We start from the raw sequence: 115,343 nt of genomic DNA, 5'->3' as shown, positions 1-115,343 counted from the left end.
TCCAAACTGTTGGAAACGTCTAAGGGTTCAAAGCTATCTTCTGGTAATTTTTTAGTTTGTTCCATTAGCCCCGTTCACCTCCTGAGACACGAATACGTGGATCAACTAAGCCATAAAGCAAGTCAACCACTAAAATAACAACGACTAACATTGTGGAGAACATGATCGTCACTGCCATGATCGTCGGGTAGTCATTGGTCATAATTGACTTAACAAACTGCTCGCCGATTCCAGGAATAGCGAAAATATTTTCTACTACTAATGACCCAGTCATCAATCCAACTGCTAATGGTCCTAACAGGGTGATCAATGGAATTAAGCTGTTGCGCAAGCCATGTCGGAAAGCAACTTGCCAGCGGCTTAAGCCTTTTGCCCGCGCTAGTTCAATATAGTCTGTACTTAAAACCTCTACCATCTCAGTCCGAATAAAACGAGCCGAGTCAGCTAATGGCGACATGGACAAAGCTAAGGTTGGTAAAATCGTTGATGCAAACCCTTGATTCCACATAGCGATTGGCAATATTTTTAGTTTTACAGCAAAAACATATTGCAGTAAAACGGCAAAGACGAAGTTGGGAATCGATCGTCCGAGGATGGCGATCAAGGTGGCTCCTGTGTCCACCCAGGTATTTTGTTTCATGGCTGCGATCAACCCCAAAATAATCCCGACGAATGTACCAAAGATAATAGCTTGAGCACCTAACTGAACAGACGGTCCAATTCGATTAGCTAATAATTTCGAAACTGGTTGATTTTTAAATTGGAAAGAGGTTCCAAAATCCCCTCTAACAATGTTACTCATATAAATCCCATACTGGGTAATAACAGGTTTATCTAAACCTGCTTGCTTATTTAAAATTTCTATTTGTTCGGGACTAAGTTTTTCCTGGTTAACATATGGCGAACCCGGAATCATCTTCATCAAGAAAAAGGTTACCGTGGAAATCAGCCACAAGGTAATCAACATGAACATAACACGCTTTAAAAAATACTTGGCGAAATTTTTCAATTCGCATGACCTCAACTTTCATTTAATTTTTTGACAATGGGTGGAAATTAGATTACAGTTAATAAGTAATTAAACCTATTAGATAATAGCATGTTAAACTCTTAATTTCAATCTATCTAGCACGGTTGATTACGGATTATAATGATAAAGCGAGCGACTGAAATGACCTTAATAAAACGAGTAATAATCACCTTAATCAGCCTTTGCCTGTTAGTTCCCGCCTATCTGCTGCTTTTTCATAAGGAATGGTCTGTAACCAGCTTAGCCAATAGCTTTTTTATGCTGGCTCTGCTCTTCTTTATGATCACTGCCTTTATCGGCGTTTTTGTCTCTGGTTTTTTTGATAATTTTCAAAAAAACATGAAAGACACACTCCGCTTAAGAAAAAATACCGAACCAAAAGATTACCTTAAAACATCAAAAATCTTTTCAAAGCAACCGACTTACTGGCTCGCAGTGGCCATTGGGCTATTGCTGATTTCTTTGCTTTTGTTAGTTTTCGCTTAATTCTCTGAGAGTCTCAGGGAATTTTTTCTTAAACAGATGTATCGAGCAGATTGGAAAAGAGACTGGGGACATTGTCCGCAGTCTCTTTTCGCCTCCGAAGAATGAATCATAGACAGGGTTGCTATTTCACTTTATAAGCCCATTTATAATCATAATGTGCGCCAGCTGGATGAATCGCAATATCCTTGATTTTAGCTGTCCGTAAGTGAGCTTCAGCTTTTTGATAAAGCGGAATAACGCCCATCTCGTCCATTAAAATCTTTTCTGCATCAATTAAGTTAGTCCAGCGAGCATTGTCGTCACTAACATTCGTTGTAGCAGATTCTTTGGCTTGTTTATCGTAATCGGCATTTGAGTATTTTCCACGGTTGTAAGAATTATCTTTCGTAAATAATTCAATGAAGGTAATTGGATCCGTATAATCACCACTCCAACCACCGATTACCATGTCAAAATCCCCTTTGTTACTACGATCAAGACGAACTGAAAACGGTACTGGGCTAACGGTTACTTTAACGCCGTCCAAATTTTCTTGAATCGCCCCTTGAATGTATTCAACTGTCTTTTTAGATGAATCCGTATCAGATGATAAGATATTCATCTCTAAGTCTTTAATATTCAATTCTTTTTTCGCTTTTTCCCAATACTCTTTGGCTTTTTCTTTGTCATACTCTAAGAAATTACCTGCTTCTTCAGCAAAGTCTTCCTTGGTCTTAGGGTTAAATGACATTTCAGCAGGAACTAAGCCTCTGGCGGCTACAGAGCCATCGCCTAAGATCTGAGTTGCTAAGGCATCACGGTCGATTGAATAAGAAATCGCCTTGCGTAAATTAGCATTTCTAAATGGTGATTTTTCATCGGCTTGGTTAAGCTCCATGTAATACGTGCTGGCTAATTTCTCGATGTTTAACTCTTCATTGTCAGCCATTTGCTGAGCCAATTCTCCAGTTAAAATTGCATCTTCAATTTGCCCGTCTTCATATAAGTTTAAACCAGTTGATGCTTCTTTGATAACTTTAACGTCAATTTTATCTAACTTAACGTTATCAGCATCCCAATACTTTTCATTTTTAACATAAGCCCAGTCCTGATCTGTTCCTGGACCATCAAAGTCGGCTAAAACGAACGGGCCATTGTAAACAGCTTTTTCGCTGGTTGTAGCAAAGTCTTTCCCATATTTTTCCACCACAGCTTGGTTTTGTGGGAAGTACTGTTTAAAGGCCAATAAATACTTAAAGTAAGGTGTTGGTTGCTCCAAGGTGATTTCCAATTCGTAATCACTTAGTGCTTTAACCCCTAATTCTTTTTTGTCCATCTCGCCTGCGGTAATTTTTGTGGCGTTTTTGACCGGCGCAAAAATTGAGGCATATTCTGATGCCGTTGCTGGATCAACAGTCCGTTGCCAAGCAAAGACATAGTCTTTTGCAGTAACAGGATCATCGTTTGACCATTTAGACTCTTCACGTAGCTTTAAGGTCCATGTTAAGCCATCTTCACTAACTTTAGCGAATTCAGTCGCCCCAGCTGGTGTTGGTTCACTTTCTATATCTAAACGATAGAGCCCTTCATAAGTATTAGTCAACGCCCGAGCGCCAATAACATCTGTAGCTAATGATGGATCGGCTGATGGCATTTCTTGCTGCTCGATCACGCTAAAGGTTTGTTCTTCAGCCAGTTCTACTTTATCACTAACTTCGTCCTTCGAACCGTCTGTCGCACTGCCTTTATCACCACTGCCACACGCGACTAATGATAAGGTTGCCACCGTTACTAAACTTGCAAACATAAACTTCTTCAATTTCATAACATTTCCCCCTTTTGAATGTTAAAAATCTATTAAAAAAACTAAACAATTACTATATATGATATAACATTTCTCACTGAATTGCAATCTATCGTTCATCAAAAAATCACCAGATATCCATTAATCACGGCAATTATCTCCGCCGTTACAGCATTTCTTAACCGATTCCTCTGAAAAGGGTATCCTTAAAAAAAAGAATCTGAGTAAATACTCAGACTCTTCACACTTTGTTAACTCTTACTCAGCAGCCACGTAAGCCCATTTATAATCGTAGTGAGCCCCTGCGCCATGAATCGCCACATCTTTGATGGTGCTTCTGCGCATATGTGCTTCAGCATTTTGGTAAATTGGGACAACTCCCATATCACCCATAATCAATTTTTCAGCTTCAACCATATTTTGGAAACGTTCTGCTGGTTTAGCAGCATTAGTGGTCGCAGCTTCTTCTAATTTAGCATCGTATTCTTTGTTTGAGAATTGGCCACGGTTATAAGAATTGCCTGTAACAAACAAGTCTAAGAAACTACTTGGATCTGCATAATCGGCAGACCAACCGCCAAGAACAATATCAAAATCGCCTTTATTACTGCGATCGATTCTAACAGATAGTGGAACTGGCGCTACAGATACTTTCAAACCAGGTAAGGTTTCTTCTAAGCTACCTTGAGCAAATTCAACATTTTTCTTGGAGAAATCTGAATCTGATGATAAGATTTCAATTTCAATTTTATCTTTACCTAATTCTTTTTTAGCTTTTTCCCAATGTTCCAAGGCTTTTTCTTTGTTAAATTCCAAGTGTTCGCCAGACTCTTCGGCAAAATCTTTGCCACCATCAGGGTCTTTTGTCATCTCAGCTGGTACTAAACCTGTTGCTGCAACAGAGCCATCCCCTAGAATTTTTGTTACCAATGACTCACGATCAAGCGCGTAAGATATGGCTTTACGTAGGTCTTCATTATGGAAGATCGAGTCTTTGTCACGTTGGTTCATTTCAAAGTAATAAACGCCCGCTTGTTTCTCAATCACTAATTCTGGATCATCGGCCATTTGTTGTGCCAATTCACCTGTCAAACGAACATCGTCTGCTTGACCATCTTCATACAAATTAAGCGCTGTTGAGCTTTCTTTAACTACTTTAGCGGTAATTTTATCTAGCTTAACCGTATCTTTATCCCAATATTGGTCATTTTTTACATACGTCCAGTCTTGGTCTGTTCCAGGTCCATCAAATTCAGTTAAGATGAAAGGACCGTTATAAACAGCTTTTTCACTTGTTGTGGCAAATTCTTTGCCGTATTTTTCAACTGTTGCTTGATGTTGTGGGAAATACGTTGTGAACGTCAGTAAACGATCAAAGTAAGGTGTTGGTTTTTCTAAAGTGATTTCCAACTCGTAATCCCCAACTGCTTTAATGCCTAATTCTGATTTATCCTTATCGCCAGCGGTAATTGCTTCAGCATTTTTAACTGCTCCATGTAAGTAAGAATATTCCGATTGCGTCTCAGGGTCAACCACACGTTGCCAACCGTATACATAATCTTTGGCCGTTACAGGATCGCCATTAGACCACTTCGCATCTTCACGTAATTTTAATTTGTAAGTCAACCCATCTTCACTGACCTCAGCCATTTCCGTTGCACCAGCTGGTTGTGGTTCGCTATTTTCGTCTAAACGATAAAGGCCTTCATAAACGTTGTTTAAGACTAAAGCTCCGACAACGTCGGTGTTCAACGCCAAGTCAGCAGAACTCATTTCTTGATCCACAATCGTATTAAAGACTTGTTCTTTTGCTAATTCTGAACTAGCACCGCTCTCTTTCGATCCATCTGTGCTTTCTTTGTCACCGCTACCGCAAGCAACCAGTGTTAATGCCGCGACAGTTACTAAACCTGCATACATCATTTTTTTCAATTTCATAACATTTCCCCCTTTTGAATGTTAAAAATACATTAAAATATTTACGAACTAATTAGTATAATATAATCTTTCTCACTAAAATGCAATAAAAATGTGCCGAAAAATTACAATACGCCCCTTTTATAAGCATTTACAGCTATCATTGATTCACAAAGAAGAAAAGAAACGAAATAGGAGAAATCCTATTTCGTTTCTAAATTGAATCAATTATTAACGTTCTTCAGAGGTTACACCAACTGAAACCCATGAATTAAATTGGTCTTGATGCCAATCCCAGTTAGTCACACGGCTACTAATTGGCATTGTTTCGTTACGGAACAATGTTGGAATAACAAAAGCTTGCTCATGAGCATACTCTTGCCACTCATCAAAGGCTTTTTTACGGAAGTCCGCATCAAATGAATCTTTAGAATTAATGTTTTTCAGCAACTTATCATTCTCTTCAGAAGCAAATCGAGAATAGTTAAAGATGGCCGTTCTACCATATAGACCTGCTGGATTCGGATCAGTTCCTGTACTCCAAGCCCCTTGATACACATCAACTTCAGGATCATCATTTTCCAATTTATCATAAAACGCTTGGAAATCAATTAAGCGTCCTGTTGTTAATTCAACATTCAAACCGATGTCTTTCCATTCTTGCATGTAGTACTCTGCTAACGGTTGAGCCGTTTCGCCACCTGACATAGAGGCAAATTTAATCACTAATGGCTTGCCATCTTTGTCTTCTACAAAACCATCATCATCTGTATCTTTAAAGCCAGCATCAGCTAATAATTTTTTAGCCTTTTCTTTATCTTGGGTATAACCTTCCATCTTATCATTGTGGAACGTTTTGAAAACAGGCGGAATCAGTGATGTTGCATTTGAACGCAAGCCATTGTAGAATTTCTCTCCTACTTGATCATTGTTAACTGCATAGCCCATTGCTTGACGCAAGCTGACATCTGCCATTTTAGCATTTTCATCCATCTTAACTTCATTAGCTTCCTTGTCCCATGTACCAAGTTTAAAGCCAAGGTAAGTATAAGACATTTGTTCACGACCTAAGATTTCATAGTCTTTTAAATCTTTGTAAGTCGGATAAGTATCTGTTGGCATAGAATAAACCATATCATACTTCTTAGACTTTAACGCTTCTACAATTGATTCTGCTGGAACAGAGTTAAATGTAATTTTATCTAAGTTTGGCTTGTCACCATAGTAGTACTCATTTGGCACATACTCAACAGATTCACCGGCAACAATTTTATTCATTTTATAAGGACCAAAGGTAACTGGATTCTTACGAACAGCGTCCGATGATTCTAAATCCTTTACAGGAATGTCTTTTAAGACATGTTTTGGTGCGGCATAACTCCAAACACCACCACCTGCTTGTAGCATAGTTGGACTCACTTCTTTATAATCAATGGTAACTGTCTTGTCGTCTACTCGTTTTATCCCGGAAATAGTATCAGCTTTCCCATCATGATACTCATCCATCCCAACAACGTTGATAAAGGTATCATCATAACGAATCCCCGTATAATCTTTATGTCCGATGATTTCATAAGAATAAATGATATCATCGACTGTTAGAGCTTCCCCATCTGACCACTTCACATCTTTTTGAAGTGTTAAAGTTACTTGTTTTTTATCCTGATCCAATTCCATTTTAACTGGGCCATCATCAGTAATAACAAAATCCGCGTCTGTCGTAAATAGAGTTTCATGGGATGGTTTCATAAAATAGTCATCATAAGCATCTTGATATAGCTCCCATAAAAATAGTCCCTTGAACTGAGTGTCTGTCACAACAGCTACCTCTAAATCGCCACCCTCAATCGGTTTATCCGTATTAGAGGTCACAATCGGGAATTTCGACACATCTTCAGTTGCGGTTTCTTTGTTCTCTTTGCTTTTGCCATCCTCTTTACTACCGCCACCACAAGCCGCCAGTGTTAAAGCCGCTGCTACAGTAAGAGTAATCAAGCCTAACGTTTTTTTCTTCTTCATACTAATTTCGTCCCCCTTAGAACAATTTTAAAAAACATCAACATAAAAATAAAAATAGGTTCTCTAGCTATAATATTATCTTAATTCTCACCATATTGCAATCATTTTGTCGCGCTACTGTTATATTCGACACAAGAAAGCGCTTGGAAAACGAATAAATATCGCTTTCAGAAAAATAACAAGGAATTATCTTCATTTCATGAGAATTTAGTTAGAATTTACAAAAAAAAGAGACTTAGAAAATCTAAGTCTCTTTCATTACAATTTAATTAACGTTTTTCAGCAGTAACTCCTACGTTAGCAAAATAACTGAATTCATTTTGACTCCAGTCCCAGCCAGTTACACGATCGTGTACAGGCAATACTTCACTTCTGTATAGAGTTGGAATAACAAAAGCTTCTTCTGCAGCATAAGCTTGCCACTCGTCAAAGGCTTTTTTACGGAACTCTGGATCAAATGAGTCAGAAGAATCGATCGCTTTTAATAATTTGTCATTCTCTTCCGCAGCAAAACGCCCGTGGTTAAAGAATGAGTTGCGGCCATATAAACCTGTTGGTGATGGATCGTTCCCTGTTCCCCAAGCCCCTTGGAAAACATCAACTTCCGGATCATCATTTTTCAATTTATCATAAAAGGCTTGGAAATCAATTAAACGTCCTGTTGATAATTCAACGTTTAAACCGATATCTTTCCACTCTTGCATGTAGTATTCAGCAAGAGGTTGAGCCGTTTCGCCACCTGACATTGAAGCGAATTTGATGACTAATGGTTTACCTTCTTTGTCTTCGACAAATCCATCACCATCCGTATCTTTAAACCCAGCATCCGCTAATAGTTTTTTAGCTTTTTCTTTATCTTGTGTGTAACCTTTTACTTCTGTGTTATGCAGTGATTTAAAGACTGGTGGAATCAAGGTTGTGGCATTTGAACGTAGGCCATTGTAGAATTTTTCGCCTACTTGGTCATTGTTAACCGCATATCCCATTGCCTGACGTAAGTTTTTGTCCGCCATTTTAGCCTTGTCATCTGGAATAACTTCGCCTTTTTCTTCATCCCATTTACCTAATTTGAAGCCTAAGTAAGTATAAGACAATTCTTCACGACCAAGATTAGTATAGCCTTCTAAATCCTTATAAGTTGAATAAGTATCTGTTGGTATTTTAAGCGCAATGTCATATTTTTTAGCTTTAAGTGCTTCAACAATTGAAGCTGATGGCACTGCTGATAAGATGACTTTGTCCAATTTAGGTTTGTCACCATAGTAGTACTCATTTGGCACATACTCAACTGATTCGCCAGCCACGATTTTATTCATGACATATGGTCCAAAAGTTACTGGATTTTTACGGACGGCATCAGAAGAAGCCAAATCTTTAACTGGAATATCTTTTAAGACATGTTTAGGTGCGGCATAGCTCCAAACACCACCACCTGCTTGTTGCATGCTTGGGTTCATTTCTTTGTAATCGATGGTAATGGTTTTATCATCGACTTTTTTGATCCCTGAAATCGTGTCAGATTTACCATCATGGAAGTCTTCCATGCCTACAATATTGGTAAAGGTATTGTCATAACGCACGCCTGTATAGTCCTTGTTACCGATAATTTCATAAGGATAGATTAGATCTTCCACAGTAACTTTTTCACCATCAGACCAAACCAAGTCTTTTTGTAGCGTTAATTTAGCTTGTTTTTTTTCAAGGTCTAAATCAAGGGCAACTGGACCATCATTGGTAATCACAAAATCTTCGTCAGTTGTAAACAAAGACTCATGAGAAGGCAGCATGAATTGAGCATCATAATTATCCTCATACAATTCCCATAGGAATAACCCTTGGAATTGAGTGTCCATGGTTACCGCTACGTCTAACGTACCGCCTTCAATGGCTTCTTTGTCATTGCTGACAGCGATTGGAAACTTAGAAACATCCTCGGTTACCGTTTCTTTGTTTTCACTTTTTTTCTTGTCACCACCGCCACATGCGGCTAAGGTAACGGCTGCGGCTGCTAAAGTAACGTAGCCTAAAACTTTTTTCTTATTCATTGTGCGTGTATTTCCCCCTTTTAAATCTTACCCTAGTCGTTGTCGAGCATCTGCCGAACGCTTCAGTGCTTGACCGACATAGTTTATGCTAAGCATCATTACTAAAATAAGAATGGATGCTGGAAGCCAAATCCATGTTTTGTTTGATAAAACGTCGCCACTTGACGCGTAGGCAATTAAAGTTCCCAAACTCGGAACATTTGAAGGCAACCCAAAACCTAAGAAGGTCAGCGTTGTTTCAATCCCAATATTAGCAGCAAAGTTCATCGTTAAGTTGGTAATAATCAGAGAACTTAAGTTGGGCATAATTTCTCTAAACATAATTTTCAGGTCGCTAGTCCCCATCGTTTTAGAGGCGCTGACATAATCACGACGTCCCTCTGACAAGGTTTTACTTCTAAAGAGACGAGCTTTTCCTACCCAATAAAAGGCACTCATGATCCAAATAAAAGACCAAGCATTGTATTTAGGAATGATCGTAACAAACACGATAATGATCATTTGAATCGGTAAGATCATCACAAAATCGACAATCCGCATCAAAATATTATCGATGATGCCGCCATAGTACCCGGAGATAATTCCAAGTCCAACACCGATGATAGAGGTGATAATCGTAATAGCAAACCCGATCATAATCGAGTTACGCGCCCCAATAAAGAGTTGACCAAACACATCACGGCCCCCTTCGTCTGCTCCTAGGATAAATGTTTTACCTGTATCGGAATTAACCGTACCCGGCTCAGCATATTTATCAAAAATGCTCACTCGCATAACCGTATCTTGATCAATCACAAAAGAACCAATAAAGACACTTACTAATATAATAAGTAGCAACGCCAATGAAAACATGGCTAATTTATCTTTTTTAAATTCCCGCATAATCATGCGGATTCCCATTGGTGGGATACTTTCAGTTACAACTGCATTGTTTACTTCTTCGCTCATGGTTATCCATCCTTTCCTTAACTTGATTTTTTATTGAATACGAATTCTTGGGTCAACAATACTCATGATGATATCTGATAACAGCGTCCCAATAAGCGTCGCAATTCCTAAAATCAAAATTAAGGCTGTAATAACGGTATAATCCCGTTGAAGGATTGAATCAATAAATAGTTTACCAATTCCAGGATAGGCAAAGATTTTTTCAATAACGATTGAACCACTGATTAGACCCGTAATTTCATAACCTAATTGTGAAGCAATTGGCAATGAAGCGTTTCTGAAAATATGTCCTGTGTAAACACGGTTGGTTGGCACCCCTTTTGAGCGAGCTGTTCTCACATAATCCAGTGACTGGGAATCAATAACTTCACTACGTAAATATTGAATCGTGACGGCCGTCGCTAAGACAGCTTGCGATATCCCCGGCAAAATAATGTGATACAACTTATCCCAATAATAGGCCAATGTCCCCGGTTCAACCCCACTGGAAACGGACCCCGTTGTGGGAAACCAGCCTAAACGGTAACCAAAAATAAAGAGCATCAATAAAGCAAAGATAAAGACTGGCACCGCGAAACTGAAGAAGTTATACACGACAACTGTTTTATCCAACAATGAATTTTGGTAACGACCTGAATACAACCCTAAAGGTAGCGCAATTAGATAGGTTAAAATAACTGTAAAGATCGACAACCAAATCGTATTTAAAGCCCGGCCACCAATAATAGTTGACACCGGCAACTTGTATAAGAAACTACTACCAAAGTCCCCTTGTAAGGCGTTGCCAATCCAACGGAAGTACTGTGTGTACCACGGATCATTAAGTCCTGCTGCCTCACGCATCCGCTCGATGACTGCTGGGTCCATATTGGGATTAATTAAACCAGTAAAGGGATCCCCCGGCATGGCTTTAGCTAAAATAAAGATAAAGACACTTAAAATAATTACTTGAGGAATCATTAAAATAACCCGTCTTAGTATTGTTTTCCACATAACTAGATTCCCTCACTTTCAAGATGTAATAACGCGGCTTGGTGCGATGCTGTCAATTGTTTTAAATCGTAAACACGGCCGTTGTTATCGTAATACTCTTTTTGAAGTGTTTGGAATTCCCGTTCTACGGCACGGCGACTCTCTTTGTGTGCTTCACGATTGTCCACATCGATTTTAGGGATGGCAGACAGTAATCGCTTCGTATAAATATGCTGCGGATTATTGTAAATGTCTTCCCGTGACCCTATTTCCACAAAACGACCTTTGTGCATAATAGCTAAATTATCACACATATGTTTAACAACCCCAAGATCATGAGAAATAAACAAGTAGCTTAACCCAAATTGTTCTTGAATGTGCTTCATAAAATTCAACACTTGAGCTTGAACGGATAAATCCAGTGCTGATACTGGCTCATCTGCCACAATTAGTTTAGGATTCGTGGCCACTGCGCGAGCAACCCCAATCCGTTGGCGTTGTCCACCAGAAAATTCATGAGGGTATTTATAGAGGGCATCATTGGGCATGCCGACGATGTCTAACATCTCTTGAACCTTACGCTTTTCCTCTTGATCGGACAGTCGTTCAAAATTCCGAATAGGTTCTGCAATAATGTCAACCACCCGTTTTTTCGGGTTTAAACTGGACATAGCATCCTGAAAAATCATCTGGACTTCTTTATTATAGCCAATTGATTTTCTAGTGCTTGACTTGGTAATGTCGTGTCCCTCATAAATAATCTGACCAGAGGTTACCTTTTCCAACCCGACAATCGCCTTACCAGTCGTTGATTTACCAGAACCAGACTCACCAACTAGCCCATAAGTTTTACCTTTTTCAATGACAAAATCAACGCCATCAACTGCGTAAACATAATCCGTTACTCGATTAAAAAAGCCACTGCGTATAGGATAGTGAACTTTCAGATCTTTTATTGTAATCAATTCCCCCATTACACTTCACCTTTCTCATCTTTAAAATGAAAATGCTTGTAGCATGTACAACGAACGAAATGCCCTGGTGAAATTTCATGTAACACTGGGTTTTCTTCATGGTCCTCTTCAGGAATCCAATTAATTCGCGGCGCAAAACGACAGCCTTTTCTCGGTAAATTCTTCAATGATGGCACAATGCCTTCAATCACATGAAGGTCCTTATCCATCGAATCTTCTTGTGGAATTGAATTTAGCAATGAACGTGTGTATGGATGAGTTGGATTTTCAAATAATTCCTTGGCAGTTGCTTGCTCAACAATTTGCCCAGCATACATAACTGCCACCCGGTCAGCCATTTCAGCCACAACGGCTAAATCATGGGTAATTAAAATAATACCTGCTTGAGTTTCCGCTTGGAGATCTGTCAACAGATCCAAGATTTGCGCTTGAATCGTCACATCCAGTGCCGTCGTTGGCTCATCAGCGATGATAATCGGCGGTTTACAAGAGATGGCAATCGCGATAATCACCCGTTGTCTCATGCCTCCTGATAATTCATGAGGATACTGCCTAGCCACGCGCGGGCCATTCTTAATCCCAACTTGGTCTAATAATTCTAATACACGAGCTTCTTTTTGTTCTTTGGTAAAATCGGTATGGTAAGACAAACTTTCAGCAATTTGATCGCCAATCCTCATTAGCGGGTTTAAAGCTGACAAAGGATCCTGAAAAATCATGCCAATATCATTTCCGCGGATTTGATTGTACAACGTTTCGTTAAACTCCAATAAGTTTAAATCTTTATAAATAACTTCCCCTGTAATTCTAGTGTTGTTAGGATTATGCAGACCCATAATCGTTGTTGCTAGTGTGCTTTTGCCACTTCCCGATTCCCCCACTATTGCCAGAATTTCGTTTTTCCCTAATGTAATCGACACATCGTCAACCGCATCATAGAAATCATCTTTAATTCGAAACCCTGTGTGTAAATCATGGATGTCTAATAATTGCTCCTCAACATTCAATAGGATACCCCTCTCTCTCTTCTTTTCCTGCTGTCACATAGAAAAGAATTACCTGCTTCTTTATCCCAAAATACCCAAAAAAAAAAGCTCGAAAATCAAGTATTTCAATTTTCTATGTGTATTCTTTTTGATATTTAATAATTATACTTAAAATAATGCTTTATTTCAATCATTTCGCCGTTTTAACAAACTTCTCTTAAAAAGCCTGTCACTATCACCTTAAATATAAGAAAAACCACAGAAAATCATTAGAGCGATCTAATAATCATCTGTGACTTTATTATTGGTGACTTGATATGTAATCAACAGCAGCTCCGACAGTTTCGATTTTTTCTGCGTCTTCATCGGAAATTTCAGTGCCAAATTCATCTTCTAATTCCAGAACAAATTCCATGATACTAATTGAATCTGCACCTAGGTCATCTTTAATGTTTAATGTTTCAACCACTTTGTCTTCTTCAACGTCAAAGTGCTTGGTGATAATTAAGCGAACTTTTTGTAATACTTCTTCTTTAGTCACGTACGTTCACCTCCCGACTATTACAAACTCTTTACAAATATCTCACTATCATTCTACTGATTTATCCAAGTTTTGTCTATTCTTTTTTTCTTAAGAGGCAACAAAGCTTGATTTAATCCTCTTTGTCACTGGCCTTTTCTTCAAAATAAGCCACTAAGTCATCGATCACATGACTTTCCAACATATCATGGATTTGACGAATCGTATAACTGACAGCTTCAGGACCGGTCGACCCATGGGTCTTAATGACGGGCGCTTTTAAGCCGAATAACACGGCCCCACCATGAGAGGAATAATCCAATTCTTTTTTCATTCCTCGCAAGGCATCTTTTAACAGAACTGCCCCGAGCTTTCCTTTAAGGCCCGCTCCTAAGATTGACGCTTTGAGGACATCCATCAAAGCCATGGCCGTGCCTTCTGTTGATTTTAACACGGCATTCCCTGTAAACCCGTCGGTGACGATTACGTCAGCCGCACCTGTCAACAAGTCCCGAGCTTCCACATTACCGATAAAGTTCAAGCTTTTTTCCGCTGCCAACAGCTCATAAGAGGCCTTCGTCAACTCGCTACCTTTAGTTGCTTCAGAGCCATTATTTAACAAGCCTACCGTTGGATTTTCAATCTGACGGACATTTTTAGCGTAATAACTGGCTAAAATCGCATACTGTAAAATATGTTCCGGTTTATTATCTGCATTTGCACCCATGTCAATAAAATCAAAGCCACCATCAGGATTTCCCATAACTGGCATGGTGGTCATTAAACCTGGTCGTTCAATATTTTTGATTCGACCGATAATAAACAAGCCTGCGGCTAACAAGGCTCCCGTATTTCCTGCAGAAAAAATGGCGTCTGCTTCACCGTCTTTGACCGCTTTCGCTGCTAAAACCATGGAGGCTGCTTTTTTGCGGCGAATCGCCTTCACAGGTTCATCGTCGCTGTTGATTTTCTCATCGGTGTGGATGATTTTGATATTGGTGTCGTTTGTTACGTATTTTCTTATTTCAGATTCTTTGCCGTATAATTGAAATTCGATTGATGGGTAGTTCTTTTGAGCTAACATAATCCCTTCAACTATTGCTTGAGGGGCATTGTCGCCACCCATGGCATCCACAGCAATTCTCATAGTAATCCTCCTCATTTATGGTAAAAGGCTGCCGTAGCAAGCACCTTTACTCACTCCTGCTGGTCACAGACCACCAGGTAAATTGAAAGAAATCAGTTCTTTTCCAATTTCTAATGAATAGTATAGCATATAACCTCCGAAATATTACCATTTTCATGTCGAAAAAAACAAGGTTAACGAGATCTTAATGCCAGTCCTCGCCAAATAACTGCTTACCGATCCTTATCGACAAACAGCTATTTCATCAGCTTAAACTAACAATGTAAAGAGCATTTGATCCTGATTTAAATCAATAAAGCTCGGATCAAATTGAGCTACCCGTTCCTTTAAGGCTTGACTGTCATTTTTATCTGCCAATAAAACACCGATAACCACGGGGCCACTGCCGCGATTGACTTTTTTAGTGTATTCAAACTTAGTAATATCATCGTTTGGTCCGAGAATATCCGTTACAAACTCACGCAATGCTCCTGGACGTTGCGGAAAATTGATCAAAAAGTAATGTTTTAGTCCTTCGTATATCAGTGAGCGCTCATCAATTTCCTGCATGCGATTGATGTCATTATTACCGCCGCTCACAATACAAATAACTGTTTTGCCTTTTATTTCTGCCTGATGATCTGCTAAGGCCGCAATGCTCAAGGCACCTGCCGGCTCCGCAACAATCGCCTGTCTGGTATACAATTCGAGAATCGTTGAACACACTAGCCCCTCTTCGACATCAATCACCTGATCAACGTACGCTTGAACGTGAGCCAAGGTTTTCTCGCCAGCCTTTTTAACTGCTGCGCCATCCACAAAGGAATCGACTTTTTTCAATTCGATGGCATGTCCCACTCGCAAAGCTTCCGCCATCGAACGGGCGCCCTTTGGCTCAACGCCGATGATTTTCGTTTGAGGACTGACAGCTTTGACATAGCTGGAGACACCGCTGATCAAGCCACCACCACCGATCGCCGCAAACACCATGTCGGCCTGGCCATCTAAATCTTCCAGCATTTCCACAGCCAAACTGCCTTGACCTGCTATGACATCTTTATCATTAAAAGGATCAATAAAGGTTTGATTGTGTTCTTCGCCATACTGACGTGAGGCTTTTGCCGAAGCATCAAAGGTGTCACCCACCAATTGAATGGTGACATACTCACCTCCAAAAAACTTCACTTGGGAGATTTTTTGATTAGGGGTTGTGGTCGGCATAAAAATAGTGGCATTGACCTTCATGGCTTGGCACGTATAAGCAACCCCTTGAGCGTGATTTCCAGCGCTAGCGCAGACGACCCCATTGGCTAATTGTTTTTCCGTTAATTGACTAATGGCGTAATAAGCACCACGTAGTTTAAATGAACGAACCCGCTGTAAATCTTCCCGCTTCAAATAAACATTGCACTGATATTTTTGCGACAAATACTCGTCATGCTGCAGCGGCGTCCGTCGCACAACCTTTTTTAAGACATCGTGGGCCGCCTCAACCTCTTCTTTCGTAACTAAGTCTGCTTCCATCCTATCTAACCTTCTTTTTCTGGCAATTTTTAAAATAAAGCCGAGACAAACTCGTCTCGGCTAACACACTTTATGCGTCTTTTTTAACAAACGGCATCATTTTACGTAATTCAGCCCCAACTTTTTCAATTTGGTGACCTTCCTGTTCTTTACGCAACGCTTTAAATTTAGCAAAGTCATTTTTATTATCATCGATAAACCCTTTGGCAAAATTGCCATTTTGAATATCCGTTAAAACATCCTTCATGTGGGCTTTGGTTTCAGAGGTAACCACACGTGGGCCTGATACATAGTCGCCATATTCAGCTGTATTAGAGATAGAATTGCGCATTTTGGCCATGCCACCCTCATACATTAAATCAACAATTAGTTTTAATTCATGCAAGACTTCAAAGTAGGCAATCTCCGGTTGGTAACCAGCTTCGACTAATGTTTCAAAACCGGCTTGCACCAAGTGAGTCGTACCTCCACAAAGGACGGCTTGCTCCCCGAATAAATCTGTTTCTGTCTCTTCTTTAAAGGTTGTTTCAAGGACCCCAACACGTGTGGCGCCAATGCCTTTAGCATATGACATGGCAACATCTGTCGCTTTGCCTGTAGCATCCTGGTAAACAGCGAATAATGCTGGTACCGCAAAACCTTCCACGAAGGTACGACGAACTAAATGTCCAGGACCCTTAGGTGCTACTAAGAAGACATCCACATCAGCTGGCGGTTGGATCACATCAAAGTGAATGTTAAAACCATGAGCAAAGGCTAAGGCATTGCCAGCTTCCAGATTAGGGGCAATTTCATTTTCGTATAAAGCACCTTGAATTTCATCTGGCGCTAAAATCATCACGACATCCGCTTTCTTAGCTGCTTCTGCCACTGGAAAAACCTCAAAGCCATCATTGCGAGCGGCTTCTGCTGATTTCCCTTCACGAATCCCGATAATCACTTGATTGCCGTTATCTCGTAAGTTTTGCGCATGAGCATGTCCTTGTGAACCATAGCCAATAATCGCCACTGTTTTACCTGCTAATTCGTTGTTTGTCACTGAATCTTCATAATATACTTTTGCCATGTTGTTTTTCCTCCGTTAGATCTCGTCCGGGATTTCCTCTGACTGCTCTTATTGATCATTCAAAAGATCAGTTGAGGCTTTCAGCCTTGCCGAGTTGTTTTTTTATTTTATTAGATTTAGTCATCGATAATGGAAGCTAAATCGTGTTCCTACTATTAATAATTTCTTATTTAGAGCCGCGAGTAAAGCCGGTTACGCCGGTCCGCGCTAATTGTTGAATGCCGTAAGAACGGATCACATCAACGAAAGCGTCAATTTTCTCACTAGTACCAGTCACTTGAATGATCAACGACTTGGTGCCAACGTCAATCACATTGCCACGAAAAGGCTCGATTAAGGTGAAAATTTCCGAGCGTGTAGTGGCATTAGCACTCACTTTAACTAAAGCTAATTCCCGTTCGATATGGGGATCATCCGTGATATCAGAGACTTTGACCACATCGATTTGTTTATTTAATTGCTTGATAATCTGCTCAATCTCTTCATTGGAATCAACTTGTACCACGATCGAAATACGAGAGATTTTTTTATCCTCAGTCGGGCCCACCGAAATACTGTCAATGTTAAATTGGCGACGAGTTAAAACGCCACTGATGCGGTTTAAAATTCCAGAGTTGTTGTTCACTAAGGCAATAATTAAGCGTTTCATCTACTCCACCCCTAACATTTGATAATTGGCTTTGCCTGTTGGTACCATTGGTAAGACATGTTCTGTTGCGGAAATATCAATATCGATCAAAGCTGGGCCTGGCACTGCGAACAATGCTCGTAGATCCTCAGCCAAGGTGTCGGGATTGGTTAACTTAATCCCTTTAATGTGATAAGCTTCAGCCATTTTAACAAAATCAGGTTGACTCATAAAGACTGACTCAGAGCGGCGGCCCTCATAAAAACTTTCTTGCCACTGGCGAACCATTCCCAGTGAATGGTTATTAAGAATGACCACTTTTAAATCAATGCCATAATCATTTAAAATCCCCAATTCCTGATTGCTCATCTGGAAACCACCATCGCCGACGAAGAGAACGACCTCTCTGTCAGGACAACCTAATTTGGCGCCAATGGCGGCTGGGATGCCATAGCCCATCGTCCCTAGACCACCACTGGTAACCAGCTGATGGACATTCTTATAGGGGTAATATTGAGCAGCCCACATCTGATGTTGTCCCACGTCTGTCACCACAATCGCCTCACCATCGGTTAACTCACCGATGATTTCAATGACTCGTTGCGGTTTAATTTCTTCCCGATTATCACGATCGTAGCGGAAAGGATGGCGTTTTTTATGGGACATGTTTTGTTTTAACCACTCCTCATTTTCCGGTTGGCTAATCGATTGAGATAAGGCGTCTTTTAAGACTTCTTTAATATCCCCGACAATCGGCACTTGAGTCTCAATGACTTTGCCAATTTCAGCAGGGTCAACGTCAATATGGACAATGGTCGCATTTGGGGCAAACTCACTTGGCAGACTAGCTAAGCGATCATCAAAGCGAGAGCCCATATTAATCAGCAAATCGCAATCCGTAATCGCCATATTAGCAGCAAATGAGCCGTGCATCCCGCCCATTCCTAGAAACAGGGGATGCTCAGTTGGAACAGCGCCAAGGCCCAGTAAAGTACTCAATGTCGGCAATTGATATCTTTCAATAAAGGTTAACACTTCAGCGTGAGCTTCACTATGAACCACCCCGGCACCAATTAAGACAATCGGCTTTTTAGCTTTTTCCAAAGCTTTCAGCATCTTGGTTACTTGTAAGGTATTCGGATAGACCGTTGGTTGATAACTTGGCAGACAAACAGCATCATCATAAGTTGACTCAGTTCCCATGGCCGCGATATCCTTAGGCAAGTCAATCACCACTGGCCCTTTACGCCCAGTATTAGCAATATGAAAAGCTTCATTAATCACCCGGGGAATATCTTTGACGTCCCGAACTTGATAATTATATTTGGTAATCGGCATGGTAATTCCCAAGACGTCCGCCTCTTGAAAGGCATCCTTCCCAATCCCTGGCATGCCCACCTGTCCAGTAAAGACCACTAGTGGAATTGAATCACTCATGGCATCGGCAATTCCCGTAATAACGTTGGTAGCCCCTGGTCCACTCGTAACGACGACCACACCTGGTTTGCCGGTTGCTTTAGCATAGCCTTCCGCAGCATGAACCGCTCCTTGTTCATGCCGCACCAGAATGTGGCGAATCTCGCCTTTATACAATGTGTCATACAAAGGGAGAACTGCTCCACCTGGGTAGCCAAAAATCAATTCAACTTCCTGCTTCTGTAACGACTCGACTAACAACTCCGAGCCACTTTTAAGCTGACATTCTTTTTCTCCCATGATTTCACCTCTTTTAATAGTTTAGGTTGCTTGCGTTCTATCGCTTTTTTGTTTAATCCAGTAAATCCTCAGGAATCTTTAACACAGCTCCAGTATTAGCTGATGTTACTAAGGCAGTGTATCTAGCAAGATAGCCTTTTTTCACTTTTGCTTTAAATTTAGGCACAGATTTTTTCCGCTCTTCCAAAACTTCGTCTGAAACCTCAACATTTAATGTGCGGTTGGTTAAATCTATTTCAATGATGTCGCCATCGTTGATTAAACCGATTGGCCCACCAGCTGCGGCTTCTGGCGAAATATGCCCAATGGCAATGCCTCGAGTAGCTCCTGAGAAACGACCATCAGTGATCAGCGCCACTTCTTTCCCTAAACCACGGCCGACAATATTCGACGTTGGTTCCAGCATTTCCGGCATTCCCGGTCCACCTTTTGGTCCTTCATAGCGAATAACCACCACATGGCCTTTGGTTACCCGGTGATCGTCAATCGCTTCAACGGCTTCATCATGGGTACTAAAACAAATCGCTTTTCCGCGGAAAACTTTGATCGATGGGTCAACGCCACCCACTTTAATCACGGCTCCGTCTGGTGCGATATTGCCGTAAAGAATTGACAAACCACCAACTGGGCTGTATGGATTTTCCTTTGGATGAATGACTTCCGTATTTTTAATCACAGCAGCTTGGACATTTTCACGAATGGTTTTACCAGTGACCGTAATCCGATCGGGATGAATCGCATCGCCTAAATCCACCAGCTCTTTCATAATAGCTGGCACACCGCCGGCCTCATGAACATCGTGCATCGAGTATGAAGAAGATGGCGCAATTTTAGATAAATAAGGCACACGCTTGGCAATTTCATTGACTCGTGCCAAATCGTAATCAATTTCCGCTTCATGAGCAATCGCTAAAGTATGCAGTACCGTGTTAGTTGAACCACCCATGGCCATATCTAAGGCAAAGGCATCATCAATGGCTTCTTTTGTCACGATATCTCTTGGTTTAATGTCTTTTTTAACGAGATCCATCAAGTGGAATGCAGATTTACGAACCAACTCACGACGTTCTTCCGATACCGCTAAAATGGTCCCATTTCCTGGCAAAGCCAACCCCATCACTTCCATCAAACAGTTCATTGAATTGGCTGTAAACATCCCAGCACAAGAACCACAAGTTGGACAGGCATTTTGTTCCATAAATAAAAAGTCTTCTTTGGTCATTTTGCCTTGTTTATAAGTCCCGACCGCTTCAAACATATCAGACAACGTGGCAGCTCGACCATGTGGGTCAATCCCCGCTTTCATCGGGCCCCCTGAACAGAAAATCCCTGGCACGTTCGTCCGCATGGCCGCTAATAACATCCCTGGCGTGATTTTGTCACAGTTGGGAATATAGAAAACACCGTCGAACCAATGAGCGTTAATCACCGTTTCAGCTGCATCCGCAATGACCTCACGACTTGGGAGCGAATAACGCATGCCGATATGTCCCATGGCAATCCCATCATCAACACCAATTGTATTAAACTCAAAGGGAATTCCCCCAGCTTCACGAATCGCCTCTTTTGCCACATCAGCTAGCTCACGTAAATGGACATGACCTGGGACAATATCAATATAAGAGTTACAGATTGCGATAAACGGTTTGTTCATGTCTTTCGCATTCTTTACCTGACCTGTGGCATATAATAAACTTCTGGCTGGTGCTGCTTCAATACCTTTTTTGATTGTATCACTACGCATATTGATTTCTCCCCTTTTTTTGTGTTTGTTGTTAATCATTGTTTTGGCTTGCCATCATCGGGTTGATTAATGTGACCATGTCCTAAATTTCTAAGTGCTGAAGCTCTAGGAATTAAGGCTCTGCGCATAATTGATTTCTCCCCTTTTTTGTGTTAGTTGTTAATCATTGTTTTGGCTTGCCATTTAAGTGCTGGGTATCAGGGCTCTGCTCAACATCTATTCACTTCGTCCCTTCGGTCCTTATTCATAGTGTTTCACAGCAAAAACACCCCATCTTGCTTTGATTAACAAAATGGGGTGTTTGGCAAGCGTCCCATTTCACTAATGCAAACAGGACTAAAACGACTGCAAAATTTTTGCGGTTGTTCTAAGCCCAGTTGATTAATAAAATAATGACTAGTTGCTTGCCTGATTTATTCATGAGATAGTTCTCCTCTTTATCTGCTGATGATTTGCTTTTTCTACCATCATTAGAATTTGATTAACTTTTAGTGTTATGTTCTAATATATACTTCATGAAACTAAAAGTCAATCAAAAATTGAAATTATCTGACAATTTAATAAAATAATGGGTTAGGCTAGTCGGTCTGCTTAATCACTGGGTCTGTCTCTGTCCCTTTCCACGGCTCTTTAAGCTATGGTTCATTCTGTTTTCAGATTTCTTTATCATCTTGTTCTCATCTTGCGTTATGACCAGTAGCTGGGGATTGTGGCTTCATATGCAGTTATGCGCGGTTCATCAGCTAAGGTTACGGCAATGTCGTCTAACCCGTTAATTAGTTTGTTTTTCCACATAGGATCAATCTCAAAATGATAAGTGCCAACACTGGCTTGAACTTCTTGTGCGGGCAAGTCGATGATGATGTCTTCTGATGCTGCAATGGCTGCCAGTTTTTCGCGAGCCTCAGCGGGTAACACAATGGGTAAGAGACCATTTTTGATGGCGTTCATGTAAAAGATGTCACTGTAACTGCCAGCGATGACCACTCTAAAACGATAGTCCATAATCGCCCAGGCTGCATGTTCCCGTGAGGAACCACAACCGAAATTATCACCCGTTACTAAGATCGTCGCCTTTTGACGATCTGCTTGGTTCAGGATAAACGCTGGATTATCTGAGCCATCTGCCAGAAAACGCCATTCGTCAAAAAGATGTTTACCAAATCCGGTTTTCTCAATTCGCTTTAGAAAGGATTTAGGAATAATCTGGTCTGTATCTATATTGTCATTCATCAGCGGGACTGTCTGACCTTGATGTATCTTAATTGCTTCCATTTAACCACTCACCCTCTCTTATATCTGTAAATGTGCCCACAATTGCGGCTGCCGCAGCCATAGCTGGGCTACATAGATGTGTTCGAGCACCTTTTCCTTGTCTGCCTTCAAAATTCCGATTGGAGGTTGACGCACAGTGAACGCCGTCTGGCACTTGGTCTGGGTTCATTCCTAAACACATGGAGCACCCTGGCTCCCGCCATTCAAAACCGGCTTCAATGAAGATTTTATCTAAGCCCATTTTTTCAGCAGCTTGACGAACAGGTCGTGAACCTGGGACAACCAAGCCCGTGATGCCGGCTTTAATTTTTTTACCTTTAACAATACTAGCTGCTTCTTCCAAATCTGATAGGCGACCATTGGTACAGGAACCGATAAAGACGTAGCCCAAGGGAATATCTGACGCTTTTTGTCCTGGTTTTAAGTCCATATAAGCATAAGCTCGCTCGTCGTTAATGTCCTTAACTTCTGGAAAGGCTGAGGTAATTGGCACACCCATCTCGGGGTTAGTCCCCCAAGTAATTTGTGGCACCAGTTGACTGGCATCCAATTCAATTAACCGGTCAAATTCAGCGTCTTCATCTGTGTATAGTGTCCGCCAATCTGCAATGGCGGCTTCAATGTCTTGTGGCGCATACTGACGACCTCGCACATATTCAAAGGTTGTCTCATCTGGCGCCATCATCCCCATCTTCGCTCCGCCTTCGATTGACATATTACAAATACTCATCCGCTCTTCCATCGTTAGGTTTTCAATGGTATCACCGAAAAATTGGACGCCATAGCCGACGCCGAAGTCCACACCATATGTGGCTATCAAGTTTAAGATAATGTCTTTGGCATAAACCCCTTTTGCTAGCTGACCGGTAATTTTAATGCCCATATTTTTAGGCTTTTGCTGCCAAATACTCTGAGTCGCAAAGACGTGTTCAACTTCACTGGTACCAATCCCAAAAGCGATGGCTCCAAACGCGCCATGGGTGGCTGTATGAGAGTCACCACAGACGATGATCTTCCCAGGTTGGGTTAGACCAGTTTCTGGGCCTACCATATGGACAATCCCTTGACGTTCACTGCCGTTGTCACAAAGCTCGACACCAAACTCTTGACAGTTGCGACGAAGAGCGTCGATTTGGTTTTTAGATACTAGATCAGTAATATTAAAAATATCCTGTGTTGGAATATTGTGATCCATTGTGGCAAAGGTCTTATCGGGGCGTCTTAGTTTCCGCCCTTCCACCCTTAAGCCCTCAAAGGCTTGGGGTGAGGTGACTTCATGAATCAAATGCAAGTCAACATAGATCAATTGCGGTTCACCGAGTTCACCGCTGACCACATGTCGCTCCCAGACTTTATCAAATAATGTTTTTCCCATCGGTACGCCTCTTTTCACTTTTTATACTGCTAGGCAGCTTGAATTTTTTTAATCACGGCTTCGACAAACTCGCTTGTGGAGGTTGTCCCGCCTAAATCGCCGGTTAAAACACCCTCAGCCATCACGGCATAACAGGTTTCTTCAACTTCACTGGCAGGCGCTTCCCAACCAAATGATTCCCGCAGCATCATGGCCATGGATAAAATCATCGAAACTGGATTGGCAATATTTTGACCGGCAATATCTGGTGCTGATCCATGAATCGGTTCATATAAGGATAAACCACCAACGCCATGACTGGCACTTGGTAAAATTCCAAGTGTACCAGGAATGACAGACGCTTCATCGCTTAGAATATCACCAAACAAGTTTTCAGTTATGATCACATCAAAATGTGTCGGCTCTTGAATCAGCTTCATCGCGACGGAATCAACTAAATGATGTTCCAACGTCACATCAGGAAACTCACTGGCGACTTCCTCAGCGATCTTGCGCCACAATTTACTCGTTGCCAGAACATTGGCTTTATCAACTGACGTCACCAGTTTGCGACGCCCTTGAGCAATTTCAAAGCCTTTGCGCAAAATCCGCCGAATTTCTGCTGCTGTATACGTGCAAGTATCTAAGGCATCTTCCTGATTCAGTTCCCGCGGTTCACCGAAATAAATCCCACCTGTCAATTCACGAACGACAACAAAATCGGCCCCTGTGACAATTTCTGGTTTTAAAGGTGAGAGGTGAGCCGTGGCAGTTGGTACGGTCACCGGACGGATATTGGCATAGAGATTTAAAGCTTTGCGTAAAGCCAGAAGACCTTGCTCCGGTCTAACCTCAGCTTCTTCCCACTGAGGGCCACCAATTGCCCCTAATAAAATCCCATCAGCTGCCTGACAAGCTGCTAAAGTAGCTTCTGGTAGTGGATGTCCATGGTTGTCAATCGCTGCGCCACCAAAATCATGTTCCTCTGTCACTAAATCAAGTTGATACTTGTCAGCAATCACTGTCATCACTTGTAACGCACTATTCATAATTTCTTGGCCAATACCATCACCAGGTAAACAAACTATTTTTTTCATACTCACTGTCCTTTTTCCTTAATGTAATTACTTGCTTGAATATACGCCTTGGCCGACGCCTGTAAGACATCAAAGTCAATGCCGACGCCATTGTAAATCCGGCCATCATTTTCAACTGTTACATGAACCTCAGCTTGAGCGTCTTCCCCTTCGGTCACAGATTTAATACTAAAATGATTCAATTTAGGCGACTGCTCCATCAAGCGATCAATCGTGTTATAAATCGCTTGAACACTTCCTGAGCCAATGGCCGAATCACTGAAGATTCCTTCAGCTGTTTCAATTGACACGATTGCACCTTGTTTACCATCTGAGACGTATTGCAACTGCAAACCGTGTAGGCGGTAAGCTTCTTCCCCTTCACTTGATTGCCCAGCAATCAAGGCGTGCAGATCATTTTCCGTCACTTGCTTTTTCTTATCCGCCAAAGCTTTAAATTTCTTAAAGGCCAGATTCATTTCTTCATCTGACAACTGGTAACCTAATTCTTCCATCCGACTAGTAAAGGCATGACGGCCGGACAATTTACCAAGCGGCAAGGAATTCGTCGCCACACCAACTAGTGACGGGGTAATAATTTCATAGGTATCAGGGTTTTTCAAGACACCATCTTGATGGATTCCTGATTCATGAGCGTAAGCATTGGCCCCAATAATCGCTTTATTACGCGGCACCGAGACACCTGACAATTGGCTGACCAAATCACTGGTTCGTTTGGTTTCCGCCAAGACAATATTGGTCTCATGCTGATAAAAATCTTTACGGACATGAAGCGCTAGGGCCACTTCTTCTAAAGCTGTATTCCCCGCCCGCTCACCAATACCATTAATCGTCCCTTCAACACGACGAGCACCGTTTTCAATCGCTGCTAAGGAATTCGCTGTGGCCATCCCCAGATCATCGTGGCAGTGAGGAGAAAAAATAACATTTTCGATGTTTTGGCAATTGTCGATCAAATATTTAAAGATCGCCCCGTATTCCGTCGGGTTTGAGTAGCCGACCGTATCGGGAACATTAATAATAGTTGCACCAGCATCAACAGCTGTTTGAACAGCGGCTAAGAGAAACTCACGCCGCGTGCGTGTGGCATCTTCTGGTGAGAATTGCACCACCTCAAACTTAGTTTTAGCATAGGTCACATGTTCTTTAATGGCTGCCAAGACTTCCTCAGGTGTCTTTTTCAATTTAAATTCCATATGAATGTCACTGGTAGCTAAGAAGAGGTGGAGCTGTGGAAATTTCGCTACTGATAGTGCTTCATAAGCCCGATCGATATCCGGTTTATAACAGCGAGCCAGCCCTACTACCGTGGTCTTTTTCAAGGCTTTAGCAATCGCTTGGACCGCTTCAAAGTCGCCAATGGAAGAATTAGGAAATCCCGCTTCAATCGCGTCAATGCCCCAGTTTTCCAGTTGCTGTGCAATTCGCACCTTTTCTTTTGTATTAAAGTTAACGCCTGGTGTTTGTTCACCGTCTCTTAATGTTGTGTCAAAAAATTGAATTTTCATCATGCCTTCTCCTTTTCATCCTTCATTGATTGTCTGTGATTTTTAGTAATAAAAAAACATCCCATTTCTTGGGATGCTTACCTCAGTCCCAAGTCATGCAATGCAGAATAGGACCCCTAACGACTGAATTTTTTCAGTGTTCTGAGCCCCTACAGTAATAATAAAGTTGTAAAGTAATTCGATTTAGTTGTATTCATCATGTCCTTACCTCCAACTGTTTTTCTTATTTGCGAAATATTCAGACAATTCAAATAATTCTTAATGTTTAATATACAGAATTTGAAAGAGTTTGTCAAACTTTTTTTCCGATATTTTGAATAAAAATAGATAAATGCCCTTTAAATTACTGCAGCATTTATCTATTTCATTGTTAATCAAAAAAGTTTTTCGCCTGTGTTTCATCAAATAGCCGATTTTTTAGAGAAAGATAGTCTGGCTCTTGCCACCACTTCTCAATTCCCCAAATCGCGACGGCTTCTTGTCTTGCGGCTTCTAAGGTGGCAAAATCCGCCACAATATCGCCAACAGCAAACTGAGGAATTCCCGATTGCCGCGAACCAAAAAACTCACCAGGCCCGCGCATTTCCAAATCCTTTTGACTGAGAACAAAGCCATCGGTCGTCTCGGTCATAATTTTCATGCGCTCACTACCCATTTCATTTTTAGGATTAGCGACTAGCACACAATAGGAAGCCTGACTGCCACGGCCCACTCGTCCCCGAAGCTGATGCAGTGTCGCTAAACCAAAACGATCGGCATCCATGATCAACATCGTCGTGGCATTAGGCACATTAACGCCGACCTCAATCACGGTGGTCGAGACCAAAATTTGCATTTTGTTCTCTTTAAAGGTCGTCATTATCTCCTCTTTTTCCTGGGGCTTCATCTTGCCGTGAAGGAGTCCTACTTGATGATGGGGATAAAAAGCTTGTAAGGTTTCATATATTTCTGTGGCATTTTTAACGTCAAGTGATTCAGACTCCTCAATCAACGGGCAAATAACATAAGCTTGACGACCGGCTTTTAATTCTTTTTCCATCCAAGTCAACACGGTCTCAAGCTGAGGTGGCCTTACCCAGCGAGTTTCGATGGGGATCCGTCCCTTGGGTAATTCATCGATAATCGAAACATCCATTTCACCGTAGGCGGTAATCGCCAAAGTTCGCGGAATCGGGGTGGCCGTCATAAATAAGACATCCGGATTGGCCCCTTTTTCGCGCAAGATTTTCCGTTGATTGACACCAAAGCGATGTTGTTCATCGGTGATCACTAAGCCCAAGCGCTTAAATTCCACGTCCTTTTGAATGAGAGCGTGTGTGCCGATCACCACGTCCAAACGACCATCAGCCAGCTGTTCCAAAATTTCTCGTCGCTCTTTTGTTTTAGTCGACCCCGTCAATAAGGCGACGATCACATTAAAGGGCTCCAGAAGGTCAACTAGGCTTTCAAGATGTTGCTCTGCCAGAATTTCTGTCGGCACCATTAAAGCGCCTTGAAAACCAGCTGTGACGGCGGCATAGAGCACGATTGCTGCTACGACGGTCTTCCCACTTCCCACATCTCCTTGTAAAAGGCGGTGCATATGAGTAGCACTTCGCAAGTCCCGACAAATTTCGTTGGTGACTCGCTTTTGAGCAGCTGTCAATTCAAAAGGCAAGCCTTGAGTAAATTCTTTTAATTTTTCCACATCATATAAGATTTCCAACCCTTGACTAATTTCTTTTTCCTGATAACGGAGCTGTTGCATCTGCATTTGAAATTCGAAAAATTCTTCAAAGATAATCCGTCGCCGAGCTGATAAGCTGTCCTCAGCTTTCTCAGGAAAATGCATGGCTCTCATCGCTTCTTGGCGCGGCATTAAGCGGTATTTCGTCACCAGTGCCGCCGGAAGCCATTCTTCAATCAAATCGCCGTATTCAGCAAAACCACTCTTAATCAAGTTGACCAAAGTCGCCTGGCGAATCTTTTTATTCACATGATAAATCGGGGCAAAATCTGCGCCACTCTCATCCCGACTGCCAAGAATTTTCATGCCAGTTAAAGCCTTACGCTTGGCATCCCATTTACCATAAACGGCAATCTCTTCCGCTAAAACAATTTTATCTTTTAAATAGGCCTGATTAAAAAAGGTGACATTGATCACGGCATGATCGTGCATCAACCGAAAACTCAACCGATTTTTGCGATAGCCATAATGAGACACAACGCCTTCGGCTACCACTAAGCCTTTTAAGACGACTTTCTCTTGATCGGCAATCTCGGCAATCTTTTTTTCTTGAATATCATCATAACGAAAGGGGTAATACGCTAATAAATCCTCAACAGTCGCCAAGCCCAGTTCAAGCAAATTCTCGGCTCGTTTCGGCCCCACTCCTGGTAATGTAACAATTGGATCTGTGATCTTTTTCAAAATGCCCCTCCTTTCACTGGTATTTTTTGGCCTACTTGACCTGAGGTCTTAGAACCACAGGTTAAATCACCAAATGTACGTTCCCCACCTTGTAGGCAAAAAGCCAAACAGAAACGTTTGGCTTTTTCATTTTTTATTATTCAACTGAGAATAAGTACGGATACACAGGCTGACCGCCTTCGTGAATTTCAACTTCAAGTCCATCATCAATGGTTAAGATCGCTTCTTCGATTTTTTTCGCTTCCGCTAATTTACCATCTTCACCGACAATGATCGTCACGATTTCACTGTCTTCGTCTAACATTTTAGCGATCGTCACAATTGATGCGTCATATCGAGCTTTTTCTGAGACAACGATCTTGCCTTCAACCATGCCAATATAATCATCTTTGGTAATTTCAACACCGTCGATCGTCGTATCGCGAACTGCAGTTGTCACTTGGCCGCTTTTGACTTCAGCCAGCATCGCTGTCATGGCCGCTTGATTATCAGCCAATGATTGTTGATCGTTAAAGCCTAGCATGGCTGTCATTCCTTGCGAAATAGTTTTAGCTGGTACAACAACGACTGGCAGTTCGCTAACCTCTGCTGCTTGATCGGCTGCCATAAAGATATTTTTATTGTTCGGTAAAATAATCACATTTTCAGCATTCACTTCATCGATCGCTTTTAAAATATCTTCAGTACTTGGGTTCATGGTTTGCCCCCCACTGATGATATAGTTAGCACCTAAACTGCGGAATAACTCTTGAACACCTTCACCTGCCGCAATGGCAATCACACCAAATGGCACAGGTGGTTGTTTGACTTTTGTTACTTCCGGTTTTTCATTTTCCAATAAAGTATCGTGCTGCAAGCGCATATTATCAACTTTGATCTTCACTAATGAACCAAATTTTTGACCATAATTCATCACTTCACCAGGATGTTCCGTGTGAACGTGAACTTTAATGATCTCATCGTCGGCAACAACTAATAGGGAATCCCCTAGTTCATTTAAATAATTGCGGAAAGTGTCATAATCAAATTCACTATCAACTGTTTCGCCGTCACCGATGTGAACCATAATTTCTGTACAGTAACCAAATTTAATGTCTTCAGTTGCCACATGGCCTGCCACACTGCGGTGATGCTCGGCATTTACCATTTCTGTCATCTGCGCTGCATTTGGTTGATAAACGGGATTTTCAACGATTTTACCTGATAAAACTTCCAAAAAGCCTTCATAGATAAACAATAAGCCTTGTCCACCACTGTCAACAACGCCAACTTCTTTAAGAACTGGCAATAAATCCGGTGTACGATCTAATGACCGTTTTGCTCCTTTTACGACAGCTTCCATAACGGCAACACAGTCATCAGTTTCCTTTGCCTTCTTTTCACCTGCACGAGCAGCTTCACGAGAAACGGTTAAGATTGTCCCCTCAACAGGTTTCATAACGGCTTTATAAGCTGTTTCCACACCATGTGTAAAGGCCGCCGCTAAATCCTGAGCATTTAATTCAACCACATCGGGAATTTTCTTAGAAAAGCCACGGAATAGTTGCGATAAAATAACGCCTGAGTTACCACGGGCGCCCATTAAAAGACCTTTTGACAAAGCTTGAGCCAATTCGCCAACTTTTTCTGAGACGTTCGTCGTGACAGCTTTTGCCCCGCTGGTCATTGATAAGTTCATATTCGTTCCGGTGTCCCCATCTGGAACTGGGAATACGTTCAATGAGTTGACGTATTCGGCATTTTTATCCAAACGTTCTGCTCCGGCTTGAACCATTGCCTGGAACTGTCCGCTGTTAATTGCTGTTACTTTCACTTAATTATCCTCCTTAAGAATAAACTGCAGACCTCTAGTCCGGCAGTACACGAACATCTTGAACAAATACGTTAACAGAATTTGCTGACACGCCTAGCATTGTTTCAAGGTTATACTTCACTTTTTCTTGAACATTGCGGCTGACTTCTGAAATCTTTGTTCCGTAGCTAACGATTGTGTAAACATCAATCGCCACACCGTTCTCTTCTTGGCGTACAACCACACCACGAGAATAATTTTCTTTACGAAGTATTTCATTTAAGTTATCTTTGATTTGGTTTTTACTTGCCATGCCAACGATGCCGTAAATATCGGTTGCTGCTCCGCCTACTACGGTTGCAATCACGTCGTTGCTGATTTCAATTGTACCAGCTTGTGTTTTAATTTTTACCGCCATTAGATTAAGCCTCCTTTAGGTCTTGCACTTAGCTATCCAAACTCGTTTTATTTTTTCACGAGAGTGAACACTACTCTGAACACAATTGTCCATTTTCTCTCATTATTTTATCACAGGAAGTACCTATTTAAAAGTAAAACTACTCTTTTCTCAGTAAAACCTCGTTTTCTCTTCATGTTTTCATTACTTTTCATAAGTTTTTTCTGTAACTATCATCATTTTTCGCTTGCATTCACTTCCTATTTATGTTAAATTATTCTAGTATGAGCAAAGAACTTAAGGGCTCCAATATCAAAGCAAAGGAGGAAGAAACATGGCAAAAGAATGTTATATTACTGGACGTAAATCTAGAAGTGGTAATACACGCTCTCACGCGATGAATGCATCAAAACGTACTTGGAAAGCTAATCTACAAAAAGTTCGCATTTTAGTAGACGGTAAACCAAAGAAAGTTTGGGTTTCAACTCGTGCTTTGAAATCAGGTAAAGTTGAACGCGTATAATCACATATAACCAAACGGTCGCCAGAGAAATCTGCCGACCGTTTTTTTGTGTTTTCAATTAAGCTTTTAAGTCAAATCCTTGCTTTGAATCACCGCCATAAGGCCGCTCTCAAAAGAAAAACGACTTGTATCGCCGATGAATTCGTTACTGGCAAAACTCATGGGCACCTCGCTGTTATGTTCAGTCAATTGATATTTGGCATCATAAAGAGTCAGCTTAGCAACAGCCGTCAAGCAAACATACGCTAGATAGGTTTTATCAGGCTCTTTTTCAATTTGATACTCTCCTGGCAGATAATAACTGATGGTATTTTGCTGGTCCACTAGCTTGATTCGCCTCAGGTGTCTTTGAAAACGTGGTTCGAACGGTAGCCACAGATTGGATAAAAAATGATCCAGCCGTCCCCCTGTTGCACCAATCAACATAATCTCGGCCTCAGGGTAATGCTTTAAAGCTAAGGCTAAACCTAACTGGGTATCCGTGTCATCCTTTTCTGGGAGCGCATAATGAATGTCCGCAACCACTGCTTCGACAGCTTCCAACTGGCTGGCAGACAAGGAATCAAAATCACCGACAGCCATGGTTGGTAAAATGCCTCTTTCAAGCAAATAATAGGCGCCACGATCAATGCCAATCCAAACCGTCGTCCCTTTGCGGTAACCTTCCACCTCAGGCCACAAGTCCGGAGAACCTCCTGCAACAATCACCACACGTTCAGTCATTATTCGATCGCATCTCTCAAGGCTTGTATTCGCTCTTTAGGCGCGTCTGAGTTATAGACATATGATCCTGCCACAAACACATCTGCTCCTGCCTGAGCACACAGTTTAGCCGTCTCAGGTACTACGCCACCATCAACTTCGATTTCATAGGTTAACCCGAGCTCGTTTCGCAAGTTGGCCAGCTCTTCAATTTTTGCTAAACACTCTGGAATAAAGGCTTGCCCACCAAAACCAGGGTTAACAGTCATGACTAACACCAAATCAACCATTTTTAGCACTTGCTTGATGGCGGACACCGGCGTGGCAGGGTTAATCACAACGCCCGCTTTAACACCGGCATTGCGAATCATTTGTAACACTCTGTGTAAGTGCAAGGTGCTTTCCTGATGAACCACGATAAAATCCGCTCCCGCTTTGGCAAAATCTTCCACATAGCGTTCGGGATTCATAATCATCAAATGGACATCTAAAGGCAATTTAGTGACCGGCCGAATGGCTGACACCACATTAGGTCCTAAGGTAATATTAGGGACGAACTGGCCGTCCATCACATCTACGTGAATGTAGTCCGCTCCGGCTTTCTCAACTAACACAATGTCTCGTTCTAAATTAGCAAAATCTGCGCTTAAAATCGATGGTGCAATCTTCATTATTTTCCCTACCTTTTGTTATTTTTTATTTTTACCATACATCGGTTTACGATTATCAATTTCTTCCAAAAATTGCAAATAGTGTTTATAACGACTGGCTAAGATTTCACCACTTTCCACCTGAGCTTTAACTTCACACTGTGGCTCTTGCCGATGTTTGCATTCACGGAATTTGCAACCGGTTGCCGCTCTGGCGATTTCTGGCATTTGGCCTGTTAATTCTTCGGCCGACATTTCTAAAAAGTCGATGGCACTGAAACCAGGCGTATCACCAACTAAACCATCGGCCAGCGGAATCAATTCCACATGACGAGTCGTATGACGGCCACGCCCCAGAGATTTAGAAATTTCACCCGTTTTTAACGCCAACTCTGGTGAGATGTGATTTAGTAAGGTTGATTTACCAGCACCCGTCTGTCCCATAAAGACCGTCAACTGCTCTGGGAAATAGCGTTCGATTTCTCGTAAACTCTCCCGATTGCTGTCTCGTTCAGGTAAAATCACCGGATAGCCAATCGCTTCATAATCACGCTTAACCTGTTTCATTTCTGCATAGCCTACTTCATCCAATAAATCAATTTTTGTTAAGTAAATAATCGGGTGAATGCGCTCATACTCCAATGTCACTAAAAAACGATCCAACAAGTTGGCTGAATAGTTCGGTGAAATACTGCTCATCACAACGACGCCTTGATCGACATTGGCCACTGCTGGACGAACCAATTGATTTTCCCGAGGCAACACTTCCAATAGATAACCGTCTGTTGTATTTGTACTTTCAAAAATCACATGATCACCAACCAAAGGTGTAATATTTCGGTTACGAAAATTTCCTCGAGCACGCGTTTGATACGTTTGTCCATCTGCATAAACATAATAAAACCCACTTAGTGCTTTTCTAATTTGGCCTTGTGTCACATGGCACCTCCATTTTTACTCTATGGTTTCACTCTACTGAATGTTCGGCGATAATTCAAGAGATTTCCCCTAACTTTGTCAGAAACTTTACTTGTTTCCTTTTTCATCCTTCGATATACTAAGAAAAACAAGCTAAGGAGGTTATTCCATGTCAGACATTATTATTCGCAAAGCAACCCCTGCAGATGCCCCCGCTGTCCTTGACTACTTGAACAAGGTGGGCGGTGAAAGTGATCAGCTGTTATTCACAGAAGGCGCCTTTTCAGCCACTTCGATTGCAGAAGAAGCCGCCATCATCCAGCAATTGACAACTGGGATTAACTCAACGATGCTTCTCGCCTTGGATGGTCAGCAAGTGATCAGCGTCTCGACCTTAAACGGTTCTCCCCGTCCTAGAGCCGCCCATCGAACGAGTTTAGCCCTCTCTGTCCGTCGCTCCCATTGGAACCGCCACATCGGCTATAAAATGCTCACCAGCTTAATTGACGTTGCCAAAGAAAAACACTTAGACGTCATTGATTTGGAAGTCAAAGCGGACAACCAGGCGGCCATTCATCTTTATCAAAAAGCTGGCTTTAAGGAAATCGGTCGTTACCCCCAATTCCTTAAAATTGAGGGACAGTACTACGATGGTATCTTGATGGTCCTTCAACTCAATTAAAAAAGCAAATCCGCAATCGGATTTGCTTTTTTTACTTTATAGGAAAGTATAAAACTTTCTCTATATCGTAGTTTGGATCCAGCTTCACGAGGCACCACTACGCTTCGCTTCGATCTCAACAAATTCTAAGTGCTGCCGTTGTTCTAGCATTTTAATGCGTAGAAACAAGGGACAACGAAGTAAAGCACTAAGATTTGAAGGCTTCGGAAAAGCCGTTGTTCTTAGCGATTTATCGCTTAGAGACAAGGGACACTTCGTTCTCATCAAATGCTAAGCGCTAAAGCACTAAGCTTTGAAGGTCGAAGTAAGACAAAATTAGTTTAGTGACAAAGGCCTCTATGCTTAATGCTTTAGCATTTAGCGATAGCGGACACTTCGTTCTCAACAAGCTCTAAGTGCTAAAGCACTAAGATTTGAAGGTCGAAGCGTAGCGTAGTAGCATCACTTAAATATTTTGCTATTTTTCTTTCAGGGCTGAACGCCCCGTTCAGCTTTTCTTATTACCCTTGGGGTGATTCTGTTGTTTGGGTTTCAGTCGGTGTCGTAGTTGAACTTGGTGTCGTCGACGATTCCGTTGTACTGGTTGACGTACTGGTACTACTTGGTTCTGTTGTAGACGGTTCGGGTAATCGCCCTAGTGAAATGGTTAGCGTGATTGTATCCCCTGCGGTCACCGTTGACCCTCCTGGCGGCGTCATACTAATAACCGTTCCTTCGGCAAAGGTATCAGAATTCACCCTAACCTCAGTATAGTTTAACTCTACACCATAAAGATAGTCTTTAGTCGACCACTCATCGCGGCCTACCATATCCCTCAATTCAAAGCTGCCACGCCCTTCACTGACCGTTAACTCCACCGTATCTTTGGTAGGGTCAACTTCCTTATCCGCTCTTGGCGTTTGGGAGATTACTTTACCACTTTCAACCTCATCACTTTTAACGGTTGTTTTAGTGATTTGACTCTCTTTAAAACCTAAATCAACCAAGGTTCTAACCGCATCGTTATAGGTTTCGTTTTCCAAATCAGGCATGTCCACTTTTCGAGACCCTAAACTGATGTAAAGCGTTACTTCGATGCCTGGCTTAACTGGTCTCAAAGCTTCAGGATCAGTTTTAACCACTTTCCCCTGTTCTATTTTATCATTAGAAATTTCCTCAACTTTAGGGTTAACCTTAAAGTCTTTTGCTTCTAACGCTTCAATTGCTTCAGTCTGACTCATGCCACTAACATCCGGCACTAAGACTTCTTTCGAGCCACCGATCATGGCTAAAGCGATAGCACCGCCGCCAACTACTAGCAAAAGCACCAAGGCAATGATCCAAATCTTCTTGCGACTCTTCTTTTTTTTAGGCTCCTCTGGCTCGTCAACCTCTTCATCTTCAACTTCTGGCGGCTCATCCATATTTTTAAAGGCTTCTGGCATATCGCTGTCAGTCAAAGGAGTTAAGACTTTGGTCTCTTCAATCATCGCCTTCGGCTCATAGCGCGGTTCTCCATAACGGTCGGGTGACAAAGAGGTGCCAATATCTTGAGCCATCTCATCTGCTGAGACATAACGATCCATCGCTTCCTTAGCCGTTGCATGGAGTACCACGTTTTCCAAGGCCTGAGGAATTGCTGGATTGACTTCGCGAACGGAAGGAACTTCTGTTTGAAAATGTTTTAAGGCAATCGAAACGGCCGACTCCCCTTCAAAAGGAACGGAGCCTGTTAGTAATTCGTATAAGATAATCCCTAAAGCGTAAATATCCGACTGACGAGTGGCCATGCTGCCACGAGCTTGCTCAGGTGATAAATAGTGAACAGATCCCAGCAACGTATTCGTTTGCGTCAAGGACGTCTCCGATAAGGCAATCGCAATTCCAAAGTCAGCAATTTTTACGTTGCCGTCTTCATCCATCAAGATATTTTGCGGTTTTAAGTCCCGGTGAATAATGCGATGCTGATGAGCTAGGGAAATCCCCGATAAAATCTGGCGCATGATAATCACCACATTTTCAAATGGTAAAGGGAAGTTGTTTTTGATGTACTTCTTTAAATCTGTCCCTCTAACATACTCCATCACTAAATACTGCATGCCATCTTCTTCACCAACATCATAAACGCCAACGATGTTCGGGTGAACCAATTCGGAAGCAGCTAAGGCCTCTCGTTGAAAACGACGAATCGCCGATTTATCGTCCTGGAAATCAAATCGCAAGACTTTCACTGCCACATCACGGTCAAGAATCAGATCATGGGCAAGAAAGACATTGGCCATCCCGCCACTGCCAATGTTGCCAATAACTTTATAACGGCCATTTATCTTACTCCCGATATCAATCATTCGCAATCTCACCTTTCTCATTATAATCGATTAACAAGACGGTAATATTGTCAGTGCCACCGGCTTGGTTAGCAGCGTCGATCAACTTATCTAAGGCCTCATCCAAATTTGCCGCCTGATCAATGATCCGCATAATCTCCTGATCTGACACCATGTTGGACAGACCATCCGAACACAACAACAATTTATCCCCTAAGGTCACTTCCAAGGCCGTCAAATCAACTTCAACAGTGCCCGGTATGCCAATCGAGCGGACTAACACGTTCTTACGAGGATGATGGATAGCCATCTCCGGCGTAATTTCACCACTTTTAACCAACTCATTCACCAATGAATGGTCTTCTGTGATTTGTTTGATTTTGCCATTGCGTAGAAGATAGAAGCGGCTATCACCGACGTGGGCCAATAAGACGGTTTGGTCAATAATTACCACTGCCACAATCGTCGTTCCCATTCCTGCTTTACTCGGGTCTTGTTGACCTTTGTCAAAGATTTCCTCATTTTCTTGTTGAATTTGTTTCAACAACCATTGAATGACGTCTTCTTGCTCGGTTAAGTTGGAATTCTCCCAGGCTTTTCCAAGATCGGAAACAGTTAAATGACTGGCAACGTCACCTGCTTGATGGCCTCCCATCCCGTCTGCAACGATTGCTAGTTTTACTTTTTCTTGATTTTGGAAAACACCTACAGCGTCTTGATTGTTCTTACGCCGACGACCGACATCGGTCCGAAATCCAATTTCCATGATTACACCTCTTTACTTTTCAAATCAAGCTAGTCGTCTTAAACAACAGATAAAGAACCCATCTGTCTGATACTGGTGAGGATAGATCGTCACCATGTTCTCCGTCGACACTTGAAGTTTTTCGCTACCAACTACCTCGATGCACTCAAAATTATCATGCTTTGCCAAAAAGGCGGCAATCACATCTTGATTCTCTTCGCGGGCGATGGTACATGTGCTATAAGTTATTATACCGTATTGTTTGACCTTTGTCGCAAGACTTTCGAGAATTTCCAATTGAATTCGTGGTAAATTAATAAAATCTTCTGCTTTTTTGCTGTACTTAATGTCTGGTTTCCGCCTTAAGAGTCCTAAACCAGAACAGGGAACGTCCGCTAAAATCCGATCAAAGAAGTCATCGGGAAATTCCTCTCCCACCTTGCGAGCGTCCAAAACTTGCGGGATAATCCGTTCCGCCACATGTAAACGCATGGCATTTTCTTCAATCAGCTTGACTTTATGGGCGTGAATGTCTAACGCTGTCACCCGTCCACCTTGAGCCTCATCAACATAGGTCGCCATGTGGGTGGTTTTTCCACCAGGAGCCGCACAGGCATCCAAAACCTGATGCTGGGGCTCAATTTGCATCGCTGGCGCAACTAGCATGGAGGATTCGTCTTGAATGGTTAACTGCCCTTCTTTAAATAAGGTACTGCCTGCCAAAAAGCCTTTCGCCCCGACAATCCCAAAGGGAGACAGTTCACTTAAGACCACTTCAATCCCTTCCTCGGCTAGCTTATCGATCGCCACCTCGCGCTCAATCAAGGCGGTGTTAACCCGCGCACTGACCTTGCTCGGCTCAAATAAAGACAAACCTAATTCACGGGCTTCTGCCAAACCGACTAAGTCGATCAGCTTCTCTGTCAGCCAGCGAGGCATGCTTATTTCTGTTCCCAAGCGTTCGACAGGATCTTTAATCGTCTCAAATTTAGCAGCTCCTTGTCGTTGAAAGGAGCGCAATACGCCATTGACAAATTTGCCTGTGCCAACATTTCCGCGAGCTTTAGCAATTTCTACAGCTTCGTCCACAATCGCATGGGCTGGTACTCGATCCAAATACTCTAGCTGATACACCGATAATAGCAACAACTGACGAACCCAAGGCTCCACTTTTTTAGCTCCGGCAATAAATGGCGCTAAATAAAATTCTAAGGTCAGTTTACGACTGATAGTTCCATAGACAATTTCCGTCAATAACCGGCCGTCTTTTTCATTTAAACCTGCTTCCATCATGGCCTGATTAACCAAAAGATTGGAGTAAGCTTGCTGGGTTTCCACCTTTGTCAATAAAGCCATGGCCACATAGCGTGTGGAACGTTTAATTCTTGCTGGCACTTTTTTGCCCATTCTAATTCACCACTTGACCAATCTCTAGATTTTGTCCAACACCATTTAAAAATTCAGCAGCACTCAACTGCCCTTTGCCAGCTGGTTGCAAACGCTCGATGACCAAGACGGTTCCCTTGCCACAAGCGATAGCAAAATTCTGCTTCGTGATCTTAATAATCGTTCCGGGCTCAGCGGTCGTCTCTTCCTCGCTGACAACAGCCTCAAACAACTTCCAGCGGTTTTCGCCAAACATCGTGTAAGCCACCGGCCATGGCCGCATGCCGCGAATTTGGTTGTTGATTTCTGTGGCGGTCTTCTGCCAATCAACCGCCTCTTCTTCCCGACTGATATTCGGTGAATACGTCACCTGACTCTCATCTTGAGGAACTGGGGTAATCTTACCGGCCAAGTAATCCGGTAAGGTAGCCAGTAGCAACTCTTTCCCCAGCTGGCTGAGCTTCGTAAACATCGTCCCCACATCGTCCTTTTCGGTAATCTCCAAAGACGCTTGGCGGATGATATCTCCTGCATCCATCTTCTTGACCATCTCCATGATGGTCACGCCCGTTTCCTGTTCCCCTTTGATAATCGCATAGTGAACCGGCGCTCCTCCGCGGTACTTAGGTAACAGTGAGGCATGAACATTAATCGCCCCGTGAGTCGGCGCCTTTAATAAGGCTTCAGGCAAAAACTGCCCAAAAGCCGCCGTCACGATCACATCTGGTTGCAACTCAATCACACGAGCCATTTCCGCTGACCCTGAAATCTTTTCTGGTTGCAAAACTTCGATCCCATGCTTCAGCGCCCCCACCTTAACCGGTGGCGGCGTTAAGACACGCTTGCGTCCAACGGGTCGATCCGGTTGGGTCACAACAGCTAAGACCTCGTAACCAGCTTCCACTAAGCCGTCTAAAATTGGCACCGAAAAAGCCGGTGTCCCCATAAATACTAATTTAGTCATCTTGATGAGCCTCCGTATACGCGTCTAAATCTTCAGGCGCAATTCGTTCAATAATTTTGTCGGTAAACAATTTACCATCTAAATGTTCAATCTCATGTTGAATAGCTCGAGCAAAATACTCCGTCGCCATCAATTCGTATTCGTCACCTTCACGGTCAAAATAGCGCACGGTGATCTCTTTGGCACGTTCAACCGTGCCGTAGATGTTCGGAAAGCTCAGACAGCCCTCCACATCAATATCACTGCCACTGGCTTCGATAATTTCAGGATTGATCAACTCAAATAAGCCTGACTCTTCATCAATTTCCACCACGGCCATGCGTAAATTTTTGCCAATTTGTGGCGCGGCTAACCCGATGCCATCATGCGCGATCATCGTCTCCCGCATATCCTCTAATAATTGGACAATCTCATCGGTAATAACCGTAACTTCCTGAGCCGGTTTTTCAAGTATTTCATTCGGATAAATCACCACTGGATAACGCATTTTTCCCCTTCTTTCTTCAGACACCATCTTAAATAAAATTCAAAGGCTCCACATCGATTGAGATTTTTAGCCCCTTGCGGACATCCACTTGGGTTTCATCTAAAATCTGCTTGAGCACAACTTGCAAGTTCGCTTCTTTTTTGTATTTCAACACCAACTGATAAAAATAGCGGTTGTTCACACGCATGACAGCTTTAGGCGTTGGCCCTAAAATAATGCTGTTAGGTGATAGCACTTGCTTTAATTGCAAGACAATTTCATACATCTTTTTAGCCGCCGTATTCTCATCTTCATGGCTGGCGACAATTTGAACGGTGTAGAAAAAGGGCGGGTAATTCCCTTGATGACGAGCCTGCATCTCCGCCTGATAAAACCCTTCAAAATCTTGTTCTTTAGCATACTGGATCGAATAATGATTAGGATTAAAAGTCTGAATAACCACTTCCCCGGCTTTTTCCGCCCGGCCAGCACGACCACTTACTTGGGTTAACAACTGAAAAGTTTTTTCAGCGGAACGAAAATCTGGCAGGTTCAAAGCCGTGTCCGCATTGAGAACCCCAACTAAGGTCACATCAGGAAAATCCAAGCCTTTGGCAATCATCTGGGTCCCTAATAAAATATCCGCTTCCCGGTCACCAAAAGTTTTTAACAGTTTTTCATGAGCCCCTTTACGACGGGTCGTATCCACATCCATTCGCAAAATCCGCGCTGCTGGAAACAAGTCCCGTAGCTCTTCCTCCACTTTTTGTGTGCCCGTGCCATAGTAGCGAATCTTCTGACTGGCACAGATCGGACAGGTGTGGGGGATGCCTTCTTCATGGCCACAATAATGGCATTTCATGGTCTTACTGTCCATGTGGAGCGTCAGCGAAATATCGCAGTTGGGACAGGGTAGAACATACCCGCAGTCGCGGCACATAATAAAGGAGGAATACCCCCGACGGTTGAGCATTAACACCACTTGTTCTGCTTTTTGCAGGCGATCGGTGATCTTCTCTAATAATGGCGTCGAAAATGTTTGCATCCGCCCCTTGGCCATTTCCCGACGCATGTCAATGACATCAATCATCGGTAATTGAGCCGCTTCATTGGCCCGTTTGGTCAATTTCAACAACTGATAGACCTTTTTCTGAGCCCGTGCTCGCGATTCTAAAGAAGGGGTCGCACTGCCTAAGACAACCGGGCAGTGATGATACTGGCTGCGCCAAATCGCTAAATCACGAGCGTGGTAGCGAGGTGTGTCGTCTTGCTTATAGCTGCCCTCATGTTCTTCATCAATAATAATTAAACCGATATTTTCCAAGGGCGCAAAGATTGCCGAACGAGCACCGACGACGACTCGGGCTGCTTTCCGTTCAATCTTACGCCACTCATCGTATTTTTCCCCTTCTGACAAGCCGCTGTGAAGGACGGCCACCTCATCGCCAAAACGACTTTTAAAACGGTGAACCGTTTGGGGCGTTAAGGAGATCTCCGGCACTAACATAATCGCTGTTTTACCTTCGTCTAACGCTTCCGCAATGGTTTGCAAATAGACCTCTGTCTTACCGCTCCCAGTAATTCCTTCTAACAAGAACGTTTGGTTATCCTGAGCTTTCATCGATGCCACAATCGCTTCATAAGCGGCCAACTGTTGATCATTTAAGGACATGGCCACATTTTTTTCAAAGGTGTGCTTGCCATAAGGGTCCCGATTGACCTCAATCTCAACAATTTCCAACCAACCACTACGCTGGCCAGCATTCAAAGTCCCTCTCTTAACCCCAAAGCGATCATTGGCTTCTTTAACCGTCATGATTTGATCCTCAGTCATTCCTTGCAACATCGTTAACAAGCTGGCTTTTTGGGTAGAGCCTTTGCGCAACCCTTGACGCTCTTCTTCAATCTGCTCAAATGACAGACTGGATTTAACCCCATTGATCGTCTTGCTGCGGTTTCTTTTCTTCACTTCATAACGAATGTCAATTTGCTCATTCTGACGCAATTTCATCAACTCTGACAAACGCCCTGATGCCAGAGCCTCTTCCCATGTGATTTCATCTAACCCTTTAAAGACCTCGTATAGAATATCTTCTGGTACTTCATCAATTAACACCAGCCACTTCTGATACGTCGCCCGCATAACACTGGGTAACATGGTCTGCAAGCAAGTTATTTTAAAGGAAAAAGTCGTCTCTTTCATCTCGTCGGCCAATTCCAGCATTTCTTGATTCAAGACTGGCCCTAAATCCAGCACAGACACAATCTCCTTCATCGCAAACTCCGACAATTCAGCCGGATTTTGATGATCATAGGTCTTTAATACAAATCCTTGAATATGGCGATTGCCATTGCCGAAAGGGACTTCCACTCGCATTCCCGGACGAATTTGTCCTCCAAGCTCAGCGGGAATGAGATAAGTATAAGGAACATCCGTCTGCATCGTCGGCACATCTACAATCACTTCTGCCACATATGTCACATTCACTCATCCTTTCAACCTTCTGTCGTCCTCATTTTACTAAACTTCTAGCCGTTTGTCTCCTAAGAAAAGCCTGTCCCAGTCAGTCATAAAGAGTCAACCAAGCCAGACAAAAGCAGAAAACAGAACGAGCGCTGGGGCTTGTTCTGTTTTTTTTCAGCTATTTAAGGTTGCTCTAACTTGATTTTAGCTTCTAATTCAGCTTTCTCACGGTTGCGAACAGCCATTCTTTCTTCTTCTTTACGTCTGATAAGGGCGCGTTTCAGCTCTGGATTAGGATCCATGACCACATCGCCAGAATCGATTTCTTCTAAAGCTTGGCCAACCCGTTTAACTGAATCGTATGATTCCAACATTTGTGTGGCACCTGCTTCTAATTCGTGAGCTCGTTTACTGGCTAAAATAACCAATGAATATTTTGAATTTACCTTTTCTAATAATGAGTCAATTGACGGTTTTAACATCATTTGGCTTACAACTCCTTTATCATTTTATTATATCGATGAATGACACGATCTACTCGTAAATGTTCACTCTTAATAATGTGTTTAATGCGCTCTACTGCTAGTTCGACTTGATCGTTAACGACAGCGTAATCGTAATGGCTCATCATTTCTATTTCCGCTTTAGCTACTTCCATCCGTTCTTCAATCACTGCCAGCTCATCGGTTCCCCGACCAACAATTCGCGATTTCAACTCGGCTAAATCTGGAGGTGTTAAAAAAATAAACACGCCGTTAGGCACTTTTTCTTTGACTTTCATGGCACCTTGCACTTCAATTTCTAAAAAGACGTCTTTGCCGGTATCCAATGTCTGATTGACATACTCCAATGGTGTACCATAATAATTGCCGACGTATTGAGCGTGTTCCAACATTTGACCAGCGTCAATCAACGCTTCAAACTCATCGCGGGTGCGGAAAAAATAATCCACGCCTTCTACTTCCCCTTCACGCATTCCACGCGTGGTCATCGAGACGGAATATTCAAAATCCGTTTCTTCACTATCAAATATTGCTTTTCTGACTGTCCCCTTACCAACCCCAGAAGGACCAGATAGTACAATTAACAAACCTCTTTCTGGCATCATGTCGTCCCTTTCAAATATAGTATATCTAGTTAGTTTATGCTAAAACGACCGCCAATTCAAGCTTTTTCAACGAAAAAAGCCAAAAATCTTGTCATATTCTCATTTTACTCGATATTTTGGACCTGTTCACGGATTTTTTCCAAGATAGTCTTCATTTGAACAACAGCTTCTTTGATGGCAATTGGGGCTGATTTAGAGCCGATCGTATTGACTTCCCGATTCATTTCCTGAATCAGAAAATCCAATTCTCGACCAATGCTGTGCTCAACCACTAATAAATCTGCCATTTTTTGGATATGAATGGTTAAACGATCCAGCTCCTCGTGAATATCCCCTCGTTCAATTAACAATGCCACTTCTGTTAACAAACGGGCCTCATCAACGGTTTCACCGACTAATTCCTGAACTTTAGCTGTTAACTTTGCTTGATAGTCCTCTTCTACAAGGGTCGATAGCTCTTGTATCTGACGGACATACACTTGAAAATCGCTTAAATACTGCTGAAGAACTTCCTTGATTTGTTGCCCTTCTCTTAAGCGACTGCCATTCAAGTTATTGAGGGCCTCCTGTAAAGCAGAAACTAAATAAGTCTCTAACTGCTCATCTTGTTCTTTGTTTTCCACAATTTCAAAAAAATCATCGTGATTAATCAAACCTGTTACGATGCTCTCAGCCTTAAACAGCGGGGAGTCATAACGGCTCTCAGCTTCTTTTAGTTGCGCCATCAAACTATCCATTAATTGCCAATTTAACGCCAATTGCTTCGTATCTGCCCGTTCATTCGTCACAAACACACCGATTTCAATGCGGCCACGGCTCAACTGATCTTTCACCACTTGGCGAAGAGCCATCTCAAAACTGTTATACTCCCGTGACATTCTGATCTGCATATCTAAAAAACGGTGATTGACTGATTTAACTTCAACATCTATGTGATAGTCAGCATTCGTCAAGGTGTGCTTCCCAAAGCCAGTCATACTTTTCATAAAATCAGCTTCCTTCCATCAATTTCCTACGACAATCGTTCCTATTAATAATCACCCATTACCATTTAACTTTTCAGCTAAGAAACGCTAAAAGCACTTTTCTTAACGGATGATCAGGCATCTTAGCCAATGGCACTAGCCATCTGATTAGGTAACAAGTTCGATATATTAACCCATTTCCTTAATAGCCTTCTTTAAAATATCAAATTCTTCGTTACTTAAGGTAACCCCTTTGCCCATCTTTTCATGGTCCGGCGCCCAGTCACGTAAATCAAATTTGGGCGAGCGGCCATTCCAACTAACTAGATTGAGCTCTTTGCGCCACCCTTTAGGATTCTCTGATAAAACAGCAATTTCCTCAACAATCTCATAACTAAACTCTTGTGCCATGTTCATCACTCCTTTTCTTTTTCTAGCCAAATTAACAATTTAGCAATTAAATACATAGTAGGTGCTATACCAGCAGCACTTAAGACCAATTGATCAGGAGACGTTAAAAGCTGACGGTAAAAAAAGATGACTTGCTGTTTCTCCGTTGGCAAAGGCAGCTCATCTGCGTAAAGCCTTAGCCACTCCTGCAACGACAACAGCATTCCCTCTTCCGGCTTATCCGTTAGCCAGTTGCCGGAGATTTTTTCTTTGATTAACCCCAGCATCTCCTCAATGGTGTAACACTCGATTGGCGAGATGCCTAAGACCTTCCCCGTCATTTCCAAAACATACAGCGGCATCATCGAAACGGCAATTCTATCTGGATACATCGGTCGCATTTTCTTTTGTAACTCAGCTATTAATTGCGGGTTCTGCAACAGCTTTTTTTCTCCTTGAATCAGTTTTCCTAAAACGCCACGACTAAATCGCCGTTGCCACGTCTTCAGTGACGCGTCGTCAAACTGATGAGCAAAGGTATACCAATGTCCGATATACCGACCAAAAGCTTTAAGGGTCTCTAAGTACCCCAGCTGAATGTTCCACTGAGAACGGGCACCATCAAACAGCAGCACCGTTCCAAGGTTCCAAGGACTGACAATTGTCACAATAGGCAGGGACTCCGGGAGATGAACAGGTTTGGTAAGGCCTGGTCCTTTCACATCAATGACGATGACTTCCGTCGCCCCCTGTTGCAAGACGACATCCACTGGAATATTATTGCGATAGCCGCCATCGACATAATAGTTGCCAGCGATTTTAGCCGCCTCCATCGCCGGAAAAAAAGAAGAAGAAGCTAGCAACCATTGATGAAACTCTCCTGACGGTGTCTCTTTAAAGGAGACCACCACCTCTTTCATCTGAGGCAGTTGCGTCGTGCAAATAAATAAGTCCTGATTTTGTTGCGCCATCTTATCTTCATCCAGCAATTGTTGAATCAACTGACGCAAGGGCTTTGTGCTAACACCTTGCGTCATGACTGCTGATAAGGCAAATTGTTGCATCTCACGCAAAACAGCATTGACTGAAAATTGTTTAGCCACGTTCATCCCTGGAAAAGTTAAGATTTTACCTGTATCAATTTGCGACCACATCACTTCAGCTGCTTCCAGCTCCCCTTGCAAGATCAATCCGCCATTTAAGGCGCCGACTGAGGTCCCCGCAATTAGTTCAAACTCAATGCCCAATTCCTGAAGAGCACGCCACGCACCGATCTGATAAGCGCCTCGAGCCCCCCCACCAGCTAAGACTAACCCGGTTTTATACCTTAGGCTCTTTTGCCACCAGTGAGGTTGTTCCCCCAGTAAATAGTTAGCGCCTTTTAGCTGCTCTTCAAGGGCGATATTGGTGGCAACAAATCTTAGGGATAAATTTTTGGCTCGGGCTAACTTGCCAATCTTTTCCACTTGTGCCAGCCAGAACCCCACACCTTTTGCCAGTTGATCTGATCCCGACGCTTGCTTCAATAACAAGCAGTTAACTTCCAGCTGATGCTCCCCTTGAAGATAACGAACAACACCTAGCAAGCGGCCTGCTTTTTCAAAACCTACATGGCAGTAGGTCTCCTCCGACAACCCCGCTACAAAAGACTGCCGCGCCTGACTATTCGTGTCAAAAAAAGGAAGTAACTGTGTGTATTGCTGAATGACATTGATTAATTCACGTCGATTACCCTGGTTTAGCCTGACAATTTTCACGTTTTTGCCTCCTTAATTCTGCTTTAAAGACCTCTTCTTTTGAACTAATTACGCCATTTCCTGTGACCTGATCTCTGTATCAACAAGTATAACATATGGGCAAAAGGCCGCAAACGACGAACCTGTTCCTATTTAAATCCCCCTAGAAATAAGGCCGACGAATAGTGCCAAATTCCTCAAGAATATTTGACTTATGGAACGAATGTTCTGTATAATGAAGTCATCAACTATGACTCTAATCAGGAGGTGAGTTAATTGGCTAAGGAACGATCAAAAAACAGCGTCAAGCATTTTACCAAAGCTCTATCTGATTCTTCGCAGAAATTGCTCGCTGCTTTTTTAAATGATGATATCAAATTAAACAAAGATAAAGAAAAACTGCGCAAACAAATTCATCAAGCCTGCTCGCAAAATTCATTTGTCGTCTTACAGATAGCCGCCACAAACACTCCTAATAGCGAGTTTGAAACGGCTGCTGGCAAACTCAAGCAAAATAAAAACAACCCTGATATGATCATTCTATCAGATCAACAAACCAAAAAAATCCGCATGATTCCCATTGACCATATACGTAAAGTCAGTTTCCTTAAACAAAAATTAGCGAAAAAAGAACAGCGTCAAATCACTTAAAAACTATCTCTCAGGATAGTTTTTTTATATTTCTTCTAAAATCACCTGACCGATGGCCGTCGTATCGGTGTGGGAAATTGACACATGCACCCGACCCTCAAACGGACTTTGGGTGATCAGCGGCCGACCATTATCAGCCGATAAGATCTCAATATCTTGCAAGCCGACTTTTCCGATCCCCGTTCCATAAGCTTTTGAAAAAGCCTCTTTACAGGCAAAGCGTCCTGCCAAGTATTCACACTGACGTCGTCCCTTCAATTCATTAAACCGCCTTAACTCAGCCACAGTTAAGACTCGTTCTACAAACTTAGGCTTTTCAGCAATTATTTTTTCCATGCGATCCATTTCAACCAGATCAACACCAATTCCCACAATCATCTTTGTTCCTCCCATTGAACAGACTCCATTTGGTAAATCTCATAGACGGTTAGTTTATCCTGTTGTGGTCGTTTATACGCCCGCTTAAAGGTAAAACCGAATGATTGAACCAAGCTACGAGATGCTTGGTTCTCCTTGGCAATCTGGGCGACTATCATGCCAGCGCCTTTTTGAAACCCCTCATCAAGCAACGCCTTTATCCCCTCTTTGGCGTACCCAAATCCTTGTTTTTCAGGTGCGACCAAATAGGCGATTCCCAAATACGTCTGCCCTTCAATTTCTTCATAAAGCAATCCCATCAAGCCAATTAATTCCTTAGACTCTTTAGCCTCGACCACTAAATAGCTGTAGCCATCAGCCTTGTAACGACGGATATTTTCATCAATCCACGCCGTCACCTGTTTCCCCCTTAACGGTCCGCCAAACCATTTCATCAGTTCTTCCTGCCCCAGTAGTGGACTAAGTTTTCCCTTATCTTTCAGACTGACTTTCCGCAAGCTCAAACGCTCTGTCTCAAAAAGCTCACTCATGCCACCACTCCTCTTCTCTCAATTTTACCTGATGAGTTGACGGATAGATAGAAAAAAGCGAAAGTTTTTCAACTTTCGCTTCTCATTATTTATTGGTTGTGCGAATCACAAAGTCACGGTTGCCTTTTTTAGGGGCAGTTGATTTCTTTGCGCCTTCGGGGCGTTTTTTCCCGCCTTGTTTATTGTCCCAGCTACTATTGCTGCGACGACGGTCGCCACCACGGTTGCCTCCGTTGCCGCCACTGCGGTTGTTATCACGACGGCCGCCGCCACCACGATTTCCACCACGGTTGCCGCCACGATTACCACCATTGCCGCCACGTTTACCTGCTGGTAACGGACGTTCAGGGGTAATTTTAACTGGCACCTCTTCAGAACTTTCTTTGGCAACACTTTTAACTAAAAGAGCCGCAATATCTTCTGCTGTGTATTGCTCTAATAGCTCACTAGCTGCTGCTTGATAGTTCTCTAAGCCATTCGCTTGTAATTGACCTTGAATCGTCTCGATCGCTGCCCCAATTTGGCCTTCAATGGCTTCCTTTTGACTTGGCGGACGTAAAGCCGTCATTTTTTTCTTAGTCAAGTTTTCAATTGTATGCAAGTAACTCATTTCGTTAGGTGTCACAAAAGTTACGGACATCCCATCTTTACCGGCACGACCGGTCCGACCAATCCGGTGAACATAACTCTCTGGGTCTTGTGGAATATCAAAGTTGTAAACGTGAGTCACCCCTGAGATATCCAAACCACGAGCCGCTACGTCTGTGGCAACCAAAATGTCCAAACGACCACTCTTAAATGCTTTTAAGACGCTCATCCGTTTTTGTTGAGACAAATCACCATGAATGCCTTCTGCTTTGTAGCCACGTAATTCTAACCCACGAGCCAATTCGTCAACACGACGTTTAGTACGACCGAAAACGATCGTCAACTCTGGTGATTGAACGTCTAATAAACGGGTCATAAAGTCAAATTTCTCAAAGTCTTTACTGCGAACATAATACTGATCGATCAGATTAGCGGTCATTTCTGTCGCTTTGATCGCCACATGTTCAGGGTTTTTCATAAACTTAACCCCAATGCGTTTAATCGGATCAGGCATGGTTGCTGAAAACAGCAATGTCTGTCTGTTAGCTGGCGTTTGGGCGATAATTTTTTCAATATCTTCCAAGAAGCCCATGTTTAACATTTCATCCGCTTCATCTAAGACGAGGGTTTCAACGTTTTCCAATTTCAATGTTTTGCGGTTAATGTGGTCGATTAAACGACCTGGGGTACCGACTACAATATGTGGGCCATCTTTTAAAGCACGAATCTGACGACCAATATCTGCACCACCGTAGACAACTTGAACGCGTACGCGTTTGTCACGGCCTAAACGATATAACTCTTCTTGAGTTTGGATTGCTAACTCACGGGTTGGTGCAATCACTAATCCTTGAACTGAGCGGTTCTTTGGATCAATTTTTTGTAGCATAGGTAGCCCAAAAGCCGCTGTTTTACCAGTTCCTGTCTGAGCTTGTCCAATTACATCTTTTCCTTCTAATGCCAAAGGAATTGTGCCTGCTTGGACGGGCGTTGCTTCCTCAAATCCTGACTGTTTCACAGCACTTAATAACTCTGGTACTAAACCTAATTCTTCAAATTTCAAATGATATCCTCCTAGTTTCTTTAAAACACTTCTAAATGCTCATAAATATTTAACACGCAGTCATCCTACGTTATCCTAATTGTCCACATCCGTCCTAGTATACCATGGTTTAGACAAATTTACAATGAAAACAAGCTTTTAGTTTTCAATTAGATTTTCAACGATTTCAATTAGTTTCATACTATTGCTGCCTTTTAGCATTAGCATGTCTGTCGGTTGCAAGTCCGCTCTTAATTGCGCCATGAGTTCCGACTTGCTTGCCAGATTGAAATGAGTCACTCTTTCAGGGCCAAAAACAGGCAATAAGGCGCGGTAGAGGACTTCCATCTGTTGGCCGAACAGGTAGACTGACTTGATCTTGGTGGCCTCAATATGGGCGGCCATGCTCTCATGTAAAGACGCCGACTGTTCCCCTAGTTCTCCCATATCAGCCAAGACGACTAAACGATTGCCTGCTGTTGGCAATTGACTGAAGGTATCTAAAACTAAGCCCATTGCCGTTGGATTAGCATTGTACACATCGCTCAAAATTTCTGCCCCATTCCAAGCCTTTAGCCATTCTGTTCGACTTGCAGTCAGGTTCATCGTTGCCAACCCATGAGCCATCTTGTCAAGCGGAATGCCAAAATAATCGCCGATGACCAGAGCGATCAAGGCATTGTTCATATTGTAGTGACCTAAGACTGGGATTGTCACCGCCAGTTCCCCTAAAGCCGCCACGGTGAACGTCGTCGTCGCTTTCGTTTCCGCAATCAACTGACCACTGATTTGACTGGTAGAAGGCTGGCCAAATTTGATCACGTCCACTGTCAGCGGAGCCAACAAGGGAGCTAACAGCGGCTCATCACCTGGCACAACCAATAAGCCGTCGGGATTTAAACCAGCAACAATCTCCATCTTCGCTTGAGCAATGCCTTGACGACTTCCTAAAAATTCGATGTGAGACTCGCCAATCATGGTGATCGCCGCTACATCCGGTTTTGCTAACTGACTCAAAACCTCAATTTCACCAAAATGGTCCATCCCCATTTCCAACACGAGCATCTCGGTGTTAGCCGGCATATGCAAAATGGTATAAGGTAAACCGATATGATTATTATAATTCCCTTGGGTTTTATAGGTCTTAAACTGCTGGCCTAAGACACTGGCAATCATGTCTTTTGTCGTCGTTTTGCCATTGCTCCCTGTTACACCGATGACTTTTGGCTCACATTTAGCTAAATAATACTGAGCCAGTTGCTGAAAGGCAACCAACGTATCAGCCACGACTAGCACAGGAAAATCAACCGGTCGTTCTGAAACTGTCTCGCTCCAAAAAGCAACCATTGCTCCCTGATCGATGGCGGTCTGAATAAACTCATGACCGTCACGAGCTCCACCTTGAAGCGGCACAAAAAGCGACCCTGCCCCTACTTTACGCGTATCAAACTCCACATCCGTAACCGTCAGCTTGGCCCAATCCTGCCAGCTATTTTGAGCCCCTACCGCCGTGGCGATTTCCTTTATCGATAAATTCATCTAAATCCCTCCTCGTGAAATAAGAGCCGCAAAGCAGTGACTACTCAGAGCAACCAAACTAGATGATCGCCAACCCGATCAACCGCTACGTCTCAACTTGTGACTGTTTCTAATTTCTCAACCCTTGTTAAACATCAGAAAAGCTGAACGAAATCGTCCAGCCTCTATTGATTATTCGTCATACGTCATCGCTAGTTTTTGTCGCTGTTTAAAGCGCATCAAACCAAGTTGTAACAATTCTTCAATTAGATCTCCGTACTTAATGCCCATTTCTTCCCATAATAACGGGTACATGCTAAAAGGAGTGAAGCCAGGCATTGTGTTTAATTCATTTAAGAACAATTCGTTATTGCTAGTCAAGAAAAAGTCACAACGACTCAAGCCACTACCATCGAGCGCCAAATACGCTTGTTTAGCATACTCCCGAGCCTTTTGATGGATCTCCTCGGGAATTTCAGCTGGAATTTGCAAGGTGACAGTATTATCGATGTATTTGGATTCATAATCGTAAAAATCGACTGTTTTCACAATTTCACCTGCGACCGTTGTCCGAACTTCTTCGTTACCTAAAATCGCCACTTCGATTTCTCGAGCTTCAATCCCCTGTTCAACCACGACTCGCTGATCAAAACGAAACGCCTCTTCAATGGCCGCTTGCAATTCTTCTCGGGTTTCGGCGCGGCTGATGCCTACACTTGAGCCCATATTAGCTGGCTTGACAAACATCGGATAAACCAATGACCCTTCACACTGGCCAAAGACTTCCTCAGGCGTATCTTTCCACTTGGTTTTAACCACTGATACATAAGGAACTTGCGGAATCCCAATTTGTTGCAAAATATACTTGGTCATAATTTTATCCATGCCGCAGGCGCTAGCCAAGACTCCCGCCCCCACATAAGGGACCGCTAAAATTTCCAATAAGCCTTGAATGGTGCCATCTTCGCCATTTGGTCCATGTAAGATCGGAAAAACGATACTATCCTCTTCTTTAATCGCCGATGGCACAATCAATTCAGCTGTTTCTGGTGTCAAACGCAAATCAGCTTCAGATTTAGGGGCTTCTTTCAATAAAGCACCTTTTAACCATTGACCAGCTTTCGTGATATATATTAATTGGACTTCATAATATTCGTAATAGACTGCTTGTAACATTGAAAATGTCGACAAAATCGAAATGTCATGTTCAGCACTCTTTCCACCATAAATTGCGATGATTTTCAAATCATTTCCTCCTCTTGGTCTAGCGATCAACTGTAGCCCCATCGCGAAACACTTTTTAACAAATGCAACATCTATTCTATTTATTCCTACAGATACTTAACAGTTAGTATTTCAACAGACAATTTTAAATTGTACAACGCTTTCCCATCAGAGTCAAAATTTAACCCCTGGCGATTAGACATATTATAACAATTTTTCGAGATAAAAAAAAGACTTGAATTTCCCTACTAATTTCAGGCGGTATTCAGTCTTTTTCCTACGTATGGTCACAGCATATATCCCATCACAGGATCATACTTGCTTTAAATTAGGTAATGCATCCCACTCATCTTGTTGAACTGACCAAGTTTTAGCCGTCAAATCATAGGTTATCAACGCAATGCGATCTTCTTGACGGAATTTTCGATTATCAATCGTTTTAACCTGGTCTTCTACAACGTAGACTGGGATACTGTAAAGTTGATCCCTTAGTTCTTGTTGGTTAAAATCTAAAACAACGCCTTCCTGAAAAACTGACCGAAATTCTTTCATCAGGTTAGCCTCCATGCTTGCAACTGGTGTGGCTGCTTTAAAAAAGGATTTCCGTTCATTAATCTTCTGATACACCTTTGAGCGAACTTTTTCAGCCACTATCTCATAAAAATCATCCAGATGTCGGTAAAAAACTTTAGCCAAAGTATCTTTTTTTTCAAAATAAACAAAATTATTTTGCAATTTATAAAAAAATGGTGAATGGAGCTGGGTCGCCATATGACTAAAGTAAAGTAATTCCGCAATCTCCATCGGTGTTAATTGCTGCAAAAAATGAATGTCTCGAAAATCAATCCATTTCGTTTCAATTTCCCGTTTCGCCGCGTGACTATTATAATAATCCTCTACCGGTCCTTGACCACGAATCATCTTCAAACCAGTATGAGATTCAAATTCACCTTCAACAGCATTCGGGTCTAACAGTAAAATATTTTGAGGTTTTTCAGGAACTGACAGCGCAAAATCAGCTATACTTAACCCCTTAGAGAGTACTGAGTTACTAATTGTATCCAAATGAATGTAAATATACGCCATCGCCATCACCTCTTTCTATCCACTACTATATACCATTCTACCCCATTTCACGAACAATTTGGGCCTATTCTTTTTTAAGTTTTGATTACATTCCCACTTTAGAAACCGTTTACCAGACATACGTTTGTAATAAACTTTTCTTAAGACACTCCCGGAACGTTTACATTGAACATTTGAGTGTGATATTATATGATAGAATGAGAATGTTTCGCGAACATCAGATTGCGAAATAACATGAAGGCTCAGGAGTAATCCTTTCCAGCCTTTAAGAAGGAGGCCATTCCCATCGCAAAAAGTAGACGGTCACAATCAAGATCCAAGAAAAAAAAATCATCCTTAAAAAATAAAATCATCAATGTATTATTAGCTTTAATGCTCGTCGTAGGCCTGGCTTTAGTGTTTAATAATCAAATTAAGAATCAAATCGTCAAATGGATGTCCAACAAAAACCGCATTGAACATCTGTCACGAAAAGACATTGAACTGAATATGGAAAAAGACGTTAGTTTTGATTTCGATGCAGTGGAATCCTTGGACTTTGAGACAGTTGTTAAATCACGCGTCTACCAAGATCAGCTGTATGTCGTCGGTGGCATCGCCATTCCAGATATCGGCTTAAATTTGCCAATTTATAAAGGACTGTCCAACTACGCCTTGTCTGCGGGGGCTGGAACAATGAAAGAAGGACAACAAATGGGAGAAGGCAACTACGCCTTAGCCAGCCACAATATGAATGATGGCAGCTTACTGTTCGCTCCCTTGAGCAATATTCCCGCACCTGAATCAGCAGAAACCTTGATGTATTTGACCGACTTAGAATACATTTACACCTATAAAGTCGTGATGAAAAAATATGTGGACCCTAGTCAATCTGAAGTGATTGAAGATGTGGAAGGCAAAAAACTATTAACCTTAGTAACCTGTGATTTTTCTGGAACTGAGCGCCTGATCATTCAAGGGGAATTTGTCAACAAGGTCTCTGGTAAAAAAGCCACGACGGCTATGACCAATGCCTTTAACTTGGAAACCAATACCTTTAATTAAGAAAAGCTGAACGAGGCGTTCAGCCCTGAAAGAAAAATAGCAAAATAGTTAAGTGATGCTACTACGCTACGCTTCGATGTCCGCTATCGCTAAATGCTAAAGCATTAAGCATAGAGGCCTTTGTCACTAAAATAATTTTGTCTTACTTCGACCTTCAAAGCTTAGTGCTTTAGCACTTAGAATTTGTTGAGATCGAAGCGAAGCGTAGTGGTGCCTCGTGAAGCTGGATCCAAACTACGATATAGAGAAAGCTTTATACTTTCCTATAAAGTAAAAAAGCATGTCGCCAAGGCGACATGCTTTTTAATTGGATTGCACAACTTCTAACCACTTAGAGGTAGCCTTATCCACCAACTCAAAGGTTAGGTCAAAATCCCCTGTATAATACGGATCGGGCACTTCTCGGTACGGTTCCTCAGGCAATACTTCCAGCAGCAGGTAAACCTTCTCAGCGGTCCCTGCTGGCGCCATTTCTAGTAAGTCTTTTTTATTTTGGTCATCCATTCCGATGATCCAGTCAAACGTCTGAAAATCACTAATGCTCATTTGTTCCGAACGAATGTCTTCGCAGTGGATCCCTTTTGAACTGAGGAGCTTACGGGTTCCTTTATGAGGTGGATCCCCCTCTTCCCAACGACTTGTTGCCCGTGATTCAATCTGAAACTGATCAGCTAACCCATTATCAATGACTTTTTGACGAAAGATCGCTTCCGCCATCGGTGATCGACAAATATTTCCCAAACAAACAAATAAGACATTTGTCATCTGCTCTCCTCCAACCATCATTTTTTTGTTGGTCTTTCTTTCAAGATTTTCTTGAAATTTTTCCGAAATTTCTCACGATCACTAGTCGTGTATTTTTTAGGCCCTTTCGTCCGTTGCCCACCTTTTCGCAATTGAGCCCCGACATAACGTGACTCCAGTAACTGACCAATATTTTCCTGAGTGTATTCATACCCTAAATGATGCATCACTCTTACGCCTTTAGGCAGAACTAAAGAGGCCAAGCCGTAATCTTGCGTAATCAGCATGTCCCCCGGTTTAGTCAGGGCCACAATTCGATAATCCGCCGAATCGGCCCCTTCGTCAACATAGACCACTTTGACATTATCAGGTAACTCCTTGCCAGAAAAATGAGACAGACTAGTGACCAAGGTTACCTGGATCCCAGCAGCTTTGGCATCTCGATAGATTTCTTCTTTCACTGGGCAAGCATCGCCATCAATATAAATTTCCATGACACTTCCTCCTCTCTTGTTAATTAAGCATTTCCCTTATTTTTAGACAAAATAAAAAGCCTTAAGATGATAGGCTAGTTATTTTACGTATCGTTATGTAGAAGGTTTATAAAAATTCAACCTCTACAGTGTGAGTTAAGATGTCAGTATAACTGTAGGAGACTCTTTCGAAAGAGTTTTCACCTTGATCTAAATCGACAACAAAAACAGCTGGATATGTTTCAGTCAACGTTCCGCGATGTTCTGTTTGACGCTTACGACCTGTTTGAGCGACTAACATAATCTTACTTCCGATGCGATCTTCCATTTTCTTTTTAATTGTTGATAATGTTGTTGGCATCCAATTCACCTCTGGCAAAATTATATCATAATTTTCAGAAAATTTCAAGTTTATCACAAAATTATTCTAAATGCAATAAACATTAAGCATTTTTTATAATTGTGCCTTTTTTATGCCCTTTCACAAACTTTATTTTTCTGTTTTTGGCCGATTACCTGTCGCACCGTCCTCTTTTCCAACACAGTTAAGAAACGTTGACTTAAAATTTAAGCGTCTTATCCAACTGGCATCCCTTGCTTCGAAGCTTCCCGGCTGCCAGCTCAAACGCAAAGGTGTCTACCTCGAAGACAGTGGAATGCCTCAGTCACGATCATGTCTATAATGCATTTCGAATTTTCCTTTTAACCCGATCAACCGCATTGCAAACTTGCCCGGCAGTCAACTGGGCCCCTTCACTAATTTCCTCTGATGACTTGCCCAATAATAAATTTAACCAAACAATTAATTCAAAACCAGATAATGAATCTGAGAACCCTTTTAATGAGTCCCGCAACATCACCCCTTCAGTGCCATCCTCTTGATCAGCAGCTACTTTCTTGCTTGAGTCACCTTTCCGTTCAGCTAGTTCTTCTAATGAAACCGTTGCTAAGCCACAATTCCTCTTCTGTGCCATTTGAGTTCTAAACAGGGAGATAATATGACGTCTAAAATTAATTGAAAAGAAGCCAAGCAAACTGATTCCTTTCGATTCGTCAAAGCTTTCCTTTGATTTCCAAAAGACAAGTCGTCCTTCTTGCAACCAATCATCTCGGTCGTAACCGATTAGATGATAGCGTTTCATCAAAGCAAAAATAATCCCCTTACATGTTTCAAATTCCCGTTCGAACTCATCTGAATACACGCGGTCAAAAACGTCACGATCTTTTTTTTCAATCATGTCTCTCCTTCCCAAGACTATCTTTCTTTTCTGATAGACACATCATGTTAAATACTCAAACATATAGTTCCGTTGGATAATTCGCATAATCATCCGCCAAGAGTGATACTTTCAGCTTTTTTCTGGCTGAAAGTTTAACGGTAAAGGATGATTATTTAATGGGAACTATATAGACACATCCCGCAAAATAATTTGAACAGATAGTTCCACTGGATTATCACCGTAATTACGAGCAAAGACTGTTGGTTTCAGCTTCTTTTTAGCTAGAAGTTTAACGATTGATCATGATTATATAATGGGAGCTACATAATATCACGAGCATAATTCCCAAAAAAGAGAACATTAATTCTTTCCGCTCTTTGTTCTTTAGCTAATTGTAAAAAATAAAGACTAACCAAATTCTTGATATTAGGCACTCAAGAGTCTGATAAGTCTTTTAATAACTGTTGTAAATCATTCAATTGGTCCAAGTCCCAAGCAGAATTGCGATGGGCATTGGCTAAACGAAATGAGTTGGTTTCTTGCTCAATTTTTTTTCTCGTCAATTGGATATCCTGAAGCAGTTCATTCGCCGACTTTCGTAAAGCCCCTTTCGAAAACACTAACCACTGTTCGGCTAAATCACTTGTAGCAACGGTTACTTGAGTTAAGCGGGACATCAATTCGCCTGCGGCTCTCTCAATATAACTGTCAGCTGTTTCATCAGTTTTCGTAAAAATGACGGTCAATTGATATTTGCGATATTCTTGTTGAATCCCTGGAACGAGCTGGGCATCAAAAACAACAATGACCTCAATGCCTTCATACTTTGCATAATTGGATAATTTAAAGAGTAATAAATCTCGTGCATCTGCCAGCTTTTCTTGATTCTTCAAAAGCGTCAGCTCTTGCCAAGCACCGATCATATTATAACCATCCACCAATAAAATCTGTCGTTTCATTCAGACCCACCTCCTTCAAGTTTAGTGTTTAACTGCGTTTACGGAATACTTCATACATCAATAAACCAGCCGCCACGCCTGCATTTAGACTTTGAACATGGCCAACCATTGGAATTGACAACATCTCATCAACTTCTTTTTTTAGTCCTGGCGACATCCCTTTGCCTTCATTGCCAATAATCAGCGCAATCGAGCCAGAAACGTTCCAACTGCGATAATCAGTCCCATTCATATCCGTTCCGAAGACCCAAAACTGCTGCTCTTTCAAGGTTGCAATAGCTTGTTTTAAGTTTGTCACACGCGCCACGGGAACATGTTCCACCGCTCCCGTTGAGGTTTTTGTGACGATTGAGGTAATCCCCACAGCTCGGTGTTTAGGAATGATCACGCCATCGACCCCTGCCGCATCGGCCGTTCTTAGTATTGACCCAAAATTATGGGGATCTTCAATGCCATCTAAAATCAAAAAGAAAGGTTCCTCGCGACGTTCTTTTGTCTGAGTGATCAATTCTTCGACGGTTAAATACTCAAATGGCGTAATGCCTAAAACCGCGCCTTGATGAACCGCTCCATCTGTCAGCTTATCCAACTTCACCTTAGGTGCCCAAGAAACTGGCACTGAAAATTCGGCAGCTAGCTCTTTCAATTCCTGAATTTTAGAGCCACTTAAATCATCTTGTAAGAACAATTTATTGCCGCGATTATTTTTTAATGACTCCACAACAGCATGACGACCAAAAGCAAAATCCTCATTGACTTCCTCGCTGGCGCTAACTAGCTCCCGACGAGGTTTGCCTTGATTGCGATCATTTCCCTTGTGTTTTTGCTGTGGCTGCTTTTGCTTTCTAACCATCCTGTTTCTCCCCTATCTTCTTAATACACCAATGAACTAGCGTTTCTAAGCGCTCTTTCTGCTCCGTTAAATGCAAATAACCAAATAGCGCCTCAAACCCTGTGGACACGCGATAGGTGGTAATATCGGCATTTTTAGCAGAGGTATGACTCTTAGCATTGCGCCCGCGTTTATACATCACTAATTCTTCTTCAGTCAACACTTCCGCCGCCATCATCTCTTTCATCAAATAACTTTGCGCTTTAGCTGACACATAGGTGGTAGCCTGACGGTGAAGCATATTCGGCTTGGTCTGCCCCTGTCGAATCAAATAATCACGAATGTAGATTTCATAAATCGCATCCCCTACATAAGCTAATGCTAAACCGTTTAACAATTTAAAATCCTTGGTTTCTTTCATTAATTGCGTCTCCATCTGGTCCCCTGTGGGGTATCTTCTAATGTAATGCCTTGCTCTTTTAATAAATCACGAATTTCGTCGCTACGGGCGAAGTTTTTACTTTGTCGTGCTGCTTCACGTTCAGCCATCAATTGATCAATCGCCTCATCTAACAGCTCTTGACTGCCCAGCTCAATCCCAAAAATGCCTAGCCATTCCGTCAATAACCCTAAAGCTTGCTGACTAACAACCAAGGAAATCTGTGACCCTTGATTGTAACTGTTTAACCATTTCACTAATTCATATACGACGGTAATTCCGTTAGCCGCATTAAAATCGTCATCCATCTCTGCGATAAACTTGTCTTGCAGCGAAGCTAAATCAGCCAACTTAACCTCATCTTCAGGCAAACTTGCGGCCCCGTCTTTTTGACGAAACTCCGTATTTTGATACGCCGTTTTAATTTTTTGCAAATTGTTCTCAGCATCGGCCACGGTGGTTTCATTAAAGGGAATAGGTCGGCGGTACTGAGTCGTCGCCAGCGCAAAACGAATACTTTCAGGATCCCCATTCGCGATAAAATCATGGGCCGTCACAAAGTTCCCTAAGGACTTGCTCATTTTTTCGCCAGATTCCCCGACGGTTAAGTAACCGTTATGCATCCAGTAATTCGCAAACGTTTTGCCTGTTTTCGCCTCACTTTGAGCAATCTCATTTTCATGATGGGGAAACTCCAAATCCTGTCCACCACCGTGAATATCAATTGTATCGCCCAACAGTTTGGTAGCCATCACTGAACACTCGATGTGCCAGCCTGGTCGTCCAGCTCCCCAAGGGGATTCCCAAGAAATCTCCTCTGGTTTTGCGCTTTTCCACAACGCAAAATCCAACGGATCCTCTTTTTTCGCCAATTCTTCACCTGTTCGATTACTGGCGCCTATTTCCAGCTCATCAATCGACTGATCACTTAACTTGCCGTAATCGGCAAACTTCCGAGTTCGGTAGTAGACATCTCCTTGAGAAAGGTAAGCATACTCTTTTTCGATTAAGGCGTCAATAAACTCGATGATGTCAGCCATATACTCCACCACTCGTGGATGCTCACAAGCGGGCTTAACATTCAGCGCTGACGTATCAGCATGAAAAGCCGCCACAAATCGGTCAGCTAGTTCTTTAGGCGACACGCCTTGCGCTTTAGCTTCACGAATGATTTTATCGTCAACATCGGTAAAGTTAGAAACGTAATGAACCTCATAACCGCGATACTCCAAATATTTGCGAATGGTATCAAAGGCAATCGTACTGCGGGCGTTGCCAATATGGATGTAATTATAGACAGTCGGTCCACAAACGTACATCTTAACCTTCCCTGATTCAATTGGGATAAAGGTTTCTTTTTCACGAGTTAAGGTATTATATATTTTGATCATCTATCTGACTCCTTTTCTACTTTGACTACTTTCGCAGGTATCCCCACGGCGGTTGCGCCTGCTGGAACATCCTTTAACACCACGGCTGAGGCACCAATTTTAGCCCCTTCGCCAATGGTTATCGGTCCCAATATCTGGGACTGAGCTGATAACAACACGCCATTTTTAATCGTTGGATGCCGCTTACCACACTCTTTACCGGTGCCACCAAGGGTTACCCCATGAAAAATCACCACGTCATCTCCAACTTCTGCCGTCTCCCCAATGACCACTCCCATTCCGTGATCGATAAAAACCCGCCGGCCAATGACGGCTCCTGGATGGATTTCAATCCCCGTTATAAAGCGCCAAAACTGGGAGTTAAGGCGGGCCAACAATTTAAAGCCGTGCTTAAACAAAAAATGGGAGACCCGGTGAGCCCAAAGGGCATGAACACCGGGATAGGTTAAGACGACTTCGAGAGTCGTTCGTGCAGCAGGGTCGTGTTCCTTTACGACTTGAATATCCTCTCTAACTCTCATCTTCCTCTCCTTTATCATTCCTATTTTTGGTAGCTTCGAACAGCTCTACTGTCCTAGCTGATTTACTAGCTGGCTCTTGCCATCCTGCATTTTTTTATCAATTAAACTCAAAAAACGTCTTTTTCTTCAAGCCAAAACTTGAAGAAAAAGACGTTGACACGCGGTTCCACTTTTTTTCGTGAGTATGCCTCACCTTTAAAACAAATTAACGGCTGTTATTCCGTTTTTAGCTACAAGCTTTTCGCCATTCACCAAAACCACTCAAAGAGGCATTTCAGGAGTTGTCACTGTCTGTTTACACCACCCACAGACTCTCTGCAAAATAACGACTTCCTTACTTATTCTTCTCAACGTGTTTGTCTTGCTATTCTGTTTTAAGCTAAGGCTTTTTCTAAATGAGCGATGGTCTTTTCTTTACCGAGTAACACGATCGTGTCACCTAATTCAGGGCCATGCATTTCCCCTGAAACAGCCACTCGAATCGGCATAAAGAGATTTTTCCCTTTAATTCCTGTTTCCTTTTGAACAGCTTTAATGGCTGCTTTAATGGCCGGAACATCAAATTCGGTTAAGGCTTCGATTTGCCCTTTAAAAGCGGTTAGAACCGTCGGGACAGTCTCTCCTGTTAAAACCTCTTTAGCTTCACCATCAGCCACTGGATGATCCCCAAAGAACAAATCAGACAACTCAACAATTTCAGCTGCATAACTCATTTGCGGTTGATACAAGCTGACTAACTTTTTCACCCACGCTAATTTTTCAGCATCGGGATTGGCTTCTACTTTATCAGCTTTCACTAAGAAAGGCAAGGCCATTTCAGTTAATTGATCCAACTCCAATTGTTTAATGTATTGGTTGTTAATCCACTCTAATTTTTTACCATCAAAAGCGGCTGGCGATTTGCTTAAACGATCAGCGTCAAACATTTCAATGATTTGTGCTGGCGTAAAGAGTTCTTCTTCCCCAACTGGTGACCAGCCTAATAAGGCGATAAAGTTAAACATCGCATCTGGTAAATAACCTAAATCACGGTATTGCTCAATAAATTGTAAAATGGTTTCATCCCGCTTGCTTAGTTTTTTACCTGTTTCGCTGTTGATGATCAACGTCATGTGACCAAAGACTGGCGGTACCCAACCAAATGCTTCATAGATCATCAATTGTTTAGGCGTATTGGCAATGTGGTCATCCCCCCGAAGAACATGAGAAATTTCCATCATGTGATCATCGACAGCCACAGCAAAGTTATAAGTCGGCATGCCATCTCGTTTTAAAATAACAAAATCGCCACCGACGCTGTCAGATTCAAAACTGATGTCCCCTTTTACGAGGTCGTTAAATTTGAATTCCTTGTTTTTCGGTACGCGGAAACGAACCACGTGCTCACGGCCTTCTGCTTCGTAAGCCGCTTGTTCTTCGATCGTCAAGTCAGCACACATGCCATTGTAATGAGGCATTTCACCACGTGCTTTTTGCGCTTCACGGACTTCTTCTAACTCTGCTTCCGTCGCATAACATTTATATGCCAAATTGCTGGCTAACAATTGATCCACCAAAGGCGTGTAGATATCCTTACGTTCTGATTGACGGTAAGGGCCATATTTCCCTGGATTTTCTGGACCTTCTGCCCAATCAATTCCCAACCAGGTTAAATTGTCTAATTGACTTTTTTCGCCACCTTCAATATTGCGTTTTAAATCGGTGTCTTCAATTCGAATAATAAACTCACCATCGTGATGTTTCGCATATAAATAATTAAATAGCGCAGTTCGCGCATTTCCAATGTGTAAATGTCCTGTTGGACTTGGTGCATAGCGCACACGTACTTTTTTTGTCATGATCATAGCCTCTTTCTATTTTGTAATTACTAATAATGCTACTGCAAGGGCGCCGATACCTTCTTCTTGACCGACAAAACCCATTGTTTCCATCGTCGTCGCCTTCACATTAACTTGAGAGATATGACAACCACAAGCCTGAGCAATTTTCGCTGTCATTTCCGGCAAATAAGGCTGCATTTTCGGCTTTTCAGCCAAAATGGTGCAATCAATGTTGCCGACCTTAAATCCTGCCCGATTAATCTCTTGCCAAGCTTTACTTAATAATACCACGGAATCGGCATCTTTAAAATAATCATCTGTATCAGGAAATAAATGTCCAATATCTGCCATGCCAGCCGCTCCTAAAAGCGCATCTGTAATAGCGTGTAATAAAGCATCCCCATCAGAATGACCGAGTAGTCCTTTGTCATGTGGAATGGTGACACCACCGATAATCAGCGGTCGACCTGAGACGAGTTGATGAACATCAAACCCTTGACCAATTCTCATTTCCCCCCTCCACTCTGCAGACGCCATTTAGCAATCGCTTCTCCCATAATCATATCATCTGGGGTGGTCAGTTTAATGTTTTCATAACTGCCAGCGACCATGGCGATGTTCCGATTGCCAAATTGTTCAATTAGCGAAGCATCATCGGTTCCCAGATACCCCTCTGCTTGTGCCTGTTCGTGAGCTTGCTTCAATTCTTGGGTAACAAAAGCTTGGGGCGTTTGGACTTGCCACAACGTGTCTCGGGGAATTGTCCCGATCACATTGCCTCCTTCCGCCTTTTTGATCGTGTCCTTAACAGGAACCCCAACAATCGCGGCCTGTTGGCGCATGACACTCTTACTGACTGCTTTCAATATTTCTTGCGTCACAAAAGGACGAGCCCCGTCGTGAACAAAGACATAGCCTGATTGATTCTCCACCGCCAATAAGCCTTGATAGACACTGTCTTGACGCTCACAGCCGCCTACCACCAACTCGATAGCCGTCCCACATTCAAAAAAGTACGTCTCAATCAACGCCTCTACAAGAGAACGCTCATCCTCTTGAATCACCACGATGGCGCGCTGACAAGCTGGGTCAGCTAGGAAAGTTGCTAAGGCATAGGCCAAAACCGGCTTACCATTTAATTCCAGCAGTACCTTGTTGCGGGAGGCGCGCATTCGTCGCCCTTGACCTGCACCTAACAGAATCAGCTCATACTCCATAGCCTGCTCTCCTTTATCTATTAATGGTCCGATGTCCCTTGTCTCTAAGCGGTAAAACCGCTAAGAACAACGGCTCTCCTTTATCTATTAATGGTCCGATGTCCTTTGTCTCAACTTGAGACATTATGACGGGTGTTTATTTTTTCTTTTTCTTTTGATTTTTATCTTTTTGGTTTTGATTTTGGTTCTGATTTTTATCTTTACGGGACTCCTGTTGGTTCTCGTTTAATCCTCTTTGGGCATGGACAGGTTTCGCAAAAATCATCCGGCCGGCAGCTGTTTGTAAGGCACTGGTTACCACAACTTCAATGTCCTGATTCATATAATGTTGGCCATCTTCCACGACTATCATCGTGCCATCATCCAGATAAGCTACCCCTTGTTGACGCTCAGTGCCATCTTTAACGACCATCACACGCATGGTTTCACCCGGAATTACCACAGGTTTTACTGCATTGGCTAAAGCGTTGATATTCAGTACTGGCACATTTTGGAATTCTGCCACCTTATTCAAGTTAAAATCGTTGGTCACAACGACACCGTCTAACAACTTCGCTAATTTGATTAACTTGCTGTCCACTTCGGCAATGTCTTCAAAATCACCTTCGTACATTTCTACTTGAACACTGTCTTCTTTTTGAAGGGCATTTAATATATCCAAACCGCGACGACCACGAACTCGCTTCAAACTATCGCCAGAATCGGCAATGTATTGCAACTCGTATAACACAAAGTTAGGGATCAGCAGAACCCCTTCGATAAAGCCTGTTTTAGCTACATCGTAAATCCGACCATCAATGATCACACTTGTATCCAACACTTTATACTTGCGGAATGTATCTGACGCTTTCCGCTCCAAGACATCTTCTGAATTCCGTTTATTTTTTGGGGCAAACAACTTCTTAAACTCATCTTGTCGAAGTGTTCCTACCCTAAATCCTAAATAAGCTAAAACCGTCATGATAATAATTGGAATGATGTTACTAATAACAGGTGAATCAGAGTTAAATAGCGGCACTGAAACCAGTACCCCTAATAATAAGCCCACCGCTGTACCAACAGTTCCAAATAATAAATAAGTCAAACTTTGACCACTCAAACTTTTTTCTACTCGTTTAATCGCTGCGATAACATATTTCCCAGTCGCTAAAGATATAATAAGAAAAATAATTGCTCCAATAAGTCCATTTGAGAAATAGTTGTCTAAAATATTGTTATCAATATTGAATAATTCCCACGCTTTAGGCATAAATGTGATGCCCAAACTCAAGCCCAGTAAAATCATGAAAAATGAAAATATTCTTTTTTCCAAGCTCATCGCCTCCTTTTAATTTGTTGGTCCGGTCTCCGCTATCGCTAAATGCTAAAGCTTTAAGCAGCGAGACCGTCTTTAACCTAATTGTATGAAAAGCTAGGACGTGCTTGTCCTAGCTGATTTTTATGACCGATTACGGAAATATCTTTCTTAGGGCTTCGCCTAAAGTTGCCACCCCGACAACCTCAATTCCCTTGGGTGGTTCCCAACCAGCTAGATTATTTCTTGGGACATAAATTTTTTTAAATCCTAATTTTTTGGCTTCGCCAACTCGTTGTTCAATTCGACTCACTCGCCTGATCTCACCGGTCAGGCCAATCTCTCCGACAAAACACTCAGTTGGCAAGGTGCCTTGATCTTTATAACTGGAAGCAATCGCTACGGCAATCGCTAAATCAATGGAGGGTTCATCTAATTTGACACCACCAGCTGCTTTCAAGTAGGCGTCCTGGTTTTGTAACAATAAGCCTGCTCGTTTTTCTAAGACTGCCATGATCAAGGACACTCGATTATAGTCCAGTCCAGTTGACGTGCGCTTGGCGTTGCCAAACATACTCGGTGTTACCAGCGATTGAATCTCCACTAAAATAGGTCGAGTTCCTTCCATCGAAACCACTATCGCTGAGCCTGTTGCCCCGTCAATTCGCTCTTCTAAGAAAACTTCCGATGGGTTAACCACCTCAACGAGACCTTTTTCCTTCATCTCAAAAATACCAATTTCATTCGTGGAACCAAAACGATTCTTAACTGCTCTTAAAATACGAAAGGTATGATGACGATCACCTTCAAAATACAAAACAGTGTCGACCATATGCTCTAACATTCGCGGCCCAGCCAAAGCCCCTTCTTTGGTGACATGGCCAACAATAAAGATGGCAATTTCATTGGTCTTGGCAATTTGCATTAATTCGGCCGTCGTTTCTCGCACCTGACTCACACTACCTGTGGCACTGGAAATTTCCGGTTGCATCATGGTTTGAATCGAATCAATAATCACATAATCAGGCGCTAGCTCTTCAATGGTTTGACGAATGGCCGACATATCCGTTTCAGGATAGACAAAAAAGTCATTGCCCTCAATGCTCAACCGCTCAGCTCTCATCTTGATTTGCTCAGCACTTTCCTCACCAGACACATACAATACTTTGCCACCGCTTTGATGTAGTTGCTGGGAGACTTGCAACAGTAACGTCGATTTCCCGATCCCTGGATCGCCACCAATTAACACTAACGACCCTGGAACAACACCGCCACCTAAGACCCGATTTAATTCGTCTAACTTGGTCTTGACTCGCGGTTCTTTTTTAGCACTGACATCGCCAAGTTTTTGAGCAGTTGATCGCCTGCCAGTCATACTGACACGACTATTCCGAGTTGCTTCCTCTTGAATCTTAACTTCCAGCATCTCATTCCACGTGCCACAATTTGGACAGCGGCCTAAATATTTCGGCGAAATATAGCCACAAGCCTGACATTCAAATTGTGTTTTTGCTTTTTTGGCCACATTATCCCTCTTTCTTCACTATAGACGTTGAATGCGTTAATTTTATGAAAAATCTTAGAAAAAGAGTGTAAACACTCCAATATTTTTCCGAACTTTACAAAAATCTATACTTTTTTCAATCTATCCTTTATTTTAACATAACACTTGCTAATCCGCCCCATATTAACCTGTTCTTTTGTTGATTTTAATTAAAAATTAGCGATTTGCCCAAACAAAAGAAAAACAAGTCGAGGTCTTGATAAAAGACCAGGACTTGCCCTCTCATTTTTAACTACTTGCCAGAAGAACCAAAGCCACCGGTCCGTTCGCCAACGGTCACATCTTGGTCTGCTTTTAAGAATGGCAGAAAAATCCCTTGACCAATTCGCTCCCCTTTTTTGATCACCTTGTCCGTTAAGCCAAAGTTAATAAATTGAAACATAATGTGTCCCTCATTATCAGCATTATCGTAATAGTCGCTGTCAATGACGCCTACGCCATTACCTAAAAGTAAAAAGTTTTTAAGGGGATTACTTGAGCGATTACACAATTGTAAAAACTCATCTTCCCCCATATACGCCTTAATTCCAGTAGATACTAACACCGGTTTAACTTCTTTAACCATCTTTTCATCTAGCAACACGGCGTCACCTTTCAACGCCGCCTTGAGCACTGTGCCAATCCCCTGTTTCCAAATGGTCGGAATTACCACATCAACGGCCGCTTCAAAATCATACCCTGCTGCGTTTTTAGTCGCACGTACTGGCAGATTAACATCTTTAAAAGTTGTTACTTTTTCAAATCCTCTTAGTTTGCTCATGTAAATCCCCTATCTCTCTTTAAGTTCATCTCTTAGTTTACTCGAAACAGAGAGAGATTTAAAGTCGGAATCAGTTTGTCTCGTCTCAATTGCCCTTAAATTGATCACTGTCTCTAAATAGCCACGATATATCATCTCATTTTATCTAGTCGGCGATCATATCACATATAAGAGCATTTGTTAGCCCAAACAAAAGACCTCCAAACAAAATCACTTAAAATGCTGATAGCTACTTCCGTTCAATCATCTGCATGGCTTGAGCGACCTTTTCCACCTGAAGCTGTTCATCAGCTAAAGGGTGTTCCAAGGTGTGTTTCAGATTTTCGCCAGCCATAATTCCCATAATTTTATCGATACTGGAGCGAACGGCCGACAGCTGAATCATCATATCGTAACACTCCTGACCTTCTTCCATCATCTTTTGAATCCCACGCATTTGACCTTCCGCTCGTTTTAACCGATTGATTATTTTTTTATCGCACTTCATTCTCAGTTCCCCTTTACAACAGCATCTGGACGAATTTGACTGTATAGACCAAAGGCACCATCTAGATTTTTCACCTTAAAGCCATGTTGCTTTAACAAGCGCTCCGCAATGTAGCTTCGTTGACCACTGGCACAGCTCACGATATAAGGCTGCTTTTTATCCAATTCAGATAAGCGCTGACGTAAGTCTGGCAACGGAATATTGAGACTTTCCGCGATATGCCCCCCAGCATACTCCTCAGGACCACGAACGTCTAATAACTGATAACCATTTCCCAAGGCACTCTCAAGCTCGTGCCACTGAATCATTTCACTGTGACCTTCCATCACATTCAAGGCCACATAGCCCAGCATGTTAACAGGATCTTTAGCCACTCCAAAAGGCGGCGCATACGTAAATTCAAGCTCTGGTAAATCCGCCACCCTTAGTTGACCTTTGATGGCCGTCGCAAGACTGTCGATCCGTTTATCAATGCCTTTTTGTCCCACTCCTTGAGCCCCGTAAATCTCGCCGGTTTCCGGATTATAGACTAACTTCAATAAAACCGCTGTCGCTCCTGGATAATAGCCAGCATGATCATTGCCTCTTACGTGAACCACCTGATACTTGAGACCTGCCAACTTCGCTTGCCGCTCACTTAGACCTGTTGTGGCAGCAGTCAAGTCGAAGAGGCGAACGATGGCCGTGCCAATACTTCCCTGATTGACCCGAGGCAAACCAGCAATCACATCCGCCACTTGGCGCCCCTGGCGATTGGCAGGTGAAGCTAAAGAAATAAGGGCATCTTCCCCAGTGATTTGTTGCTTAACAACAATCCCATCGCCGACTGCGTAAACATCTGGTAAATTCGTGCGATAGTGTTCATCCACTAAAATCCCACCTCGTAAGCCTAGCTTAATTCCAGCCTTTTTAGCCAACGTCGTTTCAGGCTGAACCCCTACTGACAAAATAATCATATCAGTTGCCAATTCTTGCCCGTCTTCCAGTTGGACCCGTCCCTCTTTAAAACTGACGGCCGACAAACCCGTTAAAAGAGTTAATTGTTGTTTCAGTAATTCCCCTTCAACCAGAGCCGCCATCTCCTCATCCAAAGGCGGTAAGACATGGGGCGCTTTTTCCACAACTGTCACATCTAACCCTTTCCGTTTCAGATTTTCGGCCATTTCCAATCCGATAAACCCAGCGCCAATCACCAGAGCTTTCTGCGGTTGTTGCTTGTCAGCAAACGCCATAATCCGATCTAAATCAACAACATTCCGCAAAGTAAAGACATTGTCGGCCTCGATGCCACTGATCGGTGGGATAAAGGGGCGAGCACCAGGTGACAAGACTAAGGAATCATAGCTTTCCCAATAAATTTCCTGACCGCGCTTAATCTTCACTCGTTTAGCAGAACCATCAATTTCAATGGCTTCACTTTCAGAACGAACATCCAAATTAAACCGCGCCTTTAAACTGGCCGGTGTTTGAATCAATAAAGCTTCTCGTTCAGCAATCTCCCCTGAGACATAATAAGGTAGCCCACAATTAGCAAACGACACATGAGGGCCTTTTTCCAAGACAATAATCTCAGCTTGTTCGTCTAAACGACGCAAGCGAGTGGCCGCTGACATCCCGCCAGCTACACCACCAATAATCACTACTTTCATCATTCATGCTCCTTTCTTAACGTTGAATCGGTCCGTTCCAACCGATCATTCCATGTTTTAAATTTATCGCTTCATATCCTTTTGAGTTCAGCAGAGCCGCTCCTTGCTTACTGCGCATCCCTGACTGACAGACTAGATAAACTTTGTCGGCCTGGCCATTAAATCGTTCAAGCTCTCCTAGAGGAATATTTTGAGCACCGGGAATATGGCCACCAGCAAACTCATCTTTTTCTCTCACATCAATAATCACTGGTTTTTGGCTCAATTGTGTGGCTAATTCAGCGCTACTGATCGTCGCTACTTTATTAAATAAAAACATCTTAACACTCCTTTTTAAGCTTATTTCTGTGCTACTACAACCACTATATACCTATAGGGGTATTTTAAAAAGAAAAATGCTCAGCCTTTTTGAGTTTCCTTTTAGCCCGTAATCAGCTAGTATAAGAAGTAGCAAAACAATCGGCGACTGCCGATCATCACAAAGGAGATTTATTATGACAGAGACAACCATTGATTTAGTGGCTAAATTAACCAATATTCCTTCGCCAACAGGTGACACTGCCAACATCATTCAGACAATCGCAAATGACTTAAAACCCTACGGCTATACCCCCTCTGAAAATCGCAAAGGCAGTTTACTAGTGACCGTCCCCGGTGAAAATACTGAACAGGAACGTTTTATTACCGCCCATGTGGACACCCTTGGCGCAATGGTTCGAGCGATTCGTCCTGATGGTCGTTTAAAACTTGACTTAATTGGCGGCTTTCGCTTTAATGCGATTGAAGGTGAGTATTGTCAAATCCATACCCAGATCGGCAAAACATTTACAGGAACTATTTTAATGCATCAAACCAGTGTTCACGTCTATAAAGATGCTGGTACAGCTGAACGCAATCAGGACAATATGACCGTTCGCCTTGACGAAAAAGTCAGAACGGCTGAAGAGACAAAAGCTTTAGGCATTCAAGTTGGCGATTTTATCAGCTTTGACCCACGGACAGAAATTACCCCTAGTGGGTTTATCAAATCCCGCCATTTAGACGATAAAGTCAGTGCGGCAATTTTAATCCAATTTTTACGTCGCCTAGCAGAAGACAAAGAAACCCTCCCTTATACGACTCATTTCTTTTTCTCCAATAACGAAGAAATCGGCTATGGAGGCAACTCCAACATTTCTGATCAGGTGGTAGAATACGTTGCCGTCGACATGGGAGCTATGGGAGACGATCAGCAGACCGATGAATATTCCGTCTCCATCTGTGTCAAGGATGCCAGTGGCCCCTATCATTTAGGCCTGCGCAATCATTTGTCAAATCTATGTGACGCCCAAAGCATCCCTTACCAACTGGATATTTACCCATTTTACGGCAGTGATGCGTCGGCCGCCATGCGAGCAGGTGCCGATGTTAAACACGGTTTACTAGGTGCTGGTATCGAAGCCAGCCACGCCTATGAGCGCACCCATACAGATTCGATTGAAGCGACCGAAAAGTTAGTCAACGCGTATTTATTCAGCACATTATGTTAAGCAAAAAACCAGGCGAGAGCAAGTCCTCCGCCTGGTTTTTTTAGTCTGGTAAACGTTCGTAAGCCAGTTCCTTGATGATTTCCTGATGCTGTGGGTACTCCTTTAGCAAAGCCGCTTGAGTGAACAATTCAAAATCTCTAAAATCAAAGCCCGGCGCCACCACACAACTGACTAGCCCATAATCCACTGGCACGCTGGAACCAAAAATAGTGCCTCGAGGTACCGTATAGTGCAATCGCTGACCATTCGCCACATCTTTCCCTAACTGAATGGCTTCATATCTCCCATCTGGAAACAAACAATGAACCACTAAAGGCTGACCATCATGATAATACCAAACTTCATCTGATTTTAGTCGATGAAAATGAGAGGGACTTGCCGGTGTCAATAAAAAATAAATACTCGTATACAAGGAGCGCTGACCATGCTCGCTGGTAATCGATAACTCGCTTTCTTCCGTTCGTTTATAAAAGCCCCCTTCAGGATGCTCTGCTAAATTTAACTCTTTAATCCACGTTTCAGCACTTTTCATCTCTATCACGCCACTTTCATCTTAATTTACTGCTACTAAACCATAAGCCATTCTTCATCAGACGAGCCCTCTTCGCTCACAACGAAGGCAGTCCTAAGTTGGATAAAAAAATCAACCTTGAGTATCATGTTTTTTTATTCAAAACCTCTTATACTTAAGATACCTTAATCTCTGCCTTGTCACAAGCAACAGCACGGCTCTGAGACAGGCAGCTCATTAACCTTAAAGAAAGAAGGGACGTTATGTTAAAACACACAGTCGCTTTTCTGGTTAAAACGATTCTAACACTGACCGTCGTCACGGGGCTGTTTGGTGCCTTTACCTTGGCCACCCAACAAGAAACTGGCCCTTTTTACGACTTGATCGACCGATATAATATCTTGATTGACTGGCAACCTCTTTACGTCAAAACCGAAACCCGTCAAGGGGAGCCTAACGCAACTGGCTATCGCTACACGCAAGTCGCCTTTAGCGAAACTGGCGCTGCTCAAGACGTCAGTTATCAGACCTCAGAAAAGCTTGCAGACAATCATTATTTAAAATTAACCGCCAAAGGGCGCTATGTTAAAAGCTATGAAGAAATCAACAAATCCCAGGTACCGCCCAAAGCCTTAGAACGCTTAAACAGCTAGTAAAAAGAGTCTTTTTAAGGCTCTTTTTTGCCGTATAAAGACAACACAGAGGCTCACAGTCGCTGGCTTGCTCTTTATTTTGCCAACACCAGTTTCTTAAACTCTCGACCTGCTTCCCCTAATTCCCGCTGTTTTAACTGATACAAATAGATGTCGTGTGGTTGGATCGGCAAATCGACGGTTAATTCGACCAGATCTCCTTGGGCAAGACTCTGACTGGCCATTAAATAAGAACAGTAGTGAACACCTTTACCAGCCCTTGCTGCTTGTAAAGCATCCCGCGAGTTATTATACGTTAAACTAAAGCGAGGTAACCTCAATCCTAACGCACGATACAAGCTCTCAAGTGATTGTTGGGTAAAACTAGTACGCTCTCTGCCGATAAAATCACTTTCACTTAAACGGGCTAAACTCAGAGTTCCACCAGCTAAGCCCAAACTAGGATGAGCGATAAAGCACAGACGGTCCTCATACACCTTGTGGCACACAAATCGAGAGTCGTTCAGATGACTGTCTCCTAAAAATACCATATCCAAGCGCTCAGCTAACAAGGCCGTGATTAAATCAGACGAATTTAAAGTCGCCAATTCAAGGTAGCAAGTCGGACGCTGGCTTTTAAACCTTTTTTGCCACTCAGGCAGTAAATGAGTGACGGCTAAATAATTCCCACCTAAGCGCAAAACAGCTGACTTTTGCCCTTTGGCTTCTTGAAACAGCGCCGTAATGTTTTCCTCAACAGCAAATAACTCTTGCGACAACTGATAGACTTCCTCGCCTAAAGGCGTTAATTGAATCCCTCGTCCTGCTGGCCTAATCAACTGAACTTCCTGATCCTTTTCAAACTTTTTGATCTGAGCCGTCACAGAAGGCTGACTAATTCTTAATTTCTCAGAGGCTTTCGTCACACTGCCGCATTTTGCGACCTCATGAAACAACCTCAGCCCATGTAAATTCATCAAGTCACCCCTTTCATAGCTTATCTATATAAATCATACTAGATTTTGTATTGGAACACACTTCTTTTTTTACATATAGTAACAATAGACTTATGAAAGGAGACAACTGATGACCAACACACAGCTCTACTTAATACGCCACGGGGAAACCCTTTGGAATGCCGAAAAAAGAATGCAAGGACAATTAAATTCCGACTTAACTAGCCAAGGGATCAGACAAGCTCAGCTACTTGCTGGAAAACTAGCTTGCCTGCCAATTGAAACCTGTTATACTAGCGACAGCCCACGAGCCTTTAAAACGGCGCAACTCGTGACCCAGCAATTAACGGTGGATATGCAAACCGATTCTCGGCTACGGGAAATTGCCATGGGAACTTGGGAAGGACGAACTCGCCAAGAAATTGCTGCAAAAGAGCCCTTGGAGTGGCAACGTTTTTGGGAAAGCCCGCACCACTTCCAAGGAAATAATGGGGGTGAAACCTTTCAGATGCTGGAAAACCGCAGCCGAGCCGTTATCGATGAGATTATCAACGCCCATCCTCAGCAAAAAATAGCCATCATTTCCCACCGTTTAACAATCAAAACACTGATCAACTCCTTGCTGCAACGTGAGCTAGCTGAGTTGCATGAATTGCCAGATGTAGAACCAAACAGTTTAAGCATCTTAAACCTTAAAAATGGCGATGTTGAGGTCATGACTTATAGCGATACCTCTCATTATTGTTGAAAAAAAATGAGTCTAGGACCTAAGTCCCAGACTCTGATTTAACCTTAATTAACACTGATTTGCTGACGCTTTTTCAACTGTTTAACCTCTTTGTGAGTCATGTACGCCAAGACGACAAGAGCCGAAAGTGACGAACCAATAGCAAGTAGTTTCTTCATAAATAAAACATCCTTTCATCTGGTATTAAGTGCTCAAAGCACAAGCGTGGACGGTAGGATTCGAACCTACACCTCGGTACAGAGAACGAACCAACTGAGATCCTCAAAGAGTATAACACCACGTTCATCCACAAAATAAGTTGTTTGCTTAACCTACTAATACTATACCGCTAAAAGCTTAAGTCAAGGTTAAGAATAAACGAATTTTTTTCACCATTGTGTGTCTTTTTTATGAAGAACATTCAGAAAAATCAGTCATTTTCAGTAAATTAGCAATAAAGCCGCCCATCGATCCATGTTTTATTCACGTTAAAGCTTTCATCAATTAAGACTAGATCCGCGATCAAGCCTTCCTTGATTTGCCCTACTTCTGCCTTGCCCAATATCATCGCCGGTGTTTTAGCCGCCATCTGAATCCCATCCTCTAAAGGAATCCCAAAGGACGTACTTAGCTGGAGGGAACGGTTCATCGTCACGGTACTAGAAGCCAATGTCCCATCCTGTAAACGAGCCACACCCTCTTTAACCGTCACTTGATGACCACCGAATAAATAATCGCCATCTCCAACCCCCATGGCCTGCAAGGCATCCGTTGTCAACACCATCTTATCAGCGCCTTTGATCTTATGTAGCAATCGAACGATTCCCGGATGAAGATGGACCCCATCAACAATCGCTTGAACACTGACGTCATCATCTTCTAAGGCGGCTGTCACTAGCCCAGGAGCTCGATGATGAATTCCCGGCATGGCGTTAAAACAATGCGTGATATGAGAGGCCCCCTTACTAAAGGCGACTTGAGCTTCCTCATAGGTAGCATTGGAATGGGCAATCGCCACCACAACATCCTTGGCTTTTAGCCACTCAATCAGCTCGATCCCACCAGGTAACTCCGGTGCAATGGTCACCATCTTGATCAACCCTTCTGCTACTTCAAAAATAGCCGCCATCTCAGCTAAATTGGGATGGCGTAAATAAGCTGGGTTCTGCATGCCTTTCTTTTCAACATTAAGATAAGGACCCTCTAAATGAATCCCAGCAATTTTAGCCCCTTCTTCTTTGCCAACAACTTTCTTGGTTTGCTCAATCATTTTCAGTAGTGCTTCCAAGCTAGAACTCACTGATGTAACTAAAAAACTAGTGCAACCTGTTTCCGCACAGGCCCTTGAAACAGCCTGAATACTCTCGACAGTGCCATCCATCATATCAAAATTATGAGCCCCATGAATGTGAACATCGATCATTCCTGGAATCAGCAATTGGTTGCCTCCGTCAACTACATCCCCTTGATGACTGTCTGACAGCCCGGTCTCATCGTTAATTAGGACCTGTTGGATCCATTTCCCTTTTGTCACAACCGTTGCCGCAACAACTTTTCCTTCTTGGATGATTTTAACCTGTTTAATAACGGTCATGGTCGTCTCCTTCTTTCACAATAATGACAGCAATTTCCTCTGCTGCTAAGACTTTCATCAAGCTAGCCCCTAAGGGACGATCTGTGATGATCAGATCGATGCCCGAAAAACCAATTTTATAAGCCGACTGCTGATTAATTTTACTACTGTCGATGAGTAAACAAACTTTTTGAGCATTGTGAATAACCGTTTGTTTTAATTGACAGTCTGCTAATTCAGAATAAAATACCCCTTGCTCGGTCAGTCCCGCGCCACCGATAAATGCCCAATCAAAATTAAACTGGGACAACTGTTGTAAAACAGACTCACCAGCCAACAAACGAGAATCAGCCTTAAAGAACCCACCTAAAAGGTAAACCTGATTGCCTGTTTTAGGCGAGACCGCCAAGGCATTGTCCATCGAATTGGTTACCACTGTCACATTCTTGGCAGGCAAGTTTGCAGCTAAAAATTGAACTGTCGTTGACACATCTAAATAGATAGTTCCTCCTAAGGGGATTAATTGAAGCGCCCCTTGAGCAATTCGTTGTTTTTCTGTCGCATCCTTAATCAAACGACGGCTATAGGTTTCAATCTGGGCCTTTAGTACCGGACGGGAAATTCCTCCAGGATACCTTTCTGCTAAACCACTTTCCACTAATTTCACAATATCCCTGCGAGCCGTGTCTTTCGAAATAGCAAACAGGCTCATGAGCTCTTCTTGAGAAATTTTGGGTTGCTCCTCTAACATGGCTAAAATCTTCGCCACTCTTTCTTGTTGGTTCATGCTGTCCTCTTTTTAAGTTTTTATAAGTATTTATTTAAGTTTTGTTAAGTTTATTATATTCCTTATGGCTCGATTGTCAATAAAAGAGACTTAAGTTAACCACTTCCTATGATATACTAACAGTACCAACAAACCAGAGGAGACACTTATGAACATCAACACCGAACTAGTAAACATGCTGATTAGTAGCCAATTTCCAGCATATGCTCATTTGCCCATTAGGCCAGTCGCCAAAAGTGGCCACGATAATCGAACATTTCATCTCGGAAACCAACTATCTGTTCGTTTGCCTAGTGCCGAAGGTTATGCCGCCCAAGTCACGAAAGAGAGCAAGTGGTTGCCATACTTACAGCAGCAACTAAGCCTGCCCATCACCCAGCAAATGGCCATTGGGAAACCGGAATTTGGCTATCCCTTTGCTTGGTCCATCTGTCATTGGTTACCAGGCAAGACAGCTAGTGAAGGGCCGATTGCTGATCTCAATCAATTTGCTAGTGATTTAGCAGATTTTCTCATCGCCCTTCAAAAGATCGACTGTCAGGAAGGCCCACCAGCAGGTTTACATAATTATTATCGCGGCGGTGACTTAGCAACTTACCATCACGATGTCGCTCGCGTTTTAGCCAATCAAGACTTAAACCTTCAAGGGGATCGGCAAGTGTTGGCGACGATTTGGCAAACCGCACTGGAAACACACTGGTCGTCTCCCCCTGTCTGGGTCCATGGTGATGTGGCTCCGACAAACATGCTAGTCAGAGACGGCCGCTTGTCAGCCGTAATCGACTATGGCGTCCTCGGCACAGGGGACCCTAGCTGCGACTTGGTAATGGCCTGGACTTTTTTCGAAGGCCAAAGTCAACAGACCTTTAAAAATTGTTTTTCTTATTCTGTTGATGTCTGGCAGCGGGCCAAGGGCTGGGCACTGTGGAAAGCTCTGATCACCGTTGAAGAATGGCAACATAAGGATCACTCCCGCTATCTTGAGGCGGTTGCTGTGATTCAGCAAGTACTGGCAGATAATGCCTAAAAAAGGCTCAACCTAGGTAATTTAGGTTGAGCCTTTTGGCTTGAAAGTAATGTGATTAAACACTGTTATTTCCTTTGACCACACCATCAAGAATATGTTCCTACTAGAACTAATCAGGCACATACGAACAATAAAACCGTTCAACACCAGGATACTTTTCACCCAGACTGTCGCTTTCAAAGCCAGTTTGTTGATAAAAGCCTAGGGCCTCTGCATCTGTTTCAGCAAACATGACAGTCGGAGCATGGCGCACTAACACAAAGTCAATCATCGATCGACCGATTCCCTGACCTCGGTTACTGACTGCCGTGGCAATGTGAGTGATTTCTAACTGATCGCCTGCTAATTGATCAACGCCAATGCATCCCACTAAGCAGTTTTCCTGATAATAGAGATACAAGGTGCGATTCTTCTGGTTTAAATAGTTTTCCAACTCACTTGCCAACTTATTTGCAGATGCCGCTAAAGCTAACAGTTGGCTGACCTCTTCACTAATCTTTTCCATTTTAATAAGCATGGGATCCTCCTCTTACATTACTGGTTGACAACGACTGTTTTTGCCAGCATATCTCCTAAGTGACGCCTATCATCCCTAAAAATCACCATTCCCAACATCAAAACAAGAAGGAGCAGACTCACCGAAGGCAATATCATTGAAGCAATCGACGTGAAACCTGTGTATACACCTTCAATCACGCCGATATGAGCAAGCTGCCACGGAAGAAACTTAAGACAATTTCTTAATAAACTATACCGGAAAAAGTAAGTACCGTACGCCACCTTGAGTCCAGAAACCCTCTTTCCATATGAGCCAGATGGTTTTTGGTAGTCCAGATAAGAAAAGATAAAAACAAGTGGGACAACCGAACAAAAAGTCGCTACTAGCTGCGATTCTAATTTTGTAAAGGTTGGCATGCCTTTAAAAATAAGAGAATAACTTAGTACGCTAATCAGACCTAACAACAGTAGGTAGCCAACTATAAAAAAATAATCGACCACTATTTCTTTCATTCGTGCTTTTAATGAAACCTCGCTTTTCATATTGCCACAACCTCTCCAAGGGATTCGCCGACACACTCACTCTGACATGCCTGAGTCGCCTATCATATTAGTGTAACAGAAGCATCTCTAAAAACCAGCAAAAAAAGGCACCACGTCGTGTGCCTTTTTCGCTTTTATGTCAGCTGAACGATGCTAAGAGCTCACTTCCTTAGACCAAATCATGGCCGCAATCCCCAACATTTCGCCTGATTTCCCAAGGACTTTCCAGATACTGCCTTCTATCTCAAACAATTGACCATCCTTCCTAATTCTCGTGCCACGATAGTTGTTAGATATACCCTTATTCGCTACCTCTGCTAGCATTAAGTTGCGCTCTTGCTGTCTTTCAGGCGGGGCACTTTGGCTGGCAGGAGTAGCCAAAAACTCCGCTAAACTATAGCCAAAAATAAGTTGAGCTTGCTGGTTGGCATAAATAAACAGCGGGTCTGGTTCTGTATTTTGAATCAATAGACCATAAGGTGAGTGCTGATCCAACCATTCAAGTCGCTGCTTCGCCCGTTCACTAGGAACTGGCAAGCCTTGCCCCGTCCACTGCTCATAAGATTGGTCTAATAAGCCGATCAGCTGGTTACGTTCTTGAGGAGTCATGCTATCCCTGCTTTCTATAAATTGCGAACTCGTGGGTTCTGACCTAAAACTTGTTCAGGATCCACTGGTATCGTCACTAAGATTGACCGGTGCTTCGTTTGTGCTATTTCCGCTAAAATTTCTTCAAAGTTGCTTAAATCGGCTAATAATGAATAGCTTAACCACCCAGATGCTTCAGCCATTTTGCCATAATCAATGCCGTCTAGCCTATCGTGAAACCGTTCGGGCTCAACGCTCGGTAAAATTGCCGGCAATCCTTGAGCGACGATCGAATAGGTGTGATTATCCAGTAAAAATAAGACGATTCCTAAATCTTTGGCTTCGTTTAAACTGCCACCGTACAACCTAAAACAACCATCTCCACTAAACAAATACACTCGTTTATCCGGTGCTGCTAGCTTTGCTCCCACTGCCGCACCAAAGGCACCGCCCATGGCTGATCCCCGATAAAAAGCAAAGTAGGTGATCAACTCATTAGGTCTTTGGGTCACATATTGATAATCTTTATAAGCCAAACACACATCACTGATCACCACACTATTTGGCTGCCACCAATGGTACAAACGCTGATAAACCTCCACCATGTCCGCATAACCTCTTTGTGGTGCCAGCAGCTGGCGATTATTCAAATTCTCAGGAGCAACGGGACAAGCCTGAGTGGAAAAAGGTGCCTCTTTCCCGGCTGTCACAACGGCCTCCAAGACCTGACTAACAGAAGCGCAGATCTGATGTAGCTGATGTTGAACGCTGTGTTGATAACTTCCTCTGATTTGCCCATAAGCATTTTCAATCCCTGTTATGAAGAAAACATCGCCCGCCGGAATTTTCTTTAAATCGGTTGTGTATTCATCTGGTGTGATCCCAATACATAGCACAACGTCTTCTTGATTAACCGACGCCCAGATGTCCAAGGCTTGATCATTCCCACCAAAGGAGATATAACCATAACCATAAGGATTCGAGCTTTCAACACAATTTCCACCATTCATACTCCAAACAGTCGCCGCCTGTAACGCTTGGCTAACTGCCGTGGTCAGTTGTCTGATCTTTGGCTCGTGGAGCCCTGCTTCACCAACTAACAGCAAAACCCGTCGATCTTTGACCGTTTCCTGCAACAGCTGAACAAATTCAGCTATTTCTGCGGTTTTGTCCTGAGGATCCGCGATGTTTACTGGTAAATGATTGACTGGCAAAGCCATCTTTTCATTATCTAACAAAAAAATCACGGGCTTTCGCGACAGTAAGCTTTGTTTTGCCAGTTCTAATTGGTTAGCAAAGGTAAAAGGATTGTCTAAAAGAAACACCTGCTGGGGAAACTCCGCCAGTAATTGTTGGACAATATTACTGCCATAAACAGAGGAATCCTGTAACGCACTGTCTTCGGTATGAAGGATTGTCGATACTGGAAAAATGTAGACGGAAGGAATATCGTGAAGTTTAGCATCACTGAGTCCGCAGGATAGCAACTTAGTGGCCGCCCCTGTGGTGGCAATCGCTGCCGATACTTTACCAGTAGCAAGGTAATGCCCTAGTGGGATAAAGCCTGCTGGGTATTCGCTGATTGTGAACAGCGACGCTGCTTGTTGCGCCGGTTGATAAGGCGTGAGGTATTTCAAATAGTGAACCACGCCTCCACCTGTTACGCCAGCATAAGAATCAATTCCTAATAACGATAAATAATCAATCAGTGTCTTAAATCCGTCCTGTTTAACCATAGTCAATGCGCTTCTTCCTCTCTTTTACATGCTGATTTTGAAAGACGATACGCCCTCATTATATAACAAGGTTTCGGAAAAGAGACAACATTCTGCTTGTTACCTTTTTTTAACGTACCTTATGATATTAATCGGATAGATACCACTTAAAAAGTCTCTTTACTATGTTTAACAGCGAACAATTATATAACGACATTTCCGATCAGTTACATTTTAGTATTACGAAAGATTGCGACTGATAATCAAAGATATGTCTACCAAAAATCATATTAAAACATGATTTAAGACAATATCAACAAAACATAAGCAACAGTGATTCTAAAAACAAGAACTGACTAACCGACAAGCCGATAATCAGACCATTCTCGTCAGATAACCCCCTAAAAGAGGTCTTTTCGATTCAATTATCGGCTACATGTGACTATTAACCATCTGACAGATCACTTTTAGGATGAACACACTCACGCCCCTTCTTCAGCAACGCAACTGAAAAAGGGGCGTGAGTGCGCTAGTTGTTGAGCAAACGAAATCTGGCTTTTATTTGGTTGATAAAAGCTAGCTGATGAGGAGCAAATACTTTCTCTTTACGATACAAAAAGGCGAGGGTCGCTTTAGGTATTCGCTCTTCGATCTCGATCAACTGCAACTTATCCAAGGAATGAAATTTGGCAAAACTTAAAGGCAATATGGTGACGCCAACGTTCTGGCGAACCAAATCCAAACAAGGGACATAGTTGGGAAACTCGTAATTCGGCCTCAAATTGAGGTTCTTCTGAACCGCCACTTCACCGACCATCTCCCTAACAGCCAAGCTCGGCTTAACTAAAATCAACCGTTCTGACTCCAAGGCTTTTAACGATAAGCGATGGTAATTCCCTAAAGGATGATCCTTATTCACCGTAATAAAGAATTGATCTTCAAACAGTTCCTCTACGGCTAAATCCCCTGTATTGCTGATCAGTGGCAAATAGACTAATCCAAAATCAGCCCTTTCCTCCATGACATTACGGACGACATTTTTACTGCTGCACTCATCGATTTTTACTGATACTGCTGGATAACCTTGAGCGTACTCAGCTAAGCTTTCCGTAAAAAAATGACAACCAGAGCTGTAAATCGTAATTTTCTGATCTTCAATCACTTGCGTCTTGGCTAACAACAACTTGGTTTCATTAGCCGCTCGTAATAATTTATAAGCTTGGATTTTTAAGACTTCTCCTTCGGCTGTTAAACTCAGTTTATGATGTTCTTTCGTGATTAACTGACAATTCAAATTTTCCTCCAATGACTTCATCTGTTGGCTAAGGGTTGGTTGGGTAATAAATAAACGTTTGGCTGCTCGTCCATAATTCAATTCTTCGCACAGTACCACAAAATAATTCAGTAATCGTAAATCCATGATTAGCCTCCTAATAGTTTTTGTCTATGGTCATTATAGAACAATACTATTGGAAAAACTAGAATGAAAGAGTATACAATCAAGTCATAGCAGACCCCTAATCTGCTTGCAAGACAACCATTAGACAAACGGAGGAAAAGAAATGATGAATCTAATTAATGAGAAAATCATGCCTCGAGCCATGAAAATTTCTCAAAACAAGTACTTAAGCTCGGTGAGTGACGGCTTTATGATGTTAATGCCTGTCTTAATTATCGGCTCCATGTTTTCATTACTGAATAATTTAGCGATCGCTCCTTATCAAGCATTTATTGTCTCCACTGGCCTTAAAAACTTTTTTGCGATTCCCAATATGGTTACCAATGATATTTTATCCATTTACGCGGTCTTTTTTATTGCTTATGCCTTTGCCAAACGGTTAAATCGTGATCAAGGAGTCGCAGGCATGATCGCCTTGTTCTCCTTTCTGGCTGTCACCCCTTTTGGGAATACGATTGCCACGATTCAGCAATTTTTGACAGCGAATGACATCACCTTAGCAGAAGGCGTTGAGATTCCTGCCGCTAGCTTCTTACCCCTGGAATGGTTAGGTGCCAAAGGATTATTTGTGGCGATTTTCGTGGCCTTGATTTCAACCAGCATCTACGATTTACTTTTAACTAAAAATTTGATGATCAAAATGCCCGACTCAGTTCCTCCCACTATCGGCAAGTCCTTTGCCGGTTTAATGCCTGGCTTTGTCTCAATCATCTTTTTTATGATCCTCGACAAAGTAGTCGCACTCCTTCCGATTGAGGGCATCACGGGTATTCAGTCAGGGATTTACAGTATCATTCAAGCCCCTATCGAAAACTTTTTAGGCAATAATATCTGGTCCTTTATCTTCGCCGCTTTCTTTGCCCAACTATTGTGGAGTCTGGGAATTCACGGTATGACTGCCATCATTTTGCCTATTTTTTATCCGTTGTGGACGTCTCTTAACAATGCCAATGTGGATGCTTTAAATGCCGGTGTTTCCGTCTACGACTTACCTAATATCCTCAACCGGACCTTTTGGCAAGTTTACACCATCTGTGGCGGTTCTGGCCTTACTTTAGGGCTTTGCTTATACTTGATCTTTTTCGCTAAAAGCAGTCAGTACAAAACCTTAGGTAAACTCTCTGTTATCGCCAACTTTTGCGGCATCAACGAACCGGTTATTTTCGGTTTGCCCATGGTCTTAAACCCAATCATGATGATTCCTTTTATCCTTTCACCGATTGTGGTCTCCGTCCTTGCCTATGTCTTAACAGCGATTAATATTCTGCCTCGCTTAACGACGATTATCCCCTTAGGGACACCTGTGATTATGTCAGGGTTTATTTCAACTGCTAGCGGGTCATGGCGGGTGGCATTATTCCAAATTGTCATCATCCTCTTAAGTGCCGTCTTGTATTTACCATTTATTAAAATTTTAGATAAAAAGGCCGTTCTTGAAGAAACAGCTGCCTAATTCAAAAAGGAGACCAACGTCATGACAAAATCAGCACCCTTCCCTCAACACTTTTTATGGGGTGGCGCCCTAGCAGCCAACCAAGCAGAAGGGGCCTATCAGCTCGATGGCAAAGGCCTTTCGCCTGTGGATATTTTACCTGATGGAAAACATGGGCGCAAAGAAGCTTTAGCCGCTCCACTAAAGGCCCTAGACAGGACTTATGACTATTACCCAAGTCACGAATCAATTGATTTTTACCATCATTTTAAAGAAGACATTGCCTTAATGGCCGAGATGGGCTTTAAAACCTTTCGCTTTTCCATCTGTTGGGCTCGCATTTTCCCTCAGGGAGATGAAACAGAACCAAATGAAGCGGGGTTGCGTTTTTACGACCAAGTCATTGACGAGTGTTTAAACCAGCAGATTGAACCGCTTGTGACCATCAATCACTTTGATACCCCGATCGCCTTAATGACCACATACGGCGGTTGGAAAAATCGACAACTGATTGATTTCTATCTAAATTATTGCCAAGTCCTCTTTAAACGCTACAACGGCAAAGTCAAGTACTGGCTCACCTTTAATGAGATCAATATGATTTTGCACATCCCTTTATTTGGCGGTGCCTTAGATATCTCTGAAGAAGCTCATCCCGAGCAAGTCTTGTATCAAAGTGCTCATCATCAATTAGTCGCCTCTGCTTTGGCCACAAAACTGGCACATGAGCACAATCCTCAGGCTCAAGTTGGTTGTATGCTCGCCGGCGCGACTTACTACCCTTACAGTTGCGACCCTGCTGATATTTGGTCGGCAATTGAAGCTAACCGCAATAATTATTTCTTTATTGATGTCCAATCAAAAGGTCATTACCCTAAATTTGCCGAACGTTTTTTTGCTGAACATCAGATTCAACTTGCGATGGAACCTGAAGATTTAGACATCTTGGCAGCAAACACTGTCGATTTCATCTCATTCAGCTACTATTCTTCTCGGCTGACCAGTCATGATCTAAGCGATAAAGAAAGCACGGAAGGCAACGTCTTTGCCAGTTTAAAAAATCCCTATTTAAAGCGGACGGAATGGGGCTGGCAAATCGACCCATTAGGGTTGCGCATCACCATGAATGATCTCTACGATCGTTATGAGAAACCTTTGTTTATCGTAGAAAACGGACTGGGAGCCAAAGATGTTTTAAACGCCGACGGAACCGTCGATGATCCTTATCGCATCGACTACACCCGCAATCACCTCATGGCGGTTAGTGAAGCGATCGCTGACGGCGTGGAATGCTTAGGCTATACTAGTTGGGGCTGTATTGATCTGGTCAGTGCCAGCACTGGTCAGATGTCAAAGCGCTACGGTTTTGTTTATGTCGATCGGGACGATTCAGGCCAAGGTAGCTTAAAACGCTATAAGAAAAAATCCTTTGAATGGTACAAACAAGTCATTGCAAGCAATGGGGAAAATTTGGCAGACTGAATACTTGGCCAAGACCAGTGACTATTTTAACCAAAAGACGTTCGTCATGAACGTCTTTTTTTGTGTCACCATGATCCTGATCACAAAACCAACCTAACTATTGACCTATCAGGTAAACAATGCTAAAATCGGATTTACCTAATAGGTCAATAAAGACTAATTCTCATATCGGCCATACTTGGAGCTTTAATCTGGCCTTGCTGATTAACAACGATTATTGGCAAGAATCGCTTCAACTAATAAACTTTCAGCCAGAAAAAAAGCTGAAAGTACCACTCTTGGCGGATGATGATGCGAATTATCTGTTTGATCATTTAACAAGATGTGTATCGTAACATTATTTTTAGAAAGAGGTGATCCAATGAATATGGCCAAGTTAGATGAAAAAAGAAAAAGAGCCTTACTAAATGCGGCTTTAAAAGAGTTCACGGCCAAAGGTTACGATGAGGCTTCAACAAACGTCATTGCCAAAGACGCAAAAATCTCCAAAGCCTTAATGTTCCATTATGTTGGAAATAAGCAAGAGCTGTTTTTGTTTCTTTATGACTACTTTGAAGACATTTTAGCCAAGGAGTATTACGGTAAAATCAATTTGCAAGAGAAAGACCTTTTTAACCGTTTAAAAGACTCCTACTTGCTTCAAATAGACTTAATCAAACAATATCCCTGGATCCTGGCATTTGATAACCTATCTGTTGAATCAGCTTCCGCCGAAATAAATAAAAGAATCCAGCAGACTGATCGCCAGAAAAAGGTCTCTGAATGTTTTCAGCTTTTTGACGGCATCGATCTCTCCAAATTTCGCACTGATTTAGATATCGAAAAATGTAAACAGTTTATTCTCTGGTCTAATATCGGCTTTACGAATCAAATTTTAGCCGACCTTAAAAATCAAGATGGACAGCACCTCAATGAAGAGAAAATCATCTCCACGCTTGACGGGTATTTTGAGGAGTTACGAAAAATCTTCTATCTTTCTGGAGAGGAGCCTTAAAGATGACTAAAGTAATGAGTGACAGACCGATCACAATTGGCTTTCCTTTAAGAGGAGAATGGCATGCGCCAACCACGCCCGCCAAAAAAGTCCCGAGTCACGGGACTAATCGAATGGGCTTAAGATACGCCTTTGATTTCTTACAAGTTGATCGAAAAAATCTCAACAAAGACTACGCTGGGAGTTTCTTACAATTTCTGCTACTTGGGATACCACTTAAAAATTTTTATTGTTGGGGAGAAAAGATCTATGCCCCCTGTGATGGCGAAATCGTGGCAGTCGTCGATGGTATTGCAGAAAGGAAACATGTTCATTGGTTAAGAGAATCCATTCTAGCTATCAGAAAAACGCTGACGTTTAATGAAAACAAGGACGATTATCGGCTAATCGCTGGCAACTATCTGATTATGAAATGCTCAAATGATGTCTACATGGCCTTTGTCCATCTGCAGACAAATTCGCTCACTATTTCCGTCAATCAAAAGGTGAAGCAAGGCGATTACTTAGGGAACGTTGGCCATTCTGGTAATTCCACATCGCCACACTTACATTTTCAAGTTATGGACAGCGATAATCTTAAAAAGGCTAACGGCATTCCTTGTCAATTTGAGGAGTATCAACGCTATCAACAGGGGGTCTGGAAAAACGTCACTAACCAAATCCCCTCAGACCAAGAAATAATTAGATTTTATAACGGTGACTGACTATCGCTTACAACTGGAAGGAACAGGATATTTTCCCACTCTTTTATGAACCCTAAACTCCCCTTATTTCACGCTCTTCATGATATACTTACCTTATAGAAAGAGGTGACCTATCATGAGTATTTTGAAATCTGCAGTTAAGTATAAAGCGGCCAAAAAAGTCACTGATAAAGCACTCGGCGGTGGTGTTCTTTCAACCGTCGCAGCAACAAAAGTCGTCAAAAGAAGTAACGAGCGTAGTAGAAGTCGTCGTGCTGGCAGAAAGTAAGTCCCCCGCCAGTCAGTTAAAATTTAAATGAGCTTTCCCAAACGACTGAAACCGTCCTTTAGGAAAGCTTATTTTTTTCCACCTTCATCATTCTTCAATCTTCGGAATTTTTCGATGTTTCAAAAGCGCCAGCAAAGGTGATGGCATGCGCCGAATGGTGAGATCTTCACCTAAAAATAACAGCCAGTTTGCCAACTCCTCCAACGTGTCTGGATCATTGATTGCCACAAACGTTTTTAACAGCGCCTTCCTTTGAAAAGGATCCAGATAGGATAAAGAGAGACCATGAGGACTGTATTTTTTAAATTGTAAAATCGCCTTAATCCCTAGTTCAATGATCAGATTTACCTCTGCTACTCTCGTTACCTCTTGTATTTTTTTAGCACTCATCCTTTTAGGCGGCTCATAAAGCGCAACATTTTCGATATTGTCTACTGGAAGGCTCTGTTTGATCTTAGTCGCTAAATCTAACCCTTCTAGATACCAACTGCTTTTTTCTCTGTACAGATGCAACAAATAGATCGGCAGAGAACGCTCCTTTCCCTGTTCTTTAATACTAAGCAATAAATAACGGTCAATCAACAATGTTTGAATTAACTTTTCCAACATCGGATGAGGAAAATCCGCCAAGTCAAGTAAATCTGGATTATGGGGATTTGTCCCTTCAAACAGCAACAACTGATTTAAAATGACCAGTTCATCTTGTTGATTTTCCGGGATTAGACCAAGCAACTTCTCCGCTAAAGACTGACGGCTATTTAAATAAGGCAGTTGCTGATTTCTTGTGGCCATAAAGGCGATAAACAGCGCCTTAACCTCATTAGTTGTAAAACGAATCGCTGGTAAAAAAGAGTTGTTCATCACAAAATAGCCGCCACTTCTGCCAACCTCGGAGACTAAGGGCATCCCCATGCTTTCAATTTCATTAACATCGCGAATCGCCGTTGAGCGCGATACCTTAAATTCCGCCATTATATCAGAAATAGTGAAGTGAGCGCGATTGTTAATATAACGCATCATGGTATTAATTCGTTCAACTTTTTTCATGTTCAGCTCCTAAACAGTGTCATTTTTTGACATGATTTAAGGTTATTATAAACCTATCAGATGGTGAAAGAAACCATTTGACTCAAAAGAAAAGAGGAAACCCAAATGGCAAATTACACGATAGAAGAAAAAGCGAGTTTTACAGTGTTAGGTTTTGGTGTTGAACTAAAAAGTGACTATACTGATTTTATGGGAATTGCGAAAGAAAAAGCGGCCTTTCTGGCACAAGCTCAAGCAGATGGCACGATTGACAGATTAAAAAAGGTGGCCTTAAACGATGATTTTTTTATCGTCAATGAAGCCATCAACAACAAAATGATGTACTATGTCGGGGTAATGTCAAAAGAGACATTACCTGAGGCAACCAGACTCATTCAATTCCCTAAAGGCGATTACTTAGTGATTCCAGGGGAAGGCAGCACCTCCGAAGAGTTGAGTAACAATCTGACAAATCTGGCGTTTGGAAAGGTGCTCGGAGAAGTTAGCGAAGTAGCTTATGTCGGTGGCCCGAATACTTCTGTTGAAAAAGGCACCCGCGACGGCATGTTTATCGGCGAAATGTGGCTCCCTGTCGTCAAACAGTAATCCTAACATTACCGCGGGCTAGATAATAAAAACGTCAGGAACGGATCAATAGATCTGCTCCTGACGTTTTTTAACGGCCATCTGGCATCAAATATCATATACCATGTTGTACCAAATTTCACCTGCATGAGTCGAGTCGGAAATCCCTTCATTTTGGTAGCCATTTTTTTCATAAAACGGCACCAACTCTGCTAAACAAGTCAAAGTAATAGCCTGACGATGCTGAGCCTTAGCGATCTCCGCCAAACGAGATAAAAGCAGGCTACCCAGCCCTTGTCCATGATAGTCTGGCGCGACGGCCAAACTCAAAACCGTTTGATAAGGCGCTTGAGGATCATTCGGGGTTAGTTCATCATATAAGTCATCGGTTAAGTAGCGTTGATCAAAAGCAGGACCTACCACATAGCCAATCACCTCCGCCTTTTCATTGCGAGCGACAACAAAGGTATCGTTGATCAAAGTGATCCGTTCCGCCATAGCCCCCTCTGTGGCAGCTTCTTCTGCTGAAAAGCCAGCTCGTTCAATGGTCATAATCGTGGCTAAATCTGCCAGTTTTGGGTGATTTATTACTAGTTTCATTTGTTCCTCCATTAAGTTGTTCGATCGTTTCGATAAACAGTATCTCATTTATCGGCAAATTTCGCCACCCTTGACCGCTTATCTGACTTTTTTTTTGATAATACTACTTTAGTCTAATATCATTGATTGTTAACTTCCGTTATAATGACATTAATACCAACCAACTCAAAGGAGTCAGCTCTTATGAAAACCAAAAAGATAGTCGCCTTGTGCGCCCTTTCGATCACAGCCTTGGCCTTTTTAGCATCGGCTAAAAGAAAACCAGCCTTTCGTCACAGTTATATCCCGATTGCCCCGCCTTGCTCAAAAAACGCCTAATTACCCTTGGAAAAATACTGAATATCTTAAGACGCTTCCCTCTTAAACGAATAGAAAGCTGGTGATCCACTTGTTAAAACTTATCATTGCCACTCTGGCTGTCGGAGCCTTTATCACGTTTGTTGAAAGACTTCAATTGTCACTACCCAAAAATTGAATCCCTTAACCAAAAAGCTTTCTTAAAGAAAAAGAAGGCTTTTTTCATTAAGATTAGCAAGAAACCATTGTAAATCACGAGGGAGTCCGTATAATCAGATAGTAGATAGCCCTTAGCAACAGACTGGGGCACTTGGCTTTCACTAAAAGGAGGGAGATCATGAAAAAAGAACACTACCTGAACTGGTTACAGACCCGGCTTGGCTTTTTTGTGCTGCTAGTCAGCTTAATTTGGGCTAAAAGTCTCTTCGCTTATCACGTTGACTTCAATCTGGGAATCGAAGATCGCCTCCAATACTTTATCTTGTTGATTAATCCTTTCGCGACAACGATTTTTTTATTAGCGACTGCCTTATATATCAAAAAGACAAAAAGGTCTTATATTGTGATGATGCTGCTTTACTCAGCCCTAAGTCTTTTGCTTTTTTGCAACATCCTCTACTACCGGGAGTTCACTGATTTTATGACGATCAACACCATCCTCGGGGCAGGCAAAGTCGCTTCAGGTTTAGGTGAAAGCGCTCTGGGATTGTTGCGACTATATGACTTCCTCTACCTTTTGGACATTCCATTACTAGCCTTGCTACTGGCCACTAAACGCCTTACGATGAACCCCACACCGATTCGCTTGCGCTGGTCTATGGCGATTACCGCTTTGGCTTGTTTACTTTTTTGGGGGAATTTGCAACTGGCCGAGTCTAGTCGCTACGGTCTTTTGCAGCGGACCTTTTCCAGCAGCCATATCGTCAAGTATTTAGGGATAAATGTCTTCACCGTTTACGATGGGATCCAAACCTATCAAGCAAATCAAAACCGCGCTCAAGCCAGTGAAAACGATGTTGTGGGAATCAAGGAGTATGTCACTGCTCACCACGCTAAAGCCAATCCTGAGACCTTTGGCATTGCTGCCAATCGCAATGTGATCTACATCCATTTAGAAAGCCTGCAACAATTTGTCATTGATTACAAATTAAAAGATCAGCAGGGAATTGAACACGAGGTGACCCCTTTTTTAAATAGCCTGTTTCACGGAGCAGAGACCTTTAGTTTTGAAAATATCTTTCACCAAGTTAAAGCCGGCAAAACAAGCGACGCCGAAACCTTGCTGGAAAACTCCTTTTTCGGACTGGAACAAGGTCCCTTATTTACACAGCTTGGTGACAAAAATACCTTCCAAGCCGCTCCCGCTATTTTAAATCAGGTAGCTGGCTACACCAGTGCCGTCTTCCATGGCAATGCTGGTAGTTTTTGGAATCGCAATGAAACCTATAAACGCTTCGGCTACGACTATTTTTTTGACGCTAAATCCTACGATGTGACAAAAAGCAATTCCTTTCAGTACGGGTTGCATGACAAACCTTTTTTCCAACAATCCGTTCAATACTTGGAACATTTACAACAACCCTTTTATACAAAAATGATCGCCGTCTCTAATCACTATCCCTATGCAACCTTTGACGATGGCGATGGTGGCTTCCCGTTAGCCCATACAAAAGACACGACCATTAACGGCTATTTTGCCACTGCCAACTACCTTGACAAGGCGGTTGAAGAATTTTTCAATTATTTGAAAGCCAGTGGCCTTTATGAGAAGTCACTGATCGTTTTATACGGCGATCATTACGGCATCTCAGACTCACGAAACACCGATTTGGCGGAATTACTTGGTAAAGCGCCGATGCAGTGGGGCAATTTTGACAATGCCCAGATGCAGCGGGTCCCTTTGATGTTTCATCTGCCCGGTCGCTCTGACGGTGGTGTTGATACAACCTATGGTGGTCAAGTCGATGTCTTGCCGACCTTGCTCAGTCTGCTAGGGATTGACAGTTCTCCATACTTGCAATTAGGCCAAGACTTACTTTCTAAAGAAAATGAACAACTAGTCGCCTTTAGAAATGGTAACTTTGTGACCCCAGCCTACACCGTTCTGGGAGAAAACATCTACCTAAACCAAACGGGGCAGTTAGTTCTCGATCCAGGGGAGGAATTAACCCAAGACGTGAGCCACTTAAGACAAAAGGTCCAACGTCAGTTAGCAACCTCTGACTTAATGACCAATGGCGATTTACTGCGTTATTATGACAACGGCTTAAAGGAAGTGGTCCCTGAAGAGTATCGGTATAAAAATCAACTCCAACAACTTGAGGCCATTGAAACAGCCTTAGGAACTAACTCAACCAGTCTTTTCAGCCAAAACGGGCAACACTCTACCATTGACTTATATGAGAGCAAAAGTTATCAAGATTACCATTCAGATCAACCCGCAGAAGTCACCAGTTCTTCCAGTCATAAATAGCCCAAAACAGTTCCTTTATCATCAGGAACTGTTTTTGTGTGGTCGATTAAAAGAGAGCCTGAAAGTTGCTTAAACACCCCTTATCATGATATGATATGCTAATCGAAAAACGACCTTAATAAAAAAGATTGGCTAACACAACCTTAGTCGCCTCGCGGTTAACTCACTCAAAGGGAGAGTCTTGAGGTGTCAGGCCAATCATAAATAGCATGACGGAATTACCTTCAGCTTTTGAGGGGCCTTTTTTGCTGTCTATAATCCGGGGGAGGATTCATGGCAAAAGGGCAGAATGGAGAATATATGGGGAAGCAAGTTAAATGGAGACGTCTAGGCTGGCTAGCGTTTCTTTTTTTGGGGAGTCTATTTATACCGATTTTTGCCAGTGCTGATGAATTACCAAAAGGATTTAAAGTAGTTGGCTATCTTCCCGACTACGACTCTCAATTAATTGAGAGCACCATTGATTTCACGAAATTTAGTGATCTTAATTATTTTAATATGTTGCCTCAAGCCGATGGGAGCTTGGCCTTTTCTGGCAGCGGCAGTCCTGACCGCCTGCTCTCTTTTGTTAAACAAGGGCATGCTCACAACGTTAGAGTAGGCGTCAGTATTGGCGGCTGGGGCCATGATAAAGCTTTTGAGAGTGCCACAAGTCCCGAGAATCTCGATAATTTTATTCAAGAACTGGTCTCGACAGCCAAAAAATATCAACTGGATACCCTCGATATTGACTGGGAATATCCAGCAGCTGAATTTTCTCAACAATTTGAGACCTTTATTATCGCATTAGCTGACGCTTTAGATGGCCATACGGCTCTTTCGATCTGCGTTCCTACTGGGGTTGCCGCTAATGGACGGGAATTGATGGACTGGTCGCAACACTTTACCCCAAAAGCACTTCATGAAGCCGATTGGGTGAATATCATGTCCTATGACGGGGAAGTCAGCGCCGGTGATCACCATTCGCCACTCTTTTTGCAAACCCTAAATTTAAGGTATTGGAGTACGTTGATGGGCGGTGAAGCCATGGGCAAACTTGTCAGTGGCATTCCTTTTTATGGCAAAGCTGACGACGGCTCAGTCAAGACCTATGCCCAGCTGGTCAGCAGTAACGAAAAAGCCTTAACAACTGATAACGTCTTAGTCGGCCAGACCTATTACCGCTTTAACAGCAAGCAAACCGTTAAAAGTAAAGTCCAAGATACGATTGATTCCGGCGCTTTAGGAGTCATGATTTGGACACCAACTCACGACAATCCGATCGCCAGTGGCAACCGTTTGATCGACGTGGTTTCCCAAACCTTGGTGGACAATCAACGGGTTTTAGAAAGTGCCTTGGCCCCTGAAAGGCCTATAACCACCCCGACAATCCGCTGGTGGCAGCAAAAGGAAAGCTATTTACTCATCGTCATCCTAATTATCACCTTGCTTTACAACCAAATTGGCAGCTTATTGATCCCTAAAAAAATCAAAGGCAAAAAAGTCAATCGTCAACAATTCTCACGGGCCTTGGCCACCATCATCTCGATTGGAATCATTTTGATTTTGCTAATAGAAGTCATCTGGAAAAGCTATATAGTTCCTATTAAATAATGACGATCAGTCGTTAAACTTCCAGCTAAAGAGAAGCTGAAAGTACCACTCTTCGCTCGTCATTATGCCGATAATCCAATGGAACTATATGTTTGGATTATTTTACGGGATGTCTCTATATAGTTAGTTTCTTATAATCCCATAAAAGCCAAAGGGACGCTGGTTTTGACCAGCGCCCCTTTGACTTTTTTCTTACCCTCAGCGCAACTCTTTGACAATTCTCACTTCATAGGGCCCTAACAACAGCTCTCCCACTAATTCTTCATGACTTTCCATGTCAGTCACGCTACGGTTAAGGCTGATTTTGCGACTTTCTTCAGCAAAATTCATAATAAAGTGATAACGAGCGGTCTGACCAAGGCGGCTTTGAACCGAAACCTCTGGCGAACCTTGACTCACCAATTGATTAGATAAGGCTAAAGTTTCTATCAACGGTTCGTAAAAGTCCTTTAGAAAATCCATCCCCGTCCTAGCTGCTAGATAATAGGCCTCACCTTGACCGTAGGCCTTTTTCGTCACAGCTGGTGTGCCTTTGTAAAACTCTGTTTCATAAGTGCCTAATACTAAACTGTCATGAGCCTTGATCACACCTGAATAATCTTTGGTTTGATAAAGCTGCTGCTGATACCTGACTTGATTATGCTGATCTTCATGGAGCGTATCCAATTCCAGTAGTTCTATTCCAAACAATTCTTGGAGAGGGGTTGGCCAACCGCCAAAATAAAGTAGGTCTGTTTCGTTAACCAAGCCGGTAAAATAGCTAGAAACCAACCGACCACCACGAGCCACATAGGCTTGCAATTTCGCCATGGTTTCAGTGGTCATTAAGTAGAGCATCGGCGCAATCAGCAAATCATAGGGCTCAAAGGAATGCTCTGAAGTGATGATATCGACTGGAATATCTTGTTCCCAAAAGACCCCATAATGCTCTTGCAGGGTTTGAGGATAGCGCCTCGTCGGCCGACCAAAACCGCCGCCCCGTTTTAAGGCCCAATTGCTGTCCCAATCAAAAACAAGGGCCACCCGAACCTCCTTACCACTTCCTTTGATTTCCGCAATGGCCTCCAAGCGTTTGCCATACTCCGCCACTTCACGAAACACGCGATTGTCCATGGAATTATCGTGATCAACGACGGCCCCGTGGAATTTTTCAGAATTACCGCGAGATTTACGCCACTGAAAATACAAGGTACTGTCTGAACCGTGGGCCAATTGCTGCATAGAACTTAGCATATGCATGCCAGGGCGTTTTGATTTATTAAAAGAATGCCAGTTGACTTCACTGGGTGTTGATTCCATGACTAAAAAAGGCTGTTGCTTCAGGGACCAATACTGATCGTGAACATAAGCTGATTTCATGGCGGTTTTAGCCGTGGTTTCATAGGTGTTGTGCCAGTCTGGGTAACTGTCCCAGCTTACGATGTCAACATGTTTGGCAAATTCACCATAGTCGAGTCCTTCCAACGGAATAAAATCATGATCAGCATGACCCTCTGCCATAAAATTAGTCGTTACGGGAATATCAGGTGTTAGCTCTCTGATCGGCGCTAATTCTGCCAAATAAAAATCAATGGTCATGTCTGTCACAAATCGTTGCCAATCCAAATCCATGCCATGCACTTTATGCTCCCCTAAAGGCGAGGGGGCCACCACTTGACTCCAGTCACTGTAGCGACCACTCCAAAAGTTTAACCACCACGCTTGATTGATCGCTTCTAAGGTACCGTATTTACGTTTTAACCACTGGCGCCAATTTTCTTGACAATGCTCACAAAAACACTCACCGGAGTATTCGTTGGAAATATGCCACATGGCCAAGGCCGGATGATTGCCATAACGTTCCGCCAAGTGACGATTAATCACTTGAACCTTCTCGCGGTAAACAGGTGAGGAATAACAGTGGTTATGACGAAAGCCGTGATGGTGTCTTTGTCCTAAGTGATTCACCCGATTGACTTCTGGATAAGCCTCACTTAACCACTGAGGTCTACCGCCACTTGGCGTGGCTAAAATAACATTGCCACCCTTTTGATAGATCATCTCAATTGCCTCGTCAAGCCACTCGAAATCGAAGACGCCTTCTTGTGGCTCAAGTTGGGACCATGAAAAAATACCTAAAGTCACCGTGTTTACTTTCGCCGCCTCCATCATCAGGGAATCAGCTTTTAAAACGTCTGGATCAGTTAACCACTGATCAGGGTTGTAATCCCCTCCATGTAAAAAGCGTTGATCGCGATCAAATCTTACCATGCTCTTGCACCTCTTCCTGATTAACTGACTGCCACAATATGATAGATAAAGGATTGAAAATCACCGATTAATTGAGCCTGATCATGATTGGCTCCGTTAAATTGATACGGTTTTTTAAGGCCGACGTGTTTTAAGAAACGCCCACTAACTTTTTCCTTGCCATTAATCTGATAGATTTTCTCTTCTGAAACAAAGGGAATAGGTAAATAATCCATGGCAGCTCCATTAGGCTTGGCCAACAGCCGGTAAAAGCCAATAACGGCCTCTTGCCCCAGAGCATCACGAACGCCCCAAGCTACTTCATTACGCCCTGCTTCCATCAACTGACAAAAGGTTCCATGTGTCAGCAGTTGGCGATGTTCTCGATAAAAACTAATCTGCGTCTTAATGCTGGCTTTTTCGCTTTCAGACAAGTCATGCAAATCCAATTCATAACCCGTCGGCCCAAATAACGCAACATCGTGACGCATCTCCAATGAGGTCACTCGTTGAACTTGGTGATTGGGACTGGCGGAGACATGATTGCTAAAAGTGGACAGAGGATAAGCCAACAGCGTGCCTGACTGGATACTCAACCGTTCCACCGCGTCACTGTCATCGCTCGGCCAGATCTGTGGGCTGTAAAAAAGAATCCCCAAATCATAGCGACCGCCACCACCTGCACAGCCCTCGATTAGCACCTCTGGAAAATCGCTTAAGATCTTGTGATACAGCTGATAAACCCCTGTGATATAGCGATGGAAAAATTCCGTTTGGGAGATCCCTTGGCTGTTCAGATACTCCGAATAAGCTTCGGTAATATTGCGATTCATGTCCCACTTAATATAAGACAACTTCGTCTCCAAAATAATGATCTTCATCTGCTGGTAAATGCCTTCAACCACTGCTGGATTAGCAAAGTCTAAGACGTATTGCCCCCGACCAACGGAATAGCGCTCATAAGGATGACGAACGACCCAGTCTGGATGGGCTTGATACAACTGGCTGTTCGGCGAAATCATCTCCGGCTCAAACCAAATACCAAGCTCTAATCCCAAATTGTGGATATCTTCAGCGAAAGCCCCGATTCCTTGAGGGAACTTCTGACGATCGTCGTACCAATCTCCTAAAGAACCGCGATCGGTGTTCCGTTGACCAAACCAGCCATCATCTAGGACAAAACATTCCATCCCCAATTCCTTACCTGTAGTAGCCAATTCGATTAGGGAGTCGTGATTAAAGTCAAAATAAGTGGCTTCCCAGTTATTAAAGACAATCGGTCGCGGCTTAGTTAGCCACTGACGGTCAATAATGTGTTGCTCAATAAAACGGGAAAAACTTTGGGCCATGCCATTTAACCCTTGAGAACTATAGACAAAAACCGCTTCTGGTGTTTTAAAACAAGCTTGAGCCTTCAAGTCCCAAGAAAAATGCTGGGAATGAATACCTGACATCACTCGCAGATTATCCCACTCATCTAATTCAGCCTGACTGATAAAGTTACCGGAATAAACTAAATTCACACCGTAAACCTTCCCTGTTGAAAAGGTTCCCTCTTTTTCTTGCAAGGCAATAAAGGGATTATGTTGATGACCAGAAGCCCCTTTTAAAGACCCTACTGAAACCGTCCCCTGGGTGATCCCTTGTCGGTTTAAGTGGCGTTCTTTTAACCAAGCCCCAGACAGATGAAGAAAGTCGTAGTTAGCATTAGGAATCTCTAACACCCCACTCAACATTTTTTGAATGGTCACGCTCTCCTCCCCTAAGTTTCTGATTTCTTGACTTCTGACAATCGCCGAGGATTCCTTAAAGATCGTATAGTTCAACTGCAACTCCAGCTGGTGATTGGCATCAAGCAAGCGAAGGGTCAAGGTCTCAGCTTCTCCTTGTTCGGCGTAGCTTGATGGAAAGGCTAACTCCCGTTTTTTTTCTTTCACAACTTGATAATCCTGATAGTGAAAATCCAAATAAAGGGGAGTCTCACCTTTAAAGACTTCGATAGCCCCTTCCTTAAAATCCGTTGAACCATAAACAGGGTACTCTTGAAGTCGATCGCTTAAGGTAAAAAAGCTATCATCCTGATAAAACTTAACCGTTCCCGCCGATTTATTGTTTCGTTCCATGACATAAGCTAAATCAGCTTCTGTTAGTTTTCCCAAATCAGCCCCGTAGTACAGGTGACCTAACTGCTGATTTTTCATGACATAAAACAAGTAACTCACCTGATCATTTCTCAAGTGAAAGTATTGATCATTAATAATTTCAATCATTTTTTTCTATCCTTTTGGCTGAATTTTACTAGAGAGGGACCGAAAAACCCGCCAGTCAGACCCTCTCAGTCCTTACTTACTCGTTGATAATTGTTCAATGTACTGCATACGCTTTTTAATGCCTCTGTTATAGGTTAGCTTATAGATCAGTCCCACCAAAATAAAACTGTACTGGTGGCGAAGCTCCGTAAAACTGTTTTTTTCTGAATAACTGACAGTCGTCTTGCCTTCTGCTTTTTCAGTTAATTCATAGGTTTGTAAGATGGTCCCTGCCCCATAAGCTGTCTCCATTTGAAAAAGCTCTTGATCGATCAATTGCGTAATGGTTACCGTACCAGGAACCCCAACTTTTTGCGTTTTAGTTTGAAACAATCGTGAAATCTGAGTCCCTACTTCTAACTGTGTCAGACTCTCCTGCTGCCCTTTAAACCATTTGTACTGTTCCGTCATCAAACTTTGATAGACCTTAGCCCGATCGGCCGCCATCACATATGTATAATTTAACGTGTCCACTCCCATTGTTAAGGCTCCTTCCGTAACATCATAATTCAGCTGAAGTTTCTGCTAATTCTTCTTTATAATACTCCCGGTCCATCGCCATTAAAAAGGGAATCCAAATCAAGGTCATGACAATCACGGTAACAATTTGCAAGATCGCTCCGGCAATCGATCCCGTACCGATCCAGCCTGATAAAATGATCGGTGTCGTCCAAACAACGGTCGCACCAATCGGACGTGGCACTAAGCCAATGGCAATCGCAAAATAAGAAATCGTCGTGGAAACCAAAGGTGCTAAGATCCAAGGTATAAACGCAATCGGATTTAAGACAATCGGCAAACCAAAGGTCATCGGCTCTGAAACATTAAAAATAGCCGGTGCAATAATTGTTTTCATGGTCTTTTTCATGCGAATCGATTTGGCAATAAAGAAAGCCATGGCAATCGAAACGCCTAACTGCATCCCTTGATTGACAAACACACCCATAAACGTCGTACTGATAATATGAGGCAGTTGCTCGGCCCCGGCTTTATAAGCTTCGTAATTTTCAATGGCCAACGCTCCCATAATCGGGTCAATTACAGCGTTTACAACCAATGTCCCATGAATACCGAACCACCAGAAAAACTGCGTAAAGAAGACCGCTAGCAACACAGCTGGCAAAGTACCACCTAAGCCCATCAAAGGTTTTTGTAGGAGCTCGTACATAAAGTCAACCGCATTCCCCCAAGAAGTAAAGGTGAATAGATAGCGAATCAGGTTAAACAAGAACAAAGGCACAGCCCCTGGGATAATGGCTGTAAAAGAAGCAGCGATCATCGGTGGCACCGACTCCGGCATCTTGATGGTCAAACCTGCTCGACCGATCCGACAGTAGATCTCAGTGGTGATAATCGCGGTTAAAATCCCCACGAACATTCCCTGAGCCCCAAGCTTGGATAAGGGCATAAAGGTTCCCATTGTTTCATCCGAACCAAATGGCAATAATAAAATAAACGATGATAACGAAATAGCGCCGGCAAAAATTTGTGATTGTTTATAATGAGCAGCTAAATGATAACCGATCCCGAAAACAATAAAAACCGCTGAAATACTCATTGTCGCATTGCCAATCGGCCCAAAAAAGTCATTTAGAAAGGTGTTGACTCCTTCTGGCAAATATTTGGCAAAGCCAAACGTGGTTGGTAAATTTTGAATAATAATCATAATAGAGGCAAACATCGTGGCTGGAAAAGCCATCATAAACCCGTCTCGCAAGCTCAAAAGATAGCGATTATTGGCGATCACTTGAGCTAAAGGTACCATTTTTTCCGAAAGTTTATCCGCAAAATTCATTGTTAAATCTCCCTTGTCTTTTTTTTGGTAAAGCTTTATTTAGTAAACGTCTACTTCATAAAAATGAGTATAAATGTTTAGTTAATGTTTACGCAAGCCTTTTCTTTTCATTTTTTTGATCCGATCAGAATAAAAACCAAACAACTTTCAAGAAAACGGCTTCCCTGAATGGTTGTTCGGTGTTTAAAATAACTAATTATTGAGTGAAGAGCGCTTGCCAACAGAGCCTCTCACTTTCAACTCGCTGGCGCAGGTCACCCTGATCGGCATACTGCGTTCGCCTAAAATTCGTTCTTTTGACAAGGTTACGGCTAAACGTCCCATCTCTTCAGCGTTCATCCAAATACTCGTCAGACTTGGCACCATAAACTTAGCCATTTGAATGTCGTCAAAACTGGCGACGGAGATGTCCTCAGGAATCTTTAGACCAGCATCGCTAATGGCTTTATACACCCCGACTGCCATCGGATCACTGGCCACTACAACAGCCGTCGGACGTGGTGTGGTGGCCAACATTTGTTCAGCTAACTCAACAGCATCCTCGGTTGACCAGTTGCCTTGATAAACAGCAGAAAACCGCTCTAAATTGTGGAGTTTCATCCACTCCCGATAATGTTCCGCTCTAATCTCTTCTGTGTACCTGACAGACTGCCCAGCCATATTTACCTTACTGCCTAGCCCACCGATAAACGCAATATTTTCATGATGATTCTCATGAAGAACGGTCAGAATTTCATGGGTTTTCGCATCAAAATCTGTTTGAATGCAGTCATATTTCGGATGATTCGCATAATTATCAACTAAGATCAGCTTTTGATTATACCCATAAATCTTTTCCAAAGCATCGGTAGTCATGTCGCCAATCATGATCACCGCCCCATATTTTTGTAATTGTTCCCAGTCCTTGTCCTCATCGTGCATCCGAAAGGCTCTAACCACTCGTAAACGCCATTTAGCCGCCTCTTTTTCAATACCTAACCGAATATGTTGAAAATAGGGGTCATTGATCTCCGACTCCTCACTGTGGCGAACAATCAATGCAATCGTTAAGTCATCGCCAACACTTCGTACGCCACGACGGTTTTTATCGGTTGAGTAATTAGCTTTATTGGCAACGTCAATCACTCGTTGGCGAGTGTTTTCGTTAATGCTAAAGGTTTGATCATTGTTTAATATCCGCGACACACTCGCCGCTGAGACGCCCGCCATTTTCGCAATGTCTCTAATGCTCGTCATTTTTCTCAACTCCTTATGTCTTTTTCATTTTAGCAACTATTTCCTTGTTTCACAATCGATTCTTTTTGAAGGAAGCCTTCCTCTTAGAGGCCTAGCAACTATGACCGCCTTTAAAATCAGGACTAAGGACTGATTTCCTAACTATGGGCGAATGATATAATGCTAGTCAATAGCTATATAGCTCCTATTAAATAATGACGATCAATCGTTAAACTTCCAGCTAAAAAGAAGCTGAAAGCACCACTCTCTGCTCGTCATTATGTTGATAATCCATATGTTGATAATCCAATGGAACTATATGTTCCGATTATTTTACGGGATGTATATAACTTCGAGATAAGCCACTGGCACTAACTATTGGAAATAGTTTACAGGATGTTTAGAGAGGGTGTCTTAAAGTCCCTCCCAAAACGACCAACCGTTTAACGAACGACAACAAAAAAATGACGTTCCTGATAAAATCAGTCTTTTCTAACTTAATTTTTCAGTTATTTTAAAAAATGTTGGTTAAAGTAACCCGTTAATATGGTAAAATTATATCGTATAACCTGAGTCCAACATTATCCCGACAAAAACAACTATATTGATTATTGTAATCCCACAAAGAAAGGTGTGTATCTCTATGGAAGAATTTACCTTCGGTGCTTCAACTGACGAAGCAAAAAAAATTGACGAACTGTTAGATATCAACACGCAGCAACCTGAAAAAATCACGTTAACAACAGCTCAAACTCAAGCCATCACTGGCTTAAAAGATCAAATTGACATTAACGATGTCATGGGGGTCATGACCTACGGCTCAAAAGAGCAGTCCCGTTTATCTGAGTTTTCAGAACAAGCCCTTGAAAAAGTTAAAAGTCATGAACTTGGCGATGTCGGCAAGATCATCAACGAATTGGTAGTGGAGCTTGAAAGCTTTAACCCAGAAGAAAATGACGGCTTTTTAACCAAACTGTTCAAGCGGGGAAAAAGCAAAATTGATACGATGATGATTCGTTTCGAAGATGTTAATGCCAATGTTTCGCGGATTGTCAACAACTTAGAAGGTCACTATTTAACCATGACCAACGACATTATCAGTCTGGAAGAAATGGCCGAGGCCAATAAAACCTTCTATCAAAACCTCTCCGTTTACGTTGAAGCGGGCCAGACCAAAATCGGGGAACTTAAAGGAACCACATTACCAGAATTACAACAGAAAGCCGCTAGTCAAAATCAAGAAGATTTAAACAATCTCTCTGAGTTTTCTGACAAGCTGACTCAATTTGAAAAGAAAGTCCACGACTTGGACATGACCAAGATGATCAGCCAGCAGATGGCTACCCAAATCAGGGTTATTCAAAACGCCAATAAAGCCATGGCCTATAAAATACAGTCTACCATGACCAATACCATTCCCATGTGGAAACAGCAAATGGTCATCGCCTTGTCCGCTCAACATACCCTGTCAGCGATCGAAGCCGATAATGCTGTTTCTGATATTACCAATGAATTGTTTAAGAAAAATGCCGAAAAAATCCATCATGTCTCCACCCAAGCGGCTGAGGCTTCCGAGAAGAGCATTGTGGACATTGACACCTTGGAACAAGTAAATGCTCAGACCATCGCGGCTCTCCAAGACATTCAGGGAATTCGGGAAAAAGGAGCGGCAAACCGACAACACGCTCAAGAAGAATTACTGAAAATGCGCACGGAACTTGCCAATGCGCTAATCGATGTAACGAAATGAGGAAAACACCATGACAAAAAAAGGGAGAACGCTGTTACTTGCCGTAGGCTTGATCAGCTTGCTGGCAGGCATTGGGCTCAAGCTAGTGCTTTCTGATATTGATGAGGCGATCATCCAGTACGGCTCACAAACTGTCCGACTGCTAACGACGCTATCGACTGTTAGCTTTGTGATCGTGGCAATTGTCGCAGTCATTGTTATTTTTCTTCAACTGACAAACAGCCGAAAAACCCAAACAGCCATCAAAAAGGAACAAACCGCTCAAAAAACCGATCCGCATTTTGAAGAGCGAGACCTGTTAGCCCGCTTGGATAATTTAGATGACCCGCAGTTAATCTATCAGGAAGACATCTTGCTAGCTAAACAGATTGTTCAACAAATAAACGATTACTTAGTCGATTTACAAGATCTACAGTCCAATAATGACTATGATATTTTAGATAAAATCAAATTTTCCATGAACCAAGCGAAAACGCAAATTTTACAAAATACCAAAAGCATTGTCAACCGGATTACCGTTGAAGGTGATCGCCAAGAAATCGCCAAGCGCCTGACGACCAATCAACAAATTTTGCAACAAGTTAAAGGCCTCCTAAATGAGACCGTGAATTACTTAGACTCTAAATCTCCGTCAACAAAAGCGGATTTAGACAACATGACCAAAGCACTTCAATCGTTAAACATGACCATTGAATAGATAAATAAAAGGAGCATTTATATGAAAAAGCGGAAATTAAAAACCTTACTGGTAACGGGGATGTTGCTGACGATCAGCCTAGCTGGCTGTTCTTCTGGTGAAAGTAAAATTGAAAACAGTTCAGATAACATTAAAACTCTGTCAAAAGCCGATGCAAAATCCGAACTAAACAGCTACACTAAAAAAATTGACCCAGATACAGCCGAGCTGAAGCGAGATATCGACAGCAGTTCAATTGACGACAAAGCTGAACTGCCACCTATTGATAAAACTTATCCTTTGTCCGTAGAAGGGACCAATCAAATCAACGCAGAAATTTTTGTCAGTCCTGAAAAAGCCGGCAGTGGCAAGGATGGGCTGTTTAACGAATTGGCTGAAGCCTTTAATAGTAAAAATAATAAGATTGACGGCAAGACGATCTCTGTCTCCGTTCGCTCAATGGCTTCTGGAACTGGTTTAGACTACATCAATACTGGGAACTATATTCCTGATGCTTATACCCCTTCCAATCAATTGTGGGGAAAGATGTTGGAATCAAGTGGGGTGGGAATTACCACCGTAGCCGAACGGACCATCGGCAACACTGGTGGCTTATTGATGAAAGAAAGCACCTATCAAGAGATTGAAAAAAAATACAAAGAAGTCAACATTGACGCCTTAGTCAAGTCTGTCACAGAAGACGAGCTGTTGTTGGGATACACAAATCCTTACACCTCCTCAACAGGCTTAAGTTTATTAACCCAGTTGATGACCCATTTCGATAGCGACAATCCTTTAAGTGACCAAGCCGTGGCTTCTTTGCAGGCCTTCCAAAAGGAATTACCGTCAACCCTTTACAATACGCTACAGCTAAGAGAAGTCGCTAAAAATGGCTCTGTTGACATCATGTCCATCAGTTATCAGACCTATATCAACACCCCTGAATTTAAACAATACAAATACGTGCCGCTGGGAATGCGACAAGATTCACCGATGTACACCATGAATTCCGCTAATGATGAAAAGAAACAAGTCGTTAGTGAGTTTACTAAGTTTATTGCCGAGCAAGCCAATCAAGAAAAAGCCTCTTCTTACGGCTTTAATCAACTAGACGATTACTCGATTGACCTGAAGGACATCGATGGCACAACTGTCACGGCGATTCAAAAATTATGGAAAGAAAATAAAAATGGCGGGAAACCAATTATTGCCGTATTTGTGGCCGACGTTTCTGGCTCGATGGATGGATCACCGATTAATTCCTTAAGACAATCCCTTTTAAACAGCGGAAAATATATCGGCGACGACGCTTATGTCGGCCTTGTTTCTTACAGCTCTGACGTAACCATCGAATTGCCCATTGATCGCATGACAGCTAAACAGCGCAGCTACTTTACCGGTGCTGTTAAAAGTTTAGCAGCTGATGGTGGAACCGCTACTTACGACGGCACATTAGTCGCCTTAAAAATGATTCAAGACCAATTGGAAACAACCCCTGATGCTCGTCCAGTCATTTTCGTCTTATCAGACGGCGAAACCAATCAAGGCTATAAATTTGAAAAAGTTGCCCCGATCATTAAAGCCTTAGGGGTTTCAGTTAATACCATTGGTTATAACGCCCAATTAGAAGAATTGCGGAAACTATCTAACATTAACGAAAGTGCCACCATTAACGCCGATAGTGATGATGTGGTCTACCAACTTAAACAATTATTTAATGCCGAATTATAATCCTAGCAGACTAGAATTAGCCCTTCTAGTCTGACTTTTTACCCTTAAGGAGTTATCATGGAAAAAAATCACAAATACATGCCAGAACTTTCATCAGAACTAAGACAAAGCATTATCGAAATGCCAAAAGTTATTCGCGAAGCCAGCGGCATTAGCATTTACGGGAAGCGCATTAAAAGTATTATCTACACGATGGATGTGGCCGTTATTGCCAATAATGATGCCGATGCCGTCCTTGCGGTATACCCTTGGACTCCTAACACGCGGATTTTATCGGCGATCTCCCAAGTAGCCCAAGTGCCGATTTTAGCTGGAATTGGCGGCGGCTTAACTTCAGGCAACCGCTCTTCAAGACTTGGAACCTTCGCTGAAGAGCACGGGGCCTATGGCGTCGTCTTAAATGGCCCAAGTGACCTGACGACAATCTCTGTTGTTAACGAAGCCGTTGACGTGCCGATTATTTATACCGTCGTTAATGACAAGCGCGATCTTAAAAAATTAATGGCCGCTGGTGTCGATATTTTTAATGTAGCAGGTGGCAAAGACACCGCTAAACTAGTCGCTTGGATCAGACAACAGTACCCTGAATTTCCGATTATTGCCTCTGGTGGTAAAACCGATGAGCAAATTAGGGAAACCATTGAAGCTGGCGCCAATGCGATCACTTACACAACTTACGGCAAAACCGAAACGATCTTTCAAGAAAAAATGGACCATTATCGAGAACAAGCGCCAGACGATCATTAGAGTGCTTGGCGATTAACAAGCGCTTGAGACACCACTCCATAAGCACCTGACTTCTCTTGTCCCTGATCTAGCGTTATACTAGAAACAAAGGAGCTGATGGATTTGACCAATTATCAAGACGTTGATCGCTACTTTACCGATCAATTAGTTAAGGAAGACCCGAGCTTAAAAGAACTGCTGGCCGACAACTTAAAAGAAGGCTTGCCAGCACACGATGTTTCTCCCTCTCAAGGAAAATTTCTAGCCCTCTTAACGAAAATAGCCAAAGCTGAGCGCGTGTTGGAAATCGGCACACTGGGCGGTTATAGTACCTTGTGGTTTGCCAGCGCATTGCCTATTCATGGGAAGATTGTCACCTTGGAATATTCTGCCCAGCATGCTCGCGTGGCCAGAGATCATTTCAAAAACAATCCGCTAGCCCATAAAATTGAGCTAATCGAAGGGGCAGCAGCCGATACGCTGCAGCACTTAATTGACCGCCATACGGAACCCTTTGACTTAATTTTTATTGATGCTGATAAAGAAAACAACTCACTTTATCTTGAACTCAGCCTCCAGTTAGCTAAAGTTGGCACGATTATCATTGGCGATAATGTGGTCCGTCATGGTGAGGTGCTAAATGAAGACAGTCCTGACGGACGGGTCCAAGGTGTCAGAAGCTTTATCCATGATTTAAGCACCTCTCCCCATCTCGACTCGACAGCTCTTGAAACAGTTGGCCTCAAAGGATACGATGGCTTTACGATCAGTTTAGTCAATTCAACCCCTCATCACTAAGAAAAGCTGAACGAGGCGTTGCCGTTGCTCTTATTGCTTTACTTCGTCCTTCAAAGCTTAGTGCTTTAGCACTTAGCATTTGATGAGAACGAAGTGTCCCTTAACTCTAACGAATAAATTCGTAAGAATAACGGCAGCAATTAGAAGCAAGGGACATCGAAGTCAGCCCTGAAAGAAAAATAGCAAAATATTTAAGTGATGCTACTACGCTACGCTTCGACCTTCAAATCTTAGTGCTTTACTTCGTTGTCCCTTGTTTCTACGCATTAAAATGCTAGAACAACGGCAGCACTTAGAGCTTGTTGAGAACGAAGTGTCCGCTATCGCTAAATGCTAAAGCATTAAGCATAGAGGCCTTTGTCACTAAAATAATTTTGTCTTACTTCGTCCTTCAAAGCTTAGTGCTTTAGCGCTTAGAATTTGTTGAGATCGAAGCGAAGCGTAGTGGTGCCTCGTAAAGCTGGATCCAAACTACGATATAGAGAAAGTTTTATACTTTCCTATAAAGTAATAAAGACAGAGACGGAATTCCGTCTCTGTCTTTATTAGTATTATTCTCGATTTTGCCATAAGCCTCCATCAAGCATGGCCTTGTGCGTGATGGATAAAAACTAGGTCACCACTGACTTACTAGCTTTCATGAAACCAATTAATTCGTGTAGTAGTATTCATCTGATGTGCAGTTAAATTGCCAGCCAATGCCAAATTTATCGACTAACATGCCATAACTTTCTGACCAAGGGGTTTCCGCCAATGGCATGGTCACCGTACCGCCTACTGATAAGCGATCAAAATAGCTCTTGATCTGATCCTTATCTTTTAACACCACACTTAAGGTCACATTATTACCTGCAATAAAATTATCCGCCATCTCTTTCATAGAAGGCAAAACATCTGATAACATAATGATCCCACCAGCAAACTTCATTGAGGCATTCATGATTAATGCCAACTCTTCCGCTGGAATTGGGTAATTAGGATCTTGTGGAAAATCTTTAAAGAAAAACCGTTTAATCTCTGTTGCCTCAAGTGCCTCTTCGTAAAAATCAATGACTTCTCCAGTATTACCAACAAAATTTAAGTAAGCGATGACTGACATAAGGTTACCCTCTTTCTCTTTTTCAATTTAATTGCCGCAGCATCAGAAAAATAACAAACTCTCAAAGAATAAAGCTACCGTTTTTCACAGCTTGATTGTATCTAAATAGCAAGTGTTATGTAAAGAAATAACACTTCAAATCACTAAATAAAAATGTCCCTGACGAGCTGAGCAACCAAATCCCCCTCTTCACAGATGCGAATATATGTTCTATAATAGAAGTATCAAAACTGAGGTGAACGGATGAAAACTCAATTAACGATGGATATGGAAGAAGCACTGTACTATTATTGTTTAGAACAAGGGGATGTGGTGGTCGAAGAAGTCACCATGCCAGATGACCAAGGGATTGTGGACACTCTAAGCTGTCGCTTTTTGCCTACTGGGGAATTGGAGTGGCGCTGTTACGAGATCAAAGTCTCAAAAGCCGATTTCCGATCTAAAGCCAAGCTGTCATTTATCGGTCACTACAATTACTTTCTACTCCCCTTAGCCCTTTATGACCAAATTAAAGAGGAGATTCCTGAAGGGATCGGCATCATGATTTATCGACCTTTCGACGGTGTTGTTCCCCAAGAATTATTAAGTCCAGGCATGTTAACCATTGTAAAAAGCGCCCGCAGACAAGCTTTAGAAGTTGATAACGGCCTTTTGACCCAACGTTTTATGGCCTCTCAAGCTCGGGAGGTTCGGAAAGCCAAAATGGTCGAAAAGGGATTGGCGTTGTATTCTTCTGAACAATTATTTCAAGAACTTAAGAAACGGGAAGCCAGTGACTTAGCGGCCGTTGATGGGCGCTTTTATCAAAAATTTTTAGCAGAATTAGAACAGCAAACCGTGACCGATTTACGGACCGAACTGGCCCTCTTAAAAGTGACACAAGGGCTACAGCAAAAGAGCCATCGTCGACGGACAGAGGCTCTGGAATAGGAGTGACATCATGTATTTCCCATACATTAGAAGCAAACAATTCGATCTACTGGCACTCAAGGAACTGACCGAGCGCCAGTTGCTCCACCCTTCAGTGATCCCTTTAATCGAGCCAATTAAAGATTCAGCCGCTCTCAAACGGACCATCACTAGCTTCATTAAACATGAACAGCCGCTGGCAATAATTGCCAACCCTGAAGTTGGCGAATTTGATAGAAGTCAGGACAAGCTCCATGATATTGACGAGCTAAAACTTGCACCGACGATCCTACCTGCGTTTATTACCAATCAGTTGTTTACTGGCTCTTTAATTTCTGGCAGACACAATCTGTTGATTACCAATCGCTATACCGCTAATTTATCACAATTTCAATCCCTGACCTCAGATTACGAGATCTCTCATATTTCCATTCAAGATCCCCGTATGGCCCCTCTTTCTCAGGCCATATCACTCCACGATCCTTTAACGGTTCTGAAAAATGTGGAAGACTACTTATATGAAGAAGATGAATTTTTTTCAGATGATCACCTCTTTTATCTGGAAGATGGCTTTCAGGGGTTTTCTGATTACAGCATCAACGGCGCCACGTATGAGGAAAAAGGCTTTCCTGCCAAAGCAGTCGCCTTGCACATCCTTTATTTTGATGCCTATCAAAACTTACGAATTAAACACTTTACCTCGGATAACAATCAAGACTACACCAACCCTGGCGGCAAGTTTTTAGAAGCCGCCAACAAACTTGCTCGCTGGTATCAAAAATATCAAGATCAACTCGTCCTGACCTACGGGTTATCTGAACTTTTGTTGTATCAACAAAATCAAAAATTTCCAGGCTTAGGCGTTATAAAAAAATTATCGTTGATGCACCATTTGGAACTTGTCAGTCGCTACTTTCAACAAGTGCTCCCTAAGACGCTCTAACCCATCTTTTAACTAATTAACGTTCCCTTTATATCAAAACCGCGGCAGCACCAATAATTCATCTGAAACACCGTCATTCTCTTCTGAACAAATGTACGGATTTTTATAGATTGGGTGACGGGCAATTACTTTAATCACTGAACCACTTTGATTGTAAAAATAATAGACCACTCCTAATTCCAAAGATTGGATCACGTAATTAGTGGATTGGACCTCCTCATTTGCCAATCTAATTTCAAAAATATCATCGACAACCGGCTGTTTTGAACGTCTTACCCGAATAGCTGTGATTCTTTCAAACATCTCTTTCCCAACTTTCTCAGATCCTTTTATCGAGAAATAATATAACACATTTAAATCGGGTGATTTTATCAAAAAAACTAGCATCTCCTAGTTTTTTTGATAATTTTCACTTAACAATCCTTTTAAACTCGTTTTTCCACTGACCGATTGCTTTTAAGGCGCTTTCGTTTTATCATGGAAGTAACTATTAAATAACTAATTATTGAAAAGGACTGGTTAGATGGAACGCTTACTTGATAACGACACTCGCCGACGCCTAAAAATGATTGAACTGCTTTACGCCCAGCCTGGTTGGCAAACTACCAAGACGCTAACTAAAGAATTGAAGTGTTCGGAAAGTGTGCTGTTAAAAGATATCACGATGTATAATAGCCTTTTCCAAAACTACAAAGAATTGCCTGAATATCAAACTTATTTAGCAGAGGCGCCTTTAGAAATCGTCACCTCCCATCATGGGATTCATTTTATCTTCCCAGCTGGACTCGGTTTAGACTTTTTTTATCAATTTGTGCTCAAAACAACGCCAGCTTTCCAGTTATTAGAGCTGGTTTTCTTTGATGAAACTCTCACGGTTGCTCAGCTAGCTGAAAAATTATTCTTTAGCGTTCCGACAGTCTATCGACTAATTACCAAGATCAACCAAGCATTAGCCTATTTTGCGATTGAACTAAAACCTAACCCATGCAAAATGACGGGAAATGAAGCTCAGATTCGCTATTTTTACAGCAACTATTTCCTCGAGTCTTATTCTCTTAGCGAGTGGCCCTTTCCTTTTGATGAGCGGGCATTTAACAGCTTGCTTCAGCAGCTCTTTCAGCCGATTCTTGAAGAGTTGGATGTGGCCTCTTTCCAGCAAATTAGAATCCGCACAGCGGTTCACTTCACGCGCCATCAACAAGGTTACCGAAACAAGCAAGAGGTCACTATTCAGCAGCGGCTAGTCGCCTACTGTGAACCTGCCTTAGCTACCCTAAACGAACAAGCACTGGCAATGTCGGTTGAGACGGTCGTCGATGTCTTTGGTTTGTTGATGATCGACCAGCAATTATTGGATACTAACACGCTCTATCCTAAGATAATGACCTTTATTCAACAGCTAGCCCAAAGCCTTAAACTGGATTTTCCCGCCAATAGTGAAAAAATCAGCAAACATTTATTGACTGTGTGCCACCTGACATACCATTTCGCCTCAGGACCAAGTTTTATTCTCTATAACGCCAAAAAAGCCTTTATGATATCGGTGGCCGACAATCACCCGGCACTTTTTTTTACGACTCAAAATGCCTTACGGGCTTTTTTAAAAGAATTTTTACCGAAGTTTACCCCGGGATTGATGAACGATTTGCTATACTGTCTGTTCACCTGCTGGAACGAATTAATCGCCTTAGCCCAACAGCCGATCCGCCTATTGATTCTCAGCTCAAGAAATCAGGGCCATGCCCAACTAATTGATACCCAACTGAGCCGCCGATATGGTAATCGGATACAAACGGAGATTTATCACGGCATCACCTTTAGTCAACAAGGATTAGAGGACTGCGACTTTGACATCTTAATCAGCGACGCTTCCTTCTTCTTCACGCCACCTAAATCCAGTATTTGGATCAATAGCTATCCGACTTGCGGCGATTTTGAACGGATTGAAACCGCGCTGCGGACCTATGAACTCAAGCAACCTCTCCCCCAGCCCTAAGTTTGTCCCTTCCATCACGAGATTGGTTGATGGAAGGGGACAACTCTTTTACAACCTCACTTGCCAGTGTATCTCTTAGAACAGATCCAAGCAGTGAAAGGTAAAATCAGCACAGCAAAGATCCCTGTTAATAACATCGTCAGCAACTCCGCCACTAACAGTTGGGAATTGATCAGTTGAGCAAAGCTGTAGTGGAGATCTTTAAACCAGATAACCAATGCTAATTGACTGCCAAAAAAAGCAAATAACAACGTATTAATCGTCGTACCTAGAATATCCTTTCCCATGCGCAAACCAGAGTTCAATAATTCTTTTTGAGACATCACTGGATGACGCTCTTTGACTTCCGTCATCGCAGAAGCGACGGCTAAAGCAGAATCGGTCACCGCCCCCATCATCCCGACTAAAATCAAGGCTAAGGACAACTGACTAAAATCAACGTCAATCAACATCGAAAAATGCCCAAGCTCCTCGGTTTCTTCAGCGGCAAACCCTTGAATATAAGCTTTATTGACGATTACCGGCACGATCAGGCACACTAGTACCATGACGATAATCGTGGCGATAAAGGCACTTTGAGTGCGCTGATTCCAACCATTTACAAAGAAAAAATTGAGACAAGCAATCAGTATACAGCTAATGAAGGCAATCAGATACACATTTCCTTGCTGATTAAGAAAATAGCACATGCCTAAAAAGACGAGCACATTTAAACACATCCCCAAAAAAGAAAAAAAGCCAGTTTCCCCTCCTACCACTAACATCAACATCAGTAAAATAGTCCCTAAAACAACTAAAACATTCACCTTAAGCCCCTCCCTTTCGGTACATGATGGCAACGACCACCACACTTAAAGGAATCGTTAGAACAATCCCAATCCCTCCAACCAAAGCACGAGCAACTTCCAGCGACAAGGTCATTTCCACAGACGGAGCAAAAGCCCAACCATTTTTCAAATAGAGAATGATGAAAGGAATCCCTCCACTTAAATAAGCAAATAAGAGAACACTCGTCATGGACCCCATGACATTTTTACCCACACTTTGGCCAGCTCTGATCAATTCTTTGGAACTAATTGAGGGATTTTTCTCAAGCAATTCCATGACCGTGGACACGACGGTCATGGCAATATCCATCGCCGCCCCTAATGTCCCCAAAAACAAACTAGCAATAAAAATTTGGCGATAAGGCCGAGTCAAAAACTGCATGTCTTCATAACGCAACCCTTGATCATGGCAGACCGTCATCACTAGCCAACCGATTAACCACGCAATGGTCGAGGCCGTAAGTGTTGCAATAATCGTTGCCACCGTTTTTTTATGCCAGCCCGTGCTGAGAATCAACGACAGAGCCGTTGTGATGATCCCTGTTACAAACATGATGGCAATTAAGGGTAACCGAGGCCAGGTCACATAGAGGGCCACAGCCAACAACAACATCCCAATATTTAGGCCAACACTGATTAGCGAAAAGACCCCTTGTTTGCTTCCAACCCACCAGACGAGCAAGATAAACAGCCCTAATAACAGCAACACATAACGATCCCGTTTAACTGAGATAATTGTCACGGTCTTGCCTGACAGATCCACAAATAATTGACTGCCTTTTTGATACGTCGGTGCCACCCCTTGAGAAAAACTCAGCGGAGCGTCCAAGGTGATAATCTCTCCTTTTCGCGGGCCATTTTGTATTTGACCCGTTAGATCTTGACGGCCTTCTTCTGACGGATCGCTGATGTCTGTCCGATCAACGGAAAGCAGCTTTACCACCGTTTGATCATACAGTCTGCTATTGTATTGAGTGAACAGCAGACTAAAGACTATCCAAAAAAAGGCTAGGATAATCGTCACTTGATTTTTAGTTAGATTTACTTTCATGTATGCTCCTATTCAGTAACGATCCTTTTTATGCAATAGCCGAGAACACTCGCGACTTTAGTCGTGTAGATGAATCGGCTTCAGTTGTGGCATAGTTTTAGCTATGTTGAACAGCCGATATCATATCTATTAAAATCTTTTTGGAATTTAACGATGACATATGTTAAACTATTTCCAAGGAGTTTTTTTTTATGTCAGAAGTACATCATGGTCGTGGGTATGTCTATTCTATACAGTATCATTTAGTTTGGTGTGTGACATATAGACATCATATTTTGCACGGAGACATTGAGACATATGTTAAAAAATTATTAAACCAGATTGCGTTGGATAATGATAGTTAAATCATTGAAATGGAGTCAGATAGAGACCATATTCACTTACTTATTGAATGCAAACCGCTACATTATATTTCTAATATAATGAAAGCATTTAAAGGCGTGTCTGCACGATTCTTGTTGAAAGAGTATCCCGAACTTAAAAAGCGTCTGTGGGGTGGTCATCTTTGGAATCCTAGCTACTTTGTCGCGACAGTTA

The 115,343-nt window shown here is 42.6% G+C and carries 108 protein-coding genes, 1 pseudogene and 1 other annotated feature (1 of these 110 running past the window's edge); of the genes and pseudogenes, 27 read left to right on the top strand and 82 right to left on the bottom strand.

The window, feature by feature from the left end:
* Both opp3C and opp3b read right to left on the bottom strand, forming a co-directional pair.
* Positions 1–65: the beginning of an oligopeptide ABC transporter permease gene (gene opp3C / locus I6N95_RS20785; protein ID WP_209531279.1), read on the bottom strand. Its footprint begins 958 nt before the window's first position; 65 of the gene's 1,023 nt are visible here — the first part of the coding sequence; the start codon lies at positions 63–65; the stop codon falls past the left edge of the window.
* The gene (gene opp3b, locus I6N95_RS20780; protein WP_209531278.1) at positions 65–1,009 is read right to left on the bottom strand and encodes an oligopeptide ABC transporter permease; all 945 of its coding nucleotides are present in this window, start codon (positions 1,007–1,009) and stop codon (positions 65–67) included. Before opp3b ends, opp3C begins: the two co-directional genes overlap by 1 nt.
* Positions 1,010–1,171: 162 nt before the next feature.
* Here opp3b and I6N95_RS20775 point away from each other — a divergent pair, with 162 nt between their 5' ends.
* Positions 1,172–1,516, top strand: a complete 345-nt coding sequence (locus I6N95_RS20775; protein WP_209531277.1) for a DUF3899 domain-containing protein — start codon at positions 1,172–1,174, stop codon at positions 1,514–1,516.
* 121 nt (positions 1,517–1,637) lie between these two features.
* Here I6N95_RS20775 and I6N95_RS20770 read toward each other — a convergent pair whose 3' ends face one another.
* The 22 genes from I6N95_RS20770 to I6N95_RS20665 form a co-directional block, all read right to left on the bottom strand.
* On the bottom strand, positions 1,638–3,320 hold the full coding sequence (locus I6N95_RS20770; protein WP_209531276.1) for a peptide ABC transporter substrate-binding protein: 1,683 nt from the start codon (positions 3,318–3,320) through the stop codon (positions 1,638–1,640).
* 237 nt (positions 3,321–3,557) lie between these two features.
* Positions 3,558–5,237: a peptide ABC transporter substrate-binding protein gene (locus I6N95_RS20765; protein WP_209531275.1), complete on the bottom strand. Its 1,680-nt coding sequence runs from the start codon at positions 5,235–5,237 to the stop codon at positions 3,558–3,560.
* A 210-nt stretch (positions 5,238–5,447) separates the two neighbouring features.
* Positions 5,448–7,235, bottom strand: a complete 1,788-nt coding sequence (locus I6N95_RS20760; RefSeq protein WP_209531274.1) for an oligopeptide ABC transporter substrate-binding protein — start codon at positions 7,233–7,235, stop codon at positions 5,448–5,450.
* A gap of 269 nt (positions 7,236–7,504) precedes the next feature.
* On the bottom strand, positions 7,505–9,280 hold the full coding sequence (locus I6N95_RS20755) for an oligopeptide ABC transporter substrate-binding protein (protein ID WP_209531273.1): 1,776 nt from the start codon (positions 9,278–9,280) through the stop codon (positions 7,505–7,507).
* A 27-nt stretch (positions 9,281–9,307) separates the two neighbouring features.
* The gene (locus I6N95_RS20750; protein WP_209531272.1) at positions 9,308–10,228 is read right to left on the bottom strand and encodes an ABC transporter permease; all 921 of its coding nucleotides are present in this window, start codon (positions 10,226–10,228) and stop codon (positions 9,308–9,310) included.
* Between the two features lie 30 nt (positions 10,229–10,258).
* On the bottom strand, positions 10,259–11,221 hold the full coding sequence (gene opp4B, locus I6N95_RS20745; protein WP_209531271.1) for an oligopeptide ABC transporter permease: 963 nt from the start codon (positions 11,219–11,221) through the stop codon (positions 10,259–10,261).
* 2 nt (positions 11,222–11,223) lie between these two features.
* Positions 11,224–12,174, bottom strand: coding sequence for an ABC transporter ATP-binding protein (locus I6N95_RS20740; RefSeq protein ID WP_209531270.1), 951 nt, complete (start codon positions 12,172–12,174; stop codon positions 11,224–11,226).
* Positions 12,174–13,181, bottom strand: a complete 1,008-nt coding sequence (locus I6N95_RS20735; protein ID WP_209531269.1) for an ABC transporter ATP-binding protein — start codon at positions 13,179–13,181, stop codon at positions 12,174–12,176. Before I6N95_RS20735 ends, I6N95_RS20740 begins: the two co-directional genes overlap by 1 nt.
* Before the next feature lie 280 nt (positions 13,182–13,461).
* Positions 13,462–13,701, bottom strand: a complete 240-nt coding sequence (gene acpP / locus I6N95_RS20730; RefSeq protein ID WP_209531268.1) for an acyl carrier protein — start codon at positions 13,699–13,701, stop codon at positions 13,462–13,464.
* 112 nt (positions 13,702–13,813) lie between these two features.
* A complete protein-coding gene (gene plsX, locus I6N95_RS20725; RefSeq protein WP_209531267.1) occupies positions 13,814–14,827 on the bottom strand; it encodes a phosphate acyltransferase PlsX in 1,014 nt (337 codons plus the stop codon).
* A 249-nt stretch (positions 14,828–15,076) separates the two neighbouring features.
* Positions 15,077–16,330, bottom strand: a complete 1,254-nt coding sequence (ilvA, locus tag I6N95_RS20720; RefSeq protein WP_209531266.1) for a threonine ammonia-lyase IlvA — start codon at positions 16,328–16,330, stop codon at positions 15,077–15,079.
* A 70-nt stretch (positions 16,331–16,400) separates the two neighbouring features.
* Positions 16,401–17,396: a ketol-acid reductoisomerase gene (ilvC, locus tag I6N95_RS20715; protein WP_209531265.1), complete on the bottom strand. Its 996-nt coding sequence runs from the start codon at positions 17,394–17,396 to the stop codon at positions 16,401–16,403.
* Positions 17,397–17,562: 166 nt separating this feature from the next.
* The gene (gene ilvN, locus I6N95_RS20710) at positions 17,563–18,045 is read right to left on the bottom strand and encodes an acetolactate synthase small subunit (protein WP_209531264.1); all 483 of its coding nucleotides are present in this window, start codon (positions 18,043–18,045) and stop codon (positions 17,563–17,565) included.
* Complete coding sequence (gene ilvB / locus I6N95_RS20705; RefSeq protein WP_209531263.1) at positions 18,046–19,740, bottom strand: biosynthetic-type acetolactate synthase large subunit; 1,695 nt, start codon at positions 19,738–19,740, stop codon at positions 18,046–18,048.
* A gap of 52 nt (positions 19,741–19,792) precedes the next feature.
* Positions 19,793–21,484 carry a dihydroxy-acid dehydratase gene (gene ilvD, locus I6N95_RS20700; protein ID WP_209531262.1) on the bottom strand — a complete coding sequence of 564 codons (1,692 nt, stop codon included), beginning with the start codon at positions 21,482–21,484 and terminating at the stop codon, positions 19,793–19,795.
* A gap of 687 nt (positions 21,485–22,171) precedes the next feature.
* Positions 22,172–22,759, bottom strand: a complete 588-nt coding sequence (gene leuD, locus I6N95_RS20695; RefSeq protein WP_209531261.1) for a 3-isopropylmalate dehydratase small subunit — start codon at positions 22,757–22,759, stop codon at positions 22,172–22,174.
* On the bottom strand, positions 22,746–24,134 hold the full coding sequence (leuC, locus tag I6N95_RS20690; protein ID WP_209531260.1) for a 3-isopropylmalate dehydratase large subunit: 1,389 nt from the start codon (positions 24,132–24,134) through the stop codon (positions 22,746–22,748). The genes leuD and leuC overlap by 14 nt, the downstream gene beginning before the upstream one ends.
* A 29-nt stretch (positions 24,135–24,163) precedes the next feature.
* On the bottom strand, positions 24,164–25,210 hold the full coding sequence (gene leuB / locus I6N95_RS20685) for a 3-isopropylmalate dehydrogenase (RefSeq protein ID WP_209531259.1): 1,047 nt from the start codon (positions 25,208–25,210) through the stop codon (positions 24,164–24,166).
* A gap of 2 nt (positions 25,211–25,212) precedes the next feature.
* On the bottom strand, positions 25,213–26,721 hold the full coding sequence (locus tag I6N95_RS20680; RefSeq protein ID WP_209531258.1) for a 2-isopropylmalate synthase: 1,509 nt from the start codon (positions 26,719–26,721) through the stop codon (positions 25,213–25,215).
* A 367-nt stretch (positions 26,722–27,088) separates the two neighbouring features.
* Complete coding sequence (gene recG, locus I6N95_RS20675; protein WP_209531257.1) at positions 27,089–29,128, bottom strand: ATP-dependent DNA helicase RecG; 2,040 nt, start codon at positions 29,126–29,128, stop codon at positions 27,089–27,091.
* A 136-nt stretch (positions 29,129–29,264) separates the two neighbouring features.
* Positions 29,265–30,941, bottom strand: a complete 1,677-nt coding sequence (locus tag I6N95_RS20670) for a DAK2 domain-containing protein (RefSeq protein ID WP_209531256.1) — start codon at positions 30,939–30,941, stop codon at positions 29,265–29,267.
* A gap of 34 nt (positions 30,942–30,975) precedes the next feature.
* A complete protein-coding gene (locus I6N95_RS20665; RefSeq protein WP_209531255.1) occupies positions 30,976–31,338 on the bottom strand; it encodes an Asp23/Gls24 family envelope stress response protein in 363 nt (120 codons plus the stop codon).
* Positions 31,339–31,651: 313 nt separating this feature from the next.
* Between I6N95_RS20665 and rpmB the strand changes: the two genes are divergently transcribed.
* A complete protein-coding gene (gene rpmB, locus I6N95_RS20660) occupies positions 31,652–31,840 on the top strand; it encodes a 50S ribosomal protein L28 (RefSeq protein ID WP_209531254.1) in 189 nt (62 codons plus the stop codon).
* 66 nt (positions 31,841–31,906) lie between these two features.
* Here rpmB and I6N95_RS20655 read toward each other — a convergent pair whose 3' ends face one another.
* From I6N95_RS20655 to rsgA, 3 genes are read right to left on the bottom strand one after another with little or no spacing between them, the layout of a single operon-like run.
* Positions 31,907–32,563 (bottom strand): thiamine diphosphokinase, encoded by a 657-nt coding sequence (locus I6N95_RS20655; RefSeq protein ID WP_209531253.1) that lies wholly within the window; start codon positions 32,561–32,563, stop codon positions 31,907–31,909.
* On the bottom strand, positions 32,563–33,213 hold the full coding sequence (gene rpe / locus I6N95_RS20650; RefSeq protein ID WP_209531252.1) for a ribulose-phosphate 3-epimerase: 651 nt from the start codon (positions 33,211–33,213) through the stop codon (positions 32,563–32,565). The genes I6N95_RS20655 and rpe overlap by 1 nt, the downstream gene beginning before the upstream one ends.
* Before the next feature lie 18 nt (positions 33,214–33,231).
* Positions 33,232–34,131 carry a ribosome small subunit-dependent GTPase A gene (gene rsgA / locus I6N95_RS20645; protein WP_209531251.1) on the bottom strand — a complete coding sequence of 300 codons (900 nt, stop codon included), beginning with the start codon at positions 34,129–34,131 and terminating at the stop codon, positions 33,232–33,234.
* Positions 34,132–34,279: 148 nt separating this feature from the next.
* On the opposite strand from rsgA, the gene I6N95_RS20640 reads away from it, so the two are divergent.
* Positions 34,280–34,792, top strand: a complete 513-nt coding sequence (locus tag I6N95_RS20640; protein WP_209531250.1) for a GNAT family N-acetyltransferase — start codon at positions 34,280–34,282, stop codon at positions 34,790–34,792.
* A gap of 500 nt (positions 34,793–35,292) precedes the next feature.
* Here the strand turns inward: I6N95_RS20640 and pknB are convergent, their stop codons facing one another.
* The 11 genes from pknB to I6N95_RS20585 all read right to left on the bottom strand — a co-directional run bounded on the left by pknB (position 35,293) and on the right by I6N95_RS20585 (position 47,343).
* A complete protein-coding gene (gene pknB, locus I6N95_RS20635) occupies positions 35,293–37,119 on the bottom strand; it encodes a Stk1 family PASTA domain-containing Ser/Thr kinase (protein WP_209531249.1) in 1,827 nt (608 codons plus the stop codon).
* Entirely contained in the window at positions 37,112–37,864 is a 753-nt protein-coding gene (locus tag I6N95_RS20630) for a Stp1/IreP family PP2C-type Ser/Thr phosphatase (protein WP_209531248.1), read from the bottom strand. The genes pknB and I6N95_RS20630 overlap by 8 nt, the downstream gene beginning before the upstream one ends.
* A gap of 24 nt (positions 37,865–37,888) precedes the next feature.
* The gene (gene rsmB, locus I6N95_RS20625; RefSeq protein ID WP_209531247.1) at positions 37,889–39,250 is read right to left on the bottom strand and encodes a 16S rRNA (cytosine(967)-C(5))-methyltransferase RsmB; all 1,362 of its coding nucleotides are present in this window, start codon (positions 39,248–39,250) and stop codon (positions 37,889–37,891) included.
* A 1-nt stretch (position 39,251) separates the two neighbouring features.
* Positions 39,252–40,193, bottom strand: coding sequence for a methionyl-tRNA formyltransferase (fmt, locus tag I6N95_RS20620; RefSeq protein WP_209531246.1), 942 nt, complete (start codon positions 40,191–40,193; stop codon positions 39,252–39,254).
* Complete coding sequence (gene def, locus I6N95_RS20615) at positions 40,186–40,680, bottom strand: peptide deformylase (protein ID WP_209531245.1); 495 nt, start codon at positions 40,678–40,680, stop codon at positions 40,186–40,188. Before def ends, fmt begins: the two co-directional genes overlap by 8 nt.
* 28 nt (positions 40,681–40,708) lie before the next feature.
* Positions 40,709–43,141 (bottom strand): primosomal protein N', encoded by a 2,433-nt coding sequence (gene priA / locus I6N95_RS20610; protein ID WP_209531244.1) that lies wholly within the window; start codon positions 43,139–43,141, stop codon positions 40,709–40,711.
* A gap of 164 nt (positions 43,142–43,305) precedes the next feature.
* Positions 43,306–43,608 carry a DNA-directed RNA polymerase subunit omega gene (rpoZ, locus tag I6N95_RS20605; protein WP_209531243.1) on the bottom strand — a complete coding sequence of 101 codons (303 nt, stop codon included), beginning with the start codon at positions 43,606–43,608 and terminating at the stop codon, positions 43,306–43,308.
* A 5-nt stretch (positions 43,609–43,613) separates the two neighbouring features.
* Positions 43,614–44,228, bottom strand: coding sequence for a guanylate kinase (gmk, locus tag I6N95_RS20600; RefSeq protein WP_209531242.1), 615 nt, complete (start codon positions 44,226–44,228; stop codon positions 43,614–43,616).
* Between the two features lie 107 nt (positions 44,229–44,335).
* Positions 44,336–45,217, bottom strand: a complete 882-nt coding sequence (locus I6N95_RS20595; RefSeq protein ID WP_209531241.1) for a YicC/YloC family endoribonuclease — start codon at positions 45,215–45,217, stop codon at positions 44,336–44,338.
* A 168-nt stretch (positions 45,218–45,385) separates the two neighbouring features.
* Positions 45,386–45,607: a YdbC family protein gene (locus I6N95_RS20590; protein WP_209531240.1), complete on the bottom strand. Its 222-nt coding sequence runs from the start codon at positions 45,605–45,607 to the stop codon at positions 45,386–45,388.
* Between the two features lie 5 nt (positions 45,608–45,612).
* Positions 45,613–47,343: a patatin-like phospholipase family protein gene (locus tag I6N95_RS20585; RefSeq protein WP_209531239.1), complete on the bottom strand. Its 1,731-nt coding sequence runs from the start codon at positions 47,341–47,343 to the stop codon at positions 45,613–45,615.
* Positions 47,344–47,598: 255 nt separating this feature from the next.
* Between I6N95_RS20585 and I6N95_RS20580 the strand changes: the two genes are divergently transcribed.
* Positions 47,599–47,973, top strand: coding sequence for a hypothetical protein (locus tag I6N95_RS20580; protein ID WP_209531238.1), 375 nt, complete (start codon positions 47,599–47,601; stop codon positions 47,971–47,973).
* A gap of 24 nt (positions 47,974–47,997) precedes the next feature.
* Here the strand turns inward: I6N95_RS20580 and acpS are convergent, their stop codons facing one another.
* The 6 genes from acpS to I6N95_RS20550 all read right to left on the bottom strand — a co-directional run bounded on the left by acpS (position 47,998) and on the right by I6N95_RS20550 (position 54,339).
* Positions 47,998–48,351 (bottom strand): holo-ACP synthase, encoded by a 354-nt coding sequence (gene acpS / locus I6N95_RS20575; RefSeq protein ID WP_209531237.1) that lies wholly within the window; start codon positions 48,349–48,351, stop codon positions 47,998–48,000.
* On the bottom strand, positions 48,348–48,881 hold the full coding sequence (locus I6N95_RS20570; RefSeq protein ID WP_209531236.1) for a GNAT family N-acetyltransferase: 534 nt from the start codon (positions 48,879–48,881) through the stop codon (positions 48,348–48,350). Before I6N95_RS20570 ends, acpS begins: the two co-directional genes overlap by 4 nt.
* Positions 48,882–48,966: 85 nt before the next feature.
* Positions 48,967–50,532, bottom strand: a complete 1,566-nt coding sequence (gene cshA / locus I6N95_RS20565; protein WP_209531235.1) for a degradosome RNA helicase CshA — start codon at positions 50,530–50,532, stop codon at positions 48,967–48,969.
* A 138-nt stretch (positions 50,533–50,670) separates the two neighbouring features.
* Entirely contained in the window at positions 50,671–52,050 is a 1,380-nt protein-coding gene (locus tag I6N95_RS20560) for a UDP-N-acetylmuramoyl-tripeptide--D-alanyl-D-alanine ligase (protein WP_209531234.1), read from the bottom strand.
* 171 nt (positions 52,051–52,221) lie between these two features.
* Complete coding sequence (locus tag I6N95_RS20555) at positions 52,222–53,274, bottom strand: D-alanine--D-alanine ligase (RefSeq protein ID WP_209531233.1); 1,053 nt, start codon at positions 53,272–53,274, stop codon at positions 52,222–52,224.
* 291 nt (positions 53,275–53,565) lie between these two features.
* Positions 53,566–54,339 carry a hypothetical protein gene (locus I6N95_RS20550; protein WP_209531232.1) on the bottom strand — a complete coding sequence of 258 codons (774 nt, stop codon included), beginning with the start codon at positions 54,337–54,339 and terminating at the stop codon, positions 53,566–53,568.
* Between the two features lie 396 nt (positions 54,340–54,735).
* On the opposite strand from I6N95_RS20550, the gene I6N95_RS20545 reads away from it, so the two are divergent.
* Entirely contained in the window at positions 54,736–55,383 is a 648-nt protein-coding gene (locus I6N95_RS20545; protein ID WP_347340585.1) for a class A sortase, read from the top strand.
* A 303-nt stretch (positions 55,384–55,686) separates the two neighbouring features.
* On the opposite strand, the gene I6N95_RS20540 is transcribed toward I6N95_RS20545, so the two are convergent.
* From I6N95_RS20540 to I6N95_RS20455, 18 genes are all read right to left on the bottom strand, one after another.
* On the bottom strand, positions 55,687–56,148 hold the full coding sequence (locus tag I6N95_RS20540; protein ID WP_209531230.1) for a low molecular weight protein-tyrosine-phosphatase: 462 nt from the start codon (positions 56,146–56,148) through the stop codon (positions 55,687–55,689).
* 17 nt (positions 56,149–56,165) lie between these two features.
* Positions 56,166–56,621, bottom strand: a complete 456-nt coding sequence (locus I6N95_RS20535; RefSeq protein ID WP_209531229.1) for a YaiI/YqxD family protein — start codon at positions 56,619–56,621, stop codon at positions 56,166–56,168.
* Between the two features lie 106 nt (positions 56,622–56,727).
* Positions 56,728–56,961, bottom strand: coding sequence for a Veg family protein (locus I6N95_RS20530; protein WP_209531228.1), 234 nt, complete (start codon positions 56,959–56,961; stop codon positions 56,728–56,730).
* Between the two features lie 316 nt (positions 56,962–57,277).
* The gene (locus I6N95_RS20525; protein ID WP_209531227.1) at positions 57,278–57,838 is read right to left on the bottom strand and encodes a sigma-70 family RNA polymerase sigma factor; all 561 of its coding nucleotides are present in this window, start codon (positions 57,836–57,838) and stop codon (positions 57,278–57,280) included.
* 416 nt (positions 57,839–58,254) lie between these two features.
* Positions 58,255–58,779, bottom strand: coding sequence for an NYN domain-containing protein (locus tag I6N95_RS20520; RefSeq protein WP_209531226.1), 525 nt, complete (start codon positions 58,777–58,779; stop codon positions 58,255–58,257).
* Positions 58,780–58,807: 28 nt separating this feature from the next.
* Entirely contained in the window at positions 58,808–59,632 is an 825-nt protein-coding gene (gene rlmB / locus I6N95_RS20515; protein ID WP_209531225.1) for a 23S rRNA (guanosine(2251)-2'-O)-methyltransferase RlmB, read from the bottom strand.
* Entirely contained in the window at positions 59,625–60,032 is a 408-nt protein-coding gene (locus tag I6N95_RS20510) for a Mini-ribonuclease 3 (protein WP_245249765.1), read from the bottom strand. Before I6N95_RS20510 ends, rlmB begins: the two co-directional genes overlap by 8 nt.
* Positions 60,032–61,441, bottom strand: a complete 1,410-nt coding sequence (gene cysS, locus I6N95_RS20505; RefSeq protein ID WP_209531223.1) for a cysteine--tRNA ligase — start codon at positions 61,439–61,441, stop codon at positions 60,032–60,034. Before cysS ends, I6N95_RS20510 begins: the two co-directional genes overlap by 1 nt.
* Entirely contained in the window at positions 61,438–61,962 is a 525-nt protein-coding gene (gene epsC / locus I6N95_RS20500) for a serine O-acetyltransferase EpsC (RefSeq protein WP_209531222.1), read from the bottom strand. Before epsC ends, cysS begins: the two co-directional genes overlap by 4 nt.
* Before the next feature lie 143 nt (positions 61,963–62,105).
* Positions 62,106–62,322, bottom strand: a binding site (T-box leader).
* Between the two features lie 14 nt (positions 62,323–62,336).
* Positions 62,337–63,800, bottom strand: coding sequence for a glutamate--tRNA ligase (gene gltX / locus I6N95_RS20495; protein ID WP_209531221.1), 1,464 nt, complete (start codon positions 63,798–63,800; stop codon positions 62,337–62,339).
* 15 nt (positions 63,801–63,815) lie between these two features.
* Entirely contained in the window at positions 63,816–64,292 is a 477-nt protein-coding gene (ispF, locus tag I6N95_RS20490) for a 2-C-methyl-D-erythritol 2,4-cyclodiphosphate synthase (RefSeq protein WP_209531220.1), read from the bottom strand.
* Complete coding sequence (gene ispD, locus I6N95_RS20485) at positions 64,289–64,999, bottom strand: 2-C-methyl-D-erythritol 4-phosphate cytidylyltransferase (protein WP_209531219.1); 711 nt, start codon at positions 64,997–64,999, stop codon at positions 64,289–64,291. Before ispD ends, ispF begins: the two co-directional genes overlap by 4 nt.
* A gap of 136 nt (positions 65,000–65,135) precedes the next feature.
* Positions 65,136–66,311, bottom strand: a complete 1,176-nt coding sequence (locus tag I6N95_RS20480; protein ID WP_209531218.1) for a PIN/TRAM domain-containing protein — start codon at positions 66,309–66,311, stop codon at positions 65,136–65,138.
* Between the two features lie 136 nt (positions 66,312–66,447).
* Complete coding sequence (gene radA, locus I6N95_RS20475; RefSeq protein WP_209531217.1) at positions 66,448–67,818, bottom strand: DNA repair protein RadA; 1,371 nt, start codon at positions 67,816–67,818, stop codon at positions 66,448–66,450.
* Positions 67,819–68,089: 271 nt separating this feature from the next.
* On the bottom strand, positions 68,090–68,617 hold the full coding sequence (locus I6N95_RS20470; protein WP_209531216.1) for a dCTP deaminase/dUTPase family protein: 528 nt from the start codon (positions 68,615–68,617) through the stop codon (positions 68,090–68,092).
* A 229-nt stretch (positions 68,618–68,846) separates the two neighbouring features.
* Positions 68,847–69,104, bottom strand: a complete 258-nt coding sequence (locus I6N95_RS20465; protein ID WP_209531215.1) for a metal-sensitive transcriptional regulator — start codon at positions 69,102–69,104, stop codon at positions 68,847–68,849.
* Between the two features lie 2 nt (positions 69,105–69,106).
* Positions 69,107–70,753: an FAD-dependent oxidoreductase gene (locus I6N95_RS20460; RefSeq protein ID WP_209531214.1), complete on the bottom strand. Its 1,647-nt coding sequence runs from the start codon at positions 70,751–70,753 to the stop codon at positions 69,107–69,109.
* A gap of 16 nt (positions 70,754–70,769) precedes the next feature.
* On the bottom strand, positions 70,770–71,072 hold the full coding sequence (locus tag I6N95_RS20455; protein ID WP_209531213.1) for a rhodanese-like domain-containing protein: 303 nt from the start codon (positions 71,070–71,072) through the stop codon (positions 70,770–70,772).
* Positions 71,073–71,247: 175 nt separating this feature from the next.
* On the opposite strand from I6N95_RS20455, the gene I6N95_RS20450 reads away from it, so the two are divergent.
* Positions 71,248–72,282, top strand: a complete 1,035-nt coding sequence (locus tag I6N95_RS20450) for a M42 family metallopeptidase (RefSeq protein ID WP_209531212.1) — start codon at positions 71,248–71,250, stop codon at positions 72,280–72,282.
* A gap of 40 nt (positions 72,283–72,322) precedes the next feature.
* On the opposite strand, the gene I6N95_RS20445 is transcribed toward I6N95_RS20450, so the two are convergent.
* Entirely contained in the window at positions 72,323–72,814 is a 492-nt protein-coding gene (locus tag I6N95_RS20445) for a cupin domain-containing protein (protein WP_209531211.1), read from the bottom strand.
* 242 nt (positions 72,815–73,056) lie between these two features.
* Between I6N95_RS20445 and I6N95_RS20440 the strand changes: the two genes are divergently transcribed.
* Positions 73,057–73,446 carry a YxeA family protein gene (locus tag I6N95_RS20440; protein ID WP_209531210.1) on the top strand — a complete coding sequence of 130 codons (390 nt, stop codon included), beginning with the start codon at positions 73,057–73,059 and terminating at the stop codon, positions 73,444–73,446.
* A 74-nt stretch (positions 73,447–73,520) separates the two neighbouring features.
* Here I6N95_RS20440 and I6N95_RS20435 read toward each other — a convergent pair whose 3' ends face one another.
* Positions 73,521–74,402 (bottom strand): LysR family transcriptional regulator, encoded by an 882-nt coding sequence (locus I6N95_RS20435; protein WP_209531209.1) that lies wholly within the window; start codon positions 74,400–74,402, stop codon positions 73,521–73,523.
* A 109-nt stretch (positions 74,403–74,511) separates the two neighbouring features.
* Between I6N95_RS20435 and I6N95_RS20430 the strand changes: the two genes are divergently transcribed.
* A complete protein-coding gene (locus I6N95_RS20430) occupies positions 74,512–75,129 on the top strand; it encodes a histidine phosphatase family protein (protein WP_209531208.1) in 618 nt (205 codons plus the stop codon).
* 427 nt (positions 75,130–75,556) lie between these two features.
* Here I6N95_RS20430 and nagA read toward each other — a convergent pair whose 3' ends face one another.
* Positions 75,557–76,702: an N-acetylglucosamine-6-phosphate deacetylase gene (nagA, locus tag I6N95_RS20425; protein ID WP_209531207.1), complete on the bottom strand. Its 1,146-nt coding sequence runs from the start codon at positions 76,700–76,702 to the stop codon at positions 75,557–75,559.
* A complete protein-coding gene (locus tag I6N95_RS20420) occupies positions 76,689–77,468 on the bottom strand; it encodes a DeoR/GlpR family DNA-binding transcription regulator (RefSeq protein WP_209531206.1) in 780 nt (259 codons plus the stop codon). Before I6N95_RS20420 ends, nagA begins: the two co-directional genes overlap by 14 nt.
* A 148-nt stretch (positions 77,469–77,616) precedes the next feature.
* On the opposite strand from I6N95_RS20420, the gene I6N95_RS20415 reads away from it, so the two are divergent.
* On the top strand, positions 77,617–78,495 hold the full coding sequence (locus I6N95_RS20415; protein WP_209531205.1) for an aminoglycoside phosphotransferase family protein: 879 nt from the start codon (positions 77,617–77,619) through the stop codon (positions 78,493–78,495).
* Positions 78,496–78,604: 109 nt separating this feature from the next.
* Here I6N95_RS20415 and I6N95_RS20410 read toward each other — a convergent pair whose 3' ends face one another.
* The 5 genes from I6N95_RS20410 to I6N95_RS20390 all read right to left on the bottom strand — a co-directional run bounded on the left by I6N95_RS20410 (position 78,605) and on the right by I6N95_RS20390 (position 83,259).
* Entirely contained in the window at positions 78,605–79,012 is a 408-nt protein-coding gene (locus I6N95_RS20410; RefSeq protein ID WP_209531204.1) for a GNAT family N-acetyltransferase, read from the bottom strand.
* A gap of 17 nt (positions 79,013–79,029) precedes the next feature.
* Positions 79,030–79,536 carry an RDD family protein gene (locus I6N95_RS20405; protein ID WP_209531203.1) on the bottom strand — a complete coding sequence of 169 codons (507 nt, stop codon included), beginning with the start codon at positions 79,534–79,536 and terminating at the stop codon, positions 79,030–79,032.
* A 153-nt stretch (positions 79,537–79,689) separates the two neighbouring features.
* Complete coding sequence (locus I6N95_RS20400; RefSeq protein WP_209531202.1) at positions 79,690–80,145, bottom strand: MEKHLA domain-containing protein; 456 nt, start codon at positions 80,143–80,145, stop codon at positions 79,690–79,692.
* Positions 80,146–80,159: 14 nt separating this feature from the next.
* Positions 80,160–81,860 carry a thiamine pyrophosphate-dependent enzyme gene (locus I6N95_RS20395; RefSeq protein ID WP_245249769.1) on the bottom strand — a complete coding sequence of 567 codons (1,701 nt, stop codon included), beginning with the start codon at positions 81,858–81,860 and terminating at the stop codon, positions 80,160–80,162.
* 508 nt (positions 81,861–82,368) lie between these two features.
* The gene (locus tag I6N95_RS20390; protein WP_209531200.1) at positions 82,369–83,259 is read right to left on the bottom strand and encodes a LysR family transcriptional regulator; all 891 of its coding nucleotides are present in this window, start codon (positions 83,257–83,259) and stop codon (positions 82,369–82,371) included.
* 142 nt (positions 83,260–83,401) lie between these two features.
* On the opposite strand from I6N95_RS20390, the gene I6N95_RS20385 reads away from it, so the two are divergent.
* The 5 genes from I6N95_RS20385 to I6N95_RS20365 all read left to right on the top strand — a co-directional run bounded on the left by I6N95_RS20385 (position 83,402) and on the right by I6N95_RS20365 (position 88,178).
* The gene (locus I6N95_RS20385) at positions 83,402–84,751 is read left to right on the top strand and encodes a PTS sugar transporter subunit IIC (protein ID WP_209531199.1); all 1,350 of its coding nucleotides are present in this window, start codon (positions 83,402–83,404) and stop codon (positions 84,749–84,751) included.
* 21 nt (positions 84,752–84,772) lie between these two features.
* Positions 84,773–86,212, top strand: a complete 1,440-nt coding sequence (locus I6N95_RS20380) for a 6-phospho-beta-glucosidase (RefSeq protein ID WP_209531198.1) — start codon at positions 84,773–84,775, stop codon at positions 86,210–86,212.
* Between the two features lie 361 nt (positions 86,213–86,573).
* Entirely contained in the window at positions 86,574–87,206 is a 633-nt protein-coding gene (locus I6N95_RS20375; RefSeq protein WP_209531197.1) for a TetR/AcrR family transcriptional regulator, read from the top strand.
* A gap of 14 nt (positions 87,207–87,220) precedes the next feature.
* The gene (locus tag I6N95_RS20370) at positions 87,221–87,910 is read left to right on the top strand and encodes a M23 family metallopeptidase (protein WP_209531300.1); all 690 of its coding nucleotides are present in this window, start codon (positions 87,221–87,223) and stop codon (positions 87,908–87,910) included.
* Positions 87,911–88,025: 115 nt separating this feature from the next.
* Positions 88,026–88,178: a hypothetical protein gene (locus tag I6N95_RS20365; RefSeq protein ID WP_209531196.1), complete on the top strand. Its 153-nt coding sequence runs from the start codon at positions 88,026–88,028 to the stop codon at positions 88,176–88,178.
* Between the two features lie 87 nt (positions 88,179–88,265).
* Here I6N95_RS20365 and I6N95_RS20360 read toward each other — a convergent pair whose 3' ends face one another.
* Entirely contained in the window at positions 88,266–89,225 is a 960-nt protein-coding gene (locus I6N95_RS20360) for a helix-turn-helix transcriptional regulator (RefSeq protein ID WP_209531195.1), read from the bottom strand.
* A 105-nt stretch (positions 89,226–89,330) separates the two neighbouring features.
* On the opposite strand from I6N95_RS20360, the gene I6N95_RS20355 reads away from it, so the two are divergent.
* Positions 89,331–89,810, top strand: coding sequence for a GyrI-like domain-containing protein (locus tag I6N95_RS20355; RefSeq protein ID WP_209531194.1), 480 nt, complete (start codon positions 89,331–89,333; stop codon positions 89,808–89,810).
* 87 nt (positions 89,811–89,897) lie between these two features.
* On the opposite strand, the gene I6N95_RS20350 is transcribed toward I6N95_RS20355, so the two are convergent.
* Positions 89,898–90,389 carry a GNAT family N-acetyltransferase gene (locus I6N95_RS20350; RefSeq protein WP_209531193.1) on the bottom strand — a complete coding sequence of 164 codons (492 nt, stop codon included), beginning with the start codon at positions 90,387–90,389 and terminating at the stop codon, positions 89,898–89,900.
* 183 nt (positions 90,390–90,572) lie between these two features.
* On the opposite strand from I6N95_RS20350, the gene I6N95_RS27530 reads away from it, so the two are divergent.
* The 3 genes from I6N95_RS27530 to I6N95_RS20340 all read left to right on the top strand — a co-directional run bounded on the left by I6N95_RS27530 (position 90,573) and on the right by I6N95_RS20340 (position 94,752).
* Positions 90,573–90,707 (top strand): hypothetical protein, encoded by a 135-nt coding sequence (locus I6N95_RS27530; RefSeq protein WP_283809005.1) that lies wholly within the window; start codon positions 90,573–90,575, stop codon positions 90,705–90,707.
* 316 nt (positions 90,708–91,023) lie between these two features.
* Positions 91,024–93,159, top strand: a complete 2,136-nt coding sequence (locus tag I6N95_RS20345; protein WP_209531192.1) for an LTA synthase family protein — start codon at positions 91,024–91,026, stop codon at positions 93,157–93,159.
* A 273-nt stretch (positions 93,160–93,432) separates the two neighbouring features.
* Positions 93,433–94,752 carry a glycoside hydrolase family 18 protein gene (locus I6N95_RS20340; RefSeq protein WP_209531191.1) on the top strand — a complete coding sequence of 440 codons (1,320 nt, stop codon included), beginning with the start codon at positions 93,433–93,435 and terminating at the stop codon, positions 94,750–94,752.
* Between the two features lie 198 nt (positions 94,753–94,950).
* Here the strand turns inward: I6N95_RS20340 and I6N95_RS20335 are convergent, their stop codons facing one another.
* The 5 genes from I6N95_RS20335 to I6N95_RS20315 form a co-directional block, all read right to left on the bottom strand.
* Positions 94,951–97,002, bottom strand: a complete 2,052-nt coding sequence (locus I6N95_RS20335) for a beta-galactosidase (RefSeq protein ID WP_209531190.1) — start codon at positions 97,000–97,002, stop codon at positions 94,951–94,953.
* A 20-nt stretch (positions 97,003–97,022) separates the two neighbouring features.
* Positions 97,023–99,251 carry an alpha-galactosidase gene (locus tag I6N95_RS20330; RefSeq protein ID WP_209531189.1) on the bottom strand — a complete coding sequence of 743 codons (2,229 nt, stop codon included), beginning with the start codon at positions 99,249–99,251 and terminating at the stop codon, positions 97,023–97,025.
* A gap of 72 nt (positions 99,252–99,323) precedes the next feature.
* On the bottom strand, positions 99,324–99,770 hold the full coding sequence (locus tag I6N95_RS20325; RefSeq protein ID WP_209531188.1) for a DUF3284 domain-containing protein: 447 nt from the start codon (positions 99,768–99,770) through the stop codon (positions 99,324–99,326).
* Between the two features lie 22 nt (positions 99,771–99,792).
* On the bottom strand, positions 99,793–101,085 hold the full coding sequence (locus I6N95_RS20320; RefSeq protein ID WP_209531187.1) for a PTS sugar transporter subunit IIC: 1,293 nt from the start codon (positions 101,083–101,085) through the stop codon (positions 99,793–99,795).
* A 192-nt stretch (positions 101,086–101,277) separates the two neighbouring features.
* The gene (locus I6N95_RS20315; protein WP_209531186.1) at positions 101,278–102,321 is read right to left on the bottom strand and encodes a LacI family DNA-binding transcriptional regulator; all 1,044 of its coding nucleotides are present in this window, start codon (positions 102,319–102,321) and stop codon (positions 101,278–101,280) included.
* Positions 102,322–102,943: 622 nt separating this feature from the next.
* On the opposite strand from I6N95_RS20315, the gene I6N95_RS20310 reads away from it, so the two are divergent.
* From I6N95_RS20310 to I6N95_RS20290, 5 genes are all read left to right on the top strand, one after another.
* Entirely contained in the window at positions 102,944–104,050 is a 1,107-nt protein-coding gene (locus I6N95_RS20310) for a toxic anion resistance protein (protein WP_209531185.1), read from the top strand.
* A 10-nt stretch (positions 104,051–104,060) separates the two neighbouring features.
* Positions 104,061–104,747, top strand: coding sequence for a hypothetical protein (locus tag I6N95_RS20305; protein ID WP_209531184.1), 687 nt, complete (start codon positions 104,061–104,063; stop codon positions 104,745–104,747).
* Between the two features lie 21 nt (positions 104,748–104,768).
* A complete protein-coding gene (locus I6N95_RS20300) occupies positions 104,769–106,457 on the top strand; it encodes a vWA domain-containing protein (RefSeq protein ID WP_245249764.1) in 1,689 nt (562 codons plus the stop codon).
* A gap of 57 nt (positions 106,458–106,514) precedes the next feature.
* Positions 106,515–107,204 (top strand): hydrolase, encoded by a 690-nt coding sequence (locus tag I6N95_RS20295; RefSeq protein ID WP_209531183.1) that lies wholly within the window; start codon positions 106,515–106,517, stop codon positions 107,202–107,204.
* Positions 107,205–107,306: 102 nt separating this feature from the next.
* Positions 107,307–107,981 carry an O-methyltransferase gene (locus I6N95_RS20290; protein ID WP_430727553.1) on the top strand — a complete coding sequence of 225 codons (675 nt, stop codon included), beginning with the start codon at positions 107,307–107,309 and terminating at the stop codon, positions 107,979–107,981.
* Positions 107,982–108,630: 649 nt separating this feature from the next.
* On the opposite strand, the gene I6N95_RS20285 is transcribed toward I6N95_RS20290, so the two are convergent.
* On the bottom strand, positions 108,631–109,080 hold the full coding sequence (locus I6N95_RS20285) for a VOC family protein (protein WP_209531181.1): 450 nt from the start codon (positions 109,078–109,080) through the stop codon (positions 108,631–108,633).
* A 243-nt stretch (positions 109,081–109,323) separates the two neighbouring features.
* On the opposite strand from I6N95_RS20285, the gene I6N95_RS20280 reads away from it, so the two are divergent.
* A complete protein-coding gene (locus tag I6N95_RS20280) occupies positions 109,324–110,010 on the top strand; it encodes a hypothetical protein (RefSeq protein WP_209531180.1) in 687 nt (228 codons plus the stop codon).
* Positions 110,011–110,020: 10 nt separating this feature from the next.
* Positions 110,021–110,932 carry a sce7725 family protein gene (locus I6N95_RS20275; RefSeq protein ID WP_209531179.1) on the top strand — a complete coding sequence of 304 codons (912 nt, stop codon included), beginning with the start codon at positions 110,021–110,023 and terminating at the stop codon, positions 110,930–110,932.
* 33 nt (positions 110,933–110,965) lie between these two features.
* On the opposite strand, the gene I6N95_RS20270 is transcribed toward I6N95_RS20275, so the two are convergent.
* Positions 110,966–111,235: a DUF3892 domain-containing protein gene (locus I6N95_RS20270; protein ID WP_209531178.1), complete on the bottom strand. Its 270-nt coding sequence runs from the start codon at positions 111,233–111,235 to the stop codon at positions 110,966–110,968.
* 220 nt (positions 111,236–111,455) lie between these two features.
* Here I6N95_RS20270 and I6N95_RS20265 point away from each other — a divergent pair, with 220 nt between their 5' ends.
* Positions 111,456–112,928, top strand: coding sequence for an AcpB/EbpR/MafR family transcriptional regulator (locus I6N95_RS20265; protein WP_209531177.1), 1,473 nt, complete (start codon positions 111,456–111,458; stop codon positions 112,926–112,928).
* Positions 112,929–112,984: 56 nt separating this feature from the next.
* On the opposite strand, the gene I6N95_RS20260 is transcribed toward I6N95_RS20265, so the two are convergent.
* A complete protein-coding gene (locus tag I6N95_RS20260) occupies positions 112,985–113,734 on the bottom strand; it encodes a YibE/F family protein (RefSeq protein WP_209531176.1) in 750 nt (249 codons plus the stop codon).
* Position 113,735: 1 nt separating this feature from the next.
* A complete protein-coding gene (locus tag I6N95_RS20255; protein WP_209531175.1) occupies positions 113,736–114,806 on the bottom strand; it encodes a YibE/F family protein in 1,071 nt (356 codons plus the stop codon).
* 191 nt (positions 114,807–114,997) lie between these two features.
* Between I6N95_RS20255 and tnpA the strand changes: the two are divergent.
* Positions 114,998–115,343 (top strand): annotated as a pseudogene (gene tnpA, locus I6N95_RS20250) (IS200/IS605 family transposase); the annotation flags it as partial.

The organism is Vagococcus allomyrinae (genome assembly GCF_017829975.1).
Classification (GTDB): Bacteria; Bacillota; Bacilli; order Lactobacillales; family Vagococcaceae; genus Vagococcus_D; species Vagococcus_D allomyrinae.
The sequence above is the reverse complement of the archived record's forward strand: the minus strand, read 5'-3'. Positions and strand labels throughout refer to the sequence as shown.

Bases quoted from the DNA above. Each gene is read 5' to 3' on its own strand.
- I6N95_RS20775 (WP_209531277.1), top strand. From the start codon at position 1,172: ATGACCTTAATAAAACGAGTAATAATCACCTTAATCAGCCTTTGCCTG.
- I6N95_RS20770 (WP_209531276.1), bottom strand. From the start codon at position 3,320: ATGAAATTGAAGAAGTTTATGTTTGCAAGTTTAGTAACGGTGGCAACC.
- I6N95_RS20765 (WP_209531275.1), bottom strand. From the start codon at position 5,237: ATGAAATTGAAAAAAATGATGTATGCAGGTTTAGTAACTGTCGCGGCA.
- I6N95_RS20760 (WP_209531274.1), bottom strand. From the start codon at position 7,235: ATGAAGAAGAAAAAAACGTTAGGCTTGATTACTCTTACTGTAGCAGCG.
- I6N95_RS20755 (WP_209531273.1), bottom strand. From the start codon at position 9,280: ATGAATAAGAAAAAAGTTTTAGGCTACGTTACTTTAGCAGCCGCAGCC.
- I6N95_RS20750 (WP_209531272.1), bottom strand. From the start codon at position 10,228: ATGAGCGAAGAAGTAAACAATGCAGTTGTAACTGAAAGTATCCCACCA.
- opp4B (WP_209531271.1), bottom strand. From the start codon at position 11,221: ATGTGGAAAACAATACTAAGACGGGTTATTTTAATGATTCCTCAAGTA.
- I6N95_RS20740 (WP_209531270.1), bottom strand. From the start codon at position 12,174: ATGGGGGAATTGATTACAATAAAAGATCTGAAAGTTCACTATCCTATA.
- plsX (WP_209531267.1), bottom strand. From the start codon at position 14,827: ATGAGAATTGCTGTGGATGCCATGGGTGGCGACAATGCCCCTCAAGCA.
- ilvA (WP_209531266.1), bottom strand. From the start codon at position 16,330: ATGGAAGCAGACTTAGTTACGAAAGAAGAGGTTGAGGCGGCCCACGAT.
- ilvC (WP_209531265.1), bottom strand. From the start codon at position 17,396: ATGGCAAAAGTATATTATGAAGATTCAGTGACAAACAACGAATTAGCA.
- ilvN (WP_209531264.1), bottom strand. From the start codon at position 18,045: ATGAAACGCTTAATTATTGCCTTAGTGAACAACAACTCTGGAATTTTA.
- ilvB (WP_209531263.1), bottom strand. From the start codon at position 19,740: ATGGGAGAAAAAGAATGTCAGCTTAAAAGTGGCTCGGAGTTGTTAGTC.
- ilvD (WP_209531262.1), bottom strand. From the start codon at position 21,484: ATGCGTAGTGATACAATCAAAAAAGGTATTGAAGCAGCACCAGCCAGA.
- leuD (WP_209531261.1), bottom strand. From the start codon at position 22,759: ATGGAAGCAATTAAGATACATCAAGGTCAGACAGTCCCGCTGATGAAT.
- leuC (WP_209531260.1), bottom strand. From the start codon at position 24,134: ATGGGAAAAACATTATTTGATAAAGTCTGGGAGCGACATGTGGTCAGC.
- leuB (WP_209531259.1), bottom strand. From the start codon at position 25,210: ATGAAAAAAATAGTTTGTTTACCTGGTGATGGTATTGGCCAAGAAATT.
- I6N95_RS20680 (WP_209531258.1), bottom strand. From the start codon at position 26,721: ATGATGAAAATTCAATTTTTTGACACAACATTAAGAGACGGTGAACAA.
- I6N95_RS20665 (WP_209531255.1), bottom strand. From the start codon at position 31,338: ATGGCGGTAAAAATTAAAACACAAGCTGGTACAATTGAAATCAGCAAC.
- rpmB (WP_209531254.1), top strand. From the start codon at position 31,652: ATGGCAAAAGAATGTTATATTACTGGACGTAAATCTAGAAGTGGTAAT.
- I6N95_RS20655 (WP_209531253.1), bottom strand. From the start codon at position 32,563: ATGACTGAACGTGTGGTGATTGTTGCAGGAGGTTCTCCGGACTTGTGG.
- rpe (WP_209531252.1), bottom strand. From the start codon at position 33,213: ATGAAGATTGCACCATCGATTTTAAGCGCAGATTTTGCTAATTTAGAA.
- I6N95_RS20640 (WP_209531250.1), top strand. From the start codon at position 34,280: ATGTCAGACATTATTATTCGCAAAGCAACCCCTGCAGATGCCCCCGCT.
- pknB (WP_209531249.1), bottom strand. From the start codon at position 37,119: ATGATTGATATCGGGAGTAAGATAAATGGCCGTTATAAAGTTATTGGC.
- I6N95_RS20630 (WP_209531248.1), bottom strand. From the start codon at position 37,864: ATGGAAATTGGATTTCGGACCGATGTCGGTCGTCGGCGTAAGAACAAT.
- rsmB (WP_209531247.1), bottom strand. From the start codon at position 39,250: ATGGGCAAAAAAGTGCCAGCAAGAATTAAACGTTCCACACGCTATGTG.
- fmt (WP_209531246.1), bottom strand. From the start codon at position 40,193: ATGACTAAATTAGTATTTATGGGGACACCGGCTTTTTCGGTGCCAATT.
- def (WP_209531245.1), bottom strand. From the start codon at position 40,680: ATGCGTTATCCAGTGGTGATTTATCCGAATGAAATACTTGAAAAACCG.
- rpoZ (WP_209531243.1), bottom strand. From the start codon at position 43,608: ATGATGTTAAAACCGTCAATTGACTCATTATTAGAAAAGGTAAATTCA.
- gmk (WP_209531242.1), bottom strand. From the start codon at position 44,228: ATGCCAGAAAGAGGTTTGTTAATTGTACTATCTGGTCCTTCTGGGGTT.
- I6N95_RS20595 (WP_209531241.1), bottom strand. From the start codon at position 45,217: ATGAAAAGTATGACTGGCTTTGGGAAGCACACCTTGACGAATGCTGAC.
- I6N95_RS20590 (WP_209531240.1), bottom strand. From the start codon at position 45,607: ATGGCACAAGAGTTTAGTTATGAGATTGTTGAGGAAATTGCTGTTTTA.
- acpS (WP_209531237.1), bottom strand. From the start codon at position 48,351: ATGATTGTGGGAATTGGTGTTGATCTGGTTGAAATGGATCGCATGGAA.
- I6N95_RS20570 (WP_209531236.1), bottom strand. From the start codon at position 48,881: ATGAGTGAGCTTTTTGAGACAGAGCGTTTGAGCTTGCGGAAAGTCAGT.
- I6N95_RS20560 (WP_209531234.1), bottom strand. From the start codon at position 52,050: ATGAATTTATCGATAAAGGAAATCGCCACGGCGGTAGGGGCTCAAAAT.
- I6N95_RS20550 (WP_209531232.1), bottom strand. From the start codon at position 54,339: ATGGCGTATATTTACATTCATTTGGATACAATTAGTAACTCAGTACTC.
- I6N95_RS20540 (WP_209531230.1), bottom strand. From the start codon at position 56,148: ATGACAAATGTCTTATTTGTTTGTTTGGGAAATATTTGTCGATCACCG.
- I6N95_RS20535 (WP_209531229.1), bottom strand. From the start codon at position 56,621: ATGGAAATTTATATTGATGGCGATGCTTGCCCAGTGAAAGAAGAAATC.
- I6N95_RS20530 (WP_209531228.1), bottom strand. From the start codon at position 56,961: ATGCCAACAACATTATCAACAATTAAAAAGAAAATGGAAGATCGCATC.
- I6N95_RS20525 (WP_209531227.1), bottom strand. From the start codon at position 57,838: ATGATTGAAAAAAAAGATCGTGACGTTTTTGACCGCGTGTATTCAGAT.
- I6N95_RS20520 (WP_209531226.1), bottom strand. From the start codon at position 58,779: ATGAAACGACAGATTTTATTGGTGGATGGTTATAATATGATCGGTGCT.
- rlmB (WP_209531225.1), bottom strand. From the start codon at position 59,632: ATGGTTAGAAAGCAAAAGCAGCCACAGCAAAAACACAAGGGAAATGAT.
- I6N95_RS20510 (WP_245249765.1), bottom strand. From the start codon at position 60,032: ATGAAAGAAACCAAGGATTTTAAATTGTTAAACGGTTTAGCATTAGCT.
- cysS (WP_209531223.1), bottom strand. From the start codon at position 61,441: ATGATCAAAATATATAATACCTTAACTCGTGAAAAAGAAACCTTTATC.
- epsC (WP_209531222.1), bottom strand. From the start codon at position 61,962: ATGAGAGTTAGAGAGGATATTCAAGTCGTAAAGGAACACGACCCTGCT.
- gltX (WP_209531221.1), bottom strand. From the start codon at position 63,800: ATGACAAAAAAAGTACGTGTGCGCTATGCACCAAGTCCAACAGGACAT.
- ispF (WP_209531220.1), bottom strand. From the start codon at position 64,292: ATGAGAATTGGTCAAGGGTTTGATGTTCATCAACTCGTCTCAGGTCGA.
- ispD (WP_209531219.1), bottom strand. From the start codon at position 64,999: ATGGAGTATGAGCTGATTCTGTTAGGTGCAGGTCAAGGGCGACGAATG.
- I6N95_RS20470 (WP_209531216.1), bottom strand. From the start codon at position 68,617: ATGAGCAAACTAAGAGGATTTGAAAAAGTAACAACTTTTAAAGATGTT.
- I6N95_RS20465 (WP_209531215.1), bottom strand. From the start codon at position 69,104: ATGAAGTGCGATAAAAAAATAATCAATCGGTTAAAACGAGCGGAAGGT.
- I6N95_RS20460 (WP_209531214.1), bottom strand. From the start codon at position 70,753: ATGAAAGTAGTGATTATTGGTGGTGTAGCTGGCGGGATGTCAGCGGCC.
- I6N95_RS20455 (WP_209531213.1), bottom strand. From the start codon at position 71,072: ATGTTTTTATTTAATAAAGTAGCGACGATCAGTAGCGCTGAATTAGCC.
- I6N95_RS20450 (WP_209531212.1), top strand. From the start codon at position 71,248: ATGACAGAGACAACCATTGATTTAGTGGCTAAATTAACCAATATTCCT.
- I6N95_RS20445 (WP_209531211.1), bottom strand. From the start codon at position 72,814: ATGAAAAGTGCTGAAACGTGGATTAAAGAGTTAAATTTAGCAGAGCAT.
- I6N95_RS20440 (WP_209531210.1), top strand. From the start codon at position 73,057: ATGTTAAAACACACAGTCGCTTTTCTGGTTAAAACGATTCTAACACTG.
- I6N95_RS20435 (WP_209531209.1), bottom strand. From the start codon at position 74,402: ATGAATTTACATGGGCTGAGGTTGTTTCATGAGGTCGCAAAATGCGGC.
- I6N95_RS20430 (WP_209531208.1), top strand. From the start codon at position 74,512: ATGACCAACACACAGCTCTACTTAATACGCCACGGGGAAACCCTTTGG.
- nagA (WP_209531207.1), bottom strand. From the start codon at position 76,702: ATGACCGTTATTAAACAGGTTAAAATCATCCAAGAAGGAAAAGTTGTT.
- I6N95_RS20420 (WP_209531206.1), bottom strand. From the start codon at position 77,468: ATGAACCAACAAGAAAGAGTGGCGAAGATTTTAGCCATGTTAGAGGAG.
- I6N95_RS20415 (WP_209531205.1), top strand. From the start codon at position 77,617: ATGAACATCAACACCGAACTAGTAAACATGCTGATTAGTAGCCAATTT.
- I6N95_RS20410 (WP_209531204.1), bottom strand. From the start codon at position 79,012: ATGCTTATTAAAATGGAAAAGATTAGTGAAGAGGTCAGCCAACTGTTA.
- I6N95_RS20405 (WP_209531203.1), bottom strand. From the start codon at position 79,536: ATGAAAAGCGAGGTTTCATTAAAAGCACGAATGAAAGAAATAGTGGTC.
- I6N95_RS20400 (WP_209531202.1), bottom strand. From the start codon at position 80,145: ATGACTCCTCAAGAACGTAACCAGCTGATCGGCTTATTAGACCAATCT.
- I6N95_RS20395 (WP_245249769.1), bottom strand. From the start codon at position 81,860: ATGGTTAAACAGGACGGATTTAAGACACTGATTGATTATTTATCGTTA.
- I6N95_RS20390 (WP_209531200.1), bottom strand. From the start codon at position 83,259: ATGGATTTACGATTACTGAATTATTTTGTGGTACTGTGCGAAGAATTG.
- I6N95_RS20385 (WP_209531199.1), top strand. From the start codon at position 83,402: ATGATGAATCTAATTAATGAGAAAATCATGCCTCGAGCCATGAAAATT.
- I6N95_RS20380 (WP_209531198.1), top strand. From the start codon at position 84,773: ATGACAAAATCAGCACCCTTCCCTCAACACTTTTTATGGGGTGGCGCC.
- I6N95_RS20375 (WP_209531197.1), top strand. From the start codon at position 86,574: ATGAATATGGCCAAGTTAGATGAAAAAAGAAAAAGAGCCTTACTAAAT.
- I6N95_RS20370 (WP_209531300.1), top strand. From the start codon at position 87,221: ATGAGTGACAGACCGATCACAATTGGCTTTCCTTTAAGAGGAGAATGG.
- I6N95_RS20365 (WP_209531196.1), top strand. From the start codon at position 88,026: ATGAGTATTTTGAAATCTGCAGTTAAGTATAAAGCGGCCAAAAAAGTC.
- I6N95_RS20360 (WP_209531195.1), bottom strand. From the start codon at position 89,225: ATGAAAAAAGTTGAACGAATTAATACCATGATGCGTTATATTAACAAT.
- I6N95_RS20355 (WP_209531194.1), top strand. From the start codon at position 89,331: ATGGCAAATTACACGATAGAAGAAAAAGCGAGTTTTACAGTGTTAGGT.
- I6N95_RS20350 (WP_209531193.1), bottom strand. From the start codon at position 90,389: ATGAAACTAGTAATAAATCACCCAAAACTGGCAGATTTAGCCACGATT.
- I6N95_RS27530 (WP_283809005.1), top strand. From the start codon at position 90,573: ATGAAAACCAAAAAGATAGTCGCCTTGTGCGCCCTTTCGATCACAGCC.
- I6N95_RS20345 (WP_209531192.1), top strand. From the start codon at position 91,024: ATGAAAAAAGAACACTACCTGAACTGGTTACAGACCCGGCTTGGCTTT.
- I6N95_RS20340 (WP_209531191.1), top strand. From the start codon at position 93,433: ATGGCAAAAGGGCAGAATGGAGAATATATGGGGAAGCAAGTTAAATGG.
- I6N95_RS20335 (WP_209531190.1), bottom strand. From the start codon at position 97,002: ATGGTAAGATTTGATCGCGATCAACGCTTTTTACATGGAGGGGATTAC.
- I6N95_RS20330 (WP_209531189.1), bottom strand. From the start codon at position 99,251: ATGATTGAAATTATTAATGATCAATACTTTCACTTGAGAAATGATCAG.
- I6N95_RS20325 (WP_209531188.1), bottom strand. From the start codon at position 99,770: ATGGGAGTGGACACGTTAAATTATACATATGTGATGGCGGCCGATCGG.
- I6N95_RS20320 (WP_209531187.1), bottom strand. From the start codon at position 101,085: ATGAATTTTGCGGATAAACTTTCGGAAAAAATGGTACCTTTAGCTCAA.
- I6N95_RS20315 (WP_209531186.1), bottom strand. From the start codon at position 102,321: ATGACGAGCATTAGAGACATTGCGAAAATGGCGGGCGTCTCAGCGGCG.
- I6N95_RS20310 (WP_209531185.1), top strand. From the start codon at position 102,944: ATGGAAGAATTTACCTTCGGTGCTTCAACTGACGAAGCAAAAAAAATT.
- I6N95_RS20305 (WP_209531184.1), top strand. From the start codon at position 104,061: ATGACAAAAAAAGGGAGAACGCTGTTACTTGCCGTAGGCTTGATCAGC.
- I6N95_RS20300 (WP_245249764.1), top strand. From the start codon at position 104,769: ATGAAAAAGCGGAAATTAAAAACCTTACTGGTAACGGGGATGTTGCTG.
- I6N95_RS20295 (WP_209531183.1), top strand. From the start codon at position 106,515: ATGGAAAAAAATCACAAATACATGCCAGAACTTTCATCAGAACTAAGA.
- I6N95_RS20285 (WP_209531181.1), bottom strand. From the start codon at position 109,080: ATGTCAGTCATCGCTTACTTAAATTTTGTTGGTAATACTGGAGAAGTC.
- I6N95_RS20280 (WP_209531180.1), top strand. From the start codon at position 109,324: ATGAAAACTCAATTAACGATGGATATGGAAGAAGCACTGTACTATTAT.
- I6N95_RS20275 (WP_209531179.1), top strand. From the start codon at position 110,021: ATGTATTTCCCATACATTAGAAGCAAACAATTCGATCTACTGGCACTC.
- I6N95_RS20270 (WP_209531178.1), bottom strand. From the start codon at position 111,235: ATGTTTGAAAGAATCACAGCTATTCGGGTAAGACGTTCAAAACAGCCG.
- I6N95_RS20265 (WP_209531177.1), top strand. From the start codon at position 111,456: ATGGAACGCTTACTTGATAACGACACTCGCCGACGCCTAAAAATGATT.
- I6N95_RS20255 (WP_209531175.1), bottom strand. From the start codon at position 114,806: ATGAAAGTAAATCTAACTAAAAATCAAGTGACGATTATCCTAGCCTTT.